General features: G+C 35.6%; 93 protein-coding genes and 2 tRNA genes (2 of these 95 only partly in view). 69 read left to right on the top strand and 26 right to left on the bottom strand.

The annotated features are described in order from the left end of the window. The 9 genes from GWR14_RS14895 to GWR14_RS14855 all read left to right on the top strand — a co-directional run. Positions 1-491, top strand: partial view of an APC family permease gene (locus GWR14_RS14895; protein ID WP_163409864.1) — the 3' portion only. Its footprint begins 925 nt before the window's first position; 491 of the gene's 1,416 nt are visible here — the last part of the coding sequence; the start codon falls outside the window, past its left edge; its stop codon occupies positions 489-491. Positions 492-811: 320 nt separating this feature from the next. After that, positions 812-3,061 (top strand): S9 family peptidase, encoded by a 2,250-nt coding sequence (locus GWR14_RS14890; protein ID WP_163409863.1) that lies wholly within the window; start codon positions 812-814, stop codon positions 3,059-3,061. 57 nt (positions 3,062-3,118) lie between these two features. Further along, positions 3,119-6,163, top strand: a complete 3,045-nt coding sequence (locus GWR14_RS14885) for a beta-L-arabinofuranosidase domain-containing protein (RefSeq protein ID WP_163409862.1) — start codon at positions 3,119-3,121, stop codon at positions 6,161-6,163. Between the two features lie 35 nt (positions 6,164-6,198). After that, positions 6,199-7,890, top strand: a complete 1,692-nt coding sequence (locus GWR14_RS14880) for a DUF885 family protein (RefSeq protein WP_163409861.1) — start codon at positions 6,199-6,201, stop codon at positions 7,888-7,890. A 51-nt stretch (positions 7,891-7,941) separates the two neighbouring features. Further along, positions 7,942-10,632 (top strand): DUF5695 domain-containing protein, encoded by a 2,691-nt coding sequence (locus tag GWR14_RS14875; RefSeq protein ID WP_163409860.1) that lies wholly within the window; start codon positions 7,942-7,944, stop codon positions 10,630-10,632. A gap of 33 nt (positions 10,633-10,665) precedes the next feature. Continuing rightward, positions 10,666-12,741, top strand: coding sequence for a beta-galactosidase (locus GWR14_RS14870; RefSeq protein WP_246236326.1), 2,076 nt, complete (start codon positions 10,666-10,668; stop codon positions 12,739-12,741). Between the two features lie 368 nt (positions 12,742-13,109). Next, a complete protein-coding gene (locus GWR14_RS14865; protein WP_163409858.1) occupies positions 13,110-15,254 on the top strand; it encodes a family 43 glycosylhydrolase in 2,145 nt (714 codons plus the stop codon). 25 nt (positions 15,255-15,279) lie between these two features. Then, complete coding sequence (locus GWR14_RS14860; RefSeq protein ID WP_163409857.1) at positions 15,280-16,488, top strand: M24 family metallopeptidase; 1,209 nt, start codon at positions 15,280-15,282, stop codon at positions 16,486-16,488. Positions 16,489-16,508: 20 nt separating this feature from the next. Then, positions 16,509-18,707, top strand: a complete 2,199-nt coding sequence (locus GWR14_RS14855; RefSeq protein ID WP_163409856.1) for an alpha-galactosidase — start codon at positions 16,509-16,511, stop codon at positions 18,705-18,707. 19 nt (positions 18,708-18,726) lie between these two features. Here the strand turns inward: GWR14_RS14855 and GWR14_RS14850 are convergent, their stop codons facing one another. The 9 genes from GWR14_RS14850 to GWR14_RS14810 all read right to left on the bottom strand — a co-directional run bounded on the left by GWR14_RS14850 (position 18,727) and on the right by GWR14_RS14810 (position 28,669). Then, positions 18,727-19,956 carry a DUF1028 domain-containing protein gene (locus GWR14_RS14850; protein ID WP_163409855.1) on the bottom strand — a complete coding sequence of 410 codons (1,230 nt, stop codon included), beginning with the start codon at positions 19,954-19,956 and terminating at the stop codon, positions 18,727-18,729. A 35-nt stretch (positions 19,957-19,991) separates the two neighbouring features. Then, complete coding sequence (locus GWR14_RS14845) at positions 19,992-21,641, bottom strand: serine hydrolase domain-containing protein (RefSeq protein WP_163409854.1); 1,650 nt, start codon at positions 21,639-21,641, stop codon at positions 19,992-19,994. Positions 21,642-21,701: 60 nt separating this feature from the next. Continuing rightward, the gene (locus tag GWR14_RS14840) at positions 21,702-22,511 is read right to left on the bottom strand and encodes a helix-turn-helix domain-containing protein (protein WP_163409853.1); all 810 of its coding nucleotides are present in this window, start codon (positions 22,509-22,511) and stop codon (positions 21,702-21,704) included. A gap of 242 nt (positions 22,512-22,753) precedes the next feature. Next, positions 22,754-25,102 carry a glycoside hydrolase family 2 TIM barrel-domain containing protein gene (locus GWR14_RS14835; protein WP_163409852.1) on the bottom strand — a complete coding sequence of 783 codons (2,349 nt, stop codon included), beginning with the start codon at positions 25,100-25,102 and terminating at the stop codon, positions 22,754-22,756. Between the two features lie 28 nt (positions 25,103-25,130). After that, on the bottom strand, positions 25,131-26,120 hold the full coding sequence (mgrA, locus tag GWR14_RS14830; RefSeq protein WP_163409851.1) for an L-glyceraldehyde 3-phosphate reductase: 990 nt from the start codon (positions 26,118-26,120) through the stop codon (positions 25,131-25,133). A 47-nt stretch (positions 26,121-26,167) separates the two neighbouring features. After that, positions 26,168-27,187, bottom strand: a complete 1,020-nt coding sequence (locus tag GWR14_RS14825) for a LacI family DNA-binding transcriptional regulator (protein WP_163409850.1) — start codon at positions 27,185-27,187, stop codon at positions 26,168-26,170. Positions 27,188-27,269: 82 nt separating this feature from the next. Next, positions 27,270-27,686 (bottom strand): arsenate reductase ArsC, encoded by a 417-nt coding sequence (locus GWR14_RS14820; RefSeq protein ID WP_163409849.1) that lies wholly within the window; start codon positions 27,684-27,686, stop codon positions 27,270-27,272. Positions 27,687-27,816: 130 nt separating this feature from the next. Beyond that, on the bottom strand, positions 27,817-28,287 hold the full coding sequence (locus tag GWR14_RS14815) for a DUF6428 family protein (protein ID WP_163409848.1): 471 nt from the start codon (positions 28,285-28,287) through the stop codon (positions 27,817-27,819). 55 nt (positions 28,288-28,342) lie between these two features. Beyond that, on the bottom strand, positions 28,343-28,669 hold the full coding sequence (locus tag GWR14_RS14810) for an ArsR/SmtB family transcription factor (RefSeq protein WP_163409847.1): 327 nt from the start codon (positions 28,667-28,669) through the stop codon (positions 28,343-28,345). A gap of 425 nt (positions 28,670-29,094) precedes the next feature. On the opposite strand from GWR14_RS14810, the gene GWR14_RS14805 reads away from it, so the two are divergent. Next, positions 29,095-29,547, top strand: coding sequence for a response regulator (locus GWR14_RS14805; RefSeq protein ID WP_163409846.1), 453 nt, complete (start codon positions 29,095-29,097; stop codon positions 29,545-29,547). A gap of 181 nt (positions 29,548-29,728) precedes the next feature. Here the strand turns inward: GWR14_RS14805 and GWR14_RS14800 are convergent, their stop codons facing one another. Then, the gene (locus GWR14_RS14800; protein ID WP_163409845.1) at positions 29,729-30,661 is read right to left on the bottom strand and encodes a ClpXP adapter SpxH family protein; all 933 of its coding nucleotides are present in this window, start codon (positions 30,659-30,661) and stop codon (positions 29,729-29,731) included. 231 nt (positions 30,662-30,892) lie between these two features. Between GWR14_RS14800 and GWR14_RS14795 the strand changes: the two genes are divergently transcribed. The 10 genes from GWR14_RS14795 to GWR14_RS14750 all read left to right on the top strand — a co-directional run bounded on the left by GWR14_RS14795 (position 30,893) and on the right by GWR14_RS14750 (position 48,352). Next, a complete protein-coding gene (locus tag GWR14_RS14795) occupies positions 30,893-31,264 on the top strand; it encodes a winged helix-turn-helix transcriptional regulator (RefSeq protein ID WP_163409844.1) in 372 nt (123 codons plus the stop codon). A gap of 276 nt (positions 31,265-31,540) precedes the next feature. Further along, entirely contained in the window at positions 31,541-32,104 is a 564-nt protein-coding gene (locus GWR14_RS14790) for an RNA polymerase sigma factor (RefSeq protein ID WP_163409843.1), read from the top strand. A 134-nt stretch (positions 32,105-32,238) separates the two neighbouring features. Continuing rightward, entirely contained in the window at positions 32,239-33,378 is a 1,140-nt protein-coding gene (locus GWR14_RS14785) for a FecR family protein (protein ID WP_163409842.1), read from the top strand. Positions 33,379-33,502: 124 nt separating this feature from the next. Continuing rightward, positions 33,503-37,108: a SusC/RagA family TonB-linked outer membrane protein gene (locus GWR14_RS14780; protein WP_163409841.1), complete on the top strand. Its 3,606-nt coding sequence runs from the start codon at positions 33,503-33,505 to the stop codon at positions 37,106-37,108. 11 nt (positions 37,109-37,119) lie between these two features. Next, positions 37,120-38,526, top strand: a complete 1,407-nt coding sequence (locus tag GWR14_RS14775; protein WP_163409840.1) for a RagB/SusD family nutrient uptake outer membrane protein — start codon at positions 37,120-37,122, stop codon at positions 38,524-38,526. Between the two features lie 64 nt (positions 38,527-38,590). Continuing rightward, complete coding sequence (locus GWR14_RS14770; protein WP_163409839.1) at positions 38,591-40,585, top strand: TlpA family protein disulfide reductase; 1,995 nt, start codon at positions 38,591-38,593, stop codon at positions 40,583-40,585. Between the two features lie 19 nt (positions 40,586-40,604). Beyond that, on the top strand, positions 40,605-41,996 hold the full coding sequence (locus GWR14_RS14765; protein ID WP_163409838.1) for an alpha/beta hydrolase family protein: 1,392 nt from the start codon (positions 40,605-40,607) through the stop codon (positions 41,994-41,996). A gap of 282 nt (positions 41,997-42,278) precedes the next feature. Continuing rightward, positions 42,279-44,342 (top strand): protein-disulfide reductase DsbD family protein, encoded by a 2,064-nt coding sequence (locus GWR14_RS14760; RefSeq protein ID WP_163409837.1) that lies wholly within the window; start codon positions 42,279-42,281, stop codon positions 44,340-44,342. Between the two features lie 204 nt (positions 44,343-44,546). After that, complete coding sequence (locus tag GWR14_RS14755; RefSeq protein ID WP_163409836.1) at positions 44,547-47,369, top strand: M16 family metallopeptidase; 2,823 nt, start codon at positions 44,547-44,549, stop codon at positions 47,367-47,369. Positions 47,370-47,662: 293 nt separating this feature from the next. Continuing rightward, positions 47,663-48,352, top strand: a complete 690-nt coding sequence (locus GWR14_RS14750) for a dioxygenase family protein (RefSeq protein WP_163409835.1) — start codon at positions 47,663-47,665, stop codon at positions 48,350-48,352. A gap of 150 nt (positions 48,353-48,502) precedes the next feature. Here the strand turns inward: GWR14_RS14750 and GWR14_RS14745 are convergent, their stop codons facing one another. After that, on the bottom strand, positions 48,503-50,458 hold the full coding sequence (locus GWR14_RS14745; protein ID WP_163409834.1) for a glycoside hydrolase family 97 protein: 1,956 nt from the start codon (positions 50,456-50,458) through the stop codon (positions 48,503-48,505). A 181-nt stretch (positions 50,459-50,639) separates the two neighbouring features. Between GWR14_RS14745 and GWR14_RS14740 the strand changes: the two genes are divergently transcribed. Then, positions 50,640-51,248: a 5'-methylthioadenosine/S-adenosylhomocysteine nucleosidase family protein gene (locus tag GWR14_RS14740; RefSeq protein ID WP_163409833.1), complete on the top strand. Its 609-nt coding sequence runs from the start codon at positions 50,640-50,642 to the stop codon at positions 51,246-51,248. 78 nt (positions 51,249-51,326) lie between these two features. Here GWR14_RS14740 and GWR14_RS14735 read toward each other — a convergent pair whose 3' ends face one another. The 3 genes from GWR14_RS14735 to GWR14_RS14725 form a co-directional block, all read right to left on the bottom strand. Next, entirely contained in the window at positions 51,327-52,421 is a 1,095-nt protein-coding gene (locus GWR14_RS14735) for a DUF695 domain-containing protein (RefSeq protein WP_163409832.1), read from the bottom strand. A 300-nt stretch (positions 52,422-52,721) separates the two neighbouring features. Then, positions 52,722-53,135, bottom strand: a complete 414-nt coding sequence (locus GWR14_RS14730; RefSeq protein WP_163409831.1) for a hypothetical protein — start codon at positions 53,133-53,135, stop codon at positions 52,722-52,724. A gap of 40 nt (positions 53,136-53,175) precedes the next feature. Then, entirely contained in the window at positions 53,176-55,110 is a 1,935-nt protein-coding gene (locus GWR14_RS14725; protein WP_163409830.1) for an amino acid permease, read from the bottom strand. A 361-nt stretch (positions 55,111-55,471) separates the two neighbouring features. Between GWR14_RS14725 and GWR14_RS14720 the strand changes: the two genes are divergently transcribed. Next, entirely contained in the window at positions 55,472-56,629 is a 1,158-nt protein-coding gene (locus tag GWR14_RS14720; protein WP_163409829.1) for a Gfo/Idh/MocA family protein, read from the top strand. Between the two features lie 199 nt (positions 56,630-56,828). Here GWR14_RS14720 and GWR14_RS14715 read toward each other — a convergent pair whose 3' ends face one another. The 9 genes from GWR14_RS14715 to GWR14_RS14675 all read right to left on the bottom strand — a co-directional run bounded on the left by GWR14_RS14715 (position 56,829) and on the right by GWR14_RS14675 (position 75,114). Beyond that, positions 56,829-59,735, bottom strand: coding sequence for an FAD-binding and (Fe-S)-binding domain-containing protein (locus tag GWR14_RS14715; protein WP_163409828.1), 2,907 nt, complete (start codon positions 59,733-59,735; stop codon positions 56,829-56,831). 255 nt (positions 59,736-59,990) lie between these two features. Next, the gene (locus GWR14_RS14710; RefSeq protein WP_317165162.1) at positions 59,991-61,061 is read right to left on the bottom strand and encodes a glycosyltransferase family 9 protein; all 1,071 of its coding nucleotides are present in this window, start codon (positions 61,059-61,061) and stop codon (positions 59,991-59,993) included. Positions 61,062-61,267: 206 nt separating this feature from the next. Beyond that, the gene (gene sov / locus GWR14_RS14705; protein WP_163409827.1) at positions 61,268-68,377 is read right to left on the bottom strand and encodes a T9SS outer membrane translocon Sov/SprA; all 7,110 of its coding nucleotides are present in this window, start codon (positions 68,375-68,377) and stop codon (positions 61,268-61,270) included. Positions 68,378-68,805: 428 nt separating this feature from the next. Next, complete coding sequence (locus tag GWR14_RS14700) at positions 68,806-69,531, bottom strand: LytR/AlgR family response regulator transcription factor (RefSeq protein WP_163409826.1); 726 nt, start codon at positions 69,529-69,531, stop codon at positions 68,806-68,808. 24 nt (positions 69,532-69,555) lie between these two features. Continuing rightward, a complete protein-coding gene (locus tag GWR14_RS14695; RefSeq protein WP_246236325.1) occupies positions 69,556-70,593 on the bottom strand; it encodes a sensor histidine kinase in 1,038 nt (345 codons plus the stop codon). 12 nt (positions 70,594-70,605) lie between these two features. Next, complete coding sequence (locus GWR14_RS14690) at positions 70,606-71,823, bottom strand: ABC transporter permease (RefSeq protein ID WP_163409825.1); 1,218 nt, start codon at positions 71,821-71,823, stop codon at positions 70,606-70,608. Between the two features lie 2 nt (positions 71,824-71,825). Beyond that, positions 71,826-72,569, bottom strand: coding sequence for an ABC transporter ATP-binding protein (locus GWR14_RS14685; protein ID WP_163409824.1), 744 nt, complete (start codon positions 72,567-72,569; stop codon positions 71,826-71,828). Positions 72,570-72,571: 2 nt separating this feature from the next. After that, positions 72,572-73,786 (bottom strand): efflux RND transporter periplasmic adaptor subunit, encoded by a 1,215-nt coding sequence (locus GWR14_RS14680; RefSeq protein WP_163409823.1) that lies wholly within the window; start codon positions 73,784-73,786, stop codon positions 72,572-72,574. 5 nt (positions 73,787-73,791) lie between these two features. After that, the gene (locus GWR14_RS14675) at positions 73,792-75,114 is read right to left on the bottom strand and encodes a TolC family protein (RefSeq protein WP_163409822.1); all 1,323 of its coding nucleotides are present in this window, start codon (positions 75,112-75,114) and stop codon (positions 73,792-73,794) included. Between the two features lie 359 nt (positions 75,115-75,473). Between GWR14_RS14675 and GWR14_RS14670 the strand changes: the two genes are divergently transcribed. The 3 genes from GWR14_RS14670 (at position 75,474) to GWR14_RS14660 (ending at position 79,412) form a co-directional block, all read left to right on the top strand. Further along, positions 75,474-77,918, top strand: coding sequence for a TonB-dependent receptor (locus tag GWR14_RS14670; protein ID WP_163409821.1), 2,445 nt, complete (start codon positions 75,474-75,476; stop codon positions 77,916-77,918). A gap of 263 nt (positions 77,919-78,181) precedes the next feature. Then, positions 78,182-79,018 (top strand): sulfite exporter TauE/SafE family protein, encoded by an 837-nt coding sequence (locus GWR14_RS14665; RefSeq protein WP_163395974.1) that lies wholly within the window; start codon positions 78,182-78,184, stop codon positions 79,016-79,018. Then, entirely contained in the window at positions 78,996-79,412 is a 417-nt protein-coding gene (locus GWR14_RS14660; RefSeq protein WP_246236324.1) for a DUF1634 domain-containing protein, read from the top strand. Before GWR14_RS14665 ends, GWR14_RS14660 begins: the two co-directional genes overlap by 23 nt. Before the next feature lie 506 nt (positions 79,413-79,918). Here the strand turns inward: GWR14_RS14660 and GWR14_RS14655 are convergent. Next, complete coding sequence (locus tag GWR14_RS14655; protein WP_163409820.1) at positions 79,919-80,872, bottom strand: DUF3137 domain-containing protein; 954 nt, start codon at positions 80,870-80,872, stop codon at positions 79,919-79,921. Beyond that, complete coding sequence (locus GWR14_RS14650; RefSeq protein WP_163409819.1) at positions 80,872-81,429, bottom strand: LemA family protein; 558 nt, start codon at positions 81,427-81,429, stop codon at positions 80,872-80,874. The genes GWR14_RS14655 and GWR14_RS14650 overlap by 1 nt, the downstream gene beginning before the upstream one ends. Positions 81,430-81,634: 205 nt before the next feature. On the opposite strand from GWR14_RS14650, the gene GWR14_RS14645 reads away from it, so the two are divergent. The 31 genes from GWR14_RS14645 (at position 81,635) to GWR14_RS14495 (ending at position 107,828) form a co-directional block, all read left to right on the top strand. Then, a complete protein-coding gene (locus tag GWR14_RS14645) occupies positions 81,635-82,843 on the top strand; it encodes an anhydro-N-acetylmuramic acid kinase (protein WP_163409818.1) in 1,209 nt (402 codons plus the stop codon). A gap of 245 nt (positions 82,844-83,088) precedes the next feature. Continuing rightward, positions 83,089-84,660, top strand: coding sequence for a glycoside hydrolase family 10 protein (locus GWR14_RS14640; RefSeq protein WP_163409817.1), 1,572 nt, complete (start codon positions 83,089-83,091; stop codon positions 84,658-84,660). Further along, a complete protein-coding gene (locus GWR14_RS14635; protein ID WP_163409816.1) occupies positions 84,647-85,918 on the top strand; it encodes an MFS transporter in 1,272 nt (423 codons plus the stop codon). The genes GWR14_RS14640 and GWR14_RS14635 overlap by 14 nt, the downstream gene beginning before the upstream one ends. A 21-nt stretch (positions 85,919-85,939) precedes the next feature. Further along, on the top strand, positions 85,940-86,281 hold the full coding sequence (locus GWR14_RS14630) for a hypothetical protein (RefSeq protein ID WP_163409815.1): 342 nt from the start codon (positions 85,940-85,942) through the stop codon (positions 86,279-86,281). 182 nt (positions 86,282-86,463) lie between these two features. Continuing rightward, the gene (locus GWR14_RS14625; protein WP_163409814.1) at positions 86,464-86,910 is read left to right on the top strand and encodes a GNAT family N-acetyltransferase; all 447 of its coding nucleotides are present in this window, start codon (positions 86,464-86,466) and stop codon (positions 86,908-86,910) included. A 2-nt stretch (positions 86,911-86,912) separates the two neighbouring features. Further along, entirely contained in the window at positions 86,913-88,526 is a 1,614-nt protein-coding gene (locus GWR14_RS14620) for a glycoside hydrolase family 3 protein (protein WP_163409813.1), read from the top strand. Positions 88,527-88,651: 125 nt separating this feature from the next. Then, a complete protein-coding gene (locus tag GWR14_RS14615) occupies positions 88,652-89,290 on the top strand; it encodes a peroxiredoxin (RefSeq protein ID WP_012024184.1) in 639 nt (212 codons plus the stop codon). Positions 89,291-89,535: 245 nt separating this feature from the next. Continuing rightward, positions 89,536-89,844, top strand: a complete 309-nt coding sequence (locus GWR14_RS14610) for a thioredoxin family protein (protein WP_031453681.1) — start codon at positions 89,536-89,538, stop codon at positions 89,842-89,844. 109 nt (positions 89,845-89,953) lie between these two features. Beyond that, positions 89,954-90,211 (top strand): DUF6952 family protein, encoded by a 258-nt coding sequence (locus GWR14_RS14605; protein WP_008462029.1) that lies wholly within the window; start codon positions 89,954-89,956, stop codon positions 90,209-90,211. Between the two features lie 637 nt (positions 90,212-90,848). Then, positions 90,849-91,346, top strand: coding sequence for a thiol peroxidase (gene tpx, locus GWR14_RS14600; protein WP_163409812.1), 498 nt, complete (start codon positions 90,849-90,851; stop codon positions 91,344-91,346). A 9-nt stretch (positions 91,347-91,355) separates the two neighbouring features. Next, positions 91,356-91,730: a diacylglycerol kinase gene (locus GWR14_RS14595; RefSeq protein ID WP_163409811.1), complete on the top strand. Its 375-nt coding sequence runs from the start codon at positions 91,356-91,358 to the stop codon at positions 91,728-91,730. A gap of 20 nt (positions 91,731-91,750) precedes the next feature. Next, positions 91,751-94,210, top strand: coding sequence for a DNA translocase FtsK (locus GWR14_RS14590; protein ID WP_163409810.1), 2,460 nt, complete (start codon positions 91,751-91,753; stop codon positions 94,208-94,210). Between the two features lie 7 nt (positions 94,211-94,217). Beyond that, the gene (locus GWR14_RS14585) at positions 94,218-94,910 is read left to right on the top strand and encodes a LolA family protein (RefSeq protein WP_163409809.1); all 693 of its coding nucleotides are present in this window, start codon (positions 94,218-94,220) and stop codon (positions 94,908-94,910) included. A gap of 8 nt (positions 94,911-94,918) precedes the next feature. Beyond that, positions 94,919-96,367 (top strand): LptF/LptG family permease, encoded by a 1,449-nt coding sequence (locus GWR14_RS14580; RefSeq protein ID WP_163409808.1) that lies wholly within the window; start codon positions 94,919-94,921, stop codon positions 96,365-96,367. A 6-nt stretch (positions 96,368-96,373) separates the two neighbouring features. Beyond that, positions 96,374-97,504, top strand: coding sequence for a 3,4-dihydroxy-2-butanone-4-phosphate synthase (gene ribB / locus GWR14_RS14575; protein WP_163409807.1), 1,131 nt, complete (start codon positions 96,374-96,376; stop codon positions 97,502-97,504). 1 nt (position 97,505) lies between these two features. Continuing rightward, entirely contained in the window at positions 97,506-97,904 is a 399-nt protein-coding gene (locus GWR14_RS14570) for an acyl-CoA thioesterase (RefSeq protein WP_163395959.1), read from the top strand. Positions 97,905-98,044: 140 nt separating this feature from the next. Then, positions 98,045-98,129: transfer RNA gene (locus GWR14_RS14565), tRNA-Ser, on the top strand. 140 nt (positions 98,130-98,269) lie between these two features. Continuing rightward, positions 98,270-98,354, top strand: a tRNA-Ser gene (locus GWR14_RS14560). 277 nt (positions 98,355-98,631) lie between these two features. Then, complete coding sequence (locus GWR14_RS14555) at positions 98,632-99,879, top strand: site-specific integrase (protein ID WP_163409806.1); 1,248 nt, start codon at positions 98,632-98,634, stop codon at positions 99,877-99,879. 623 nt (positions 99,880-100,502) lie between these two features. Further along, positions 100,503-101,102, top strand: a complete 600-nt coding sequence (locus tag GWR14_RS14550; RefSeq protein ID WP_163409805.1) for an FMN-dependent NADH-azoreductase — start codon at positions 100,503-100,505, stop codon at positions 101,100-101,102. Between the two features lie 34 nt (positions 101,103-101,136). Further along, entirely contained in the window at positions 101,137-101,511 is a 375-nt protein-coding gene (locus tag GWR14_RS14545) for a DoxX family protein (RefSeq protein ID WP_163409804.1), read from the top strand. An 18-nt stretch (positions 101,512-101,529) separates the two neighbouring features. After that, the gene (locus GWR14_RS14540) at positions 101,530-102,465 is read left to right on the top strand and encodes an NADP-dependent oxidoreductase (RefSeq protein WP_223150974.1); all 936 of its coding nucleotides are present in this window, start codon (positions 101,530-101,532) and stop codon (positions 102,463-102,465) included. A 9-nt stretch (positions 102,466-102,474) separates the two neighbouring features. Then, positions 102,475-103,389, top strand: a complete 915-nt coding sequence (locus GWR14_RS14535; protein WP_163409803.1) for a helix-turn-helix domain-containing protein — start codon at positions 102,475-102,477, stop codon at positions 103,387-103,389. Between the two features lie 4 nt (positions 103,390-103,393). Beyond that, entirely contained in the window at positions 103,394-104,275 is an 882-nt protein-coding gene (locus GWR14_RS14530) for an alpha/beta hydrolase family protein (protein WP_163409802.1), read from the top strand. Positions 104,276-104,493: 218 nt separating this feature from the next. Beyond that, positions 104,494-105,237, top strand: a complete 744-nt coding sequence (locus GWR14_RS14525; RefSeq protein ID WP_317165161.1) for an RteC domain-containing protein — start codon at positions 104,494-104,496, stop codon at positions 105,235-105,237. 89 nt (positions 105,238-105,326) lie between these two features. After that, on the top strand, positions 105,327-105,614 hold the full coding sequence (locus GWR14_RS14520) for a helix-turn-helix domain-containing protein (RefSeq protein ID WP_163409800.1): 288 nt from the start codon (positions 105,327-105,329) through the stop codon (positions 105,612-105,614). A gap of 14 nt (positions 105,615-105,628) precedes the next feature. Next, entirely contained in the window at positions 105,629-106,408 is a 780-nt protein-coding gene (locus tag GWR14_RS14515) for a transcriptional regulator (RefSeq protein ID WP_163409799.1), read from the top strand. 11 nt (positions 106,409-106,419) lie between these two features. After that, the gene (locus tag GWR14_RS14510; RefSeq protein WP_163409798.1) at positions 106,420-107,031 is read left to right on the top strand and encodes an ATP-binding protein; all 612 of its coding nucleotides are present in this window, start codon (positions 106,420-106,422) and stop codon (positions 107,029-107,031) included. A 10-nt stretch (positions 107,032-107,041) separates the two neighbouring features. Continuing rightward, a complete protein-coding gene (locus GWR14_RS14505; protein WP_163409797.1) occupies positions 107,042-107,383 on the top strand; it encodes a hypothetical protein in 342 nt (113 codons plus the stop codon). Between the two features lie 10 nt (positions 107,384-107,393). After that, positions 107,394-107,588 carry a hypothetical protein gene (locus tag GWR14_RS14500; RefSeq protein ID WP_163409796.1) on the top strand — a complete coding sequence of 65 codons (195 nt, stop codon included), beginning with the start codon at positions 107,394-107,396 and terminating at the stop codon, positions 107,586-107,588. Between the two features lie 18 nt (positions 107,589-107,606). Next, positions 107,607-107,828 carry a hypothetical protein gene (locus tag GWR14_RS14495; protein ID WP_163409795.1) on the top strand — a complete coding sequence of 74 codons (222 nt, stop codon included), beginning with the start codon at positions 107,607-107,609 and terminating at the stop codon, positions 107,826-107,828. Here GWR14_RS14495 and GWR14_RS14490 read toward each other — a convergent pair. Continuing rightward, positions 107,825-108,283: a hypothetical protein gene (locus tag GWR14_RS14490; protein ID WP_163409794.1), complete on the bottom strand. Its 459-nt coding sequence runs from the start codon at positions 108,281-108,283 to the stop codon at positions 107,825-107,827. The two genes, GWR14_RS14495 and GWR14_RS14490, sit on opposite strands and share 4 nt — an antisense overlap. Before the next feature lie 247 nt (positions 108,284-108,530). Between GWR14_RS14490 and GWR14_RS14485 the strand changes: the two genes are divergently transcribed. The 13 genes from GWR14_RS14485 to GWR14_RS14425 form a co-directional block, all read left to right on the top strand. Then, complete coding sequence (locus GWR14_RS14485; protein WP_163409793.1) at positions 108,531-109,508, top strand: transglutaminase-like domain-containing protein; 978 nt, start codon at positions 108,531-108,533, stop codon at positions 109,506-109,508. A gap of 11 nt (positions 109,509-109,519) precedes the next feature. Then, positions 109,520-110,254, top strand: a complete 735-nt coding sequence (locus GWR14_RS14480) for a hypothetical protein (RefSeq protein WP_163409792.1) — start codon at positions 109,520-109,522, stop codon at positions 110,252-110,254. An 11-nt stretch (positions 110,255-110,265) separates the two neighbouring features. After that, positions 110,266-110,925, top strand: coding sequence for a hypothetical protein (locus tag GWR14_RS14475; protein ID WP_163409791.1), 660 nt, complete (start codon positions 110,266-110,268; stop codon positions 110,923-110,925). Between the two features lie 37 nt (positions 110,926-110,962). Further along, complete coding sequence (locus GWR14_RS14470) at positions 110,963-111,529, top strand: hypothetical protein (RefSeq protein ID WP_163409790.1); 567 nt, start codon at positions 110,963-110,965, stop codon at positions 111,527-111,529. A 54-nt stretch (positions 111,530-111,583) separates the two neighbouring features. Continuing rightward, entirely contained in the window at positions 111,584-111,958 is a 375-nt protein-coding gene (locus GWR14_RS14465; protein WP_163409789.1) for a hypothetical protein, read from the top strand. A gap of 1 nt (position 111,959) precedes the next feature. Beyond that, entirely contained in the window at positions 111,960-112,259 is a 300-nt protein-coding gene (locus tag GWR14_RS14460) for a hypothetical protein (RefSeq protein ID WP_163409788.1), read from the top strand. A gap of 1 nt (position 112,260) precedes the next feature. Next, positions 112,261-113,070 carry a hypothetical protein gene (locus GWR14_RS14455; protein WP_163409787.1) on the top strand — a complete coding sequence of 270 codons (810 nt, stop codon included), beginning with the start codon at positions 112,261-112,263 and terminating at the stop codon, positions 113,068-113,070. After that, a complete protein-coding gene (locus GWR14_RS14450) occupies positions 113,067-113,261 on the top strand; it encodes a hypothetical protein (protein ID WP_163409786.1) in 195 nt (64 codons plus the stop codon). Before GWR14_RS14455 ends, GWR14_RS14450 begins: the two co-directional genes overlap by 4 nt. Positions 113,262-113,473: 212 nt before the next feature. Then, on the top strand, positions 113,474-113,971 hold the full coding sequence (locus GWR14_RS14445) for a hypothetical protein (protein WP_163409785.1): 498 nt from the start codon (positions 113,474-113,476) through the stop codon (positions 113,969-113,971). 2 nt (positions 113,972-113,973) lie between these two features. Continuing rightward, positions 113,974-114,396 carry a hypothetical protein gene (locus tag GWR14_RS14440; protein WP_163409784.1) on the top strand — a complete coding sequence of 141 codons (423 nt, stop codon included), beginning with the start codon at positions 113,974-113,976 and terminating at the stop codon, positions 114,394-114,396. Between the two features lie 2 nt (positions 114,397-114,398). Continuing rightward, a complete protein-coding gene (locus GWR14_RS14435) occupies positions 114,399-115,109 on the top strand; it encodes a peptidoglycan-binding domain-containing protein (protein ID WP_163409783.1) in 711 nt (236 codons plus the stop codon). Beyond that, positions 115,109-115,252, top strand: coding sequence for a hypothetical protein (locus GWR14_RS14430; RefSeq protein ID WP_163409782.1), 144 nt, complete (start codon positions 115,109-115,111; stop codon positions 115,250-115,252). Before GWR14_RS14435 ends, GWR14_RS14430 begins: the two co-directional genes overlap by 1 nt. Then, positions 115,252-115,343, top strand: partial view of a glycoside hydrolase family 19 protein gene (locus GWR14_RS14425; RefSeq protein ID WP_163409781.1) — the start only. Its footprint extends 622 nt past the window's final position; 92 of the gene's 714 nt are visible here — the first part of the coding sequence; the start codon lies at positions 115,252-115,254; its stop codon lies off the right edge, out of view. Before GWR14_RS14430 ends, GWR14_RS14425 begins: the two co-directional genes overlap by 1 nt.

Raw genomic sequence — 115,343 nt, 5'->3', positions numbered from 1 at the left:
GAGACATCGGAACTTTCATCATAGCGCTCATGATTATGATTTCGACGTTTGCCTGCAACAACGGATTAATCATGGCCGGAGCCAGAGTTTATTATACAATGGCTAATGACGGTTTGTTTTTCAAAAAAGCAGCTAAACTTAACAACGCCAGCGTTCCTGAATGGGCACTTTGGGCACAATGTATCTGGGCGTGTGTATTATGCCTTACGGGTAAATATGGTGATTTATTAGATTTTGTAATTATCATTGTACTTATCTTTTATATCCTGACGATTTACGGAATAATTATTCTTCGAAAGAAAAAACCGGATGCAGTACGTCCGTACAAAGCTGTCGGATATCCTTATTTACCATGGCTGTATATCATAATCGCTTCAGCTGTTTCAGTTTCACTTTTATTTACAAAAGTATCAACCTGTGGCTGGGGCGTTTTAATTATGCTGATCGGTATTCCGGTTTATTATTTAATTAACGAAAAACCTTCAAATTAAGGTAATTAATCGAATTAATTAGGTTCAGGATTAAATCAGGCGATAGATTAGATGCACTGCTGTGCATTTCTACCATGCGGTAATGTAAAACCTTGTTTAAAATTTTTTTAATGAAATCTATCCGTAGAGACGCACTACTGTGCGTCTACTTCTAATGTATGCTGAAGTGTTAAGAAAAGCGTTATTTGAATGACACATTAGTATTTAATATCTGTTTTTTATTCACATTCTGGTTTCGATAGGTAATATAGTCTTACTATTTGATAATATTAACCCATAGACAACAATAATTATTATCTATTTTTATTGATATGAAAATTATGAAGACAACTAATAAAAAAATAAGTGTGTTTTTAACACTTTCATGGTGTTTGGTCAGCCATGCTCAGGGTACACTGAAAGAGTACAAGAAAGCAATTGCTGTCGACTCTTTATTTAAAAATAAGGTAATCAACAGTCCAAAAGAATTTCATTGGATTGGGAACGAGTATGTATGGTACAGCAACAATATTCAAAAAGGCAAAGAGTTTCTTTTGGTGGATACCAAACAGCAGAAACAATCTGCAGCTTTTGATCATACTCTTTTTGCGGAGTCTTTATCAAAATTTTTAAAGAAGGAAGTAAAAGCAAAAGAACTGCCTATCGAAAATCTGGAGTTTGAGAAAACCTTGTCAGCTCTTGTTTTTACAACAGATACGGTAAAGATTTCCTGTAATTTAAAAACATATGAACTTACTGAAATAGGCAGTTATAAAAAGCCTTTAAAAAATAATGACTATTGGGGCGGTAGTTTTGATGAACTGGGAAATAAACCTGTGGGTTCTCCAGATTCTTTGTATGTCGCTTTTATCAAAAATTATAATTTGTATATAAAAGATAAAAAGACAAAAACAGAAACCCAGTTGAGTTACGACGGCTCAAAAGGATTTTACTATTCGTCTTATTTGCAGTGGTCGCCTGACAGCAGGAAAATTATGGCGTATAAGGTAAGACCGGGCGAGGAGCATAAAATCTATTTTGTAGAATCGAGTCCAAAAGATCAGTTTCAGCCAAAATTACAAACGAGAGAATATTTAAAACCTGGAGATCAGCTGCCATTTAAAAGTCCGCAGTTGTTTGATGTGACTTCAAAAAAACAAATTACAGTTGCAACAGATTTATTTCAGCAGCAATATGATCTTTCAGAAATTGAATGGAAAGACGACAATAGCGCTTTTACTTTTGAATACAATCAGCGTGGACATCAGGTGTATCGTGTTCTGGAAGTAAATGCCACAACAGGAAAAGTAAGGGTGATAATTGAAGAAACCAGTCCGACTTTTGTGGAATACAGCGGAAAAAGATTTCGTCACAACATAAAAAAGAACAATGAAATTATCTGGGCTTCGGAGCGTGACGGCTGGAATCATTTGTATTTGTATGATGCAGGAACAGGAAAAGTAAAAAATCAGATTACAAAAGGCAATTGGCCGGTTCGTGAAGTGATCAAAGTAGACGAAGAAAACAAACAGATTTATTTTACTGCAAGTGGTTTAGATAACGATCAGGATCCGTATCTGCTTCATTTTTGCCGAATTGACTTTAACGGAAAAAACTTTAAACGATTAACTACCGAAAACGGAAATCATAAAGTTACCTTTTCACCGGATTATAAATATTATGTCGATCAGTATTCGAGAGTAGATTTACCACCTGTTACGGTTTTAAAAAATTCAGATACTCAAAAAGCAGTTTTAGCAATGCAGCAGGCGGACATTTCTGAATTGAAGAAAACCGGCTGGACGGCACCGGAAGTTTTTTCAGCAAAAGGAAGAGACGGCAAAACAGATATTTGGGGAGTAATTGTACGTCCGACTACTTTTGATCCAAATCGTAAATATCCAGTTATCGAATACATTTACGCAGGCCCTCAGGATTCTTTTGTTCCGAAGAATTTCCAGCCGTATTATTGGGCAATGTCATCTTTGGCAGAATTAGGTTTTATTGTGGTTCAGATTGACGGAATGGGAACTTCAAACCGTTCGAAGGCTTTCCATGATGTGTGCTGGAAAAATTTAAAAGACGGTGGTTTCCCAGACAGAAAACTTTGGATGAAAGCAGCGGCGGCAAAATATCCTTATATGAATATTGATAAAGTGGGCATTCACGGAACATCTGCCGGAGGACAAAATGCAGGAGCAGCCCTGGTTTTTAATTCTGATTTTTATGATGTTGCCGTTTCATCATGCGGCTGCCACGATAATCGTATGGATAAAATGTGGTGGAACGAACAATGGATGGGATATCCAATAGGTCCGGAATATGAAGCCTGTTCTAATACTGCAAATGCCGCACAACTGAACGGAAACCTAATGTTGATTTTAGGAGAACTCGATGATAATGTTGATCCGGCATCGACAATGCAGTTTGCTAATGCTTTAATCAAAGCCAATAAAAATTTTGAACTGGTGATTGTTCCCGGTATGGGACATTCTGCCGGAGGAGATTACGGCGAACGAAAAAGAAGAGATTATTTTGTACAGCATTTGTTGGGCGTTACACCTCCTGCATGGAGCGAAGTTTATAAGTAAGACTCTTAGAAAAATAGAAATAAAGATTTTGTAAATCTTAAAGAAATTAAGTTAAGTATGAAAAGAGGGACGTTATTTATTTGTGCAGTAATCAGTTTTTTTGCAATCGGCACGACTGTTTTACAGGCACAAAACGGTGATCAGATTTTGGACGGAATTGGCGAAACAGGATTAATTGCGCGCTATGTTTTTGATGGCGATGCAAAAGACTGGTCCCGAAATAATCTGCACGGTAAAATTGAGGATGTAAAAGCAAAGTTCGTAAACGATGACTTGTTTGGCAAAGTACTTTCGTTACTGGCAGACAGCAAAGCTTTTGTTTCTATTCCGGGTGAAGGAATCATAGGTGAAGAATCACTCAGTATAACAGGCTGGATTTACTTGCGTTCTGCTCAAAAAGGCCAGCGTTTTTTTGATTTCGGAAAAAGTATCAGTTCACATTTTTATGCCGCACCAGCCGGAACTCAGACGAAAGAAGGGCTTCAGACAGAAATTACAAACGGAAAAGGTATTCAATACAATACGTCTTCACCTGCCATAGCCATAAATAAATGGAATCATATAGCTGTCGTACTTAATATTCCGTCAAAAACGGTTAGCACCTACGTGAATGGTGTATTGGCTGGCGAAACAAAGAATGCGGAATTAAATTTAAGTCAGTTATTTGACAGTAAATCGAAACTTTTTATAGGGAAATCAGTATCAGAAGAAGAACCTTATTTGAACGCTAAACTACACGATTTCAGGATTTACAGAGTTCCTTTAAATGAAAAGCAAATCAACAGAATTTATAATAATGCATTAAAAGAAGGACAGGAAGAAGAAGCACAGGAAGAACAAGTAACAGATTTGCCAAAATTTTCAAAAACAGCTCCACAACTGTACAATCAATATTTGACCAGCGTACCGGATATTCAGGTAGAGACGACAACAGGATACCTGCCAAGAATACCTTCTTATTTAAAAGGAATTTATCGTGATGGTGTTCATGGACCAGAAGTGCGTGTGATCTGGCCTTCGCCAAAAGACAATAACGAAGTGCTTAAAGCAGGGCAATATACCGTAACAGGAATTGTTTCCGGAACCGATTTAAAACCAAAAGCAGTTATAACCGTAAAAGAAGCAAAAACAGCAGCTGCACCAAAGCGTAAACTGGAAGTTTTTAGTCTTGATGAGGTTACACTTAACAAATATATTGACGGACAGCAAACTAAATTTATTGAAAACCGTAATAAGTTTATCTCAACACTTGCCACTACAGACCCGGATTCTTTCCTTTATATGTTTCGTAATACTTTTGGACAGCAACAGCCAAAAGAGGCAGAACCGCTTGGGGTTTGGGATACTCAGGAAACAAAATTGCGCGGACACGCTACAGGACATTACCTGACTGCTATTGCTCAGGCTTATGCAAGTACGGGTTATGATAAAACATTACAGGCAAATTTTGCTCAAAAGATGGAGTACATGGTAAATACACTGTACCAATTAGCACAATTATCAGGACAGCCAAAAGTGGCAGGAGGGAAGTTTGTATCAGATCCGACAGCGGTGCCTCCGGGCCCCGGAAAAACAGACTATGATTCAGATTTAAGTCCTGAAGGTATTCGTACTGATTATGAGAACTGGGGAAAAGGATTTATAAGCGCTTATCCGCCGGATCAGTTTATTATGCTGGAAAAAGGAGCTACTTACGGAGGGCAAAAAACTCAGATTTGGGCGCCTTATTATACGCTGCATAAAATTTTGGCAGGTTTAATGGATGTTTACGAAGTAAGCGGTAACGAAAAAGCGCTTGCAACTGCCAAAGGTATGGGAGACTGGGTGTATGCCCGAATGAAAAAACTGCCGACAGAAACGCTGATCAGTATGTGGAACCGTTACATTGCCGGAGAATTTGGAGGAATGAACGAAGCGATGGCACGTTTATACCGAATCACAAAAGATCCTCATTATTTAGAAGTTGCAAAACTATTTGACAATATCAAAGTATTTTACGGCGATGCAAATCATTCGCACGGATTGGCAAAAAATGTGGATACTTTTAGAGGATTACACGCCAATCAGCATATTCCGCAGATTATGGGAGCGCTTGAAATGTACCGTGATTCTAATACTTCAGATTATTATCATGTAGCCGAAAACTTTTGGTACAAAACAGTAAACGATTATATGTACAGCATTGGCGGAGTTGCAGGAGCCAGAAACCCGGCTAACGCAGAATGTTTTATCAGTCAGCCTGCTACGATTTACGAAAATGGTTTTTCATCAGGTGGTCAAAACGAAACCTGTGCGACTTATAACATGCTGAAATTAACAGGAGATTTGTTTCTATACGAACAAAGAGGTGAATTAATGGATTATTACGAACGCGGACTTTATAATCATATATTGTCTTCTGTAGCGCAGGACAGTCCTGCCAATACATATCACGTTCCGTTAAGGCCCGGATCAGTAAAACAGTTTGGAAATCCGCATATGACAGGTTTTACCTGCTGCAACGGAACAGCGATAGAAAGTAATACAAAATTTCAAAATTCGGTTTATTTTAAAAGTACAGATAACAAAGCGCTTTATGTAAATCTTTACGTGCCGTCTACTTTAAACTGGACAGAGAAAAAGGTAACAATCACACAGACAACAGATTTTCCTAAAGAAGATTTTACCCGATTAACGATTAAAGGAAACGGTAATTTTGATATTAATGTTCGTGTGCCCCATTGGGCAACAAAAGGATTTTTTGTAAAAATAAATGGCAAAGAAGAAAAAGTAAAAGTACAGCCGGGAAGTTATCTGAAATTGAATCGCAAATGGAAAGACGGTGATACAATTGAATTGCGCATGCCGTTTGAATTCCATTTAGAACCCGTAATGGATCAGCAAAATATTGCCAGTTTGTTTTATGGACCGGTTTTGTTAGCAGCACAGGAAACCGAACCAAGAAAAGACTGGCGAAAAGTGATTTTTGATGTAAAAGATATCAGTAAATCGATTCAGGGAGATCCTAAAAAACTGGAATTTACTATTGATGACGTTCTTTACAAACCTTTTTACGAAACTTACGGACGTCATTCAGTTTATCTTGATATTACATTCAAATAACGTAGCAAAACATTAAAAATCATCAAATCAAAAGCATGAAAAAATCAATTTTAAGCCTTATTTTATTTTTATTTATGATGACACCCTCGTTTTCCAGCGAACTTATAGATGTAGTCAACGCATTTCAGGCAGATAAAACTGCCCTGCAGAATTTTTATTCCAATAATGAATCGGAGGAATATTATGTTCGGTTTTCTAAATTTTATGCAGATTGGTCTAAAACAGTAAAAAATATTGATTTTAAAAATTTATCTAAAGACGGAAAAGTAGATTATTTACTATTACAAAATTTGATTGATAAAGGAGATTATTTTTTACAAATCGAATACAGAGCATACAAAGAAGTGGCTTCGGTATTGGATTTTACAGATGAAATCAATCTTTTTATAACCGAAAGACGAAGAGGAAAACGGCCCGTTGCGAGTCAATTGGCAAAAGCATTTGATGTTGCCGGAATTACGATTGATAAAAAAACAGAACAGCTGAAAAATAAACCTTTCAAAGACTGGTTTGCTGCCGATAAAGCTTCAAAAATAGTTTCGTCTTTTGAAAAATCATTAAAAGAAGCTTATGAATTTTATTATAGCTACGATCCCGATTTTACCTGGTGGATGGAAAAACCGTATAAGAAACTATCGGAGAAACTCAAAGTCTACGAGGATTTTCTAAGAACCAATTATTCTAAAACAAGTTTAAAAGATGACGGAAGCGGCATTATTGGAAAACCAATTGGAAGAGATGCTATAATCAAAAGTTTGTCTTATGAATATATTCCGTATTCTCCTGAAGAATTAATTGCCGCTGCGCAGAATCAATTTGAGTGGTGTAAAAATGAAATGATCAAAGCTTCAGCCGAATTAGGTTACGGAAAAGACTGGAAAAAAGCATTAGAACATGTAAAAGATACTTATGTTCCGGCAGGAGAACAGCCTCAGGCCATAACAGATTTATACAATAAGTCGGTAAAATTTATTGAAGACAGGGATTTGATAACCTTTCCGGAACTGACCAAAGAAACCTGGCAGATGATCATGATGACACCGGAGCGTCAAAAAATAAATCCGTTTTTTACCGGAGGCTGGGAAATCAGTATTTCGTATCCGACTGAAGACATGGATCAGAAAGATAAATTGATGAGTATGCGTGGGAACAATCCTAATTTTTCTTTTGCAACCGTTCAGCATGAATTATTACCAGGACATAATCTGCAGTTTTTCATGAACAGCCGTTACAAATCGTACCGTCAGCCTTTTGATACGCCATTCTGGATGGAAGGCTGGGCTTTGTACTGGGAAATCAATCTTTGGAACAAACAATTTCCGCAGACACCGGAACAGAAATTAGGAATGCTGTTTTGGAGAATTCACCGCTGTGCCAGAATCATTTTTTCATTAAAATATCATTTAGGAGAAATGACGCCTCAGCAATGTATCAATTTATTAGTTAATGAAGTTGGTCATGAGTACGCAAACGCAGAAGCAGAAGTAAGGCGTTCCTTTGCCAGTGGAGACGCACCATTGTATCAGGTAGCTTATATGACGGGAGGATTACAGTTTTATGCTTTAAGAAACGAATTATTAGCAAAAGGATGGACAGAAAAACAGTTTCATGACCGGGTTTTAAGAGAAAATATAATGCCGGTAGAAATGCTCCGAATATTGTTAGAAGATTTACCCGTTGCTGAAGATTATAAAACAAACTGGAAGTTTTCGACTGATTTTAAATAGTAAAAAATATTTCTGAATAGCTTTTTATTCAGGTCTAAAAAATAACGAATTATGAAAAAAGTAAAAGTATTGGCTTTAATGATTTGCTGCTTCATCGCTTCAAACAATGTACAGGCGCAGGAATATTGGGATAAGATTAAAGCGAAGAAATCAACCCTCGAAACCGATAAGGGATTTACGACTTTAAACACGAAGTCTTTTGAACTAAAATTGGTAAAAGCATCACAAACTGTTGCGGCTTTGTCACCAATTTCAGAGAAAACCTTCGACTTTACACCGGGTGACCGTTTGGCAATTCGTGATAAAGATGGTTTATATCAATTAGGAGATATCAATCTTCGAATTAAAGCAACAGACGGAAGCTGGAAAAGCTATTCGACAGTTTCAAAAAGAGCAGCTGTAACGGCTTTAAATGTTTCCGGAACTGTTTTGGCAGGAGCCGATCTTTCGAATACACTGCCTGCTGATATTCCGGTAAGCATACAGCGTTTTTATGAAGAAAAGAACGGAAACCTGATTATGCGTTTCGAAATAAAAAACAAATCCAATGCAGCTGTAGAGATAGGAGCTTTGGGTATTCCAATGATTTTTAACAATATTCTTGAAGGTAAATCTTTAGACGAAACCCACCTTCACAATGTATTTTTTGATCCTTATATTGGTAAAGATGCCGGTTATCTGGAAGTAAAACGATTAAGTGGTCACGGACCTGCATTATTGCTGCTTCCTGAAGAAAATATGCCGTTTGAAGCCTATCGTCCTTTATTGGATGATGAAACCCCGAGAAGTATTGTCTTTGAAGGTTTTCACGAATGGATGCCGCTAAGTAAAGCGTATGCAGAGCAGGAATGGAAAAAAGCAGAACAATGGAATACGCCAACATCTCTAACCCTTCAGGCGGGTGAATCGAAAAGTTTTGCATTGAAATTTGTACTCGTAGATCAAATCAACAATATTCAGTCTGCTTTAGTTCAGAACGAACATACTTTGGCAGTTGGTGTTCCGGGTTATGTGTTACCGCTGGATGTGAACGGACAGCTTTTTCTGAAGTATAAAAAGGCAGTTAAATCTTTTAAAATTGAACCGGAAGGCGCTTTGACAGTAACCGAAAAATCAAAAAACAAGAACGGTTATTTTCAATATGCAGTACAGGGAAAAAAATGGGGAAGAGCCCGATTAACGGTAACCTACGAAGATGGTCTAGAGCAAACCATCAATTATAAAGTCATCAAATCAGAAACCAATACAGTGGCTGATTTTGGACATTTCTCGACAACAGCACAATGGTTTGATGAAAAAAATGATCCTTTTCATAGAAATCCTTCTGTAATTTCATACGATTATGAAACAAAAAAACAAGTTAGTCAGGACAGTCGTGTCTGGATTGCGGGTCTAAGTGATGAAGGCGGAGCAGGTGGCTGGTTAGGAGCAATTATGAAACAATTGATTGATCCGAAAAAAGAAGAAATACAAAAACTGGAACGGTTTGTAGATAAAACATTGTGGGGCGGAATTCAGTACAATACTGCCGATACGCTGAAATACGGTGTTAAAAAAAGTGTTTTTTATTACGAGCCAAAATTAATGCCGGAAGGAACCTACAGCAAAGATGTAAACTATAAAACCTGGGCTGCATGGGACAAAAAAGGTTCTGATGATCCGGGAAGATCCTACAACTATCCGCACGTGGCCGCTGCACACTGGACGATGTACCGTCTGGCCAGATATCACGATGGTTTAGTAACCAATCATCCCTGGGACTGGTATCTGAAAAATGCTTATGAAACCAGTATTGCAATGACCACATTAGCGCCATATTATGCGCAGTTTGGACAAATGGAAGGAACGGTGTTTTTATTGATTTTAAAAGATTTAAAAACGGAAGGATATACAGAAATGGCCAATAATCTGGAAGCAAAAATGAAATTGAGAGCCGATCATTGGAGAACATTAAATTATCCTTTTGGAAGCGAAATGCCCTGGGATTCTACAGGACAGGAAGAAGTATACATGTGGTCAGATTATTTTGGATATACTGATAAAGCAAAGGTTACGCTTGATGCAATCCTGGCTTATATGCCTACGATGCCACATTGGGCGTATAATGGTAACGCCCGCAGGTATTGGGATTTTCTATACGGAGGAAAATTATCAAGAGTAGAGCGTCAGATTCATCATTATGGTTCGGCACTGAATGCGATTCCGGTTTTGGAACAGTATAAAAAAACACCGGATGATTTTCATTTGCTAAAAGTAGGTTACGGAGGATTATTAGGCGGAATTTCAAATATCACTCAGGATGGTTTCGGGCCTGCTGCTTTTCATTCATATCCTGAAACGTTGCAGATTGATTATTTATCAGGAGATTATGGTTCCGGTTTCTTTGGTTATGCGGTCAATACGGCTACATTTATTACCAATGAAAAAGAATATGGCTGGCTTGCTTTTGGAGGTAATGTAAAAGAAAAAGGAGATGAGGTTGAGGTAGAAATTACAACAGCGGCAAAATCTAAAGTGTTTATTGCGCCTAAAAAAATAGGGTTAACATTAGATGCAGGAACTTTTAATAAAGTAACTTACAATAGTAAAACAGGTGCCATCACTATTACTTTAGATGCAAAAACGGCTTATACTCCAAATGCTTATTTAAGAGTAGATCAGGAGGTAAAACTGCCTTACGAAAAAGTGAGAGGTGCTTACAAAATTGCGTTGAAAAGCAAGCCTATTCAAATTAAATTATAATATGGAATGAATCAAAAATCAAAAACACCTTTCTTGAAAAAAGTACTATTTGTTGTATTTGTATTACTGGTTAGTTTAAATTCAGTTGGTCAAAAGTTTGACAAATATTTCCCTAAAAAAGACCTGACAACGGTTGGGGTCTACTATTATCCTGAACATTGGGATGAAAGTCAATGGGACCGTGATCTGAAAAAAATTGCCGAAATGGGTTTTGAATTCACTCATTTTGCAGAATTTGCCTGGGCACAGTTAGAACCGCAAGAAGGTGTTTATGATTTTAAATGGCTGGATAAAGCAGTAGAAATTGCTGTAAAATATAAATTAAAAATTGTGATGTGCACTTCGACAGCAACGCCTCCGGTTTGGCTTGTCAGAAAGCATCCCGATATACTTGCAACCTATGAAGATGGTACAAAAACAGATCATGGTTCGAGACAGCACGCATCGTTTTCAAGTAATTATTATCGTAGCTATTCGATGAAAATGATTGAACAATTGGCAAAAAAATACGGCAATAATAAAAATATAATAGGCTGGCAGGTAGACAATGAACCGGCGCGTTTTCTGGATTATGGCAAAGATGCACAACAGCGTTATCGTAACTGGTTAAAGGAAAAATATAAAAACATTAACGCCCTGAATGATGCCTGGGGAAATAAATTCTGGAGCGGTATTTACGGTAGTTTCGATGAGATTAATATTCCGCTGCACAAAGAGTGGGGAATGAACTTGCATTCACAATTAGATCATTACCGATTTGCCGATGAGGAAACTGCAACTTTTTTGGATGAACAAGCCATTACAATTCGCAAATATGTGAGTAAAGACCAATGGATCACTTCTAATTACAGATCCAATTATAATGAAAGTTTCGTTGGAATGAGCAAGGAACTGGATTTTGATTGTTACACCCGTTATTTAGTATATGGAGGAAGTCTGGGAATCGGAAAAAATGGGTACCGTTTAGGAGATTATACCGCTATCGGAATGGCGAATGATTTTTTCAGACCGCTCAAAGGCATGTATGGCTGTATGGAACTGCAGCCGGGACAAGTAAACTGGGGAAGTATTAATCCGCAGCCTTTACCAGGCAGTGTACGTATGTGGTTGTGGCATGTTTTTGCCGGAGGAAGTAAGTTTGCTTGTACCTATCGTTTTCGCGCGCCTTTGTACGGATATGAGCAGTATCACTACGGTATAGTTGGTACAGATGGCGTAACACCAACTCCGGGAGGTGAAGAATTTAAGCAGTTTATAAAAGAAATTAATACACTTCGAAAAAAATACGATGCCAAATCAAAATTGCCGGAATACTATTTAAAACGTAAAACGGGAATTCTCTTCAATGCCGATAATGTAATGGGTATTGAGCTAAACAAACAGACAAAAGAGTGGAATACGATTGGCCATTTTTTAAAATATTATAAAGCCGCAAAATCTATTGGTGCTCCGGTTGATTTTGTCCGGGATACGGCTAATTTCTCCAATTATCCTTTTTTAATCGTACCTGCTTATCAAATGATTGATCAAAAAATGATTGATAAACTGACTTTGTATGCTAAAAACGGAGGAAATTTAATCATGAGCTGCCGATCCGGAATTCAGAATCGTCAGGGACATCTTTGGGAAGCTAAATTTTATGAGCCCATGTGGAATTTAATTGGCTCTCAAATAGACTCGTATGATTTACTAATGCCGCAATCTCCGGGTATTATAAAATTTAATAATCAGGAATTTGGCTGGACAAGCTGGGGCGATTTACTGAAACCCAATAAAGAAACAGACGTTTGGGGAACTTACGAGGGTGATTTTTACGCTGGAACGCCAACTGTTATTTCACGTAATTTAGGTAAAGGAACAGTAACGTATGTTGGTGTAGATTCGAAAAATGGAGATTTAGAGAAACAAGTAGTAAGGAAGCTGTACCAAAAACAAAATGCTGCTATAGAAGATTATCCAGAAGGAGTTATGGTAGAATATCGTGACGGATTTGGTATAGCTGTCAATTATTCGGATAAAATTTACAACATTAATTTACCGGAAAGTGCCCAAATTATTATAGGAACAAAAGCCATAAAAACCGCTGATGTACTGGTTTGGAAGTATTAAAGAGAAACGTTGAGTGAAATTTTTAACACATAGAAACATAGAATTTAGAAAGTTTAAAAAAGGCGTTTCACTTTTTTAAACAAACATAGTCAGTCGAGTTGACTATGTGTGGGAAACTAGTTTCTTTTGAGCTTCTTTTTAGATAAAGAAAAACTATGTTTCTATGTGTTTAATTAAAGATAAGTAATTGCGCACAAAATGAATTAATTGATTTTTTGTCAGTCTGAGCGGAGTCGAAGCTCCTTTTTATGTAAAAAAGCCTTCGACGAAGTTTGTCCTGAGCGAAGCTGAATAGGCTTAGGATACGACACATTGATTTATGAAAAAGCATTAAAATACTTTACACAAATTAATTTACAAATAATACAATGCTGAAAAACAAACTGCTATATAGTCTCGTCATATTTGTTTTTGCGACAAGTACTTTCGCTCAAAAAGATATTGATGTAAACAGTCCCGGAGCAGGAAATCCTATTTTACCGGGCTGGTTTGCTGATCCAACGATTAAAAAGTTTGGTGATACTTATTACATCTATGCCACGACAGATAATGAAATGCTGGCATCAGGTGCTCCGACGGTCTGGTACAGTAAAGATTTTAAAAACTGGTACAATTACATCATGGAAATCCCGTCTTTTTCAGCAAAATCGATTACCAATTTTTGGGCTCCGGATATCCTTCAGGGAAATGATGGCAGGTATTATTTGTATTTTGGAAACTGTGAAATAGGCTGTAATATTTATGGTTATGTTTCAGACTCATCCGTTGGACCCTGGAAAAAATTAAGCGAAAACGACACTCCGGTAATTTCGAACGGATATCCAAGAGAAAATTTTCCATCGCTTGATGCACAGTTTTTTCAGGACTCAGATGGTAAAATATATGGTTATTGGGGAACCTGGGTACATTACAATGGAGGTTACGCCGTTGGGGAATTAAACCAAAAGAATATGAGCGAAATGGTTCATTCTAAAAATATTCCTTTAGCTCAGACTCCCGCTCCGTTTGAAGCCGCTTATATGATGAAAAAAGGCTCAAAATATATTCTCATGTATTCCGGAGCATCTTGTCATGATGAAACGTATAATGTTCGTTATTCGTATTCAGATTCTCCTTATGGTCCTTTTACACCCGGAAAAAACAATCCGATTTTAAGTACCAATGAAAATCAAACCGTTCATGGTCCGGGACATCATTCTGTTTTACAGGAAAATGACGATTATTACATTGTCTATCACAAACACGATTATCCGATGACCAGAGGCGGACTGGCAAGACAAGTCTGCATTGATAAAATGATTTTTGAAAACGATTCTACCATTCAAAAAGTAGTGCCTTCGAGTAAAGGAATAAAAGATGTATTAAAATCAGAGGTTCCGAAAAATATTGCTTTTCAGGCCAAAACATCGGCATCTTCATTTTATCATTTAAAATCTACTCAGTATGATTATGAGTACGGGCCATCCTTTGCAACTGATGATAATAATGCAACGCTATGGAAAGCGGCTGATAATACTTCACCTCAATATTTAATTATCGATTTGGGTGCTGAGAAGAAAGTAAAAAGAGTAATGACCCAGTTTGAATTTGCGAGTTATTATTATCAATATAAACTGGAGTATTCTGCTGATGGAAAAAGGTGGAATTTATATGCCGATAAATCTAAAAACCGTACAGCCGGAAGCCCGATGATTGATGATAATGATGTTACGGCACGTTATCTAAAACTGACTGTTTTAGCCACAGAAAAAACCGGACTTTATGCAGCTGTCTGGAATATTAAAGTATATAGTTCTTTATTTGACCTTCCGTTGCAATTGTATAATGCAGCATCAAAAACAAGTCCGGCGGTAAAAAGTTCTAAGAAACTATTAGTAGATTTTGATGCCAATAAAATTCAAACTAATTCAGCCATAAATTCTGTTTCTAATAAAGGATCGATCGGAGGAATTTTTACAAAAAATGGTGATGTTTCTTTAGAAAAAGTAGACGGAATTAAAGCTTTTCATTTTAAAAATGGTGCTTTTACTTTAGATAAAGCAGTACCAAAAAGCTTAGCATGGAATGGCTCTTACACCATTGCAGCCTGGGTTAAGAATCCTGAAATAGCAAAAGAAGGAGAAATTTTGGCTTCGTGGTGTGACAGAACCGAATTTGGTCTGGCAAATTCATACAATGCATTGGCATATAATAGCGGGAATTATGGTGCAGGAGTTCATTTAGACGGTCATTTTGATATGAAGTATGCCAAAGTTCCCGAAGCCAATAAATGGCATCATATTGTTTTGACTTTTGATGGCGTTGTGGAGAAAGTTTATGTAGACGGTGTTTTAGATAATTCGCAAAGTATGCTTTTGTCCTCGGCGATAGATAAAGCCAAAATTATAATTGGTTCATCCGACATCGGAGAAAATTTCACAGGTTTTATAGCTTCATTGCGTATGTATGATTATGCGCTTACACAGGAAGATTTGCTTAAACTGATGAAACAGACAAAACCTGGCGCAGAATAATTTTTTCAACTTTATAACTTAAAAAATGACAAAAGGTATAGGCGGATCAAGCGCTGAAATCGAATTAGAAAAAATAGAAAACAGAACTCAGGATGTTCAGCCTATTCAATTAGAAGAATATCAGGAACGCATCAAAAAGGCAGTAAGCTTAATGAAAAAGCTTTCTGTTAAAGCATTGTATCTTAACGCCGGAACGAATTTGTATTATTTTACCGGAACGCTTTGGAGTGCTTCAGAAAGAATGGTGGGAGCGATACTTTTTGATGACGGCTCTTTAGAATATATAGTTCCAAAATTTGAAGAAGGAACTTTTAAAAAATACATGAAAGTTCAGTCGGCTATTAATTGTTGGGAAGAACATGAATCTCCTTATATTTTGTTTGGACAGTTATTAGCCGCTAAAAATGTTTCCGGGCAAATTGCTATTGATGAATCTGCAGCTTATTTTTTAGTGGATGGAATTTCAAAAGCAAATACTTCTTATGATTTTATAACAGCACAAAATATTACATCTGCCTGCCGGATGCAAAAGTCTAAAAATGAAATTGCCATCATTCAAAAAGCAAAAGACATTACAATTGAAGTGCAAAAAGCCGCAGCAAAAATATTAAGACCCGGAATTACGGTTAGCGAAGTAACAGATTTTATCAATAAAGCCCATATCAAAGCGGGAATAAATTCGGGCTCTTATTTTTGTATTGTTTTGTTTGGCGATGATACACAATATCCTCATGGCGTTTCGGTTCCTCAGCCTTTAAAAGAAAATCAGGCTGTTATTATTGATACAGGCTGCAGATTAGAAGGTTATCTCTCTGATATTACAAGATCGTATGTGTACGGTGAACCTTCAAAAGAATACAGAACGATCTGGAATTTAGAAAAGAAAGCACAGCTTGCAGTTTTTGAGGCCGCACAGCTTGGTTCTTCATGCGGCTCGGTTGATGATGCTGCCCGAAAAATTTTGGCGGAAGCCGGATTAAGCCCAGATTATGATTTACCGGGATTGCCGCACAGAGTAGGACACGGAACAGGATTGGACATTCACGAATATCCGTATTTAGTCCGCGGAAGCGAAATAAAATTACTTGAAGGAATGGTAGTAAGCAATGAACCTATGATTTGTATTCCGGGAAAATTTGGAATCAGACATGAGGATCATTTTTATATGACTGAAAACGGTCCAAAATGGTTTACTACGCCAATGTACAGTCTGGAAAATCCTTTTGGATATTAAAAACATTTAAAAAAAGACAGATGAAGCGATTACTATTTTTATTAACGCTAATTATTTATTCAGTTATGGAGGCACAGGATGGAGCACTGATAAGTATTGAAACTGAAACTTCGGCTTTGGTTTTAAAAGTAGGTAAAAACAAAAAGCTGTACCAAACCTATTTTGGAACAAGGTTGAATAATGGTTCAGAATATGAATTCATTTCAAAAGAAAACACAAAAAAGTTCGTCATCAATGACGGAAATCCTTTAATTGACCTTCGTCATTCGGCTTACCCTACTTTTGGTACCAATAATTTATTTGAGCCTGCTATTAGAATGACTCATAATGACGGGAATCCTTCATTGGAACTGGAATATCAAAGTTATTCCACGGAGAAAATCGATGAGAATACCGCGGAAACTATTATTAAATTAAAAGATCCGCAGTATCCTGTTTTTGTTACGCTTCATTACAAAACATTCCATAAAGAAAATATAATCGAATCGTGGTCGGAAATACAGCATCAGGAGAAAAAATCAGTAATGCTTTATAACTATGCTTCATCAGCCTTGCATTTAGATGCTGATAAATATTGGCTGACTCAGTTTTACAGCGATGTTGTCGAAGAGATGCGAATGGAAGAAAGTCAGCTTACGAGAGGAAGTAAAGTTATCGACTCAAAATTAGGTGTCAGAACCAATATGTTTGCTGCACCGAGTTTTTTTCTTTCGTTAAATTCTAAATCAGGCGAAAATACAGGCGAAGTCATTGCAGGTTCAATTGCCTGGTCAGGAAATTTTAAATTCACATTTGATATTGACAATAATAACGAATTAAGGATTATTTCTGGAATTAATGAATTTGCGTCTGAATACAATTTAGAACCCGGAACCGTATTTAAAACACCTTCTTTTATTTACACTTTTTCGAATCAGGGAAAAGGGCAGGCAAGTCGAAACCTGCATGACTGGGCAAGAAAGCACGGTCTTAAAGATGGAGAAAAACCTCGTTTGACTTTACTGAACAATTGGGAAACTACTTTTTTCGATTTCGATCAGACAAAACTGAGCAATATGTTTGAAGATGCCAAAACGCTGGGTGTCGATATGTTTTTGCTTGATGACGGCTGGTTTGGTAATAAACATCCAAGAAGCGGCTCTACTTCGGGCTTGGGAGACTGGCAGGCAACCAAAACAAAACTTCCTGACGGAATTGGTTTTTTAATGCAAAAAGCAAAAGAAACCAATGTAAAATTTGGTATCTGGATTGAACCGGAAATGATCAACGAAAAAAGCGAGCTGTACGAAAAACATCCGGATTGGGTATTAACACTGCCAAATAGAGAAAAAAGTCTTTACAGAACGCAGCTGGTTCTGGATTTGTGCAATCCAAAAGTACAGGATTTTGTTTTTAAGGTCGTAGATGATATCATGCAAACCGAATCAGGTGTGGCCTTTTTTAAATGGGACTGCAACCGCATGATGACAAGTGCTTATTCTAATTATTTAAAAAATCAGCAGTCACATTTATTTATTGAATATACAAAAGGGCTATATAAAGTTTTAGACAAAATAAAGTCTAAATATCCAAACCTGCCTATGATGCTTTGCGCAGGTGGAGGAGGAAGGGTAGATTATGGTTTGCTGAACTATTTTACGGAGTTTTGGGCAAGTGACAATACAGATCCTTTTGACCGTATTTTTATTCAATGGGGATATTCTAATTTTTACCCGGCGCTGGCGGTTTGTAATCACGTTACTTCGATGGGAAATCAATCCATAAAATTCAGGACAGATGTGGCGATGATGGGAAAATTGGGCTTTGATATTCACGTAGGAGGTTTAAAAGAAGATGAGTTGAAATATACTCAGGAAGCAGTAGCTAATTACAAAAGACTGAGCCCCGTAATCTGGAAAGGTGATTTGTATCGCTTGGTTTCGCCTTACGAAGACAGCCGGGCAGTACTGATGTATGTCAATGAAAATAAAACCCAATCGGTACTGTTTTCGTATACACTTCATCCTTTAACCGACCCTAATTATGGTTTGGTGAAACTAAACGGACTTGATCCTGCTAAGCGTTATCAGGTAAAAGAAATCAATATTATGCCAAAAGGAAAAGCTGTTTTTGAAGAATCAGGAACTGTTTTTTCAGGTGATTTTTTAATGAAAATTGGATTGAAAGTTTCGTCTTCCAAAGGAGAAAACAGCGTTGTACTTGAGATTACTGAAATTTAGCCGAAGACATTGTACTAATTTATTCTTTTATGAGTAAGGCTTTCAACAATCTTTTAGCTTCTTCATTGCTTTCATCAAGTTGTAAAGACTTTTCTAATTGCCTGACAGCCTTTTTTTGCTCTCCGAGTTCGAAACAGCTTTTTCCGTAGAGGTAATACATTAGTGAAGTTGGGTATTTCTGAATTAGTTTTTCTGAAATTTTGACTGCTTTTTCAGTCTGGCCGATATTAAGCATCATCAATAAAGCACTTGACCAGTCTTTCTCTGTAAATGTATTTTCGTCAATCATGCCTTTTAAATCCGGATGATTTTTTAAAATATAAAAAGCAGGAAGATTTTCTTTCCATGCCGGATTTTCAGCCAGACCTTTTTTAATGTAGACAATCGCTTCTTTTTCTTCTCCGTATAAAAGATAAGCCATTGCAATTTTGCTGTAAATGCCATTCCATCCTTCTGTCATAACTTTTGCTTCGTTGAGCAGTTTCTGGCCACGTTCGGCATTTTTATTTCGAAATGCATAAACTGCCTGATTGAGACGAATTCTTCCGTAGTGATAATTTAATAGTTTTTGAAGATCCTGAAACGGTTCAGCAGCATGATCTACCCGAAGGTCAATATTGTTGTACCATTCGTTATGAATTCCTTTTACCATTAATGCCGCTGACTGTTTTCCCTGGATCTGCCCACCGGTGTTCTGACCGGCTATCAGGCTTTTTAAAAGTTTTTCAGCAAGCGTTCCTTTGGCATTTTTGTAAGTTTCAGACATCGTTTCTAATACTCCGTCTGCCAATTGGTTGCCTATTACCACAAATTTATCTCCGGTCAGATGTGAAGATGTTCCTTTCCAGTATTTTAATGCAGAACCGGTAAAAGCATATACGTTTCCATTAGCATCTATGCCTGAAACCTGACGATAAAACCATTCTTCGTCTTTTTCTTTAGTAAGGTTAATAGCTTCTTCGATTGATTTTCCGGACAGGAGATATCCGAATCCGTTTGAAGCGTAAGCGGGCTCTGTTTCTGCAATGACGGAAAAAGCACCAATTCCGGGCTTTATATAGATAGTCGAATTACCTACACAAAGGTTGTTGGTAGCAACCGCAATTCCCCATTCCTGCGCATTTTCGTCATAAGCCAGAATTGAAAAGGTCGCATTGATATTCTTTTCTAAAAGCAGGCTTGGCAGGTTTTGTGCTTGGCATTTTACAGAAAGGTAAAAAATAAAGAATGCATATATAAACGATTTCATTCAGCTTAAGTTTTATAATTTCTAAGAAAATTGATTTACGGATTTAAAACTGCAGGCAAAAGATAATTAGAGACTATTTTATAGACTTGCGAATGAGCATACGGCTGATTATAGGCTGTTGCGGTAACCACAATTACCAAAGGCAGGTTTTGAAAAACATATACTTTATTTCCTCCGTTTCCACTGCAGGCATAAGCCTCGTATTTTTTATTGTTTATTTCAAAAACTTCTTTCCAAAACAAATATCCATAACCGGGAACATTTTCAGCATTTGGAAAATAATTGGTAAACGATTTTTCGACCCATTCTTTTGGTAATATTTGCTTGTCTTTCCATTTCCCTTGGTTTTGATATAACTGACCGTATTTTGCCAGATCAAGGGTTCTCAATCCTAAGCCTCCCGCTGTATTGGCTACTTTTTGCGGAGTATACTGCCATTTATAATTCTGTATTCCTAACGGATTAAACAACTTTTTTTCGGCATAAGCTTCAAGTCCGTCGGGAACTTTTTGATGCAGTACATCACCAATTACAACAATTCCGGCAGTAAAATAATCCCATTGAGCACCATTTTTTTTATTCGGATCGACAGAAAGATTCAATGCAAACTTTACCCAGTTATCTGTTGGATACATATTCTCTTCGTTGCCTGGTGAGTCAGAATTAAAATCGGATCCGTCAAAAGCAGAACTCATCGTCAGCAAATTTTTCAAAGTAATGCTGTCCTTTCGAATAGAATAATTATCGAAATTCTTCAGATTATAAAATTGCGTCAGCGGTTGATTTTCATCTTTAATAAAACCTTCCTTAATTGCGATTCCGGTCATGGTAGAAGCAAACGATTTTCCGACTGAACGGGTATCGTGAAGAGAATTGCGATCCGCCCCGTTAAAATATTCTTCAAGCAACAGTTTTCCGTCTTTGATAATTGCAAAGCTGGTAATGTTTTTGAAACGTTTTTCGAGTATTCTTCCATTCAGTTCCTCTATCAGTTTAGTGTCGAATTTGATTGAAGAAAGATTCCAGTCACTTCCGCTGGCTATTGGCTGCACTGCGATTTGTTCTTTTGTCCAATTGATAACTGGCGTTGTAAAATTAAGTTCACCTTCAGCAATCAGTTTACCGGTTTTGATGCCATTTGTTGATTTAAGATAGGGGCGAATTTCTATTTTCAATGTATGTTTGCCTCCGTAAAGGGCATCTTCACCGCCTTTAGCATAAAAAAATCTTCCCCATAAATACCTTCCCCAATTGTCTTCTCCGTTTGAACTGATAAACGGAATTCGAAAACTGATCCATTGATTTTTGCTTTGTAAAGTTCCGGCTCCGGTATTGAGATTTTCTGTATAAATAAGTTTTCCGTCTCCGTAAAAAGAAAACTGAAAATTTCCGTTTTTAACTAATTCCTCAACGCTTAGCGAATTGTCAAGTTCATGAAGATAATTGGTTAGTGAATTAGCTAAAAAAATACGTGCATCCAGTATATTGCCTTCTTTTAGTTCAAACGTATTTATAAAATCATTGGCTGAGGTTTGTTCAATTGCAAGTGGTTTGGAAAGAAAAACTATCTTTCCGGAGTATTGCGGATACAATGAAGAGTTAATTTTATCAGGATTTACAATGTTTTGTGCGGATATAAAATGTATTCCAAGAAGACTTATTAAAACCGTTAGTAATGTTTTCATATTTTATAATTTTTGTAAACATAATAATATCAAAAGGGTGTTTATAGAACAGAATTAACATTAGCGCAGAAAACATTTTCGATACTCCAAAGGTGTTAATCCGATATTTTCTTTGAAACAACGATTGAAGTGGCTCTGATCTGAAAAACCCGCATCTAAAGCAATTTCAACAAGTGATTTATTGTGATGTGATAATAAAGCGAGGGATTTTTCTACTTTTATTTTTCGAAGATATTCTCCCAAAGAACAGCCAAAAAATTTAGGAAAATAACGGGACAAATGAACAGGATGCAGATCAAATAGTTCAGACAGATAAGAAAGTGAAAGGTTTTTATGTGTTTCTTCGTGAAGTAATTCCCGTAAAGAATTGACCCAAAAAGGAGCAGGCCCGGTTTGTATTTTGTTCTGCGATTTTAGATTATCAAATGCTCCTAAAAGAAGACTTTCTGTTGCTAACTGGCACGTGTTTTCCTGAAGAAGGCTTTCCCTGAAAAGTTTATAGAAAATCAATTTTACATCCGGATTTTTAATGGCAAAACTTCCCTGAAGATCATAGGTGTCAAGCCCCCATTGGCTGAGCCATTTCTGTTCAATTTCAATCTGAAAACCGCGGGTAAATCCGGGAGGTTTAATATTATAATGTGCATCATCCCAATTATGAAACAGTAAAGAACCTGCTGAACAATGGTAGATTTCCTTTCGGTTTCCTTCCAGAACATTTCCTTGCAGTATAAAAGTAAAATAGGGATTTTCATGATAATGCCAGTCTACTTTTTCATGGGTATATTCGGTATCGGTTAAGGTAAGACCATTAAAATTAATCCTTCTGTTGGTTTCTCCAAAAAATTGACCTTTAGATAATGACTGCATAGTAACAAGTTGGGATTAGAAAGAATAATGAAGGTTTTAAAACAGTCTAATTTATTGATTATGATAATATAATAGACATCAATGTTTGTGAAATGTTACAAATTTATAATTTGATTTATAAGTTTTTTAGAATCTGCTTCAATTGAATCTGAATTTTGACATTGTAATTGCTATTGAACAAAAATGCAGCTCTTTTGGAACTGCATTTTTGTTAGTAAATAATTATATGTCAAATTATTAGTTTATTTTCTTTCGACAAGAATTTCAACAGGAATTGATCCTTGTATTAAACCTTCAACATCTGCTTTTATAGTAATGATACCTTTGTCTTTGGCAGCTTTTATAATGGCAATTGCTTTTCCCTGATAGGCTCTTGTTGCAGAACCCTGATAACCTTCGTGACTGATGATATTGCCGTTGTCGACAGCAATAATTTTACCCGAATCCGTGATTGTAAACTTAATCAGATTATCAGCATTTGCACATCTGACTCCTTTTTCATCTACAATTGTAGCAGTAATAAAAGAAACATCATCCCAGTTTTTTGCTACCGAAGAATTGCTTTTAGTCAGGATAATTTTTGCAGGTTTTCCGGCAGAAGTATGTTCTTCCTGAGCCACAACTTTTCCGTTGTTTTTTCCAATAGCTTTTATAGTTCCTTCTTCAAAAGTAACATTCCATTCTCTTGGTGAATCATCAGCTGGTTTTTGCAAAGAACCTAATGATTTATCGTTAAGAAAAAGCTCAACTTCATCGCAATTACTGTAAACATTTACTTTGGCATTGTCATACGTGTCAAAATCATTTGGTGTCCAGTCGGCAACCCAGAAACCCGCTCCCGCATTATCTGATTTTCTCACAATGTGCACAACAGGTTCAGGTGACCACCAGCTGTCTCTTTGTAAAGATTGTTGTTTCCAGTTTCCGGCTCTGTCAAATAATCCCTGATTGTTGGTGGTTTCCGGCCAGTCAGCTTCGCCTAAATAATCGTAGCCCGTCCATAAAAATTGCCCGGCCATATACGGTTTGTCTCTTAAAGCAAGCCATTGGCTAATCACATGAGTGTTTTCGGTACCAATAACTTTCCATGTCGGATGTGCTTCGTGAGCAGCGATTAGTTCGTTTTCACGGTAATTTTGGCCTACAACATCCATCTGTTCTGCAAAACCGCTCAGGTAAACTTTGGAATTGGCAGGTCTGAAAAGAGCCATCGTAACAGGTCGGGTATTGTCGTATTTTTTTACCACATTTTCCTGTATTTTATAGGCTTTGTAACCTTCAGGATAACTAAGATTATCGTGAATTTCGTTTCCGATACTGTAAATTACAATTGACGGATGATTTCGGTCTCTCAAAATCATGTCTCGGGTATCTTGTTCCCACCAGTCTTTGAAGTATAAATTATATCCTTTTTCGCCGTTATGTTTAGCAGCTGTCCATGTATCAAAAGTTTCATCCATAACAACAAAACCCATTTGATCACACAAATCAAGAAACTCAGGAGCCACAGGATTATGTGAGGTACGGATTCCGTTTACGCCTACTTCTTTCAGTTTTTTAAGGCGTTCTTTCCAGACACCCAGCGGAACAGCAGCACCAACCGCTCCTCCGTCATGATGCAGGCAAACACCTTTTATTTTGTAATTTTTATTGTTTAGCCAAAAACCGGTATCGGCTCTAAATTCGGCATTTCTAATTCCGAAAGGAATTGTCTGATTATCGATAAGATTTTTTCCTGAATACAATTTGGTGTTAATTGTATATAAATAAGGAATTTCAATATCCCATAATTTCGGATTTAAAACTTCAATATCTTTTGATAAATTACTGGAAGTACTGGCAGCAATAGTTTCCTGGCTTTCAACAGATTTAATAACTTTTCCGATTTGGTCAATAATATCAATTTGTAATTTATATGCCCCTGCTGTTCCTTTGTTTTCAATTTCAGTTTTTATCTTCACTACAGCTTTTGGAGCAGTTGCATCAGGAGTTGTAATTTGTGTTCTCCATTGTTTAAAATGTGTTGAATTTACTGCAGTCAGCCGTACATGTCTGTAAATTCCGGCACCTGTATAATAACGGGATGCAGGCTGAATGGTATTATCTGCACGAACAGCAATTACGTTGTTTTTTCCTTTTCCAAAATTTAAATAAGAAGTAAGGTCATAACTGAAACTGATGTACCCATAAGGACGTTTACCCAAATGTTTACCGTTTATCCATACATCGCTGTTGGCCATCACACCGTCAAATTCTATTGAAAACAGTTTATTGGCATCAGCCGCATCCAATTGAAAGGTTTTGCGGTACCATCCCACACCTGAAGGCAGGTAGCCGCCTCCGCGTGCTGTTGGGTTTTCACGATCATAAGGGCCTTCGATGCTCCAGTCGTGTGGGACATCAAGTGTTCTCCAGGTTTTGTCGTTAAATTCGGGTTTCTCTGCACCTTCTGTTTCTCCTTTTGTAAATTGCCAGTCAGCATCAAAATTGATTGTTTTTCTGCCTTGAGAAAAGACCGCTGTTGTAGTAAATACTAAAAGAAATAAGAAGACGAGTTTAAATTGTGCCTCAGGTTTATTGAAATTTTTCATTTTGGCGGGGTTAGATATAGTTTGAAATTTATTTTAAAATCAGGTCAATTTTGTCTAATTCTTCTTTGCTGAAAGTGGTGTTTTCCAAAGCTCTGACCGAATCTGTAATCTGCTCAGGTTTGCTCGAACCGATTAATACCGAAGTGACTCTTTGATCGCGTAAAATCCAGGCCAGTGCCATTTGGGCTAATTTTTGACCTCTCTCTTCTGCAATAGTATTTAATGCTTTGATTTTGTTTACGGTTTCTGGAGTGATATGGTCTGCTTTTAAAAATTGCCCACTGGTAACGACTCTTGAATCTGCCGGAATTCCGTTTAAATATTTATCGGTCAGTAATCCCTGAGCCAATGGTGAAAACGGAATGCAGCCGACTTGTTCTTTTCCTAATAAATCCAAAAGCCCGTCTTCTACCCAACGCTCAAACATCGAATATTTTGGTTGATGAATCAGACACGGAGTTCCCATTTCTTTTAATAATTTAAATGCTTTTTCGGCTTCGGCAGGGCGGTAGTTTGAAATCCCAACGTAAAGAGCTTTTCCCTGTTGCACGATTAAATTCAGTGCTGCCATAGTTTCTTCAAGAGGTGTTTCAGGATCTGGTCTGTGATGGTAAAAAATATCCACATAGTCTAAATCCATTCTTTTTAAACTCTGATCTAAACTGGAAACCAGATATTTTTTGGAACCCCAGTCTCCATAAGGACCGTCCCACATGGTATAGCCTGCTTTAGAAGAAATAATCATTTCATCTCTGTGGTTTTTAAAATCCAGTTTTAAAATTTTCCCCATACACTCTTCTGCTGATCCGGGAGGCGGGCCATAATTATTCGCCAGATCAAAATGGGTAATTCCGGTGTCAAAAGCAGTTTTGATCAGGTTTCGGCTGTTTTCAAAATCACTGTTAAGTCCGAAGTTGTGCCAAAGGCCTAATGAAAAAGCAGAAAGTTTAAGTCCTGAGTTTCCACATCTGCGATATTCCATTTGTTCATATCGGTTTGCTGCTGGTTGGTAAGTCATTTTTTAGTTATTTTTCGTAATCGTTTACGGAGGTTATTAAAATTTTTTTAGTTCTTTTTTGAAGATTCTCGTGTTATTAGCAGCGGAATCAAAACCCGTTTTTGATAATTAGTTTTTTCTCCTTTTTTCGAAATTAATTCATAAATAAGGTTGAATGCTTCCTCACCCATCTGAACCGTTTTTTGATCAACAGTGGAGAGGGAAGGGGTAATATGTTCACCAAATAAATCATTACAAAAACCAATTACGCCAAATTGTTCCGGGACTTTTATGTTTTTGCTTTTCAGCTCTTTTAAAGCGCCCAAAGCAGTAAAATCTTCTACAGCAAAAATAGCGTCGGGTTTGTTTTCCAGATTCAGAAAGTATTCAACACCTTTTCTGCCTGCTTCGATACTGATGTCGCCATTGTAAATTAAGTTATTTTCAAAGTCTATATTGTGTTGTTTTAGCGCAGCTTTATATCCCCGAATTCTTTCTGTAAATGCTTTGATATGAAGAGGTCCTGAAATATGGGCAATTCTTTTATAGCCTGATTTTATTAAGGATTCCGTAGCCATAAAACCGCCCAGATAGTCATCAATACAGACAGAAGAGATTCCTAAAGTATCATTCGTTCTGTCAAAAAAAGCAATCGGAATGTTCTTTTCTTTTGCCGATTCGAAATGTGAAAAATCGGTGGTGTTTTTAGAAATTGAAGCCAGAATTCCATCAACTCTTGCACCGATAAAGGTGTCGATTCCTTTTTTTTCAAATTCTTCCGATTCATTGGACTGGTAAATAAGGACATCATAACCATGCTGACTGGCAAGGTTTGAAATGCCGTGGATCACTGATCCGAAGAATAAATGTTCGGCTGTCGGAATCAATACGCCTATCAGTTTTGTTTTTCCGGAACGCAGGGAAGAAGCCATTTTGTTTGGTCTGTAATCCATTCGTTCCGCTACAGACTTCACTTTTTTCTTGGTACTGGCACTTATTTCAGGATGGTTGCTCAGCGCACGGGAAACTGTAGCTGGAGCAATACCTAATTCTTTCGCAATATCGCTAATCGTAACTTTTGTTTTCATTTTTTCGTAATCGTTTACGAAAATAAAAATATTCTTTTAAAGTATTGAAATTGAAGAGTAATATTTTTTGATTTTAAAAGGATTACAAGTTTTTAGCAACAAAATTTTCGCAATAATCTTTGATTTGTTGACGTACTAGAGCAAACTGTTCTTTAATTTCTTCGTCTGTTCCTTTTGCTTTTGCCGGATCCGGAAAATTGTAATGAAATTTTTGAGCTTTTGCCGGAAAGAATGGGCAGCGTTCTTTGGCGTTATCGCAAACCGTAATTACAATATTAAAATTTATATTTCGATACTCATCAATGTGGTTTGATGTGTGGTTTGAGATGTCAATTCCGTCTTCTTTCATTGTTGCGATCGCCTTCGGATTTACGCCGTGTGTTTCTACACCGGCGCTGTAAATTTCGGCTTTTTGGCCTGCAAAGTGCCTTAAATATCCTTCCGCAATTTGGCTTCTGCAGCTATTTCCTGTGCAGAGGACTAATATATTTTTTGTCATATTTTAAACGAATAACCAAATGATATTGATGATACAAAACTTAGGATCAAATCCGAAGATGAATTGAAGCACAATAACAGATGTTGTGATGATAATGGGTTTCTTGTATCTTATAAAGTTTTCTTTCATGCTAACAACAGCCTGAATTCGGTGTACAAACAGAGCTGCCTGCAGATAATTCAGATAAACTTTTTTTTTGTTTTTCCTGAGGAATTCCGCAATTGTCTTGTGCTAAGCAAGCTGTTGTTTTACTTTTCAGGACAAATGTTTTTCCGTTGAATTCTAAATCATACCTTCCGATAGTATCATTTTGATATTCCACTTCGACTTCAAAATCTTCAATGCCTAATTTGTCTTCAGAAAGTTTGATGATGTTAAGCAATTTGTTAGGTTTTAAACGATGTTCAAAATCGTTTGCATCCCAAAGTTGAAAATTCACCATTTTTTCGGTGCGGATTATACCGCCGCAGTCAATGAAGTTTCTGGTAATTTGTCCTACTTCTGTAACGTGAAAATGTTCGGGTACATAAGTTCCATTTTCTAATTGAAATTCAACATTTTCTAATGTTGGTAAAATCTGTTTTACATCTGATAATTTCATGATTTTCTGTTTATTTGTTAAATGCAATATTACGATGATGCTGGTAAAAAAATGCTTAGCAGCATTTCGATTTAGAAACCGTTTGTATGATTTTCAAAAAATAAGTATTTAGGATTTCAATTGTTTTTTCATCAATACAGTAGCAAATGGAGTTTCCTTCAATACTTCCTTTTATAATCCCTGCGTTTTTAAGTTCTTTTAAATGTTGTGAAACTGTGGGTTGCGCCAAAGGAAGTTCGTTTACAATATCACCGCATATACATTCATTTACTTTCATTAAATACTCAATAATTGCAATTCGTGCAGGATGACCCAGTGCTTTTGCAATCGTAGCAATCTGGTTTTGCTTATCCGTAAAATGTTCGGTTTTTGTTGCTCCCATTTTTTAAATTAATTTATTGCAATATTACGATATTGTTTTTTGTTTCACAAGAAATTGCTTTTTTATGAAAACATTTCTATAAATTTCAAGCGTGTCAGGTGAAATTAGATTGAGAAAAATGATTAGATGAGAAAATAGATTTAAAATATAGAATTGGAAGTAAAATCGCTGTTTTTAATTTTATCCAAGAGATTAAGATATTAACACTGTATTTTTTTAATTGCTAAATCTCTACCAGTTAAATAGTGTTAAACTATTTAGTATGGCTGTTTTCTTAATTAGAATGATTATATTTGGATATTATTAACCGGTTCTACGGATATAATTCGATCATTTATCGATTTTCAGAAGCTTATACACGAGGTATAAACGTTTTGCAGATTTTTAAATTCTTGTGTTATGTTTTACCATAAAAAAGAGTAATTATGGCTTCAGAGAATAACAAATTTCTAAAATCTATTTATTTGGCTGATGATGATGAAGATGACAGGATGCTTTTTATTGAAGCTATTCAGGAAGTTGATCAGTCAATAGCTGTTACAGAGGCAAAGGACGGGCAGCAACTGCTTGATATTTTAAACTCTGATTCGTTAAATCTTCCCGAGATTATTTTTCTGGATATAAACATGCCTGGCAAAGGAGGTTTTGAATGTCTTCAGGAAATCAGAAACAGCAATACAGATCTGAAAAGTGTAAATATTATCATGCTTTCTACCAGCAGCAGCTCATTGAGTATTGATAAGGCTTTCGAACTTGGAGCTTCGTTTTATGCAGTGAAACCAAGCACTTTTGACGGCTTGAAAAAGCTTATCAAAAAAACACTCGAAATGAATCTGATTTCAGTAGATCAACATTCCGGAAAAGTACTATTGGCTTGATTTTCTAGAAAAAAATAGTGACGAGAGTTTTTTTAACTTTTTACCAAACGAAATCAAAAGATTATAGGCTGGATAAATAGTTTGTCAGGCTAAGCGGAGTCGAAGCTCCTTAGAGTTAATAAGGCTTCTACTTCGCTGAGCCTGATACTTATTTTAATTTAACCCAACGGGGGTAAAGTATTTAATTAGAAGCACTTTTCAAAGTCCACAAAGAACCATTTTTGGTAGTCATTTTTTCTAATTTTCCGCTTATGGCAAGATCATTTAAAACTTTTTCACTTTCTGTTCTTGATGTTCCTGATAGTTCTGAGAATTCTTTTGCGGTAAGCGAATTGTATTTTAAGAATAATGTTTCCCAGTTTTTATCGTATGCTGTTTTAAGGGCTTTCGGATACAATTTTAATATCGCAGTTTCATAAAACGGATAAGGTTTTGAGCCGTAAACTACTTCTTTTTCACCATTATCATTCACAAAAAATAAGGTAGGAAAACCTCTTACTCCAAATTCTCTGGCAAGTTTTAAATCCTGTTCAAATAATTGTTTAGCCTGACCATCAAAATCAGCTTTTAATTGGTTTACATCCAATCCTGTTTTTTTAGCGGCTGTGGCAATATGGTCCCATTTGGTAATGTTCTTTTTTTCCATAAAAACCATTTCTCTTACGGCTCTTAAAAACAATATGGATTTTTCATGGTTTTGAAGTTCAGCAGCCTTAAAAGCGATGGATGGAGGATAAGAAGAATGCAATGGATCTTCCAGCCAGACATCACCGTCAATTGGCATATCATAATAAAGACTTGCTTCGTCCCAATGATGCGCCACGTCAGATGGTTTGCTGATACCTCCGCTGTTGTAACTCCAGTCCGGCAGCAGTCCGCCCATGTGATACTCAATTTCAATATGGCTGCCATATTCCAGTTTTAATTTTCTAAGTTGCGGTTCGATTCCCCAGCAGGAAGAGCAGATTGGATCTGTGAAGTAAATTACTTTTAGCGGTTTTTTGTCTGTTTTCTGAATAGCAAAATCTGATTTTACAGCAGTATCCGGAATACCACAGATTCCTTCTGCAGGATCACACAGTAACGGATTATTGTTTGTTGTTTCGTTTGTCATTTTAATGTGTTTTTTAGTATTGTCTTTCTGGCCTGTACAATTGTAAATAGAAGCAAGCAAAAACAGGAAGAGGGTTAGTTTACTTTTATTCATTTCGAAAAAATATAATGCAAAGCTAAACTGTAGTAAGTTTATAATTGCTATTAGTTTCCTTTTGGAAACTGCTTTCCTTTTGGAAACCATTTTTGGAATGTATAATTTTGCAGCATAATTTTAATGAACATTATTAGAATGAAAAAAGAGCCAATTCTCAATAATTCAGCTATTTGCAAAGGAAGAATTTTAGCAATCAAAGACACGATGGAGCTTCTATCCGGTAAATGGAAGTTTCATATTCTGGGTACACTTCTGCAAGGCGATAAGCTTCGGTTTATGGATTTGCTAAGAGAAGTTGACGGTATCGGGGCAAAAATGCTCTCGAAAGAATTACAGGATATGGAAATGAACCATTTAATTAGCCGTACTGTGCTCAATACAAAGCCGGTAACAGTAGAGTACGAAATGACAGATTATGGAAAAACCCTGGCTCCAATTATTGACGAAATTGCCAAATGGGGTACAGCGTACAGGAATGCGCTTCATAACGAATCTGGAAATCAATAGATTCCGTATATAAACGTATATTATTACCACTCACGGATGATTTTGAATTATTTGATAAAAAAATAGTAGTTTAGAACACGATTTAAGAGCGTAAGATTAGTACTAATATTCTTTTTTTATAATAATTTAAATCTTCTTTTTTTACTATTTATTAAATATCGGCCATTTTAGATTGTATTTTTTGATAGTATTCAAAGAAATTTGATGGATATTTGAAGATAACCTAAATTTATATAGTTTTGTTTTTTTACAATTAATTAGCGTTTAGTTTTTATTTTGGAAATAAATATCGCCTTAGAAGAACTCCAAAAACAAAATAAAACCGTTTATAAAAATGTCTTTAATCATTTTTATAAAGGGCTGGTTCTGTATGCTAACAATTTTCTGTTTGATCAGCAGGCGAGTGAAGATGTAGTACAGGAAGTATTTATTGCATTATGGGAAAACGCAAAAGACATTGAAATTAAAACTTCGTTAAAAGCCTATTTGTTTGCAATGGTTCGTAACCGATGCATCAATTACCTAAAAGCGGTCAAAGTCACAGACGATTTGAATTTAATAGATTTAAACTCTATGCTTATTCTGGATGAAGATCTGGATTTGATTTCTGATGAAGAAAAAAACATCCTATACAATCAGATTTTAAAAATCATTGCCACTTTTCCTGAAAGTATGCAGCAGGTTTTTAAATTAAAATTTATTGAAAACTACAGTTATAATGAAATCGCTGATGAGCTGGGCATTTCTGTCAATACGGTAAAGACTCAGCTTCAAAGAGCTAAAACTAAAATCGGTCAGTCTTTGGTTGTGATTTTGGCATTGCTTTCAATTAAACAGTAAGAAAATTATTCCTCTTTATAGGAAATTTAATTTTTTCTTTATTTTTTCTTAAACTTTTGTCACCCATTTATAGAATCCGATTGTCTTAGTTATAAATTACATCAGGTAATTGTTAATTTAAACGAATTCTCAAAATGGAATTTAATCTGATCATAAAGAAAATCAACGATACTCTCAGCCCCGAAGAAGAATCAGTTTTTGCTGCATGGTACAATGAGTCTGACTCAAACAGGGAATATTTTGAAAGAGTACAAAAAAACTATCAAACCGATCTTCAGCCTCAGGAAATCGATCTTGACAGAGCATGGAAAAATATTAATGAAATTATTACTCCTCAAACACGCATAAGACCTTACTACAAATATGCCATTGCAGCAGCTGTAATTTTATTTATCGGAATTGGATATTTTACCCAAACTAAAACAACAATCCAAAATGCAGTTCCTGTAACTGATAACGGAGTTGTTGAAAAAGAAAAAAAGAACAGTAATGATATTATACTGACATTGGCTGATGGTTCAAAAGTAGTTTTGAACGACCAGAAAAATGGTGTTGTAGCCAATCAGCAAAATGTTGTTATTACCAAAGATAAAGACGGACAGATTCGTTATGAAGAAAATGGTCAGCACGACAGAAAAGCGGCTTATAATACATTGATTACTCCAAACGGAAGAACGTTTCAGATTGCACTTCCGGACGGAACAAACGTCTGGATGAACGCCGGCTCATCATTAAAATACCCAACTTATTTTGAAGGAACAGAAAGAACAGTGGTGTTAACCGGTGAAGCTTATTTTGAAGTGGCTCATAATGCAAAAATGCCTTTTAAAGTATTTTCGAATAATCAGGAAGTTGAGGTTTTGGGAACACATTTCAATGTTAGAGCTTATGAAAATGAGCCGGTTTTAAAAACTACTTTACTGGAAGGAAAAATTAAAATTACCGAAGGAAGCAATTCATCACTGGTAAAACCGGGACAGCAGGTTGTGGTTTCTCCTGATAAACATTCGATGCGTACCAAAGAAGTCAATACAGAATTGGCTGTAGCCTGGAAAAACAGATTGTTCTATTTTGAAAATGCCAGATATGATGAAATCATGCGTGAAATCGAAAGATGGTACGATGTTGATGTGATTTATAAAGGCAAAATTCCGGATGAGCGTTTTGAAGGTGCGATCCAAAAAGACCTAAAATTAAATCAGGTATTAAAAATGCTTGAAAGCAAAGATATTCACTTTAAAATTTCAGGAAAGGAGGTGATTGTGACACAGTAAGAATGTGAAACAAGAACCGCTAAATAAAAAATACCCAAAGCGTTCCCGCGCCCTGGGTATTTACAGCGAAGTTCTTAATAAAATTTTTAACCGATCCTATTATTAACCAGCCGATTCAAAAGTAATGAAATTTTTTACTAATCAAAAATTAAGTCACGATCAGAATTATGCCAGTAAGGCAAAGTTCAGGTCAAAAACAACAGATAATTTGAAAAAATTATACCTTATATTATTTATGCTTTTTGCGTTTACAGCTGTAGCGCAAAATAGTAAAACGGTAACCATTGAGGGAACCAGTCTTACGTTTAAAAAAGTATTTGATAATATTACAAAACAGACAGGTTATGTGTTCTTTTATAATGTCAAAATTTTAGAGAATGCCAAACCTGTAAATTTAAATATTCAGAGAAAATCTGTTTCGGAAGCCTTAGGGATTCTTTTTGCCGGACAGCCTTTTAGTTTTACCATTCAGGACAAAACAATTGTGGTAACGTCTGCCAGTTCAGATGATAAAGCAGCAATAACAACAGGTTCTATAGATGTAAAAGGAAAGGTGATTAACTCTAAAAATGAGCCTTACCCGGGTGTAAACGTTTGGGTTGTAGGTACCAGAATTGGGGCAGTAACCGACTTTGACGGAAGTTTTGTTTTACACAACGTACCGTCAAATGCTGTTATCGAAACTTCAGGGTTAACTATTGAAACGACAAAAGTAAACCTTGACGGTCGGTCCAGTGTAACAGTAATAGCTAACGAGAAAATCTCGGTAATGAGCGAAATTGTTGTAAACAACGGTTACCAGAAAATTGCGAAAACACGTTCTACAGGTTCTGTGTCTACGATTACAGCAAAAGAACTGGAGAAAATCCCGGTATCAAACGTAATGCACCAGCTGGAAGGTCAGGTTGCGGGTTTGGCAATCGACGTAATGGATTCTGATAATACGTTTGTTTACGGAAATTTATACGGCGATGCGGCGGGGATTTCAAGCTATAACTTCAGAATCAGAGGCCAGTCTACATATGCTACGAGTGGTGCCAATGATATGCCATTGATTATTTTAGACGGCACTCCGACTGAATTGGATATTAGAACCCTGAATCCAAAAGACATCGAAAAAATTACCTTTTTGAAAGATGCTGCAGCGGCTTCTATTTACGGTGCAAGATCTGCCAATGGGGTTATGGTAATCGAAACTAAAAAAGGAAAGAGAGGAAAAACAAGATTCAGTGCTTCTCAAAATTACGGAATCGCCAATAAAGCTTCTTTGTCAGGTTTGCCTTTAATGAATTCTTCTCAGGTTTTAAATTTAGAGCAGGAATTGGTTGATAAAGGAATTATTACCGACCCTGCAGCTGCAACAAGTCTTTATTATTCGACACCAATCAGTCAGGGAGTTGAATATATGTTTCAGGAAAAAAGAGGCACGATTACAACTGCAGAAAAAAATGCGCAGTTGGATATTTTAAGAGGAAGAAATAATTACGACCAGATCAGCAAATATTTTATGCGTCCATCTGAGACCAAAAGTTATGACTTTTCATTCAGCGGAGGAGAAAATGATTATACCTATTTTACTTCAGCTTCTTTCTCTAACGAAAAAACACAAACTCTTGGTACAGGAGGAAAACGTATGACTTTTACAGTAAACCAGGATTTTAAACTGCTTGATTATTTAAAAGTAAATACAAGTTTGAAAGGATCTTTTTTCAATTTTGATCAAAATGGTCTTGGGTTATCTCCTTTGGCGTCTTCATTAACTTCTTTTTTACCTTACGATCAGATTGTGGATGAAAACGGAAATTCTGTATCGTATTACAGACGTTTTTACAGTGCAGACAGTGAAAGACTTCAAAGTCAGGGATATCTGCCATGGACTTACAATTATATGGATGAGCAAAATTACGGAGGCACTGGCAGTAAAGAACAAAATTACTCCGCTAATATTTCTGTTACAGCGCCACTATTTAAAGGTTTAGATGCAGTTGCAACTTATTTTATAGAACATTCTAATGCTGACAGCAGAAAATTTAATGATCCAGACAGCTATTTTGTCAGGGATTTTATCAATAGCTATACTTCTGTTAATGGTTCAGGAGAATTGGTATATGGAGTCCCTGTTGGAGGAATCGACCAAAGCACAAGATATCAGAAAGATAGTTATACGGGAAGAGGACAGTTGGTCTACAATAATCTTTTAGCAGAAAAACACGCTATCGACGTACTTGGAGGTATTGAGTTTAGGGAAACTAAAGAAATGCAGGAAGGAGGAACATTATACGGTTATAATGAAAACTCTCAGACTTCCATAGATCTTCCTTCCAATACGCCTAATACAATTTATGGTTATGCACAAACTATTGGTTACAATAATACCTTAAAAAGCCAGACTCGTCGTTTTTTATCTTACTACGGAAATGCTTCTTATACGTATGCTGACCGATATACCGTTTCAGGAAGTGCCCGTTTAGATGATTACAACAACTTTGGGGTTGATAAAAGATACAGAAGAACACCTTTGTGGTCAACAGGTTTTAAATGGAATATCATTAAAGAGGATTTCATGAAAGGTGTTAAGGCAATTGATAATTTAAGTTTCAGGGCGAGTTATGGTTACAACGGAAACATTAGTTTGACCACATTCCCTTTTACGAATATATCTTTGGCAGATGTTGATACTTTTTCGCAACAGCCATATGCTTTTGTTTCAGCAGCTGCTAATCCTTCTTTAAGATGGGAAAAAACAGGAATCATGAACTTTGGTCTTGATTTTAGTGTTCTTAATTATCGTTTAAACGGAACTGTAGAATATTACCAAAAAGACAGCAGGGATTTAATTCAGGATTTTCCGGTTTCACCGTTTTATGGAATCCCAAATAACACTTTAGTAAGAAATACATCAACGCTGAAAAGCCATGGTATCGATTTAAATTTAACAGGAGTATTAGTTAAATCGAAAGATTTTGGATTGGATATGACTTTAGTAACATCATACAATACCAATGAAGTTACAGATTCAAGATATACCAATTATTCGCTATATCTAAATGGAACAGGAAGTACACCTCCAATTGTAGGTTATGGGGTCAACAGTATTTTTGCCTTTAGAAATGCAGGATTAAATTCCTCAGGATCTGTTCAGGTGTATGACAAAGACGGTAACATTGTACAATCGAATACGGCTTTGAAAGACATCGAAGACATGAAATATATGGGAACTTCTACACCAAAATACTACGGAAGTTTAAGTGCTAATGTTACGTATAAAAAATTATCTCTTTACTTATTAGCGACTTACAAATTAGATTATGTATTGTTTAAACCGGCATTCAACAGTTATGTTACCAGATATGGAACTTTTGGCGCATACGATTTAAATGCAGAAATTGATCAGAGATGGAGAAATCCGGGAGATGAGGCTACAACAAATGTTCCGGGTGTAAGAGGAATGGGAGGTTACAGCTATGCACGTTATGTATTTAGTGATAATCGTGTGATTGACGGAGATCATATTCGTTTTAAAGAAGTTTCATTAAAATATGATTTGACTAATTTATTTGCAAATACTTTTATTGATAGTGCATCTTTAACCTGTTCGGCCAGAAATCTTGGAATTATCTGGAGAAAAAACAATGATAATTTAGATCCTGATTTCCTTCCTTACACAGGTAAAACGATGAAGTTACCGCCAACGGCATTGTATTCAGTAGGATTCAATTTTAATTTTTAAAAGCTGAAATGATGAAAAAGTATTTAATATATATAGGTATTTTATCGGCACTTTTTACAAGCTGCGATAATTATGTAGACATACAGACAGAAGGAAAACTTATTCCGAAAGAAATGGCCAATTACAGGTATCTTTTGCAGGGAGCCAGTAAGTTTAATATAACATATAGCCTGGTTGATGTAGCCTCAGACGATATTGTCATGAGAGATGATCATGCAGCTTATTTTGATAAGTATTATGGAAGTTCATTATATTACAGACCATTTGTACAAACCTATAAGTGGGCTGATGAAATCATTCCGGTTGGAGAAACTGACAGTGATATGAATGCGTTGTATTCAGCATTGTACACCTGCAACATTGTTATTTCTGAAGTAATGTCCAGCACAAACGGTACAGATGCAGAACGTCTGGCTATAAAAGGAGAAGCACAGGTACACAGAGCTTTTATTTATCTGACATTAGTAAATACTTTTGGGAAAGCATACGATCCTGCAACATCAGGAACCGACTTGGGAGTGCCTATGTTTACTACACCTACGGTGGATCAAAACATTACCAGAGCGACTGTTAAGCAGATTTACGATCTTATTGAAAAGGATTTAACGGAGGCAATTGCTTCGGGATTAAAACCGGTTAATTCAGGCAGAAATGTTGGTTTTTCTTCAAAAGCTTCGGCTTACGGACTTTTGGCAAGAACCTATTTGTATATGGGGAAATATCCTGAAGCACAACAAAATGCAGAAGCGGCTTTAGCTTTACAAAATAAATTATTGAACTTAGAAGATTATGCAAGTTTAGGAGATTATTCATGGCCAAAAACGTATCAGGACTCAGAAATCATATTATCTAAACAATCTAATAGTTATATGTATTCGCCTTTGGTTTTATCGCTAAGTGACGAATTACTGAATTCTTTTGATCCTAATGATTTAAGATATCAGTTGTATACCAGATCTCTAAATACGATGACCTGGGGATCTATCCCGCAAGGAAGGGCATACTGTAAAGAACTTTTAACAGGAGATGGAAGAAATGCAGGGCCTACAGTTCCTGAAATGTATATGATAAAAGCAGAGTGCGAAGCAAGAGCAGGAAGTACTGCAGCAGCTATGACAACCATTAATACCGTTAGAAAAAGCCGTTTCAAAGCAGCAGATTATACAGACTTAACAGCCGTTGATGCCAATGATGCACTGGTAAAAGTTTTGGCAGAACGCCGAAGAGAATTAATGTGCAGAGGCGGTTTCAGATGGTTTGATTTAAAACGTCTTAACAAAGACTCTCGTTTTGCAAAAACAATTACACACAAGTATTTAACTGAGACTTTTACCCTTGAACCAAACGGAAACCGTTATCAGTTTCCTTTTGCAGAGAGCTACTTTGATTATGCTCCTGATTTGCAGCAAAATAATTAAAAGGAATTGATTCAAAAATAGCACGTTCAGGTTTCTCTGAACGTGCTTAAACAAAAATGAAAAAATGAAACTATTAAGATTAGCAGCACTTTTTTTAAGTGTTACTGCGGCTTCTTATGCTCAAAATGAAGCAGCACGATTTGATGTTACTCCGAAAATTCCAAAACCGGGAGAAGAAATTACGATTACGTACGATCCTTCGGGAACGGTTTTAAAAGATGCCAAAAAAGTTTCCGGGCGTATCTACACCAACGGAAGTTTTAAATGGAAAGTGGCCGATATTACTTTAAAACCAACAGTCGATAAAAAATGGGAAACAAAAGTAAAACTGAACGACGATGCAGCACTTATTACCTGTGTTTTTACTTCAGATACTTTGATTGATAAAGGCGGAAAAGAAACCTACAGCTGGATGCTTCAGGATTCTCCGGGGTCATATCTTGGATGGGGAATTCTTAGAAATGAGTCATTTGCAGATCAGCGTCCAAATTTTCTGGATCCAATATCTGCAATTAATGATACAATCAGTTTAATGTGGGTGAATTACGAATTACAGCACCATCCAGCGAGCCGTAAAGATGTTTTTTATGAAGGTTTAAAGTTGATGAAAAGTGCAAAACCGGGCGATCCTACAAAACGTATCAAAAGCGAACTTAGATTTGTTCTGGGAGATAATTTAGACAATGAGCATCAATATAAAGTTCAAAAAACATTACAGCTTTTAGACTGGCAGAAAGAAACTCAATTTATAGATTCTGTTCAGAAGGTTTTATTGACTAAATATCCAAAAGGAGTTTGGGCCCGTGATATTGAAATTAAAAAGATTTTTACGGAAGCGAATTTTGATAAAAAAGTACAGCTTTACAACACTTTTGAGAAAAACTTTCCACAAGAAAAATTCTTAGACGTTCTAACAGATACAGAAGGTTTGTACTACGATAAAATGTTCAAAAGCATTGCTTACGGATATATCATGAACAAAAAAGATTACAATTATGCAATCAACAGTGTGCCTAAAGTTTCGTACACGAACTTAATAGATTATGCCTGGCATTTGGTTGGCATTCCGTTTGACAGGGATCAGGAGGGAAGCGAAAAAGCAAATTTGGAGACTTTAAAGAAATATGCTGATGTGATTATTCCGGAAATGGAAAAAAGAGAAGCATTTTTACCAAAAGATAAAGTGGGCGAATTATCATTATCGCAATGGCAGGAATTAGCCTTGCAATACGGTACAAGAGAATATTTTACGTATGCTAAAATTCAGGAAATCTTCAAAAATTACGATTTAGAAAGAAAATATCTGGATAAAATTAAACCATTAATGGCTTATAAAAATGCAAGCTACAACGAGGTTTACGCAAGAATGCTTTTGAGAGAAGGTAAGACAGCGGAGGCAAAAACGTTTATAGAACTTTCAGCTAAACAAAACCAGATTACTCCTGCAACTATTGCATCTTTAAAAGAAGTTTATTTGAAAGAAGGTAAAAAGGAAGCAGATTTTGATACGTATTTACATTCTTTAAAAGCAGATTCCAGCGAAGAGCACAAAAAGAAATTAATCTCAGAATTAATCAATCTTCCAATTGACGGATTTGAAATGGAAAGCAGCCGTGGCGGAAAAGTAAAACTAGCCGATCAAAAAGGTAAAATCGTTGTGCTTGATTTCTGGGCTATGTGGTGCGGTCCTTGTAAAAATGCAATGCCGGGAATGAATATGGCAGTGAATAAATACAAAGCCGATGATAACGTGAAATTCTATTTTGTAGATACGATGGAATATATCAAAGATTTTAAGTCACAGACTCAGGCTTTTATCAAAGAAAAAGGATTCGATTTTACCATTCTTTACGATAGCAAAAATCCTAAAACGGGTAAGTTTGATGCAGTTTACGACAAATATTCAAAAGCATTTCATTTTTCCGGAATTCCAGAAAAAATGATTATCGATCAGAAAGGAAATTTAAGATGGATGTCCAATGGCTATTTTGGAAGCCCAAGCGAACTTGCTGACGAAATTTCAATTATTGTCGAGCATTTAAAAGCTGAAAATAAATAATCCGGTAAGGAACTGAATCATGAAAATTCATAAATTTTTATATCTCCTTATTACGGTTTTGTCTTGTCAGATCGGTTTTTCGCAAACCATCTGGCAGGGGCAACACCATTCTTCCCGCATTATTGTTAAAGGTGATTTTGACAGCAAAAAAGATTCACTTTTATTAAGCATTCCGGAGATGTCTTATGATTCAATTAAAGTAGGAGTCAGAAAAGACAAGGATAGTATATTCTTTAAAAATAAAATGTATGATTTTACTTTTAAAGGAAAATACAATGCTGATAAAACTGCAATTACAGGTGTATTCAATAATTATTCATTTCCAAATGCTGCGATTGTTTTAAAGAAACTAAACAGTATTCAGCCATTGTTTTTTGCACAGCATCCACAGAAACCTTATCCGTATGAAGTAAAAGATTTTACCTTTTCAGGAAAAAATACCAAACTGACTTACGGCGCAACATTGACCGTTCCGAAAAATAAAAAGAAATATCCGTTAGCAATTTTAATTTCAGGAACGGGACAGCACGATCGCAATTATACGTACATGGGAAGAGAATCTTTCACCGTTTTAGCCGATTATTTAGCAAGAAACGGAATTGCTTCTTTACGTGTAGACGACCGTGGATTTGGCAAAACGACAGGTAATTTTGAAGCCGCTACAACCGGAGATTTCGCAGATGATATTGAGGAAGAAATTGCCTATTTAAAAAGTGATAAAAACGTTGGTGCTTCATATATCGGTTTAATCGGTCACAGCGAAGGCGGAATGATTGCTTCAATTGTAGCTTCCAGAAACAAAGATGTAAAATTCATGATCAGTTTGTCAGGAGTAGGAGTAAGCGGACTCGAAATGCTGAATCTTCAAAATACAGCAATTCTAAAAAGCTATAAATTTTCAGATAAAGTGGTAGCCAAACAGATGGAAATGTACAACATCATGTTTAAAGTGGTTTACGATACCAAAGACGGAGAATCGGCCCAACCTGCAATGGAATTGAAATTGAAAGAATGGATGCAGAAGCAAGACACGACAACTTTAAAAGAAGTTCAGATATGGGACGGACGCGATCAGACTTTCTTATATCGCTATGGAAAAGATGCTGACAGAAAATGGTACCGCTACACGATTCATTACAAACCTGAAAACTTTCTGCCCAAAATTACTATTCCTGTATTTATAGCAAACGGCGATAAAGACATTCAGGTTCCGGCGGTTGAGAATATTGAGTCTTTCAAAAAATACTTGGGTACTAAAGATCTAACTACAAAGATTTATCCGGGATTAAATCACATGTATCAGCATTGTAAAACTTGCACGCAGAACGAAGCCAAAGAAATTGATGAGGTTTTTGCCGAAGAGGTTTTAAACGATATTGCAAAGTGGATTTTGGATCGATATAAAAAATAAAAATGATTTATAATCCGCAGTAACTTTTAAACACATAGAAACATAGATTTTATTTTTTTTGAAAAGAGTATAAAAGAGAAACTCGTTTCTCAACACATAGCTTTGTGTAAGTATTGTGAGAACTTTGTCAAAGATTAAAACTTTGTCAAAGTTTGAAGACCCTATATCTATGTTTATTTAAACAAATGAAATGCCTTTTATAGACAATCTAAATCCTATGATTCTATGTGTTTAAAACAACATTTAGACAAAAAAATACAATAAGTATATTTCTCTAACATCATGAAAAAATTATTCCTTTTTATCGCAATATTCTTTGCGATAAGCCATCTTACTGCCCAAATTTACGATCCCGTTTCGTTTACAACTTCAGTAAAAGAGATAGGAGAAAACAAATACACTTTGTCTATTATTGCCAAAATTGACAAGGGCTGGCACGTATATTCGCAGAATGTACCACAAGGAGGGCCTGCGCCAACCAGTTTTACTTTTCAGCCATCTAAAAATTATAAAAAAACAGGATCAGTAATTGAGCCCAAAGGACATGAAGTAGACGATCCTGTTTTTCAGATGCGGATTAAATATTTTGAAGAAAAAGCCACTTTTACACAAAATATCGAACGAAAAACAAGTGATGCTTTTACAATCGACGCTACTGTATTTTTTATGGTATGCAACGATAATAGCTGTCTGCCTCCTTCTGAAAAAGAAGTAAAATTTACATTTAAAAAGTCGGAAACACCAATCAAAAAAGAAACAGCTGAAACAGAGCAACAAAATACTGATTTGTCTGTAAAAGACCAATCTATTACTAAACAAAATACCACAAACAACACAGCAGACTCTGTTAGCACTGTCAGCAAAAACACTCCTGAAATTTTAAATAATTCAGCCGAAAAAGCTTCTTCGGGAAAAACAGCCCCTGAAGAAAGCCTTTGGACATTATTTTTCTTCAGCTTTTTAGGAGGTCTTGCTGCTTTGTTTACGCCTTGCGTATTTCCGATGATTCCGATGACGGTGAGTTTCTTTACCAAACAAAGTAAAACCAAAGCTGCAGGAATCAGAAACGCTATGATGTACGGTATTTTTATTATCGTGATTTATGTGATTTTAGGAAGTTTGGTTACCGCAGTTTTTGGTGCAGATGCGCTGAATGCTTTGGCAACAAACGTAGTTTTCAATATTGTTTTCTTCCTGCTTTTATTGGTTTTTGCCTTGTCATTTTTAGGAGCTTTCGAAATTGTACTGCCGAGTTCATGGCTGACTAAAATCGATCAGAAATCGGAGATTGGTGGTGCTTTCGGAATTTTCTTTATGGCACTGGCATTAGCGGTGGTTTCATTTTCATGTACCGGACCAATTGTCGGAACCTTATTAGTTCAGGCGGCTAGTCAGGCAGGAATTGCGCCAATTGTCGGAATGCTGGGTTTTTCATTAGCGATTGCTTTACCTTTTACTTTATTCGCTGCTTTTCCGGGATGGATGAATTCACTTCCGAAATCGGGCGGCTGGCTGAATTCGGTCAAAGTGGTTTTAGGCTTTCTGGAATTGGCTTTAGCACTTAAATTCTTAAGCAACGCCGACTTAGTTTTACAATTACATTTATTAGAACGAGAAGTATTCCTTGCCATTTGGATTGCTATATTCTCTGTATTGGCTTTGTATTTATTTGGAAAAATCCAGTTGTCGCACGATACGCCTTCAACTCATATATCTGTGGGAAGACTGAGTTTAGGAATTATCGTTTTGTCGTTTGTGGTGTATATGATTCCGGGGCTGTGGGGAGCTCCATTACAATATATAAGTGGTTTTCCGCCGGCAAAACAATATAGTGAATCACCAAATGGTTTTGGAAATGCAGTAGCACAAACTGCAGAAAAAAGTGCGTTGCCGGAAGGAGCAGAAAGCGGGCCAAACGGAATTCCGGCTTTTCATGATTATGACGAAGGTTTAGCTTACGCGAAAAAAGTAAACAAACCCATAATGATTGATTTTACCGGATACGCCTGTGTGAACTGTCGTAAAATGGAAGAACGTGTATGGCCTGATCCAAAAGTTTTGAATGTTTTGAATAATGATGTGGTGCTGATTTCATTGTACGTGGATGACAAAAGGCCCTTACCGGAAAATGAACAGGTAGTTTCTAAAATCACAGGTAAAGTCTTGAAATATACAGGGCAGAAATGGAGCGAACTTCAAATCTTAAAATACAAAACCAACGCTCAGCCGTATTATGTTTTAATGGATCATAACGAAAAAGATCTCAACAAACCATCGGCATACAATCCGGATATTAATGCGTATTACAATTGGCTTCAGGAAGGAGTCCGGAATTTTAAAAAATAATCAAATACTGTTTGGGTCATTTTTTTAAACACATAGAATCATAGAATTTGGATTGCGTAAAAGGCATTTCATTAATTTGAAAAAACATAGTTAGTCTATGTGTTGAGAAACTGGTTTCTCTTTTATACTCTCTCAAAAAAAGAAGAAAAAACTATGTCTCTATGTGTTTAAAAAAACATCCCAACAATCAAAAATAAATATCAAATGAAAGTCTTTCAATCAAAATATTGGCTTTTTGTCCTTTTAATCGGATTTAAAAGTGCCGCTCAGTTTTCGACTACCATTCTGTTGAACAAAGATGTAGTTTCAGGAAAATTAAAGAACGGAATGAAATATTATGTACTGTATAATGAATATCCAAAAGACCGAGTGTGTTTCTATTTTGCCCAAAATGTGGGAGCAATTTTAGAAAATGATGACCAAAACGGACTGGCACATTTTCTGGAACACATGGCTTTTAACGGTACACAAAATTTTGAAGGAAAAGGCATTATCGACATGCTGGAGAAAAAAGGAGTTCGTTTTGGGGCAGATATTAATGCTTATACCGCACAGGATCAAACCGTTTATAATTTAAGTAATGTTCCTGCAAACGATTCTAAATTGATTGATTCATGTCTTTTGGCACTGCACGACTGGTCCGGTTTTCTTTTGCTGAAAGATGCAGAAATTGATGCCGAAAGAGGCGTAATTAGAGAAGAATGGCGTACTAGACGTGATTCAGATTTCAGACTTCGTTTAGAAACAGATAAAACATTGTATAAGGATTCTAAATACGCAAAACGTGACGTAATTGGCGATTTGAATATCATTAATAATTTTGATTATCAGGTTCTTAGAGATTATTATAAAAAATGGTACCGTCCGGATTTACAGGCTGTTATTGTGGTTGGAGATATTGACCCGAGAGAAATTGAAAAGAAAATCATTGCCACTTTTTCTTCTATAGAAATGCCTAAAAATCCAGCGGAACGTTATTATGTTTCGATTCCGAAAAATAAGGGTATGGAATATGTTTTGGCTAAAGACAAAGAAGCACAGGAAACATCCATCGTACTTTACTACAAAAAAGATTATGATAAAGTAAAGAATAACGAAACGATCAGAAGAGATTTGGTAAATAATTTATGTACCGATATGATCAACAGACGTTATCAGGAATTCATTCAAAACAATGAAACGGCTGTACTTAAAATGGCAACAGGCCCATCAGAAGTATCGAGATTAACGAATTCGTACAGTTTATATGTGGTTCCAAAAAACAACAAAACAGCCGAAGGTTTTAAAGAAATGATGACCGAAACCGAAAGAGCGATTCGTTACGGATTTACGCAAAAAGAATTAGACCGAAACAAAGAAAGCGTTTTGAGTTATTTTGAAAACCTGCTTCAAAACAAAGATAAAATTGATAATGATGAATTTTCTGAGCGACTAGTAGAATATTTCCTAAAAGCAGTTCCGTTTGAAAGCATCGAAACGGAGTATGAAAACATAAAAACCAGATTGGCTTCGATTACGCTTGCAGAAATCAATCAGGCGGTTAAAAAGCTTCAGACAACCGATAATATTGTCATGACGGTTACTGGTCCAGATAAAAGTGATGTAGTATATCCGACAAAAGAAGATTATCTGAAAATTATGTCTGAGGTAAAGAAAATGCCTCTTGAAAAATACAAAGAAACTGATACTGATCAGCCTTTGATTACGGCAGAATTGAAAGGTTCTAAAGTAACAAAAGAAGCGCCAATTGAAGGAATCAAAGGAGCGAAAAGTTATGTTTTGGGAAATGGAGCCAAGATCGTTTTATATCCAACAACATTGGCAAAAGACGAAATTTTGTTTTCTGCTTACAGTTTAGGAGGAAGTTCCTTAATTAAAACAGAAGATATTCCGTCTTCGCAAATTGCAGTAAGTCTGGTAGAAAGTTCTGGTTTAGGCGCATTTAAAAGTACCGATTTAAAAGACAAACTAAACGGTAAAATTGCTAATGTAAAACCTTACATCACAGAATTGACAGAAGGTTTTCAAGGTTCAGGGAATCAAAAGGATTTTGAGACTTTATTACAATTGGTGTATCTGTATTTTGAACAGCCAAGATTTGATAAAGATTCTTACGCAAGAATGCTGACAGGTTTTAAAAATTCGTTAGAGAACGCAGCGAATACGAATCCGAAAGTTTTTCAGGATACGATTTCACAGCTGAATTACAATAGAAACAAAAGGGTTCCGTTAGTAAACCAGGAATTCCTGAAACAATTGAGTTTTGAAAAAGCATCAGAACTTTATAAAGAAAGAATTCAGAACGCAGCAGATTTTACTTTCGTCTTTACCGGAAACCTTCCTGAAAACGTGTTGCCATTAATCGAAAAATATATCGGAAGTATTTCATCAGATGTCAATAAAAAAGAAAATTTTATAGACAATCATCTTGATCCGGCACCGGGAATTTCCAAAGAGTTATTGGTTCGTGAAATGAATGTCCCGAAGGCGAGCGTTTATATCCGGTTTGTAAAACAGTTTCCGTACAACTATAAAAATGTGTTTATATCACATATTCTGGCTGAATTACTTTCTAAGAAATATCTTGACTTAATTCGGGAAGAAGAGGGCGGAAGTTATGGTGTTCATGTTTCATCAGGAGTTAGCCGTTTACCATCTGATGAGTATTCAATGACCATCAATTTTGACTGTGATCCTGCAAAACTGGAAAAACTAACAAAAATCGTCTATGAGCAGATTAATTTAACGCAAAAAGATGTAACAAAAGAAGAGGATATTGAGTCTATTAGGAAGACGCTTTTAAAAGCAAGGGCAGAGAAGGTTTTAACCAATGGATTTTGGTTAGGAAATTTAAATAATATGATGCTGAACAATGAAACGTTTAAAGATGACGTTACCTATAAAAAGACTTTAAACGAAGTTACAGCAGAAGATATAAAAGCTTTTGCAAAAGAGTTTTTTGCGAAACCCAAAACCGTTGAAGTAATCATGAAGTCAAAACCTCAGATTGCTGCTCCGGAATATTAAGATTATCGGTTTTTCATATATCATTTAGAAGTATTTTGAATTAGTAAGCGTATACAACTAACTTGAAAAACCTAAAAGAGCTGTTTTACGACAGCTCTTTTTTTTTGCTTTACTCTTTTATAATATGAACTGATTACGTTTGAGTTTTATAATCAGTAAATTATGATGGATAATGATAAAAAGTCTCAATAATTTATCTTAAATGAAATTAAAAAGGTAGGGTTTTTTATAGCTAAATTGTTTTAAGAATAATCAAACCGCATTATTTCAGATTTAGCTTCACAATACCAATTATGGATAGAAAAAAGTTTTTAAGAAGTGGTCTTTTTGGATTCGGGGCTATTATTGCACTTCCAGCCGTTATTTCATCCTGTTCAAAAGATAATGATAACGAATCATCAGATGATACAGGTAATAACTCGGGGGACAATTGCAGTCTTTCACCAACTGAAACCAGAGGACCGTTTCCTATATTAACTCCCGTCCAGTATGTGAGGGCAAGTATTATAGGCGACAGGACAGGTGTTGCACTTTTAATGACTCTGACCATAGAAGACCAAAGCAACGGATGTACACCGCTTGCGAATGTATTTGTAGATGTCTGGCAATGTGACAAGGACGGATTATACTCTCAATATAACACACAAACCAGCGCTAACTATTTAAGAGGAAGACAGACTACAGACCAAAACGGAAAGGTTTCTTTCATTAGTATATTTCCGGGCTGGTATTCGGGAAGAGCACCTCATATTCATGTTGAAATATTGACTCCCGAAGGCAGATCACTTTTGGTCACTCAAATTGCTTTTCCGGTTTCGGCTTATATGTCGGTGTATACAGCTGATGGTTATAATGGGGCGCCTGACACATCCAATACACAGGATAGTATATTTTCGAATAGCTTAACCGGAAATATGGCTGATTCTGTTACCGGAAATAATATCGATGGTTATACTTTGCTAAAAAAGATTACTGTAGCGTAATTTGAGCGATGCATTATCTTTTTGCACTAAGCAGAAAAATAATTTTATTTCAATATAAATGCCCAATACCCCTTTTTTAATAGATAGATTTAGTCGAAAAAAAGTCACTCAAAACGAGTGACTTTTTTGGTTTTTATGAATGATAATCTTCTAAGGAATGTATAATACACTTCCCCCATTGGCAGAAAGTTCCAGATTGAATTTAGTTTCCTTACCAAACTTCTGAGTACTAAATTTTGATTCCTGCCCGTTACCATCAGAAATATCAGAAATAATAGAGACATTTTTACCTTTAAGCATCGGCAGATTTACAGTGATTTTTTTAGTACTGTTTTCCCCGTTGATAGCTGCGATATACCATTTTGTGTTTTTTCTGCGGGCAATCACACAATATTTTCCTGGATAACCTTCTATAAAACGGGTTTCATCCCATACAGTCGGAACACTTTTCAGGTAATCAAATAAATATGCAGGCTTTTCCTTTAAATTTTCAGGTGTTAATCCCCAATGCTGAACGGCAGAGAAAAAGATAACAGCTGTTGCCATTTCAAAAGCATCAGTAGTTTTACGAATTGTTCCCTTATTAGGATTTCGGTGCAGACGCTTGTTAAGGAAAACCGGTCCAAAATCCATTGAGCTTACAGCATTTCTGGTAAAAGGATAAATAGTGGCTGTAGAAGGATAGCGGTCACTAAACGCCTGCTGAAAAACCAGATTTTCAGATGCCAGTACTGCTTCGCTTGTCATATAATTAGGATACATTCTTTCCCATCCGCGTGGAAGAGTAGTACCATGAAAATTGATGTTCAGTCCAAATTCTGCTGCATCGGTAAGTATATCGTGGTACAGTTTCATTGTGGTCTGTTTATCTCCGCCAAAAAAATCTATTTTTAAGCCTTTTACGCCAATTTCCTGCAGCCATTGCATTTCTTTACGTCTGGCTTCAGCGGTGTTCATTTTGTCTTTTGGAGTCTGTGGAGCAGTATTCCAGTTTCCGTTAGAATTGTACCAAAGCAGAACACCAACATTTTTAGATTTGGCATAATTGATAAGTTCAGCCATTTTTTCTTTTCCAATATTAGTATCCCAAAGTGCATCAATTAAGATAAACTCACATTTCATATCGGCTGCAAGGTCAATAAAAATCTTCTGGTCGTTATAGTTGCAGCTTTCGTCCTGCCAGACAATCCAGCTCCAGCTTGCACGGCCTGCATCAAATATTTTTGAAGTTTTTACAAGCGGTTTTACCACATCTGTTGAAGCAGTCGATTCAACAATTGGTTTTAACGTTCTGCCCAGTGTAATGGTTTTCCACGAAGTTTGCATTGGTAAAACTGCAGTAGCCGTAACAGGTCCCTGATTGTTGTTTTCGCCTTCCTGAGGAAAAGTAACGGTGTAAATTCCGTCTGAACTGGCATCGCTTAACCGGGTTCCTACGTAAGTATCGCTGACACCGGTTTCAGAAATTAGAAGCCATCCTTTATCATCCAAATGAAACAGTGCCGGAAAAGTGTAACCCAGACCGTATTGTGATTTTGTTCTAACAGGTTCTTCTCTGGTGTATTCTTCTTCATAAGACGGTTTTGTTTTTTGCCAGCCACTTGATGGCGGAGCCTGTGGTGTAATAAAAGTGGTTGTGCCTATTGGAAGTTTAAAACCTGTTATTTCTTTTTCAACAGTACAGTCAGCATTATTTTTTTTGCTTTTTGGAATTAGGTAACTGAAAGCTACATCAGTATTTGTAACTCTGAAAATTATATTTAGGGTATCGTTTGCAGGATTCGTAAAAATGCATTTTAACTCGTTTGCCTTATAATTAACCTGACTGACTTTTGAGCGGTTCAGCTGATAAGATTCCTGAATTTTAGCTGAGGTATGATCAGCAAGTTTTAGCCCTTTTGAGAAGTCTCCTGCAGAACTTACAAGCCCCAAAGCTGATTTGTCAAGGAATTGATCTTTTTGATAAAACAGACTGTAGTAAGCATTTCCGTCTGAAACGAAAACCTCAAGTTTAATGTTTTTATCAGGACTTAAAGCGGATACAGACTGTGCCTGAAACGAATTTGTCAGAGACACAAAAAATAGACTGATTAGAAATAATCTCATTGTGGTTTTTGGTTGGTTGTTAGTAAAATTTTCTCTTTTAAAAATTGATATAAGTGTAAAAATAACACTTTTTTTGTGAAAGAGCGGCATTCTCAATTTTATAAATAGAGTAAAAAGAGTGTGGTGTAAAAAAAAAGTTATTGGATATTGCTATTTTTGCATATTCAAAAAAATAAAGCGAATGATAACAATAGACAGAGAACAGTCATTTTTATTAGAAAACACATTATTCAGTTTTGCATTGGCATCTGAGGCTGCTGATGTTTTTGATGAATGCAATACAATCATAACAGGGATAGGGAAGGTAAATGCAGCGTACGAATTGTCTAAAGCTATTTTGCATAAAAAGCCGTCATTAATTATTAACCTGGGCTCTGCCGGAAGTAATTTTTTTCAGAAAGGAGACGTTGTCTGCTGTACCAAATTTATTCAACGAGATATGGATGTACGTGGTTTGGGCTTTCAGCTGTATGAAACCCCTTTGTCCGGGCTGCCTCCGGTTCTGGAATATGGCTTAAAAATGGAAGGTCTGCCGGAAGGAATTTGTGGAACGGGTGATAGTTTTGAAATGGCTCATGCCGAAGTCTTGTATAATGTTGTAGATATGGAAGCTTATGCCTTGGCTATGATTGCTATGAAAGAAAATATTCCGTTTTTATGTTTAAAATATATTTCAGACGGTGCCGATGATAATGCGGCAGAAGACTGGTCGGTTCAGGTACACAAAGCAGCAGTAGCTTTTGGAAAACTTTTGAAAATAAATAAAAAAGATAAAGTAACAGAAGCTTGATTGTCCTTGATAAATTTAATTTAGACAATTAAAGAAAAACAAAGCCGTTCCGGAAATGATTCAGAACGGCTTTGTAGCTTAATTTTGTTCGAAATGTCTAAATGACTGCCAATATTTGTCTTTGTAGATTTCGTAGCTTATTTCAAAAACGCTACGGTACTTTTTTATTAATTCGTCAGCAACTTTTGTAGGTTTTCTGAAGTCTTTGCAGGCAAAAAAGATTTCTCTTTTGTTATTGGCTGTCTCTCTTCCGATATTTAAAAAGCCATCAGAATCCGGTAACATCTGTACAATTTCTTCTTCAATTTCTTCTAACAGTTTATATGTTTTTTCATCCGGTAATCCGCCATTATTGCAGTCTTCAAATGGTATTGCAACAATAAAAACCCATGGATGTGATGCTTTTTTATCCCATTGAATTAACGTTGTATTTATTAACGCTAAAACGACAGCACCATCCTGCTTTTTGCCTTCAAAATTAGCATAACCATCATTCTCTGTATTATGTCTTGTTCCTTCATACTTTTCAACAAATTCCTTCTCTCTCCAAATCAAATAATCTTTTAATTTTTCAATCGGAATTAATTCTTCCGAAATATCATTTGATCCGACAATTTTCATGTTGTCAATCAAAGTAACCGAATGTAATTCACCTAAATAATTGTCTAAGAAAATATAAACGCCATTCGTCGCAAATGATTTCTTTTCTTCCTCAAAATCATCATAAACAATAGTTAAGTCTATTTCATCAGGATAACTTTCGTGAATGTTTGGATAGAACTTTAAATTGTCTTTGTTGATTTTAAAGCCTTCATAGTTAATACTTACATCTTTTATATCTGATGCGGGTTTAAGAGCAGTAAACCTCCATCCTTCAATTTTAGGAGCAGCATTTACCAATTCCTCGATTGCGTAAATATTTCTGATGACTCCGTCAGGCGTTAGAACTAATTCGGCTGTCTGGTCATCAAACATTCCGGTAAGAAAATAAATTCCGCCATGAATTTCATCCAGCTTTGGAGCCAGTTTATCGAAAAAGCCTTTGTGTATATTCTCCCCACTTTGAACAGTTTTAAAAAACTCTTTTTCATGTTTTAAAAACCAATTCCAAAAATCATTATTAGATTGTATTGGAGTCTCTTTTTTGCCTAATATTTTATCAAGAAAACTCATTTATTAAAAATTAAATTACAAACAAACTTAAGAAAAAGCGTTTTTAAAACATAAGAATATTTCTATGAAAATAAAAGCTGTTTTAGAACATGCTGGTGGTAAATAAGTTAAATAGAAATCCATAAAAAAGCCATTCTGAGAATTTCTCAAAACGGCTTTCGTATAACGTTCTGCTACTATAGCGGGTTTGGGACTAAATTAAGCCCATTCCTCGGATTTGCCAAATCATTCCAAATACAAAACCATTTTTCCATTAAGTCTATTGCTCAAATCCGTTGTAGCTGTTAGTGGCTGTTATTTTTACATGAAATATTCAACCACTTCTTTATCTTCAAGAACAATATGATCTGTAATATGGAATACTTCGCTTATCCAAGGATGTTTCAAAGCATCTTTTCTGTCCAATATTTTTCCGAGTAAACTTTGTTTCCATGGAGACTCTTCCTTATCGATTAGTCCGATTTGAAAATTGTCACTATTCGTCCAAATTCTAAATGGAAATGAGAATCTATTTTTCGGTTCTTCGTCAGTTCCCCAATCTCCAATACTGATTATTCCTGTAGCAATTTTTTCGTCATGATCTTTGGTGAATTTTATGTAATAAATTGCAAAAGCATCAGCATCCTTATAAACAAATCTTGTCAGTTTTATTGTTTCCTTTCCGCAACAGTCACAAGTTTCTATATTCGGTTTTTCAAATTCTATTTTAATCATGATTTTCTTCTATAATAGCCACTAACTTATAACTCTTAACTTAAATCTTCTCCACAAAGTTCAGTTTACTATTTTTTCGGCTGTAAGTAAAGTAGATAAACAATCCAATTAATAACCAAATCGTAAAGTAAATCCAGTTCCAGACACTTAATTCGGCCATCATGTAAAGACAGCAGATTAATCCTAAAAGCGGAATTAAAGAAAGGTTTTTTCTAAATGCCCAGATCGCTAATCCCACCAAAACAAAAAGGAAAATCCACATTGGGATTTTGTGTTTGAATAAACTGAATCCGGTTTCATATTTAAGAGAATCATGAATAGGTAATCCTTTTACAACTTCTGCATATTTTGTTTCATCATCCTGATATTGGCTTAACAGATGCTCCAAATCTGAAGTTTCGGCTGTTTTGTTTTTAACATCGATACTTTCTAAATAATTCAGAACTTTTACCGATTCTTCTTTGTTTAAGGAAGTAATGATGGTGGTTGCATCAAAAGTCTGTGCTTCGTTATTGATGAAAGCCATAGTCGCTTTATTGTTGAAAGCAAAAGCGTAATACAAACCGGCAGCAAGTAAGGCCGGCAGAATATATTTTGAATTGATATAAGGCGTTTTGAATTTTCCTCTTGGGATTTCAGGTTTGTTCTGCAATACCAAAACTCCCGCACAAACCAGTACAAAGGCAAACAAAGTTCCGATACTGCATAAGTCGGTTACCATTGTTAAATTCAGAAACAAAGCCGGAACTGCCACAACAAACCCCGTTACGATAGTCGCAAAAGAAGGCGTTTTGAATTTTGGATGCACTGTAGAAAACTTTTTAGGTAATAAACCGTCACGGCTCATACTCATCCAGATACGAGGCTGTCCCATTTGGAAAACCAGTAAAACACTCGCCATTGCCACAACGGCACTTACTGCGATAATTCCGGACATCCATTTTAAATCTAATTTTTCGAAAACAAATGCCAATGGGTCACCAACATTCAATTCGTTATAGCTTACCATTCCGGTTAAAACCAAAGTTATGGCAATATATAAAATCGTACAGATGATAATCGCCCACATCATTCCGCGTGGCAAATCACGCTGTGGATTTTTACACTCTTCGGCGGTTGTAGAAATGGCGTCAAAACCAATATAAGCAAAGAAAACGGCCGAAACACCTTTTAAAACTCCTCCAACACCATTTGGTGCAAACGGATCCCAATTGGTTGTGTCCACATAGAAAGCTCCAACTGCAATTACCAAAAGGACAATACAAAGTTTTACAACCACCATTAAGTTACTGGCGTTACGGGATTCTTTCATTCCTCTGTAAACCAAAGCTGTAATTAAAACAATAATAAACAAAGCCGGAAGGTCTGCAACAAAATGGAAAGAACCAATTGTTGGTGCAGTAGTCCAGGCCATATAAGCTGCCTGTAATCCTGAATCTAAATTTTCAAAAGTTTTTCCACCCTGCATCAATGCCATCGCATCTTTAAAACCGTTAGAAGCAGTTAAATAATCCATCTGAATCCATTGCGGTAAAACGATCCCACGGCTTTGGAGCAATCCGGTAAAATAGTCACTCCAGGATATGGCGACAGTTATATTTCCGACGGCATATTCCATGATTAGTGCCCAGCCAATAATCCACGCAATTAATTCGCCAAAAGCAACATATGAATAGGTATACGCACTTCCGGAAACAGGAACCATTGAAGCAAATTCAGCATAGGCAAAAGCAGCAAAACCACAAGCCAGTGCGGTAAACAAAAACAAAAAGATAACAGCAGGTCCCCCGTCGGCGCTGGCTTTTCCGATTGTACTGAAAATACCGGCTCCCACGATAGCGGCAATTCCAAAAGCGGTCAAATCCCTTGTGGTCAAATGTTTTCCTAATGCATTGTGTCCATCAGTTTCATTTTGTGCAACTTGTTTCAGGATATCCTGTACTGTCTTTTTTCGAAATAAACTTGAAAATGCCATACGTGGTTTAGCTATTAAAAATTAAATTTTTTAGGTGTTTATCGTTTTATTTTGCAAATAATGCAAAAATTATCCTGATTTCAAATTTATAAAACGTTTTTGTTTTTCTGTGATTTTTTTAGCCACGAATTCACGAATTATTTTTTATCTGTAGTTATATTTTTCTCTCACAGATTTGGCAGATTTTTATTGCGGTGAAAAGATTTTCCTGATTTTTAATGATCTGCGCAATCTGCTAAATCTGCGAGAAACAAAATTTTGCGAATCTTTGTGGTAAAACTTCGATTTCAAACATAAATGTAACATTTATAAAAACCAGCTTACTAATTAAGAAGTATTTAATTTTTTAAAGAATCATTTTATGGAAAAAATTTCAAGACGTTCTTTTGTAAATAAATTAGGAGTAGGTGTGGGGGCTTCTGTTGTAATGACTACGCTTCCTTCTTTCTTGACTGAAACTGAAAAGCAACATAAACCCTACACCGGAAAAAAATTAAATATTGCACTTTGCGGTTTAGGAAATTACGCTTCTATGCTGGCAGAAGGAATTCAGGCATCTGAATACTGTCATCTTGCCGGAATTGTTACCGGAACTCCAGCCAAAGCTGAAAAATGGAAAACGAAATATAATATTCCGGAAAAGAACATTTACAACTATGAAAATTTCGATGCAATTGTAAAAAATAAAGACATTGATTTAGTGTACGTTGTAACACCAAACGGACTGCATAAAGAGTTTACTATCCGTGCAGCAAAAGCCGGAAAACACGTTATTACCGAAAAACCAATGGCAATTTCGGTTAAAGATTGTGAAGAAATGATAAAAGCCTGCAATGATAATAATGTGCAGTTAGCTATTGGCTATCGTTTGCATTATGAGCCGACACATTTAGAAATAAAACGTCTGGGACAGGAAAAAGTTTTGGGTCAGGTACGTTATATTGAAGCTTCTCTTGGTTACAAAATACATGACCCGGCCGATACAAAAAGCACTGTCAATTTCAATGACCGTCACGAATGGAGACTGAATAAAAGATTATCAGGAGGTGGCCCTTTAATGGATTTGGGGGTCTATTGTATTCAGGTAAGCCGTTATGTTTTAGGCGAAGAACCAATAGCGGTTACGGCACAATTTGGTACCGTGTACAACAAACAGATTTTTACCGAGACAGAGGAAAGTATTTCCTGGCAAATGGAATTTCCGAGCGGAGCAACTGCAAATTGCAATACTACGGTGAGTTACAATATTGACAGATTTTACGCTTCTGCAGATGAAGGCTCGTTTGAATTGAGTCCGGCTTTGAGTTATGGGCCTTTTAAAGGTAAAACATCAAAAAAAGAATTAAAATTCCCTGTAATAAATCAACAGCAGACGCAAATGGATGAAATTTGTAAAGTCATTTTAGAAAACAAAAAACTTCCAAATCATATCACAGGCGAAGAAGGACTTAAAGACATGAAAGTCATCAACGCCATCTATAAAGCTGCTGAAACAGGAAAGAAAGTAAGTTTGAGATAGTTTTGGCTACTGGTTTTACACAGATTAACATAGATTTTAATATACAACAATACATTTTTCTCTCGCAGATTTAGCAGATAATGCAGATTTTTAAATAAATCTAAAAAATATATCTGCTTGATCTGCTAAATCTGCGAGAAACAAAAATCTTTTAATCTCTAATCTGTGGTAAAACTTTTCACGTTTTACAAGAAACATCTCACCTTAGACAATTCCTCAAAATACTCACAGGATGCTGAGCCTCACGACTCGTCCCATCATAAATCTGATGGCGGCAGCTTGTTCCTGCGGCAGCGATTTTTACATTCTCAGCTGTGTTTCGCACTTTTGGGAATAAGGTATCTTCCCCCATCTGCATGCTTACCTGATAATGTTCTTTTTCATAACCGAAAGAACCCGCCATTCCGCAACAGCCCGAACTGTAAATGGTAACCGTATTATTTTTTGGCAGATTCAGCATTGCGAAAGTCGCTTCAACAGAACTTAAAGATTTTTGGTGGCAATGCCCGTGAATTTTAATTTCTTTTGTTTCTTCAGAGAAAGATTCCGGTGTGATTTTTCCGTCGATGATTTCTTTTTTAAAGAATTCTTCAATCGTAAAAGTATTTCCGGATAATTTCTCGGCAGCTTCTTTATCATCGGCTAAACGTAAATATTCATCCCTGAAAGTCAAAATTGCCGAAGGTTCTATTCCAACCAAAGGTGCATTTCCTAAAACCAGATCTTTAAAAACATTCACATTATGATTGGCTATTTTCTTCGCTTCTTCTAAAAATCCTTTCGAAAGATAGGCTCTTCCGCTTTCTTCGTGATCGATAACCAAAACCTGATAGCCTAATTTCGTTAATAATTCAAAGGCATCAATTCCGATATTCACATCGTAATAATTCGTGAATTCGTCTACAAATAAATACAATCTGCCGTTTGGGAAATCTGTTCCTGAAGGTTTATTATTGCTATACCATTTTCTGAAAGTCTTTTTAGCTAACAACGGAACCTGTCTTTCAGGTGCAATTCCCATTGTTTTTTTAACGAAGGACTGATTCGAAATAAAATTCGTAATCGAAGGGAATTTGCTTCCCAGTTTGTTCATTTTAGCATTGTTGGCAAAAATTTTATTTCTGGTAGAGAATCCGTTTGCTTTTTGATATTGGTATAAAAATTCCGCTTTTAAAGTGGCTACATCTACATTACTTGGACATTCGCTGGCACAGGCTTTACAGCTTACACACAGCTCAAAAACTTCGTATAATTCTTTCTGGTCGAATTTATTTTCTTTTTCAGAGTATGTCAGATATTCTCTCAGTGCATTGGCTCTCGCACGTGTAGTTTCTTTTTCGTTTCGGGTCGCACGATAACTCGGACACATTGCTCCTCCGCCAGAAGGCAGTTTTCGGCAGTCTCCGGAACCGTTGCATTTTTCGGCAGCACGCAAAATCCCTAAACTGTCTGAGAAATCCTGAAATGTTTTAATATCCGGTTCAATTCTGCCTGAAATGACACGATGATTTTCATCCATTTTTCCAGCATTGACAATCTTCCCGATATTCAAAACCGAATTCGGATCGAATGCCAGTTTGATTCTTTTCAGCAGTTCGTAATTCTTGTCGCCAATCATAAACGGAATAAATTCTCCGCGCACAATTCCGTCGCCGTGTTCACCACTTAGCGAACCTCTGTATTTTTTAACCAAATGTGCCACTTCGGTCGCAATGGTTCTGAATAATTTTAAATCAGATGTTTTCTTCAAATTCAAAACCGGACGAAGGTGTAATTCTCCCGCACCTGCATGTGCATAATAAATCGCTTCCTGTCCGTGGCTTAACATCATAGCCGAAAATTCTGCAATATAATTTGGTAAATCACTCAGTTCAACCGCTGTATCTTCAATCGAATCAGCTGCTTTATCGTCGCCTACAATACTTCCTAAAAGTCCAAGACCTGCTTTTCTCAGTTCATTAGCTTTGTCAATATCTGGTCCGTAAATTTTGACGTTAGCATAACCAAAATTGTTTTTTTCTAAATCAGCGATCAGGGCGTCAGCTTGTTTTTCGGCTTCTTCCAAAGTATGAGCTGCTACTTCAAACAGCATAATAGCTTTGGGTTCCCCCTGTAAAAAGAACCTGTTTTTTACGTGTTCGCGATTCGTTTTCGTACAATCCAAAATCGTATCATCGATCATTTCGCAGGTATACAAATGATGTTTCATCGCTACGACAACTGATTCCAACGATTCCTGAATGGTATGATAATGTCCTACGACCATAATACTGTGTGCTGGCGGAAGATCATCCACTTTCAGCGTTACTTCGGTTGTAAAAGCCAGAGTTCCCTCGCTTCCGCAAAGTAGTTTTCCCAGATTAATCGTCGGTTCAGTTCCGCCAAATAATTCCGATTTCAGCAGAATATCAACGGCATAACCTGTATTTCTTCTGTGAATTTCAGGCTTTGGAAACTCTTTTATAATTTCTTCCTGAACTTCTTTTATCGAAAGCTCATCATAAATCGTTTTGTATATTTTATTTTCTAAAGTATCTCCTTTTGTTTTTTCGATAAATTCTTCAGAAGTCAGGTCTTTAAAAATCACTTCAGAACCGTCACTCAAAATTGCTTTAACTTCTGCAATTTTATCGCGGGTAACACCATATCGAATCGAAGTTGTTCCCGAAGAGTTATTTCCAACCATACCGCCAATCATCGCGCGGTTTGACGTTGATGTAATCGGGGCGAAAAATACGCCGTGAGGTTTTAAGAATAAATTCAGTTCATCGCGGATGACTCCCGGCTGAACGGTTACAGTTTTCTTTTCGGCATCAAACGAAATAATTTTAGTAAAATGTTTCGACACATCAATAACTAGTCCGTCTCCAACCGCTTGTCCTGCCAAAGAAGTTCCCGCAGTTCTCGGCGTAACCGAAATATTATGATTCGCTGCAAATTTTATCAGTTTGGCAATATCTGAAGTCGTCCTGGGTATGGCTACCGCATTGGGTTTAATTCGGTATACCGAAGCATCGGTTGAATAAAGCGTTTTATGAAGATCATCGTATAAAAGTGTTCCTTCTAATGATGCAGACAGTTGTTCTAACTCCTTAATTATTGACATTCTGATTGAATTTATAACCTAAAACGGATGTGTTTTTTCGGTTACAAAAATACTCTTATTTCCTTTGTTTTTATTCTAAATTAAGAAAATTAGGTACTGAGTTTTCAATGTTTATGCCATAATACTGCGAACTTCTGCTGTATTTTGGCCTTAAGGCACTTTTATAAGTGTATTTTTTGCATTTATTTATTTGAATGAAAAAAATCAGGCAGAGTATATTCAGTTTTGAAAAGGACAAACTTCACAGATCGTTTTTTAATAGTATAAACGATGGCGAAGTAAAGTATCTAAAACTTCAATAATATTTTCGATATCATTCTCTGTTGTGTCAATAGCGATGCTGTTGTTATTGTACGGTCTGTATTTCTTCGGATTTGTAACATTGAACAGACCTACAACAGGTACTTTGGCAGCACTTGCAAGATGCATGATTCCGCTGTCTGCCCCAATAAAAATGGACGTATTGGCAATGACAGCAGCTATTTCCCGAATATCCCTGCTATAAAAGGATGGAGCTTTGAAGGCGATTTGCGAAACATTTTCTACTGGCAAAATTTCTATAATAGTATGATCCGGAAAGCTGAGACACAGTTTTTCATAAAATTCTTCCCACCATTCAGCACAATGACATTTGTTTCCTGTGGCATAGGTAAACAAACTGATTATCTTTTTGTCACCGGGCGTTATTTTTTGTAAAATTCGGTAGCCATGTGACAGCTCTGAAGCATCTAATTTTAAATCCAGATCGGGTACTTTTTCATTCCATTCGAAAATAGTTTCAGGAGAAATTGCAAACCGAAAATCATATACAGATGTTTTGGCAATGTGTTCAAAATCACAAAAAAATGACGCAATAGATTCATTCAGTACATCTCCAAAAAATTTAAACCTGGTATTTGAATATTGGGTTGATAATCTTCCGGAGGATGAATTTTTATCTGCATTAATAGTCAGGTCATATTTAGTTGTTCTGATTTTTAGCCAGGCTTTCAGATATTGAAAAGGCTGTTTGAAGGGCTTTTTGGGAAGCTGAATAATGGTGTCAATAGTATGATAGTTTTTAAAAATTTCGGGCGCAATATTGCCTTTTACAAATAAATCTATTTTGCAGTCCGGATATTTTGCCGAGACTTCCTGAAGCAATGGGGTAATTAACAAAAGGTTTCCAAGCCTGTGATTTGGTCTGCAAATTAAAACCCTGTTTACATTTGTTACAGCACCGTTTTTTTGAAAGGATTGATTTTTACGCCCAATATTTTTAGTTAATGCCTTCATGACCGATTTTCTCACTTCATTAACTTTTCTTTTAAATTCTATTTTGCTCATGCGGGATTATTTACTTAAAATTCTTTTTGTCAGATGATTACGACGGGTAATATCAGTTCTGTTTTAATTCGGATTTAAAAGTAAGTGTAGATTTATCCATGTGTACTTATAAATCGACTTAACCTGAAATTTTATAGACGAATACTGTAAACTCATGATAATAAGTAAGATTAATATTTAAATCACAGTGATTACGGTTTAGAAAATCAATTCCCAAAAGTATATCGCAAAGTAAAACCTGAACTTATGGTAGTAAGCGGGAATGAAGTCGAAATAACAGGTTTGGAAAACGAGTGATTGTAATAAAATACCATTGTCAGGCTTTTGCTTAGCGAATAATCTGCTGTGGTTTTTAAAGTCCATATATTTTGTCCGGCAACCAATTCATTGTTATCATAATCCAGATATCGCACAATAGTCTGATTATTTCTGAGTGTTAAGTCTGCTTTCAGGATGATATCACTTTTTATGGTATTGGTAGGATTATCAGCCAGTTTGGAGGTAAAAGTCACGTCTTTAATTCGATAACCAATACCTACAACATATTCAATCCCGTTTACTTCAGTCAGATTGTTGTTGTCAAAACTCATTGATAAGGTTCTGTCTTTATTGATTTGGGTTAAAAGTTTTAAAGAGTTTTTTAATTCAAAATCAACTTTTAAAAACGGATTGAATTGTTCTGTCAAAGTAACATTAGACATTATAGTCGGATTGTAATAATTACCATTGTCGTCCATTCCGTTCGGATCTTTAGCATAATTATAATTCGAATTGAAGGCATTTACAGTATATGTCGCCTGATAACTGTGCTGGAGAGAAAATCGTTTAAAAGTGTCTTTGAAGAAAGCATATCGCATAAGACCATTATATTTTAATGACCAGTTTGGAATCGGAATATCCCTAAAAATTCCCAATGCAGCATGATTGGCATCAGTTCCTGTGTATGCTGCCAGAAAAGAAGCTAATAAAACAGCCTGACTGGTACTGCCATACCCTAACGGAAATCCGTCTGTGCCAATGTTAGTGCTGTTGTTTATGTTAATTCCTCTTTGAGTGGCGAGTCGGTTGGCAATCGTAATTCGGTTTTTTCTAAAAGTTTCAAAAGCTTCAGAGCCATTTTCATCGCTGGTAAAAAACGCTGTTTTGATCAAGACGGTAGAAATAGCAAAAGCTCCTGAAGTATAAGGCGATCTCGAGTTGTACTGACCATTGCTTACATCATATTGTTCTGAAAAATTTTCGGAATAAGTTCTGCTTGCTGATAAATCAATTTTTAAATCCGGTAGGGGTTCTATATTGGCGAGACCTTTAAAAATCTGGCTTTTTGAAGTAGAATAATTTTGATTGAATTCCTGATAAGTCGTTAACCAGCCTTTTTTGGCAGCTTCGTCACGAATGTCGCTTTGACTTCCAAAAATAAATCCTAAAGTTGGTTTTGAAAATCCCATAAAACCGGAAGTTGGAAGATAACCCGGCAAAACAGTTCCGTTGTTCTCACTAAAATTCAGGGTAATATTTTTTATACTCGTCAAAACGCCATATAGATTTTTTAAAAAAGAATTTGGGTTTCTTTTTTCAGGAACTTCTGTTTTTACTATTTTTTCTCCGGGTTTTATCGGAGTTGTTTTCTTAGGAGCATTTTTGGTAGTACTGGTTTGTGAAATGCCTATATATTTATAAAAAGTTTCCATGTTGAAAGAAGCAGTTAAGTTGCCGGTACTGGCATTTTGAACAGTATTACCCAGATTATACGTAATGCCGTCAACTTCTATTTCTGTTAACGCTTCCGAAGACCGCTGCCAGCTGTAATCGCCTATGTAAGACAGATTGGCTTTTACAAAACTAAATACCGGAATTTTATTAATCGGAATTTCATAATTTACGACCAGCTTTTGTACATGTTTATTAGGCTCACCCGGATTAAAATAATTATCCGAAATTTTAAAACCATCAATAGGTTTATTATCGCTGTTCATATAATTTTTGACAATATTACTGGTCGATGAAGTAAAGTTTAATTTCAAAGATTTGGTGAGGTTAAAAGTAAAACCATACTGAATATTGAATTCAAAATTTCTGCTGAAAGAAGTTTCCAACGGAATTCCTTCAACTTCAGTCTGCCTGAATTGCTGTTGGCTGGACTGCCTGATAATATTGGTGTTGAATGTAATATTAGAAGGCATATAATTAAAGTTAAAATCACTCAGAAGCTTCCAGTAATTATTCTTCTTCATAAATTTTGTTTTTGCAAAAGGCTCAATGTTTTTGGACTCTATACTAAAATCATAATTTAAGGCAGTATTGCTTCTTTGATCAACATAACTCTCTCTTTCATAATCATGACTATAGGTTTCGTTGTAGGATTGAGAGAATGTAAAGTTTTCAATATCATAAACATGTGCTTTCTTTTCGGGTTTTCTTTCTTTTCTGATTCCGATAAAGTTGATGCTTGTGGTTTTGGTATAATCAATCGCCCTGTTTTTGATATTGGCTCTTTCCTGTTCCGTTTCTGCAGCATTTAGCATAGTTTCCAGCGTAACATCCGGATTTTCGGGATCGTATTTTGGAGTAATTGTTGTTTCAGAAGCAGCATAATTAAAAGGTAAATTAATACCCCATGTTTTAGGCAGCAGTTTACCAAAATTGACATTGGTAAGCAGGCTGTATTGCTGAAGGTCTTCCTGACTTCTTTCAACAGATGTCTGCTGCAAAGACCCAAAACCAATCGTACTCATTTTTCCGGTAGCCGAAATAGTAGCAAAATCTGCAAGATTAGTGTCGAGATTTACTACGGCAGCCATTCCGCCTGAATTATCCAAATCTGCGAGACGCAATTCATTAAACCAGACTTCTCCCTTAATATCCTGCTGTTGATCGTTATTTTTAATTCCAATCATTAAAGTCCGGACATATCCCAAATTCGGACTTCCTTTTACGCCCAATCGCAGCTTATTTGTTTTGCTGCTTAATGACGGATCTAATTTTTCATTGTCTTCATCCAGAAAGTAAATTCCGTCAGTAGGAAGGTCAGCAGCGGCTATTTTTTTTGACAGCATTTTAAGCTGCGATAATAGTGATAATGACAAATCAATTTCATTACTTTCGGGCCAGACCAATTCAGGACTCAAAGTTGAACAATTAGAAGATAAGGTAACCTTTAGCGGAATTTCTATCTGATAAAAATTTTCGGTGTAATCATTTCCTAACCTTATAAAAGCAGTCATTTGATCGTCTGAAAGCGGTATTTGGCCTGTAAGCGATTCGGCATGCAGAAACATTTTCAGTTTTTTATACTGACGCATATCCATACTGATGCTTTTGTAAACCGCACGGGAATCATTAAGTTCTAATCCTTTTCCGGAAACTTTTAAGCCTAAAGACTGTTCGTTTTGGTAGATCAGTGTGTTTCCGCTATAAGATTGTTCTCTTTGAACGCCGGGAGGGAGGACATAGTTTACCGGACATTTTCCGTCATTTTCCTCAATATTTACGGCAAGGACATCAAGGTCGGTATTGTCATCATCAGTATTGGTATCATTTGCATCCAATGTTTCGGTATACGTTCGCCATTCACCTCTTTGCAGATCTAATGATCCAAAACGAAGGGTTACAGGTTCGCTGAAACCGGTCATAAACATTCGCATAAAACGTATTGAAGTAAAATCGGAGATGCTGCCAATCGTATTTTCGGGCTGCGAAACCGGAATCTTAAACTGGATCCATCGTGCTTCTGTAGTAGTTCCGTTGACAAGGGTAACCTGAGTATTTCGGATATCGGTAATATAATTTTGTCCAATTTCCATATTGGCTTTCATATCAATACTATATTCATAATACGCATTAATGGTATTCATGGTAAAATCGCTATTGATATCTTCTGTGTTTGGTAATGTCGAAGATCCCTGATTGGCATCATCTGCGCTTACGGGCGAGTTTCCTTCTGTTCCGTTGTATTTTTTGTAGCGTTCTAAAATATCGCCGTTGGTATTAAGATAGTAGGTATAGTCATCTGCTGCGGGGTCAGATTCAGAGGTATAATTAGTATAGATTTGAGCTTCCTGATTGTTTTTTAAACCATCTAAACCAACATCCTGATTTGAACGGTTTGCAGCATCGGTATCAAAAGCGTAAGTCAAAGATTGCGAGGCAGGAACGTCTCCCCAGATTCCGCGTGGTGTTACCATTAATTGATCAGTCCCAAGTCCGTTTTCATATTGTTTTCTTCCGTCTTTTAGAATGTCTTCTGAAATTTCACCTAAATTAAAATACAGTTTCCCGGAGTTACTGGCATTGGTTTTCCCGTTTCCGACATAAGGATCCAAAACCCAAAATTGAATATACTGCACATTTCCCTGTTCAAAATTGGTGGTGTTTAAAGCTCTCATGATGCCTCCAAAATTTTCTTTTGGTGAAGAAGCAAAATCCAGTGCGTTGTTGTAAGGTCCTCTCTCAGACGGATAATAGCTTAAATCTAAAGTATTGACGACAAGAGATTGTCCGCTTGCAGTTTCTGTGTTTGGATATAATTCTTCAGTGTAAATTCTTCTGGTAGAATTCAGTGAAAGATCATCATTTGAAATTCCGGAAGGTTTGGAAGTATAAAAAACGGGATCGATGGTGTACCAGGCCAGTTTTGCCCTTTTATAGCCGTAACTTAAGTCATTGGCACTTTCGTTAAAATTATAAATGCTCGAAGTATTGTTACCGGGTGTCGATGCAAGACTCCATGAATAAGCAGAACTTAAGTCTATGGTAGAGGCTGTGGTTTCAAAATCGTCTACATAAATTGTCGATTCTCCTTCAAAATCACTCGCTTTTGCTGTGTTGGGTTTTAAAAAAGCAACTTCGCTACGAACGGAAATATTCGAAGGAACATCGGTATCAATATTCGGCAGTTTATTAACCAGTCTGGTAAAGAAAGGGACTTCGCTCGAAAAATTTGTATTCAGTCCGAAAATGGTATTGTCGACAGATTCCTGACCATAAACCGATTTTTGAGTATATGGCTTTTCGGTATATTTTAAATAAGTGGCGCCAATGGTAAACTGATCTGATATTTTGTGATCGACATTAAAACCGATAAAGCTTTTAGTCTGCTGCCCAAAAACAGCATTATTTTCTAAGGTTACTGTAATACTTGCATTGGAAGCCAGTAAGGCTTCATCCAGAATATGTACTTTTCCTAGTTGGTAATCAACGCTATAATCAATTCCTTCAGCCAGAATTCGTCCGTCGGCGGTAACTACTACAGATCCTTTAGCCACGTTGATTGAGCCTATCGAAATTCCGTCTGAGCCCGACGATTTATATTTTCCTTTTAATAAATATTTGTTTTTATCACTGTCCTGCAAAGCGCCGGTTTGTGTATTGTTGTACAAACTTCTGAAAACATATTTTTTCTGATTGGCATTATAAGAAGCCGTATTGTTGTAATCTTCTGCTGTGCTTGTAGCCAGTTTTTTAAAAATCAGTTCACCAAAAGGCTCTTTGGTTGTAAAAATAATTCGCCCGTTTGACGAGTCTATTGTTATTCCGGATACAAAATCAAAAAGACCGTCTCCGCCATCCTGCGGGTCGTTATTCGAATTTAACCGGTCCATATTGAAGACTTTTAATAATGGTGTTTCGGCGACTTTATTTTCATCCGTTGGGTTTGAAGGAAAAGCAGTTACTGGTGTAATGTAATTGAGCTGGGACGGATCTGTGTAAAGAATATTAAATTTGAAATCTTCCTGCGTAATTTGATAAGCACTTGGAATCTGATAAATATTTTTCATCATTAAATTCCAAACCGGATTTTTGATGTTGACCAGACTGCTTTTTAGCATTTTCAGTACTAAACTTTGTGTGGTAACCGTTTCAGAATCGGTAACAACGGTAGCATCAACACCATCACCTGCAAATTCTCCAACCTGATACACCTGATCGCCGGAAGTATATTGATAAGCAACAGCCAAAACTTCGTCATTGGCCAGTTTTTGGGTTAAAGAAATATAACCTAATTGTTTGTTCAGCGTATATTCTGTAGCACTTAACTTTCTTGCATTTTCGAGTTTTGAATAATCCTGACCTTCTTTGACAGTAGCATTAAATCCGGATGCTGAAGTTGCAATTTCCCGAATATTACTGTTGAGCAAACCGCTGCCTGATTTGATCTGAGCAGGATCATAATCATTATTTGAATTGTCCGAAGGCGAATCAGCAGGATTATTGAACATCCCCGTTGAAGGATTTAAAACCACAACCTGATCGTCGGTAAGACCTGTTAATTGTGATTCTCCTAAATCCTGAATCGCAACAATATTTCTTAAATTATTGGCTGTACTGCTAACACGGCTTTGTTTGTTTGTGACCCACACTTCGATTCTTGAAATTTGGATCCGGCTATTTATTAAAGGATAGTTTTTAAGAGTAGCATCATATTTATTTCTGAAATATTGTGATAAAAAAAAGTGTCTGTTACTGTCATAATCAAGAGCATACAAATTAAACTCCTGAACTGCTCCGCCACCTTCTGCGCTCACCGTTTTGGTTTCCGATTTTTGTTGGGAGAAGACCCCGGTAACTGTTGTTTTTCCGAATTGCAATTGTGTCTTTACACCAAATAAATTTTGTGCTCCGGTAATCAGAGTACTGTTTAAAGGCATGCTTACATTTCCAACTTCAATTTTTTGTACAATGTCATCTTCATCAGGCGTATATTCTAACTTGAATAAATTCTGAAAAGCAAATGTAGATTGTGTATCATAATTAACGTTTACATTTAGTCTGGTTCCGATTTTACCCACTAATGCCATACTGATGCGCTGATCAAAATCAAAAGTAAGACTGGATCTGTTGCTTGCCGATAATGCCGGATTCTCTTGTTTAGAATACAATAATCCCAAATCCATTTCTACAGTTCCGGTTGGTTTTACATCAATGGTATTACTTCCGAATATCGATTCAAAAAGACCTGAATTAATGTAATATCTGGGCAGTAAATCTTTTTTCGCAGATTGTGAGTCCTTTTTTTTAGCATCAATAGCATCAGATTTTTTTTTGAAATAATCCCTTCTCGATTCTTTCAAAATCAGCTTTTCATATTCTGCAGGCGTTAAAACCAGAGGATATGAAATTGAAAAGCCATCTACAGAATTGGTATAAACATAAGTGTTGGTAAATGAATTATAAGTATAAGCAGATACGATGCTTTTTGGGTTTTCAATTTCGATTTTCCCTACATCAAATCCACTTTTTATAGTATCCTGAGTTACCTGGGCGTTTGCAGTTAAAGCACAGAAAAATACCGGAAAAAAAAATAATTTTTTAATCATTTACCAGATTCCGATAACCTTTATTTATTGCTTTTGAAACGATTGTAATTGCCTTAATTCAAATCCCGATTTTGTACAATCCGAAAGATGATACAAACTGGTTTTGAAGAAAGAATGATTGGATGTTACCGGAAGTAGTTTTGTTAAATAGGCTTAGAATTTTTGGGGACTTTCTGATGTGAAAATATTGAGGCATATTCAGAGTAGCTCTCTTCAAATGCTATTCAAAGAAATGACTTAAGACGGTGATAAAATAATAAAGTAGAAGTACAGAGATTTTCGCTATACTAAGCGGGAGATAGTATCGATGAAGATTTCGTCGATAAATTATTTTTAATACGAATTGGCTAATTTTAAAGATGGCTGGAAGCAAAAAAAGGATTCACTTTATACGAAGTAAATCCTTTTTTGTTTTTTTAAGTAAAATTTTAATCTAATGAATTCTCAGATAAGTAATTCATAAACTGTGTTTTATATTGATCAGAAACTGTAATGCGTTGTTTGTTAATTATAATTTGACTACGTTCTACAACTTCCACATTTTTGAGTGCCACAATAAAAGAGCGGTGAACGCGCATAAATTGATCTGCCGGTAATTCTTCTTCCATTGTTTTTAAACTCATTAAGGTCAGAATAGGATGCGGTTCGTTTTTGATCCAGATTTTGATGTAATCTTTTAAACCTTCAATGTATAAAATCGAATCCAGATTTATTTTCAACTGTTTGTATTCAGATTTTACAAAAATGAATTCCATTTGATCGGTTTTCTCCTTTTTGGCATTTTTGGTCATCGAAAACCATTCTCTGGCTTTATTGACTGCGGTAAAGAATTCGGTATAGTCAAAAGGTTTCAGTAAATAATCAATAGCTTCGGCTTTTAAACCTTCCAGAGCATACTGGTCAAAAGCAGTTGTAAAAATAATCCGGGTAGATTTCGGAATCAGTTTTGCCAATTCCAGACCCGTTAAATCCGGCATCTGAATGTCCAGAAAAATCAAATCAACACGTTCTTCATTTAAAAACTCTAAAGCTTCAATGGCACTGTTACATTTTTTTTGAAGCTGTAAAAAAGGCGTTTTGACCACATAACTTTCAACTAAATTCAAAGCCATTGGTTCATCATCAACAATCAGACACGTTATTTTATCAGACATAAATTCGTTTTTATTATACAACAATTAAGTTTCTAACGTAAGGTTTACAATAAAAAAACCGTCTTTTACAACTGTAGAAAATTCATGTCTCCCCGGGTAAAGCAGCTGCAGTCTTTTCTTCATATTTTGCAAACCAATTCCCGAACCGCTTTTGTCACTTTCTGTTTTAGGGAAATTATGGTTTTGGATACTGAAGTCAATGCGGTTTTCATCAATACTCATCTTAAAGATAATTTCAGATTCCTGACTTGCCGAAACGCCATGTTTGAAAGCATTTTCGATTAAGGAAATAAATAAAAGCGGTACAACCTGAAGATCTGTTTTTAAGATCGGAAAATCATATTCAATTTTTGTGTTCTCTGTAAACCGGAGCTTCATTAATTCAATATAATTGGTAATAAACTGAATTTCGTTTTTCAGGCTGACCTTTTCATCATTGGTCTGATATAACAAATAACGCATTAACTTGCTCAGACTGTGAATAGTCTGTTTGGCTTGCTCCGGCGAAGTGTCCACCAAAGAATAAATATTGTTGAGTGAATTAAAAAAGAAATGCGGCTGTAACTGGTATTTTAAATGCTGTAATTCAGATTCTAATTTGATGGTAACTGCTTCTTTACGTTCTACTTCGGTTTTTATCCAGCGTTCGGTTGTTTTTACTGCTATGGAAAAAACAACAGGAACACTAAATAATATAAAATCACTGTAAATGAATAAGCTTCTGGAAGGCCTGAAATCATCATTTTTGTCCGGATGAGGCATTCGAAGATCAAAAAAAACATCCTTGATAGATTGGTTTGCCCAGATAAAAAGCGTGATAAGAACGAGATTGATCAAAATGAACCAAACGAATTTTTTAGAAAACAGATAGCGTTCAATCAGTACAAAGTAGTTGCAGTAAAATATGATGGAATACCAGAATAACGGAATCCATGAAAAAAACAGCACTGCTTTGATAGCCTGATTTTGTCCTGATGAAAGTAAATAGGGAAGCATAAACAATACAAACCAGATCATGGCATGCAGAAACCCTATTAGTAATTTATTCTGTTTAAAATTCATTAGTATCTTGTTTTATTCATAACGCAATGCAGTAATCGGATCTAACGATGCCGCTTTTTTGGCAGGATACCATCCGAAAAATATTCCTGTAATGGCACAGACTAAAAACGAAATTACAATAGAATAACTTGTTACAGCTGTTGGCCAATGCAGTACTTTTTCGATAAAAAGAGTGGTCCCTAATCCCAAAGATACACCAATTATTCCTCCGGTAACGCTAATCATAATGGCTTCGATTAAAAACTGCATCAAAATATCGGTATCTTTTCCGCCAACAGCGAGGCGTAAACCGATTTCTCTTGTTCTTTCTTTTACCGAAACGTACATGATATTCATAATCCCAATTCCGCCTACTAATAATGAAATACCGGCAATGGCAACTAATAAGATTGTTAACATTTCACTGGTTGAACTAAAGGTCGAAATCATTTCTTCCATAGAAAAAACATTAAAATCGTCTTCTTTATCTCCGGTAATTTTATGTCTTTCTCTTAAAATTGAAGTCACTTCGTCAACAGCCTGCTGCGATTTTTCTTCACTAACAGAAGAAGCAACAATCGATTCCAGATATTCCTGAGCCAAAATACGTTTTTGAACTGTCGTATAAGGCGCCAAAATAACATCATCCTGATCTTGTCCAAAAGTACTTTCTCCTTTTTTCTCTAAAACACCAATCACTTTAAATGGAATACTATTGAAGCGAATCATTTTTCCAATCGGATCTTCATTTGGGAATAAATTTGTTGCTACAGTCTGCCCAATCACAGCAACTTTTGCAGCCGATTTTATTTCCTGATCCGTAAAGATGCTTCCGGTTTTGACCTCCCAGACTTTAATTTTTAAATATGCTGAAGTGATGCCATAAATAGAGGTCGGCCAGTTGTGCGCGCCATAAATCGATTGTCCGCTCCCGTTTACCAAAGGAGAAACCGCCGAAAGCATTTTGGTTTGTGTTTTCAAAGCCTCATAATCACCCAAAGTCAGTGTCTGCATGGCGCTCGGATCTAAACGGACACCGCCACGCATATCAGCACCGGGGCGAACGGTTATCATATTAGAACCCATACTCGAAATTTTACTTTTAATACTTTCTTTCGAGCCTTCACCAATGGCAAGCATCGCAATAACAGACGCCACACCAATAATGATTCCGAGCATGGTAAGCAAAGTTCGCACCTTATTCAGGATAATGGCTCGCCATGCGATTTTAAATAAATTTAGAATTCTCATAATTATTCGTCTTCTTTCCCTAATGCAGCCAAAGCTTCTGCTGCAGAGAGAATATTAGTATTTGGACTGTCTTTTATAATATGCCCGTCTTTAAGTACGATGGTACGGCTGCTGAATGTGGCAATGTCCGGCTCATGAGTTACAAAAACGATTGTTTTCCCCTGTTTGTTTAACTCTTGAAAAAGTGCCATAATTTCATAAGAAGTTCTCGTGTCCAGGTTTCCAGTGGCTTCATCGGCCAGAATTACAACCGGATTATTGACCAAAGAACGCGCTATGGCCACACGCTGCTGCTGTCCGCCCGAAAGCTGTGCGGGTGTATGATGTAACCTGTTACTCAAATTTACTTTTTCGAGAGAGGCCAGTGCCAATGCGTCCATTTCCTCAGAATCATATTTGGTATTGTACATCAGCGGCAGTTTTACATTTTCGATAGCTGTTGTTTTCGGCAGTAAATTATAAGACTGAAAAATAAAACCGATTTTTTCATTTCGAATTTTAGCCAGTTCTTTTTTAGATTGCTGTTTTACCACAACAGTATCAATATCATAAACTCCGGAAGTGGGCTGGTCCAGACAGCCTAAAATATTCAGTAAACTGCTTTTTCCCGATCCGCTGGAACCCATTATAGTTACAAATTCTCCTTCTTCAATCGAAAATGAAACCCCTTTTAAAGCGTGAATGGTTTCTTCTCCCATTACAAACGAACGCTTTAAATCTTCTATTTTTATAATTGTTTTAGCCATCGTTATTTCTTTTTTCCGGGAGGTTTTGGCATAAAAGGACTGTCATTATCTCCTGTTTCAGCCGGAACATCTTCTTTTGTAATTTCTCTTAAACCATAAACCAGTTGATCGTCCTGTTTTAATCCGCTTAGAACTTCTACATTGATTCCGTCGCTGGTGCCCAGTTTTACAATTGTCGGAAATATATTTTTACCATCGAAAACCCAAACCTGAGCACTTCCTTTGTCAATATTTTTGTTTGATCCTAAAGGTGTTACTGCAAGATTGTTTTGCTTTTGATACGAAGCCAGAACTTTAGCATCCGGCTCAAAATTGGTTGCTTTGGCTTCTATAGTTAAAACCTCTTTTAATTCTAAAGTATAAATAGAAATAGTAGCCGTAAGTCCTGGTTTTAATTTCAAATCCGGATTATCAGCTTTGATAACTACCGTATAAGTCACAACATTTGAAGTGGTTGTAGCATTTAATCTTACCTGAGTAATGACACCCTGAAACTCTTCACCCTGAAAAGCATCTACGGTAAAAGTTACGCGCTGTCCTTGTTTCACCTGACCAATATCGGCTTCATCAACATTCGCTTCAACCTGCATTTCAGTCAGGTTTTTTGCGATTGTAAATAGGGTAGGAGTGCTGTAACTTGCCGCTACGGTTTGCCCTTCGTCAACAGCTTTAGATAAAATTACGCCGTCAATTGGTGAATAAATATTTGCATAACTTAAATTGGTCTGCGCTTTCTGCAAATCTGATGAACGCTGAATTACAGTGCTTTTTGCATTGTTCAGGTTGTATAGTGCTTCGTCATAATCAGAACGGCTGATAACCTGACTGTCATATAAAGTCTTTTGTCTGTTAAAAATACTCTGCAGATAGCGCTGCTCGTTTAAAGCGCTGTTGTATAAGGCTTTCGCCTGTACCAGTGCCGATTGTAAATTCGTTTTGTCTAATTCGGCCAAAAGCTGTCCTTTTTTAACAACGCTGTTATAATCGACATAAATTTTCTCTACAACTCCGGAAACCTGAGTTCCGACTTCAACTTCATTGATAGGCTGAACAGTTCCGGTAGCCGTTACTGTCGTTTTAATATCTGCAATTTTAGCTTTTAGCGATTCTACTTTTATCGGAGTTTCTTTAGATCCCGGTAAAAAGGAAAAACAAATAGCTACAAGTAAGAAGCCAACGGCAGATAATACAATAATTTTATTCTTTTTATTTTTCATCGTTTTTAGATTTTAATGTCATTCCCCTGATAAAAGGATAATAGTTGTGTGTATAGAATGTTGAGGTATTTTGCCTGAATATAATTTTGAGCTGAATTAGTATAAGTATTTTGGCTGATCACCAAATCGGTAGTACTCAGAGCACCTAATTCATATTTTTTTTGTGCCAGAGCATACGATTCTTCCGCAGCTTCTTTTGCCGATTGTGCAGAAATCATTTGTTCGCTTGAAGCTGTTGCGTTTTCCCAGGCGGTCTGAATCTTTTTGTAGAGTTCTTTTTGAGCAGTCTGCAAAGCTATTTCGGCTTTATCAATGCTTATTTTGGCATTTTGAACTTGTGCTTTGGTTTGATTTCTGTTGAAAATCGGAACACTTAATGATAGACCTACTCTTTGATTGAAGTTTAAATTCAACTGATCTGAAAAACTTAATTCCTGCGTATTGGTATAACCTGAACCCAAACTTCCCGAAAGCGATAAAGTTGGGAGATAACCTCCTTTTGCAATGTCTAATTCCTTTTGAGAAACGGCCACATTCAGTTGCGAAGATTTAATTTCAGGCATCATTGAAACGGCTTTATTGTAAACCTCAATCTTACCGGGAATTGTTTCTGCCGTTTTACTTTCTAACGGAAAAGCAATTTCAAAATCTTCTTCAGGGCCTAGTTCCAGTAATTGTTTCAGGACTAAGATTTGTTTCGAAAGCGCATTTTGAGCAGCAATAAGATTGTATTTATTAGTTGCTGCCTGCGATAGGGCATCGGTATAATCTTTTCGGGCAACACTTCCGGCGTCTAATCTTAATTTGGCTCTTTGTACTTCTTTTTCGCTGGCTTTCAAATTGTTTTCGGCGATTCGTATACCTTCATTATTGTATAAAATTTGTACATAAGCTTCAGTAATGCTTAAGATTACGCTGTTTTCAGCTTCTTCAACAAAAGCCGAATTTTGGTCAACCAGTAATTTATTCTGTTTAATTTGATTAGAAATCTGATTGCCCTGAAACAAAGTAACTGACGAGTTGATTCCCACGCTTGTAGAATTGATTTTTTGGCTCACATAATCACTTGTAATCGGATCGATTGAGTTTCCAAAAGATAAATTTTGCGATGCAGAACCTGTTAAATTGGGCAGTCTTGACGATTTCGACTGATCGTAATTTACTTCAGCGGCATTTTTACTCAATACAGATGTTTTGATGCTGATGTTTTTTTCTTTAGCGTAAGCAAAACAATCTTCGAGTGTCCATTGCTTTTTAGTATTTGATGTTCCCTGCCCGTAACTGAACAAAGAGCATAGTATAAAACTTATTATTACAGTGGCTTTCATTTGATACTTTTTTAATTTGAATCAAAATTCAGAACTATCTGTAAACTATGAGAATGCAATAGACAGGTGGCTGGCTCAAATAGACAGAAAGTCTTTTTGTATAGATGAGAAATATGCAGGTAATGGAGAAAAACAGGAGTTTATTGTGTTATAATACAATACCATATCAATAATAATTTCAATTAAATAACCCTTCTGAGAAACTCTGCAGAGCAATGAAATCAGAGGGTTTTTCGTTGCAAAAAACTGTTTAATCAATTTAGAAAAACATTAAACTTATTTGGAATAATTAAAAATAATTTGGATAAAAGGACATTAGCCATTACTTTTGCGTCATAAAAAATTAACTCTTACCAAAGATGAAAATAAATACCATCAAAAAACTGTTATTTAGTTTGTTGTTTTTGAGTTCGTTAACTGTAATAGGTCAGGGACTCGGAAAAGTAAGCGGTAAAGTATCGCTAAGTGGAAATTTTCCTGCTGAGAATATTTCTATAAAACTAAAAGGAACAAAGTACACAGCTGTTACCAATGAAAACGGACAATATGAAATTAAGTCTGTTAAACCGGGAAGCTATATCATTAGTATTAATTCTGTCGGAATTAAATCGGTAGAAGAAAAAATTGAAGTAGTAGCAAATCAGACTACAACAAAAAACTTCTCTCTTTCTGAAAGTCAGGAAGATCTTGATGAAGTAATCATTACAAAAAACAAGTATAAACAAGACAAGCCGTCAATGTCATTGCGTCTTCAGACTCCTATACTTGAAATCCCGCAAAATATTCAGATTGTAAGTGCTCAGACTTTAAAAGATCAGCAAATTACAAGCATGAGCGACGGAGTTATTCGTAATGTGAGTGGTGCTGTACGTTTGGAACACTGGGGAGACATGTATACTAACATCACTATGCGCGGATCTCAAATTCAGGCTTTTAGAAATGGTTTTAATGTGGTTTCTTCTTATTGGGGACCTTTGACCGAAGATATGAGTTTTGTTGACCACATTGAATTCGTAAAAGGGCCGGCAGGTTTCATGCTTTCAAGTGGTGATCCGAGTGGTTTGTACAATGTGGTTACAAAGAAACCAACCGGAATTACAAAAGGTGAAGTAAGTGTTTTAGCAGGTAGTTTTGATTTCTACCGTGCCAGTGTTGATTTAGACGGAAAATTTGATAAAGCCGGAAAATTCCTCTACCGTTTTAATGGTTCTTTCCAAAAGAAACGTTCTCACAGACCTTTTGAACATAACGACCGTTATGTAATAGCTCCGGTTTTATCTTATCAATTGAGCGATAAAACCAAAGTAACATTAGAATATAACGGACAGTTTGCCAACATGACTGAAGTAGGTTCCTATTATGTTTTTAGCTCAGCAAGTGAAGGCTATGCAACTACACCTGTAGATTTCACTATGACACAGCCTGGTTTACCGGACACTAAAATGAATGACCACAGCGGGTATTTGATGTTTGAACATAACTTTGATAGCAACTGGAAATTGACAGCACAGACTTCTTATTTTAAATATTTGCAGGATGGTTACAGTTCCTGGCCTTCGGCAGTTGGCCCGGGAAGTGTAGATTTAGATTATGATGGAGTATCTGAAGGTACTTTGGCACCAGGAGAAATTATTAGAAATGTTGGTATTTGGGATGCAGAAAGTGATATGTTTTTGGGTCAGATTTTCGTGAATGGAAAATTCAACACAGGACCTGTAAGTCATAAAGTTTTGGGAGGTATGGACTTAGGAAGGAAAGATTATATGGCCGATTGGGGACAATCTCATAATTTAGATACTGTTGATGATCCATTTGATGTCTTAAATCCCGATTATGGTCCGCCTGCGAATGGAATGCCAAATTTTGATGAAACAACACCTTTAAGACTGAGAGCCGGAGGGATATATGGTTCGCAATATGCTGCCGGATATGTTCAGGATGAATTAGGTTTCTTAGAAAATAAATTAAGATTAACACTTGCGGGCCGTTACACCTGGATAAAACAAACAAGCAGTTATAGCGATCCGGCAGTAGATAGTCATATTACTCCTCGTGTAGGATTAAGCTGGTCAGTAAACCCTTCTTTGGCTGTTTATGGAGTATACGATCAGGCTTTTACCCCTCAGTCGGGTTTTACAAGTAATGGAGAAAGTATGAAGCCTCTTACGGGTACTAACAGAGAAATCGGTATTAAAAAAGATTGGTTTAATGGCACTTGGAGCACAACGGTTTCAGCATACAGCATTTTAAAACAAAATGAAAAAACATCTGATCCAAATAGCCCTCCAGCAATGGGGTACTCTATTTCATTAGGAGAGAAAAAAGCTGAAGGTTTTGAAGTGGATTTAAGAGGTAAGATTGTTGATGGTTTAAACTTAATTGCTAATTATGCCTTTACAGAATCTAAAGTAACAAAAATTTCTGATGATATTTCTCAGGCGACAGGTATTAAAGAAGGTGATATAGTTCCTGGATACTCTAAACACGTAGCAAATGCATGGTTGAATTACGTAGTCCCTTCAGGCATCTTAAAAGGTTTCGGTGCATCTGTTGGAGGGACATATCTTGCAGGTCGCCAGACAGATACCTGGAGTGAAGGATTAGAAAGATTACCTGATTATTTTAAATTAGATGGCGGATTATCCTATGAAACCAAAAAAATCAAAGTAACGGCTAATGTCTTTAATATCTTAGATGAATATTTGTATAGCGGTTCATTCTACCAATGGGTTGGTGATGGAGTTTATTACTGGCAAACCGAACCACCTAGAAACTTTAGAGTAGGTGTAACATATAAATTCTAAAAAATAATTCTGTTTTATCATACAAAACCGCCTCAAAGTGCTATTTGAGGCGGTTTTTTTTGCACTGTTGGTTACGTTGATTCTTTACAGAAATTAGCGGTTTTACACACCGCTCAAAATTTTTAAGGTATTTTTAAGTCAGTGATTATTGTATTAAGAATCAGTATCTTTCATTGTTACAAAACTGTTTTTATTCTTTTACAGCAAAACTTAATGATGCAATAAACAGTATCTATTTGTAAATTAGCGCAAAACATTCCACAATGACAGTATTAACATTTACGCTGATTATGCTTTTAGGAGCTTTTTTAGCCGGTTTTGTAGGCTCCTTATCCGGATTAGGCGGCGGAATCATCATTATACCTCTTCTGACAGTTATCCTCGGAGTCGATATTCATTATGCCATTGGTGCGGCTTTGGTGTCGGTAATCGCTACATCATCCGGTTCTGCAGCGGCTTATGTAAAAGAAGGAATTACGAATATGCGTCTCGGGATATTCCTCGAAATCGCAACTACACTCGGAGCCGTTGGCGGAGCACTGCTTTCCACCATTGCACCGACATCATTTATCGCCGTTTTATTCGGACTCACACTTATTTTCTCTGCTGTTAATTCCCTGCGAAAAAAAGAAGAACACATCGTTTTAGAATCCAGTCCGCTGGCCAAAAAACTGCATCTGAACGGTACGTATCCCACCCATGACGGGGAAGTCGTAGCATACGGAACAAAAAATGTCATTGGCGGATTCAGTATGATGGGGATCGCCGGAATGATGTCGGGATTATTAGGAATCGGTTCCGGAGCCTTCAAAGTAATTGCGATGGACAATATCATGCGGATTCCGTTTAAGGTTTCTACCACCACCAGCAATTTTATGATGGGAGTTACCGCAATGGCGAGTTCCGTAATTTACATTCAGAAAGGTTATATCGAACCCGGAATTTGTATGCCGGTCGTAATCGGGGTGTTGTTTGGAGCCATGGCAGGAGCCAAAATTCTGGTAAGAACCAACCCGAAAAAACTGCGCATTTTCTTTGCCTGCCTCATTTTTGTACTGGCGATAAACATGATTTACAATGGCATTAACGGAAAAATCTAAAAACATGACACCCAATACATCTCAGGAAAAAGATTTTCAGAACATTATAGGCAATTTATTGCGTTACGGCATTTGGACGGCATTATCAGTAGCCGCCATTGGAGGCGTTGTTTATCTGCTGCATCACGGTCAGGAAATCGAAGACTACTCGGTATTTAAAGAAAATGACAGAAACATTTTCGAAGTAATCGCCGCAATTTACCAGGGCTTAATTCAGGGAAAAGGCGACTCAATCATCTTCTCCGGAATCATACTTCTGTTCCTCACGCCCGTATTTCGGGTTTTGCTGTCGTTATTTTCTTTCCTCCTCGAAAAAGACTACCTCTATGTGGCCATCACCACCATCGTAATCGGCATCATTATCCTTAGTATTTCGTTTGGGTTTTCGCATTAATGTAGCTATTTCTTTTTTTAGAGTTTTCAGAAGCTAATCCAGCTGTGCGCTATATCTTTTCCGCCGAACCCCGGCGGAAAAAGGATGCCGCTTCCATCTGGGCTAGGGCTGTTGGTTTCATGGGAAGATTTAGTGAAATATAAATAGATAAATTCGTTTAAATATTTCATATAACATTGCAAGAATTCCAATTCCTGCAATAACATAAACTCTCCAACTACGCATTTTAGTAATTGAATTCATTTACTCGAATATTAATAATTCTGGTGCTCGATTGCATCGAGTACCTACTTTCTTTTGAACACTAAAGCAAAGCGTTTGCAACGCGGATATTCAGGACACAAAATAATCTAATGAAAGCGGACTGTACCATTTCACTTTTATAGAAAACTTTCTTTAATTACCCGCGTTGCAAACGCTACGTTTAGGTTACATAATATAAGTAGGTACTCGATGCAATCGAGCACCAGATTTGTTGGTAAACGAGCGCTAGTTAGGGTAGTGTTTTATTCCTTCCCCCAAATTCTCGTATTCAAATCCAGTTCATGAACAATATCCTGCATAAACTGAACGATAGAAAGATCAGCTTTAAGCAAATCAGGAACTAAAAGCGAAGTGCTAATAGGCGCTTCAAAGTAATTGTGAGATAACGGAAAGGCGATATACATTTTAGAATCTATAAACGAAATTGAAATTGTCTCGTCAGATTTACGGTTTAAAGCCAGAATTCTCTCCATCATCGCAGGTGTCAGAATATATCTTGCTTCAATTTGGTTTTTGGAATACGTTACAAATTTGCTGTCAAATTCTATATTTTCTAATTGCACTTTATCAGTATTGCCAAAACTCAAAATGTTTTTGGAAAGCCAAGAACTAATATCATCTAAAGCATTTTTTGGACGTACTACCGTCGAAGTACTAAAGTTTTTATTAAAATCAGCAATAAAAACAATTCCCTTGAAAATGTTATACCATTTTGTATGCTTTTTGTTTTCGCTTTCTATTTTATACTCGGCATGAACCTCTGCAAAATAAAAAGAAGTTTCATCAATCGTTCCGGTTATTAAATCCTGTGAATTACAACGATCCGGTCTAGTGGTAAAAAGTTCAGAACTTATAAATTCACAATCTGAAATTCCACTTTGTGGTGTAAAAACTAAATTTTCATTGACATTTTTTAGTGCCGGTGTTACAATATTCGTTTTGTAGACAGCTTTATATTTTTGTATATCATTTTCTGTTTTAATGCGTATGGCAGAACGAATAATTCCGTAAACGAAAAAAAAACCTAAAAGTACTAAAGTATGAAATTTAATTATTAGCCATATCACTGCAGTTATAAAGGCAAGACCCGTTATTATATTGGATAATTTACGGTTTTTGGATATTATTTTTCGGTCAATTTCTAATGTATTCAGAGCTTCCTGAAAGCCTGCAATGTGATTAATTTCTGAATTCATTAATTATTGAAAAGCTCTTTTGCACTAATGTTTTTACGTTCTTCTTCGGGTGTTGCCAGTACATCAGTTTTGGTAAAACCTAGCATTCCGGCAAACAAATTGCGCGGAAACGTCATAATTGTATTATTATAGTCAGTTACTACAGCATTGTAGGTTCTTCTTGCAGCAGCGATTTGTTCTTCGCTTTCTGTCCAGGTAGTTTGCAAATTTAAGAAATTGGTATTGGCTTTTAAATCAGGGTAATTTTCGACCGTTACCATTAAGCCCTTTACTGCCCTGCTTAATTCGGCATCTAAACTCGTTTTTTCGTTGTCTGTCACCCCCCCTGAAGTAGCTTTGGAGCGTAGCTCTGCTATTTTGGTTAAAGTACCTTGTTCATGATTGATGTATTGTTTTACCAATTCAACAAGGTTTGGAATCAGGTCAAAACGTTTTTTCAGCATTACATCAATAGCAGAGAAAGCACTAACAGCCTGATTTCTTTTTAAGATAAGGGAATTGTAAATTGAGATTCCAAAAATCAAAAGGAAAACAAAAAATCCTAAAATAACAATCATGGTTTATTTTTTTTAAAATTGATTACGGGCAAATATATAGAAAAGGAAATAAGTTTTGCTCTTTATTTTTTTAGATTTAGGCACAAATTTGAATGTTGAAAATTTGATATTTCAACTAAAAATTGACTAAAAAATATAACTTTATCCCCAAAATAAATATGATTTTAGCGTTACCAATACAAAGCTTCTTTAAAACTAATTTCAAATGAACAAAAACATAACCGCTCTCTACAACATCGCCCAAAAACCAACCCGAAAAATACTCGGTTTAATGTCCGGAACTTCGCTTGACGGGCTGGATATTGCTTTGTGTGAAATTTCGGGAGCGGGCGAAAATACAAACGTTACCATTCTGGAATTTGAAACCATCCCTTACTCAGAAGATATTAAAACTGAAATCAGAAAAGTTTTTGCTCAAAAAACAATCGATTTTCAGCTTTTGGCGCTGCTCAATGAATGGATCGGAATTTTGCATAGCGAAATGATTAATGACAGTCTTGCCAAATGGAATATTCTTGGAAACGAAGTCGATCTGATTGCCTCACACGGACAGACGGTTTTACATGCTCCTAAGTTTTTGCATCAGCAGGAAAAATTTCCTAATGCGACTTTGCAAATTGGAGACGGTGATCATATAGCCGTAAAAACCGGAATTATCACACTATCCGATTTTAGGCAAAAACATGTTGCAGCGGGTGGCGAAGGAGCGCCTTTGGCGGTGTATGGGGATTATTTATTATTCGGTAAAAAAGGCGAAAACCGCATCATGCTCAACATGGGTGGAATCGCAAATTACACTTATCTGCCGGCCTCATTAAACGCCGAAGAGGTTTTTGTAACCGATACCGGAACTGCAAATACCTTAATTGATATTTATACCAAACATTATTTTCCTGAAAAAAGCTACGACAAAGATGCCGAAATTGCACAGCAGGGAACCATAAATCAGGAACTTTTAAGCGAACTCAAAAAAGATAATTTTTTTCAGAAAAGCTTCCCGAAAACAATTGGTCAGGAGTTATTTAATTTCGATTTTGTACAGTCGGCTTTGGTTAAATTAGATTTGGCAGCCATTTCGGCATCAGATTTGCTGGCGACTTTAACACGCTTAAGTGCCGAAACTATTGCGGAAGCAATTTATTTCACGATAAAAAACACTCAGATTCAGGCTGAAGATTTCCATATTTACATGTCAGGAGGCGGGACTAACAATCCGTTACTGGTAAAATGGCTAAAGGAATTATTGCCTTGCCAGTTTCATACCAGCAATGATCTTGGGATTTTAAGCGATGCAAAAGAAGCGGTTTTATTTGCGCTTTTGGCAAACGAAACCGTTGCAGGAGGAGATTATAATTTCGGAAACAGCAAAGGTATTCCATCAGTCACAATGGGGAAAATCTCGTTTCCGGACTAATTTTTAACACATAGCTTATGTGTTTTTAAGCAAGTGAAACGTCTTTATACACAAAGAAAACTATGTATCTATGTGTTTGAAAGCATTATAAGAATAAAGCATTCGATTAAATCAAAGCTAATTGTGAAGAAAACCAAAATAATTATATGAAAATCAAATTCATATCGTTAAAATTATAATTTCTCAATTATTGATTATAATCGGTTAAAAAAACTATTTTTGGATTCTGTTAAAAAAAGATTGAAATGCATAAAAATCAGCACCTAATATTCTCTATCATATTTTTACTTTTCTTTGGATGGAACGTCAGTTCTCAGGAAAAAGCAAAGCATCCTAAAAACGAATTTAGAGGTGTCTGGATTGCAACGGTTGTCAATATCGACTGGCCTAAAACAGCCACAGACAAGGTTGAGAAAGAAAAGGCAGATTATATTGAAATTTTAGAAATATATAAAAAACTGAATTACAATGCTGTAATTGTTCAGATTAGAAGTGTTGGAGATGCTTTATATCCAACACAATTGGCGCCCTGGTCCCGTTTTTTAACAGGTAAAGAAGGTCAGGCTCCAAGTCCGTATTACGATACATTGGCCTGGATGATTGAAGAGGCACATAACAGAGGTTTTGAATTTCATGCCTGGATGAATCCGTACCGTGCTACTTTCGATTTAAATAAAAACCTTTTGAGTCCGACTCATGATGTATTCAAACACCCGGAATGGATGATCGAATACGGAGGAAAATTGTATTACGATCCTGCTTTGCCTGAAGTTCAGACACATTTGACGAAAGTGGTAAAAGAAGTAGTAGATAAATACGACATCGATGCGATACACTTTGATGATTATTTTTATCCGTATGCTGTTCCCGGAAAAGTTTTTAACGACACGGCATCCTACAAAAAATATGGAGCAGGTTTAAGCCTTGCCGATTGGCGTCGTGCAAATGTGAGCAACTTCGTTCACACTATTTCTACTACTATAAAAGCAAGCAAACCCTGGGTACAGTTCGGAATCAGTCCATTTGGGGTTTGGCGAAACAAATCAGTTGACCCGAGAGGCTCCGATACCCAGTCGATGTCAAATTATGACGATTTATACGCAGATCCGCTTTTATGGATGGACCAAAACTGGATTGATTATATCCTGCCTCAATTGTATTGGAGTATGAACAATCGTGTAGCTTCTTACTCGAAATTGGTGAAATGGTGGTCAGAGAATTCGAAAAAAACTGCTGTTTATATAGGTCACGCATCGTATAAAATTAGAGGTGACAGTGATAAGAGCTGGAATTTTGCCAGTGAAATCCCAACTCAGATTGATTTTGCCAGAAGCTTTAAAAATGTTTCCGGAAGTGCTTATTTCAGCGCCAAATGGTTTATGGATAAGAACTTTGATATTACGCGTCATTTAGAAGAGAATCAATATAAATACCCTGCTCTACCTGCTGCAGTTCCCAATTTAAAACGTGTAATTATCGATACTCCTTTTGTTAATGAATATGCAAAAGACAGTTTACGTTATACATTTAAGATTAAATCCCCGCTCAATACCAAAGTGAGATACATGGTAGTTTACGGAGCCGATCATATTTCGAGAATCGATATTAACGATGCCAGACAGATTGTTGAGAAGGTAAGGACAAACGAAAACGAAGGAACAATTTCTTTTTCTCTCCCTGCAGGAAAACTGAATCAGTATAAAGCCTGTGCGGTAACGTTTATCGACTATTTTGCAAACGAAAGTACCCCAACGATTATAGACTTAAAAAAGACATTTAAAACCTATTCACCAGCTCAGCCAAATGAAAACAGATAACAAACCGTGGTTTTGGATTCCGCTTCTAAACTTCGCTTCAGGATTGCCGTATGCCGTAATTATTTCAGTTTCGGTAATTATGTACAAAAACCTTGGAATCTCAAATGAAGATATTGGAGTTTATACCAGTTTGTTATACCTTCCATGGGTTATAAAACCATTATGGAGTCCATTTATCGAACTGACAGGGACCAAAAGGAAATGGTTTTTAGCAATGCAGTTATTGATTTCAATTGCGTTTTTGCTGGTCGGATTTACGATTCCGATAAACGGATTTTTTATGATGACCTTAGCTATATTCTGGGTTGCAGCGTTTGCTTCGGCTTCGAATGATATTGCCAGTGACGGTTTTTATTTATTGGTTTTACCAAAAGAACAACAGTCTTTTTTTCTCGGAATCAGAAGTACTTTTTACAGACTTTCGATGCTGGCCGGAAACGGATTAATTGTACTTTTTGCGGGTTATCTGGAACATAAATATGGTGACAATACAAAAGCATGGTCTTACACGATGATTGCTGTTGGGTTGTTAATGACTTTCATCACGATATACAATTTCATTTTTACGCCTAAAAACGAAATCAACGCTGCCGAAGATAAACAAGCGCATCATCATCAAAACTTCGGAACCATTTTTATTAGTTTTTTTAAGAAAAAGCAAATCGGATTAATTTTGGCTTTTATTCTGGTTTTCAGGCTGGGAGAATCGCAGTTGCTTAAAATGTTAAGCCCGTTTCTGCTTGATGGAAAAGAATTAGGCGGAATGGGGCTGGATACAGAAGCAGTTGGAATAATTTACGGAACATTTGGTGTTGGGGCATTAACTCTGGGAGGTATTTTGGGCGGAATTGCAATCTCTAAACAAGGTCTTACCAAGTGGATGTTTCCGATGTTTTTAGCAATGCATTTACCAATAATTGGTTTCATTTTATTAGCATTCTTCCACCCAGCATCAATTTATTACATTTATGCAGTAGTGATTTTAGAACAATTCGGTTATGGCTTTGGATTTACAGCTTTTATGATGTATTTAATTCACGTTGCCGAAGGGGAATCAAAAACAGCACATTATGCACTGGCAACCGGTTTTATGGCTATGGGAATGATGCTGCCGGGAATGTTGAGCGGATTTATACAACAATATTTGGGCTATCAAAACTTCTTTATATGGGTTTTCTTAGCTACAATTCCAGGTCTTATTTTATCACGTTTTTTAATTTTTCCGAAAGATTTCGGAAAAAAATCAGAAGAAGTTTAACCCCCAAATCAAACTTTACCTATGGAAATCAATGAAAATTTGCAGGCCGAACGCAACCTGAAAGGAACTGAGTTCGAAAAAACCGGAAATCTTGAAAAAGCAATTGAATTGTATGAAGAAAATGTAGCTGAAAGCTTTAAAGGAAATCATCCTTACGACAGATTGGCCAATATTTATAAAAACCAACTGGATCTGGAAAACGAAATTCGTGTTTTAGAAAAAGCAATTATTGTTTACGAAGAAATCACAATTGAAGACCGGTTAGAAGGACTTCCAAAACTCTTTCGCTTTAAAAACCGATTAGAAAAAGCTGTTGAAACCAAAAAACAATTGGCTAAACAGAAAAAAGCAAAGTTGAAATAAAAACATCCTTTTAAACACATAGAAACATAGTTTTTTGTGTAAAAAGAACAAAAAAAGAGAAACTCGTTTCTCAACACATAGCTATGTGTATTTAAATCAAGTGAAGCGCCTTTTCCAAGAACTAAATACTATGTTTCTATGTGTTAGAAAATTAAACGACACTAATCTAAATATTCTAAATCATGAGTATAAAGCGAACAAATTCAGATGATCCCGATTTTATAAAACTGGTAGCTTTATTAGATCAGGATTTAGCGATTAGAGACGGAGAAGATCATGCGTTTTACAATCAGTTTAATAAAATTGATAAAATAAAACATACGATCGTTTATTATGAAAACGGAGTTCCGGTTGGCTGTGGCGCTTTTCGCGAAAAAGTTCCAGGCACAACAGAAATCAAACGAATGTATGTGCATCCGGATCATAGAAAAAAAGGAATTGCTTCAGCCGTTTTAAAAGAACTCGAAATCTGGGCAAAAGAAGTAGGATATACTTATACCATTCTGGAAACCGGAAAAAACCAGCCCGAAGCCATCAACTTATATCAAAAATTACAATACACCATAATTCCGAATTATCCCCCTTACGAGGAAATAGATAATAGTGTCTGCATGAAAAAGACTTTATAATAATGAAAATCACAGCCGAAGCATTACGACAAAAAATAGGACAATTTTTCTTCCCAGCCGTATTCATCAACGATACAGAGGAAAATATTCAGGAAATGGAACGTCTTATAAAAGAACATAATATTGGCGGACTGACCTTTTTTCACAGTCGTGCGAGTGCTGCAACCAATTACGAAAGCAAGAAAAAAGTTGTTTTTAATGACGACAGCTACGAAAAAATTAAAGCACTGATTGCTCGTTATCAAAAAGCCGCTACTACGCCACTTTTAATCAGCATTGATGCAGAATGGGGTTTGGCTATGCGTATCGAAAAAACACCGCAATACCCTTATGCAATTACACTTGGCGCTTTACCAGAAAACAAATCCAACTTAGTCTATGAAGTTGGAAAACAAATTGGATTAGATTTAAAAGCGGCTGGAATTCAGTATAATTTATCGCCATTGGCAGATATCAACAACAATCCAAACAATCCTGTTATTGGTTATCGCTCTTTTGGTGAAAATAAACAAAAAGTAGCCAATTTTGCTGTTGAATATTTAAACGGAATGTCGGAAGTTGGCGTTTTAGGCTGTCTGAAGCATTTTCCAGGACACGGGAATACGAACGTCGATTCGCATTTAGGATTACCAGTTTTAAAGGAAACTCTGGAAGAATTGATGGAAAACGAATTATATCCTTTCATCAAAGGAATCGAAAACAATGTCGATTCAATTATGATTGGACATTTGGCCGTTCCGAGTTTAAATGACGGAAAAGATACCTCTGCAACGTTATCAAAAGCAGTTATTCAGGATTTATTGCGTGATAAATTAGGTTATGATGGTTTAGTAATTTCTGATGCTTTAAATATGCACAGCGTTTCTAAATTATACGAAACCAAAGGGCAATTAGAATGGGAAGCTTTCAACGCGGGAAATGATGTTTTATGTTTTGCCGAAAATGTGCCGGAAGGAATTGAAGCCATCTATAAAAATGCTTCACCGGACCGTATTTTCGAAAGTTATAACCGAATCATGAGAGCCAAAGAAAAAGTGGGAATTCTTTCTGGAAACACAACTATTTCTGGCGAATTAGATTTCGAAAGAACATCAAAATTAAACTTGGAAATTGCTCAAAATGCAATTACAACTATTATTGATAACTCAAGCACAGAATTAGCTTTTGAAGCTCAGAACAACAACAAATTAGCTAAACTGAGTTTATATAAAAATACCGAGAACACATTTTTCAAAACTTTAAATACAAAACTGCCTTCACCGGAATTTGCTTTTGAAAATTTAGAAGTTTCGGATATTTCATCCATTAAAAATGAATTAGAAAAATTTGAAACGATTTTGATTTCATTATTTGTTCCAAAAGCAAAACCTTTAAATAATTTCGAAATTGACAACGAAGTTTTAGACTTACTTTCAGATTTACTTGAATCTAAAAAATGCATCATTTACGTTTTTGGAAATCCGTATTCTTTGCCATTAATTCCGAATCTTAAAAAAGCCTCGGGACTGGTTGAAGCGTATCAGGATTTCGAAGAATTTCAAAAAACGGCAGGAATTCAATTTTTAGCAAAAAATACTTCAAATGGCGTTTTGCCAGTAAATATTGAAATTCAGTAAGTTAAAGCATAAAATAGTCAAAATTTATCAACTTATAAATATTAATAATCACATCTTATTGTGAAAACCTGCACTTGTGTCCTACTTTTGCACCAGAAATAAATATTTAACGTAAAACGAAAATTATGTCTTTAGTAGGAAAAAAATTCCCAAGTATTGCAGTAGATGCTATCTCTGAAATGGGTGACAATTTAAAAATCAACATTTTTGAAGAAGCAGTAAACAACAATAAAAAAGTACTTTTATTTTGGTACCCAAAAGATTTTACTTTTGTATGTCCAACAGAATTACACGCCTTTCAGGCTGCATTACCAGAATTTGAGAAAAGAAATACTATCGTAATTGGTGCTTCTTGTGATACAAACGAAGTTCACTTTGCTTGGTTAAATACTCCAAAAAACAATGGTGGAATCGAAGGTGTTACTTACCCAATCTTAGCTGATACAAACCGTAACTTAGCTAACATTTTAGGTATTCTTGATATCGAATCTACAAGCTACAGCGAAGATACTGATTCAGTTATCATCGAAGGTTCAAACGTAACTTACAGAGCTACTTACCTAATCGACGAGACTGGAAAAATCTTCCACGAAAGCGTAAACGATATGCCATTAGGACGTAACGTAAACGAATACTTAAGAATGGTTGATGCTTACACACACATCCAGACTAAAGGTGAAGTTTGTCCTGCAAACTGGGAAGCTGGTAAAGAAGCTATGTCTGCTGACAGAATCAGTACTGCTGAATACTTAAGCGCAAACTAATTCTTTTTTAAGGTTCTGAGGTTCTAAGATACTAAGGCGCTAAGCTTTTTTACTGAACTTTAAATCTTAAATAAAAATTCTACAATATAGTTATCGGGTTCTAAGATTAAAACTTAGAATCTTAGAACCTTGATGACTTTAGATCTCACAAAAATAATTTTAACGTTAAGTCATTTTATGGACTAAGGGCTAAAAAACTTAGAACCTTAGCGCCTCAGCGGCTTAGCACCTTAAAAACAAAAAACATGTTAATCGACTTAAACGAAGATACGTTAGCAGATTTAGTTGCTAAAAACGAAAAAGTAGTAGTACAATATTCAGCTTCATGGTGTGGAAATTGCCGTATTATGAAACCAAAATTCAAAAAATTAGCAACAGAAAATGAAGCTATCACTTTTGTTTTGGTTGATGCAGAAAATGCTCCTGAATCTAGAAAATTAGCTAATGTAAGCAACCTGCCAACATTCGCAACTTTCGTAAACGGACAATTAGTTGGCGAAACGCAGACTAACAAACAAGAAGTTTTAATCGATCTTGTAAACGCAATTGCTTAAATTTAGATCGTTAGACTGGCTTAGACTTTTAGACTTCTTATAAGTTGCCTAAATCTTTAAAAAAGTCTAAGAAGTCTAAGAATGTCTAAAAATCTAAGAAGTCTAAACTATGAAATTACCAGTAATAAAGCATTTAACGCAATTTATCGAAGAAAACGATCAGGATTATATTATAGAAACGATCGAAGTTCTGGAAGCGATGACCGAAATTCCGTCATTAAAAGACGAAGAATTAGATGTAATCGGCGAATTGATTTCCAACATGTACGGTGCTCTTGAAGTACAAAAGTTAGTTGCTCAGGGAACTGACAAAAAAGAAGCACTAAATACGTTCATGAAACGTGTATTAGGCTCAATCGATAAATAAATCGACCTCTTTTTCAAATAAAAAAAATATGACTGAAAAGCGTTTCGTTCTGCGAGGCGCTTTTTTAGATTACAGTATTAAGTCGCAGTTTTCACACAATATTTGTCAGGTTGAGCGGAGTCGAAGCCCCGCAAAGTAAATCGATAAAATCATAATCAATTGTCTAATTGCCAGATTATCTAATTATTTTGGGCGAGCCACCATCCCGATAAGAGGGCAGACTTTCTTTGTGTATATTCGCCCTCTTATCGGGATGCTGTCGGGCTGTCTGCGCTACTTCGGTAGCCAGCTCCCATCCCTCTCGCAGGCAAAAGGTTTCAATAGACGTTTTATAGTTATTGACAAAAAATTGTCAGGCTGAGCGGAGTCGAAGCCCGCCAAAGTAATTTCATAAAGATTAGTGACTTAAGTTTACTGTGCTGCTTACGTAAGCTTTGATTCCGCTCAGCCTGACAGACGGAATAAAACTAAAATTTATCCCGGGGCTTCGGGACTAAAATTTAAAATATTTAAATAAATTCGTGAATTCGTGGCTATCCAAAAATCACAATTTTCCTATCCCTAAACCCATAACAAATACTTTTAGATTCAAATATTAATCCTTACTTTTGAACCTCATTAATTTTAAACAAAAATCATGGCTTCAATAACTTTAGGAGGAAATCCTGTAAACACATCAGGTGAATTACCGGCAGTTGGATCACAATTAGCTGATTTCAATTTAGTACAAAACGATTTATCAGTTGCTTCTTTAAGTAACTTTGCTGGTAAAAAATTAGTTTTAAACATTTTCCCAAGTGTTGATACAGGAACTTGCGCTACATCTGTTAGAAAATTCAACGAAAGTGCAAGCGGATTAGAAAATACAACTGTTTTGTGTATTTCAAGAGATTTACCTTTCGCTCAAAAACGTTTTTGTGGAGCAGAAGGTTTAGAAAATGTTGTAAACTTATCAGATTTTCAGGAAGGTTCTTTCGGTAAAGCAAATGGTTTAGACATTGTTGACGGACCTTTAAAAGGCTTGCTTTCAAGAGCTATCATCGTAGTTGACGCTGACGGAAAAGTGCTTCATACAGAACAAGTTGCTGAAATTGCAAACGAACCAAATTACGAAGCAGCTTTAGCAGCATTATAATCCCATTAAATGGAATTTCAAAAAGACAATACATTTGTTAAGGGCCGACTTAAAAGCGTAACATACGCTTTTAAGGGAGCTGTTAAATTAATAAGTACCGAACATAGTGTTATGGTACAGTTTTCACTTGGAATACTAATGACCATTGCCGGTTTTTATTTCAATATTTCTCACGAGGAATGGCTTTTTCAGATCTTTGCAATTGGTCTTGTATTAAGTGTAGAAGGGTTGAATACAGCTGTAGAAAAAGTTGCCGATTTTATTCATCCAAGTTATCATGAAAAAATCGGATTCATTAAAGATATTGCTGCCGGAGCAGTATTTTTTGCCGCAATGACAGCAATAGCAATAGGCTTGATTATTTATATACCAAAATTTATATAGGCAAAACAGGATACGCAGGAATGGCAAAAACAAAAAAAGAAACTTCAGATAAAAAAAGCGGGCCAAAAGATGAATCTAAAAAATCTTGGAAGTTATCCAAACAGCAAAAAATTGTTTTTGGCTGTCTTTTGGTGTTGTTTTCTATTGCATTATTAGTAGCATTTATTTCCTTTTATGTTAACGGACAATGGCAGGCTGACCAAAGTGCAGTCAGTCATTTAGATGACCGCTCGGAGGTGGTACAGAACTGGCTGGGGAAATTCGGGGCCTATCTTGCTGACTTGATTGTATATAAAGGTTTCGGAATTGCTTCGTTCGTCTTTGTACGTTTGTTTTTCCTAACCGGAATGTTTTTGGCATTGGAACTTTCTGTTACAAAACTAAAAAACACCTGGTTTTGGGATTTGTTTGCCGTTATAATCGTGTCTGTTTTATTTGGCTTTTTTGCCACTTCAGCTCCGGAATTAGGAGGCGTAATTGGCTACGAACTCAATCTTTTTCTGCAGGATTATATCGGAAAAACGGGGACTTTACTAACATTGGTTTTTGGATTAATCGTTTACCTGATTTTCAAAATCAAAGTATCACCGGAAAAAATCCAGTCTTATTTTGATTCTGCTAAAAATGAGTTAAAATCAGAATTAAATGCTGTTAAACCAACTCAGCCGGAACAGCCTGAAAGTGCTTATAATTTAGAGGAATTTGCTATTGAGGAAGAAGAAGATCCTGAATTAGACAATATACACCTTAAAACGGTTGATAGCCAATTCGAAATCAATAAAGAAGCTTTAAAACCGACTATCTCTCATGCATCAGAACTTGATTTAAATCCAGTTTTAAAGCCGGTTGAAATGAATATTAATCCGGTTACAGAAACACCGTTTCATCATAACGAAGAATTTGTTATAGAAAAAGCGGAAGAAGAAGATATTATTGAAGAAAATTTGGCATCACGTTTAGTTGCAGATTTCGGATTATTTGATCCGACTTTGGATTTATCCAATTATAAATTCCCGACGATTGATTTATTAAAAGAATATTCGACAGGAGGAATTACAATCAATCAGGAAGAATTAGAAGAAAATAAAAATAAAATTGTAGACACACTTCGTAACTACAAAATTGAAATAGCACAAATTAAAGCTACCGTTGGACCATCGGTAACTTTATATGAAATTGTTCCAGAAGCCGGAATCAGGATTTCTAAAATTAAAAGTTTAGAAGATGATATCGCATTGTCTTTATCAGCTTTAGGAATTCGTATTATTGCGCCAATTCCTGGAAAAGGTACTATCGGTATTGAGGTTCCGAATAAAAACCCAACAATGGTTTCTATGAAAAGTGTTATCGGAGCTGCGAAGTTCCAGGAAGCTGAAATGGAACTGCCAATTGCATTAGGAAAAACCATTTCAAACGAAACTTTCGTGGTTGATTTAGCCAAAATGCCGCACTTACTGATGGCGGGGGCAACTGGACAGGGAAAATCTGTAGGGTTAAATGCGGTTTTAACTTCGCTTTTATATAAAAAACATCCTGCAGAAGTAAAATTCGTTTTGGTTGACCCTAAAAAAGTAGAACTTACGCTTTTTAATAAAATTGAAAGACATTATTTAGCCAAACTTCCTGATACAGAAGATGCTATTATTACGGATAATGCAAAAGTGGTTAATACCTTAAATTCGCTTTGTACCGAAATGGACAATCGTTATTCTTTATTGAAAGATGCGATGGTTCGTAATATTAAGGAATACAACGAAAAATTCAAGTCAAGAAAATTAAATCCGGAAGCCGGTCATAGGTTTTTGCCATACATCGTTTTGGTGGTGGATGAGTTTGCTGATTTAATTATGACTGCCGGAAAAGAAGTTGAAATTCCGATTGCCCGTCTGGCTCAGTTGGCGCGTGCGATTGGTATTCACTTAATTATTGCTACGCAAAGGCCTTCGGTAAATGTAATTACCGGTTTGATTAAGGCCAATTTCCCGGCCAGAATTGCCTTTAGGGTAACTTCAAAGATTGACTCCAGAACTATTTTGGATACTCAGGGAGCAGATCAGTTAATAGGTAGGGGAGATTTGTTGTATTCAAACGGGAATGATGTAATTCGTGTTCAGTGTGCTTTTATTGATACGCCTGAGGTTGAAAAAATTACTGATTTTATAGGTTCACAAAAAGCATATGCCACGGCTTATCTGCTTCCGGAGTTTGTCGGAGAAGAAACTGGCATTAATCTTGATATGGATATTTCCGAAAGAGATACTTTATTTAGAGAGGCTGCCGAGATAATTGTAAATGCACAGCAGGGCTCAGCTTCTTTATTGCAAAGAAAGTTAAAATTAGGTTACAACAGGGCTGGCCGTTTAATTGATCAGCTCGAAGCAGCCGGAATTGTTGGGGCTTTTGAAGGAAGTAAAGCCCGAACTGTTAATATATCTGATTTAAGTGCTCTTGACCAATTTTTTAATAATGAACAAAATTAAAACCATCATGAAAACAAAATTTCAAGAAATCAAAAACAATTCTATCGCAAAAATGAGTAAAAAGTGTCTTAAAATGACAGTTTTACTTTTTTTGAGCTTTAATGTTATTCAGGCTCAGGATAAGAAAGCTAAAGATTTATTGAACGAGGTTACGGCCAAGATTAAAAGTTATGACAACATTTCGATTGATTTTAAATATTCGTTGAATAACGCCAAAGAAAATATCAATCAGGACAGTAAGGGAAATGTGGTAATGAAAGGGAATCAGTATGTGTTGAATTTCATGGGAGTTACTAAAATATTTGACGGGCAAAAAACATATACTATTGTTCCCGAAGATGAGGAAGTTACGATTTCTAAAGTAAACGAGAAAGACGATAACGCTGTTACGCCTTCAAAAATGCTTACTTTTTTCAATTCCGGATACAAATACAATATGGATATTGTTCAGAATGTTAAGGGAAGAAAAATTCAGTACATCAAATTAGTGCCAACCAGTGGAAAGGATCAAAGAAAAGAAATTCTTTTAGGTGTAGATGTTCAGACAAAACACATTTATAACTTGATTGAAACTGGAAAAAACGGAACAAAAACGACTTTAACCGTTAATTCTTTTAAAACCAATCAGCCTTTATCAAAAAATCAATTTACCTTTGTAGCGAGTAAATATCCAAAATACTACATCAATAAATTAGATTAATTACGAGGTTGAAAATTTTAGACAAATATTTATTAAAAACATTTCTGATTACATTTACTACGGTATTTGTAATCCTTTTTTTTATATTCATACTGCAGACAGTCTGGCTTTTTATTTCTGAACTGGCCGGAAAAGACCTGGATTTGATACTGGTTGTAAAATTCCTTCTTTTTTCAATGCCTAGGATCATTCCGCTTGTACTGCCTTTGTCGGTTTTGCTGGCTTCCATAATGACTTTTGGTAATCTGGCAGAGAACTATGAGTTTGCAGCAATGAAATCTTCAGGAATTTCCCTGCAGAGAGCGATGAGAATTTTGGTTATTTTCATCTTTGTATTAAGTATTGTTGCTTTTTGGTTTTCCAATAACGTAATTCCGTATGCGGAATATAAATTTATAAATTTCCGGAAGAATATTGCTCAGGCCAAACCGGCAATGGCGATTGCCGAAGGTCAGTTTAATGATGTAGGGTTTTATAATATCAAGGTTAACAAAAAATCAGGCGAAAACGGCAACCTTTTAACAGGTGTGACCATACATGAGAAACCCACAAATATGGGGGAAAGCAAGACAGTTATAAAAGCGAAGAATGGAGAATTGATAAGCAGTGAAAAGTCGAGTATTTTAAAATTGGTGCTTAATGACGGTTATTATTATCAGGATGTTACTCCAAAAAAATACGAAGACAGAGCCAAATTGCCTTTTGTAAAAGGGGCATTTAAAAAGCAAATCATCAATATTGATTTGTCAGAATTGAATAAAGTAGATACTGAAAATGAAAATATTAACAGTACAAGTACTATGTTGAATGTTAGTGAGTTGCGATACACACTGGATTCATTAAATAAAAACAGGGATAATGAAGTGGTTTCCTTTACTGAAAATATAAACCAAAGAGTAGGGTTGTCAAAACCGGTTCTGACTTCAAATGCTAAAAAGAAAAAGCCGCTTCCAGATAATCTTTTATCACTTTATGATAATAAGCAGAAGAAAGGGATTTTAGATATGGCCAGCAGTAATTTGACAAGTACCATTTATTCCATTGAGTCAACTCAAAAAGAATTAAAAGACAAACAGCGTGACATCAATAAACATCTTACATCACTTTATGAAAAGTTTGTAATTGCTTTTGCCTGTTTTTTAATGTTTTTTATCGGTGCCCCGCTAGGAGCTATTATCAGAAAAGGAGGTCTTGGTTTGCCAATTGTATTTGCGGTATTGATTTTTATTACCTTTCATTTCATTAATACATTCGGTAAAAGACTTTCACAGGAAGGAGGGATGACCCCGTTTTTAGGAGCCTGGATGTCTTCGTTTATATTGTCTCCTTTGGCAATTCTATTGACTTATCGTGCTACCAATGATAACGGATTGGTCAATTTTGATGCAATAACAACACCTATTCAACAAGTATTTCAAAAAATTTCCGGGCGATTTTCCAACGCTCAAAAACAATAAATAATTATGTCAACAAAAATACAACTGAACACCATTGAGGAAGCTATAGAAGATATTCGTCAGGGTAAAGTAATCATTGTAGTAGATGATGAGGATCGCGAAAATGAAGGCGATTTTTTGGCAGCAGCCGAAAAAACAACTCCTGAAATGATCAATTTTATGGCTACACACGGCCGTGGGTTAATTTGTACGCCTCTTACAGAAAGTCGTTGCAAGGAACTTGATTTACGTGCCATGGTAACAAATAATACAGATCATATGGAAACGGCTTTTACGGTTTCTGTTGATTTAAAAGGCAAAGGGGTTAGTACAGGAATTTCCGCTGCTGATCGTTCAAGAACAGTATTGTCATTGATAGATGCAAATACGAAACCGCATGAATTGGCACGTCCGGGACATATTTTTCCTCTAATTGCAAAGCAGGGAGGTGTATTAAGAAGAACAGGTCATACAGAAGCAGCTATTGATTTTGCAAGACTTGCAGGGTTTAAACCGGCAGGGGTAATTTGCGAAATCCTGAATGAAGACGGAACAATGGCGCGTTTACCGCAATTGGTAGAAGTGGCTAAAAGATTCAATCTGAAATTAGTTTCGATTGAAGATTTGGTAGCTTATAGAATGCAGCACGACAGTCTGATTGTTAAAAAAGAAGACTTTGATATCGAAACCCGTTTTGGGACATTCAGGTTAAGAGCTTATGAGCAGACTACAAATAAACAAATTCATATTGCTTTAACTAAAGGAACCTGGAATTTAGGAGAATCTATTTTAACACGTATCCATTCTTCGCAGGTCAATAACGATTTATTGGGAACTTTGACCAATAATGTCGATCAGCAGCTGGATGATATGTTTAAAATTATTAATGAAGAAGGAAAAGGAGCGGTTGTTTTCATCAATCAGGATATGACAGCTGTTAATCTTTTAAACAGAATTTCAGAATTAAAAGCATTACAGGCTGAAGGAACAATGAAAGCGCCAAAAGTAGTTATTGATACCAAAGATTACGGAATCGGAGCTCAGATTTTGCACGATCTTGATATTTCAAAAATAAAATTAGTTTCAAATACCCAGCAGACAAAACGTGTCGGAATGATCGGTTACGGATTGGAAATTACAGAATACGTAAATTATTAATATGGGGACTTTAGAGGAAAGAATCATAAAGTCTGAAACTCGTATTTTCAAAGCCGTTTTTCCAAGTACTACAAATCATTATGATACATTATTTGGAGGAACGGCCCTTCATCTCATGGATGAAGTCGCTTTTATTTGTGCTACACGTTTCAGCCGAAAAAAAGTAGTGACCATTTCAACAGGTCAGATTGATTTTAAAAAAGCAATTCCGGCAGGGACTTTAATCGAATTAGTAGCAAAAGTGGATAGTGTCGGAAGGACCAGTTGTAAAATTCATGTCGATATTTTTATGGAGCAAATGTATTCTGAATTACGTGAAACGGTAGTTTCAGGAACTTTTTCGTTTGTAGCAGTAGACGAAAATAAAAAACCAACGCCGATTTTAGACGATTTAGAATAATTTTTTTTAAATTTTCTTTTTCGGAAACACTGATAATTAAGTACTTGAAAATAGATTAAAAAAAGTACTGAAAAAGTTTTTGAGAACCGAAAAAGCATCTTATATTTGCACTCGCAATCACAAAAGGATTGCGACATACTGGAGAAATGGCAGAGCGGTCGAATGCGGCAGTCTTGAAAACTGTTGACTGTAACAGGTCCGGGGGTTCGAATCCCTCTTTCTCCGCAAGACTTCAAACCCTTTAACTTTTTGTTAAAGGGTTTCTTTTTTTTATAATAGCAGTATATTATTTTCCAAAAAATTTTTTACAATCAAAAAAACATTCTATATTTGCACCCGCAATCAGACAATGATAGCGACATACTGGAGAAATGGCAGAGCGGTCGAATGCGGCAGTCTTGAAAACTGTTGACTGTAACAGGTCCGGGGGTTCGAATCCCTCTTTCTCCGCTGAAAAAAATCCTAAATGGTGTCAAAACCCCGAAAATCTTATGATTTTCGGGGTTTTTTGCTTTTGCTGATATACCAAATTATTCAAGAAATCTTATCGCTAAAGGGACTAAATCGAGACCCTAGAAAAAACTAGAAATCTAGGGTCTCGCTAAAATCCTTTAACCCTTGCAAACACTGGGTTCAAAGATGAATTAAATAGCTAGTTCACTCATTAAACATCTTGTTTGGCTTGGATTGAGAATTTAAATTGATAAATAATTAATCAGTCAGTAAAATGAAAGCGAAAGTAAACCTGCATTTCTATGCAAAATCTTCAAAGGCTAATGCCAAAGGGCAATTTCCAATTTATGTCCGTCTAACTGTAAATGGTATCAGAACAGAATTCAGTACTAAAAAATTTATAGAACCTAACCGATGGCTATCTGAAGCGTGTAAAATGAAAGGCACTACAGAGGAAGCCCGTTCAATAAATGGTTATCTTGATGTAATAAAATCTAAAGTATTAGATATTCAAATGGAACTAATTCATAAGAATCAAGAATTGAATATTGATAACTTTAAAGAATTGCTTTTTGGCTCTGATGAAAAACAGCGCATGCTTGTCCCTATCTTTCAAGACCATAACAACAAAATAAAAGAGTTAGTAGGCAAAGAATATGCTCCAGGAACGTTAGAGCGTTATACTACTTCTTTAAAGCATACAATTGAGTTTTTGGAATGGAAATACAATATCTCAGATATTGAGATTTCTAAAATAAACCATGCTTTCATTACCGATTACGAATTCTATTTAAGAAGCGTTAGAAACTGCTCTAATAATACCGCTGTAAAATACATCAAGAACTTCAGTAAAATAATCAAGATTTGTTTGGCTAATGATTGGCTGGAAAAAAATCCCTTTGCAAACTATAAGGCAAAAGTTAAAGAGGTTGAGCGTGTTTATTTAACTGAAGAAGAGGTTCAGAATATTATAGAAAAAGATTTAAAGAATGATAGGCTTTCTCTTGTTCGTGATATATTCCTTTTTAGCTGTTTTACTGGACTGGCGTATATTGATGTCAAAAACTTGACAAAATCTCATATAAGTATTGGAATTGATGGAGAAAAATGGATTTTCACACACCGTCAAAAAACTGAAAGTGCTTCAAAAATTCCAATTTTACCAGTTACTCAAATGATAATTGATAAATATGAGAATCATCCTCAATGTGTCGGAGAAGAAAAATTACTCCCTATTCTTTCTAATCAAAAGATGAATGCTTATTTAAAAGAAATTGCAGGTATCTGTAAAATTGAAAAAGAATTAACTTTCCACATTGCTCGACATACATTCGCTACGACTGTAACGCTTACAAATGGCGTTCCAATTGAAAGTGTTAGCAAAATGCTTGGACATAAGAATTTGAGAACTACCCAACATTATGCTAAAGTGTTGGATAGAAAAGTGAGTGAGGATATGAAAATATTAAAAAACAAATTTATTTTATCAGACACTAAAGGATTGCTTGTGAAATTATGCTAGATTATCTATTTTTTTAATTTTTATATCCTCATATATAGCTACAACAAAAATAGATTTAAATACATTTTTCAATTAGATAACTAAGATCTTTGAATTTCAAAATTCAAATTATTAAAAATGAAGAAAGCATTTTCACCAGAAGAGTTTAGAACCTTATGTCTACAATATCATTGTAGAAGTAAATTTAGAAGCTGTGTTATCATTATTTGAAGATGATGCAGTAGTTGCACTTGAAGAAGGAAAGTGTTATTACGTGGTAAAGAACAAATGCGACCTTTTTATGAGCAAGTTATTGCCAGTAAACCTAAATTTGAAAATTTACAAATAGGCCTAAAATAATTAATGATAACATTGCACTAACATCAACGAAAGTTTCAGGAATTATGGTAACAGTAGAAGTTTCAAAGAAACAGACTGATGGCAGTTGGCTATGGATAATTGATTAACCAATTATTGCAATTGAACCATAAAATATTATTTTGCAATATTGAAATTTTAAAAGCCTCTTACTATTTACGGTTAAGAGGCTTTTAAATTATTCCGAATTTAGATACAATAAAAGTAGATTGAGCTACTTCAACGTCATTTAAGGTTAAGACCTTTGTAGTATAATTTTAATAAAAATGAATATACTACAAATTAAGTCAAGCCTAAATGGCAAAAAATCATCAAGCACAAAATTGTCTGATGTTATCGTAGAGGAAATACGAAAAAAATATCCTACTGGTATTTTAACGGTTAGAGACCTTGCAATTGACATTCTGCCTCACTTTTCTGACCAGCACTTTGGGGCGTTTTCCAATAGTCAGGAAATAGATGCTCTAATAAAAGAGGATATTATCAAAATTTCTGACAAACTTATTGATGAAATCCAACAAGCAGATTTTATTGTAATTGCAGTCCCTATCTATAATCTAACTATCCCATCAATCTTAAAATCTTGGATTGATTTAATAGTTAGAGCTCAAAAAACTTTTCGATATACAGCCGAAGGTCCTGTTGGATTGCTTTCGGGCAAGAAAGTTTACTTATCAATTTCATCAGGCGGTATTTATTCACAAGGTCCAAGAAAATCCCACGATTTTACCGAGCCATATCTAAAAACTATTTTAGGTTTTATTGGTCTTTCTGATATTACAACATTTAGAGTCGAGGGTTTATCAATTCCGGGCATTAGTGAAACAGCATTTTCAAATGCAGTGCAAAGTATTCATATAAGTTAACCAATTTTCTAATTAATAAATAAATTTAAAAAAAATGAGTAAAAAAATTTTAACAGGATTATATATCCTAACAGGTCTAATGTTAGCCAATTCTGGCTTCAATAAGTTTTTCCATTATATGCCACTGCCTCAAATGTCCGAAGAACTAACTAAAGCATTTGGTTCAATAATGAGTGTGAAATGGATTTTACCTTTAACAGGTATAGTTGAAATTATTGGCGGTGTACTTTTAGTATTTCCTAAATCAAGAGCTTTAGGAGCCATTGTTCTATTGCCTGTTTTAGTTGGTATTGTTTGCCATCACTTGGCTTATGATGCTGTTGGCGGTATGGTAGCGTATATATTATTTGCTGTAGTAGTTTGGGCTATAGTAACCAATGCGGATAAATACAAACCAATGATTAAGTAATAATTTAAAAAAGAAATTATGAAAGTAAATAGAATACAGTTTAGCAACTATGGAAGTGCATCAGAAATGTACATAGGCGAGTATGGACTACCACAGTTAAAAGCAGATGAAGTACAAATAAGTGTAAAAGCAGCAGCTATTAACCCATTGGATTGGAAACAACGGAGAGGAGATATGAAACTAATTATGGGAAAAAAATTTCCCAAAGGAATAGGAAATGATTTTGCAGGTATTGTTGAAGCCGTAGGTGCTAATGTGCAAAATATTAAAGTAGGTGATGAAGTTTTTGGCACTATGGATGTAAAAAAACCTGGAGCATTTGCTTCAAAACTGATTACTCAATCAAAATTTATTGCAAAAAAGCCAACTAATATTTCATTTTCAGAGGCATCTTGTTTGCCAATTGGTGCAACTGTAGCTTGGGCAGCATTGTTTTTAAAAACTAAAGTACATAAAAATACAAGAGTGCTCATAAATGGTTGTACTGGTGCTGTTGGCTCATTGGCAGTACAGTTAGCAAAAGAAAAGGGAGCTTGGGTAGCAGGTACTTGTTCAAAAACTGAAACTGAAGAAGCAAAAAAAATAGGTGTAGATAAAATATTTGATTACAACGAGCCAAATTATTGGAAAAAGTCAGAGCTATTTGATGTGGTGTTTGACACAGCAGGTTTAATGAAACAAACAGACGGCTTTTCAATGTTAAAACCAAATGGCAAATTTGTGGATATAAATCCTACACCTAAATCAATGCTTACTGGCTTATTTAAGCCCAAATATAAATTTACCTTTGCCACAGCAGGTATGAAACACCTTGCTGATATTGCCGAACTTGTTGAAAAAGGCAAATTAAAACCAAGAATAGGCAAAGAAATAAATTTTGAAAATACCATTGATGAGCTTATAAAAATTGAAAATGGCAAAGGCGTAAAAGGTAGAACTGTAATAGTTTTTTAAATTTGCATTATGAGTAATACAAAAATTCATCACATTAAAAGCATAACTGAATTACACCGTTTTTGTAATTTAGAAAAACCCAAGCATCCCCTTGTAAGTGTTATTGATTATTCAAAAGTTAATATACCAGCAGGGACTGGTAGTATTATCTGTGATTGCTATTCCATTGCTATAAAAAAGGGGGTGAATTTCAATTTTAAATATGGCCAGCAGGTTTACGATTTTGATGAAGGTGTAATGATTTTTACAGCACCCAAGCAAGTTATTAAACTTGAAAGTAAAGAATCAGATGATGAAAATAGAGAAGGATGGATTTTATACATCCATCCTGATTTTCTTTGGAACACACCTTTAACCAAAGCCATAAAGCAATATGAATATTTTAATTACTCTGTAAATGAAGCATTATTTCTTTCTGAAAAGGAAGAAATGTTGATTAATTCATTAGTTAAAAATATTGACGAAGAGTATCGTACCAATATTGACAAATTCACTCAAGGAATTATTATTTCTCATATTGAATCGCTTTTGAATTATTCCGAAAGATTTTATCAAAGACAATTCATCACAAGAAAGATCTCAAATCACAAAATCCTTGACCAATTAGAAATTTTACTGAATAAATATTTTGATAGTGAAGAAATATTGACCAAAGGGCTTCCTAAAGTAGAATACCTTGCCGAAAACTTGAAAATCTCACAAAGTTATTTAAGTGGGTTATTAAAAAATCTTACTGGTAAAAGTACCCAACACCATATACAAGACAAGGTCATTGAAAAAGCAAAAGAAAAGCTATCAACCACTGACTTAACAGTAAGCGAAATTGCGTATGAATTAGGATTTGAATTTCCTCAATCTTTCAATAAATTTTTTAAATCTAAAACTAATCTTTCACCGTTAGAGTTTAGAGAAACATTTAACTGATTTTATGGAAAAAGAAAGTTTTGAGGTAAAGTGTGATGATGGCACTATTTTAAAAGGTTTAATTGTGAAACCTCAAAATCCCAAAGCTGTTATTCAATTTAATTGTGGTACAGGTATTAGGAAAGAATTTTACTTTCCTTTTGTTAATTTTCTTGTTGAAAATAATTATTTATGTTGCCTTTGGGATTATAGAGGAATTGGAGAATCCAAACTAATGGATTTAAAATTAGTGAATTTTTCTTATTCCGATTATGGATTAAAAGATATGACTGCTATAAAAAAATACTTAGAAACAAGATTTATCATGTTACCTTTTTTTATTGTGGGACATAGTGTTGGTGGTCAACAAATTGGTTTTATCCAGAGTTTGGAAAATATAAAAGGAGTTGTAAATTTTGCTGTTTCTTCGGGTTATTATTCATACATGCCCTTAAAATATAGAATCAAGGCATATTTCTTTTTTTATTTATTTTCTCCAATAAGTATTTTTTTTACAGGATATGTAAAAGCAAAATCTTTTGGATTTATGGAGGACTTACCAAAAAACGTTGTATATGAATGGAGAAATTGGCTAGAAAAAAAAGATTACTTTTTTGATAAGAAATTTAATGGGAAATCAGTTTTTACAGAAAATTTCAAAAGAATTAAATTTCCAATTCATGTTTTTTTAACTACAGATGATGAGATTTCTACGAGAAAAAATGTGACTAATTTTTGGAGAAACATTATTAGTGATGAAGAGATTGTTTACACAATTTTTAATCCAAATCAAATCGGTGTAGATCAAATTGGTCATTTTGGCTTTTTCAAAAAGAATATGAAAAACTCTGTTTGGATTGAAGTATTAAATAGATTGAACGAAATGCTTTTGATAGATGAAAAATAAAATACACAAAATCATCAATGAAAATTGTATTGAGATTTTAACTGTTATAATAGTAATTATTGCATTTTACTTTATATACTCTGCTTATAATAATCTATATTTTTTTAGTTATTTTGAATAATAAAGTTCTTAACAAGTTAGTTGAACTTAATGAGCAATTAAATTTTATTGATTTAGAAATCGACAATCAAATCAAAAAATGTGAAAATGCAATTGACATGATTTTAAAATCAATAAATACAATTAAAAAAAATATTTCTAAAAGTTCTTTTAAAACAGATACAGAAGAAATTCTTTTTTTCAAAGAAATAAAACCCCAATTCACTTCAAAGCTTATTTATTTTAATATGATTTATAAGATTGAAATGAAAAGACCTAATGGAGGAAATAGAATTTTGAAAAAATATTACCATAACGAGCTTTTAAAGTTAAAGTCATTCTTCGACAACGAATTAGAATTCTATCAGTATTACAGATCAGGAAGCACTTACCTTGATTATAAATACTTTCAAAGAGGTAAGTTTGACATTAAACTTGCGCTTGATAATTATTATTTTGAAACCGACATAACGTTTAGTACTTCACATGACTTTAAAGTAGCCCAAATTCTAGCAAACGACTTAATTCAATTATACTTAGAAAATCAATTAGTTATGATTGAAAATAAAGATAGTGGTGAAAAATCACAACGCAAACCGAACATCAAATTGATGTGGACAGGCTCAAAAGTAGCATTGATTGAATTATTGTATGCATTGCATTCAGAAGGAGTTTTTAATAATGGTGCTTTAGATTTAAAAGATATTGCCGAGTATTTCGAACACATTTTTGAGGTTGATTTAGGGCAGTATCGTCGTGCATTCCTTGAAATAAGAGCTAGAAAGAGCGAAAGAACAAAATTCATTACATCTTTAAATGAAACTCTTTTAAAAAGAATGGACAATGCAGATGATATAGTTTAATTAAAATTCGTTCACAGCATAATCTCCGTTGTGAAATAAAACAATTCAAATACTACAAATTTGTTCCATAACAATCTAAAATATACGTTATGGCAATCGAAGTAATTACACGTGAAGACTTAAACGAATTCAGAAGTCTTCTTTTGAATGATTTAAAACAAATCATTCAACCTCAATCTCAACAAATAAAGCAATGGCTCAAATCCAATGAAGTTAGAAAGTTGCTTAACATTTCCCCAGGAACACTACAGAACCTTCGAATCAATGGTACACTTACTTTTACCAAGATTGGAGGTATAATGTATTACAACTATTCAGATATTGAAAAAGTTCTGAACGGTAATACACAAAAAAAGGTCACAGCTCTTTTCAAGTAATGTAATCTTAGCGAATGAATTACATTAAGCACTTGACAGGTTTTTTCAATTGCATTTCCAATGAAGAAATCATTTACCCAACTCACATTAGTTTGTATTTGGCATTGTTTCAAAGCTGGAATGTAAATCGGTTTAAAAACCCGATTACAATTTCTAGGGATGAAATGATGAAAGCCAGTAGAATTGCTTCAAAGGCAACCTATCACAAGTGTATTAAGGAATTGCAATTGCTCGGTTTTATAGAATACTTACCGTCCTATAATCCTTATCACGGCACAGAAGTAATAATGCATAATCTTTCTGATGGGAAAAAGCCTCAAAGTAGTTCAATGAATGGACTAACAAAACCAATAAGTGAACAAGCTAATGGTCAGGTTACTGAACAGGCTATTGAACCGCATATATATAATAATAAACAAACATTTAAAAACAATAAAAACATATCTATTGAAAGCAATTTAGAAAGTTCAATTGAAGAAGATTTTTTAGAAATTGATGAAAAAGAAAAAAAAAGTTCCGCGAAAAAAAAAGAAAGTCCGAGTTTGGATTTGGTGAAGGATTATTTCAAATATCAAGATTATCCTGAGCTTGAAGCAGAGCGATTTTTTAATTATTATACGAGTAATGGTTGGCTAATTGGTGGAAAAACCAAAATGAAGGACTGGAATGCAGCTGCTAGAAACTGGATGCTCACGACTTCTAAATTTTCAATCAATTCACCGCAAATTAAAGAACATTCAAAGGCCAATAATTTACACATCCAAGAAGACAAAGACTATGCAGAACCATTGTAAGAGAATCAACTATGAATTTACAATACAACTATCCGGAAATTCTAGCTTGGTTGGAAGAGAAAGGTAAACAAGACTATGGAGAAAAGTTTCATTTTGCTCAACAGGACACACTTAACATCATTAAGCTTATAGCTTACTTTTTGAAGGATGAAACAAAAACGAATGAGTTTGGTATCGATTTAACGAAAGGAATTTTATTATCAGGGCCTGTAGGTTGTGGTAAAACAACTTTAATGACTTTGATGAAATATGTTGCCAAACAAAACAACAGATTTTACCTGAAGACTTGCAGAGATATAAGTTTTGAATTTATCAAAGATGGATATGAAATAATACACCGCTACAGTCGTGGAAGTTATTCTCAAACGGAGTATAAGAATTATTGTTTCGATGATTTAGGAGTTGAGCAAAACTTAAAATATTATGGCAATGAGTGTAACGTAATGGCTGAAATCATCCTTTCGAGATATGATCTATTTATTACAAGAAAAGTACAAACGCATTTAACAACCAACCTCTCGGCTTCAGAAATAGAAACAGCTTATGGTAATCGAATCAGGTCAAGATTAAGAGGGATGCTGAACCTTATTGCATTTGATAAAAATACAGTAGACAAACGCTAACAAAAAAAATATGAAAATTACATTAAAGAAAATCAAGAAAATTGATCTTGAGATAATACAATCTGAATTGCTAAAATTCATCCGAAACAAGGTTGATAATATTCATCATTGCAAGGATTATGAAAAGTATTGCAATGATATAATTGTCATTGACACCCTGCAAAGTATGTTCTACATTTTTAGAACAAAAATTGAAAGCAAAAAAGTAGATTCAAATATAAGCTTAACACCAACACAATCAGTTATTCTACTCTACTGTTGCCAATGGGAAAGAAAAGAACGAACGCAAGAACAGGGAATAGTAATGCAATCGATTTCTGATATAATTTACGAAAGACTTGTCAATATTTAAACCAAAAATTATGAAAGTAAAAAACCGCTTAAAAATAGTTTGCCTGAATTTATTGGCACTAGTGATATGTTTTTCAATCATTATAACCGCTCCATTGCAATTTTTAGATTTTATCTTCAAAGGTAAAAACAGAATCCTGAAGTATCTGGAGGATAAGGTTTTCAGAATCTTATTCAGAATAAATGATTTGAGAAAAGAAATTTAACCTGCAAAGTAGCTACAAATGAGTAAAAAAAATAAAAAACCGCTTCCGCATTCTGTAACCAAAGCAGAACTGATTGCAATGTATTGCAATCAGTTCAGTGAAACTAAAATTAGAAATCAAATTAATGAAATCCTAAAGGAAAAGAACATTTCCAAAGACACAAAAATAATTCCCCATTTGGAGTTCATGGAGTTTGTGGAAACTTATGGATTGCCAAAAGGATATTATCTTGATGACTAATATTTATGCTTCAATAAATAGCTTTCTATTTCCACATCATCAAAAATGTTTTCTTCGATAACCATTTGTTTAAAAATGTCAACTTGAATTTCTGTATCAAGCTCGACTACATTCATTGATTGTGCATTTTGAATATAAAAATACCACCCAACCTTATCAACTTTGTTTTGATAGTCAAACATTAATTTTGCAAGCTCCAATTCAGCTGGCGATGCTTTTAATAGATCAGCCCATTTATCAAAGTTTGCAATTTTTGCAATGACATGCTGAGCATTCATAAGACTGAAATTGTCTTCATCAATGTCAAAGTCCGCAATAATCATTTCTATATCAAAATACTTTGATGTGTATTCGTATAGAAAAGCAGTAGTGGTTTTGTCCAAAACAGGACTTTTTGTTTTAAAATCTTTGTGTAGATTTTTTGCTTGAAGTTTGAAGTAATCAATAGGTATCATAATATAAATCCTTTTATTTCAAAGATTATTATCCTGAGTTTTGCGTTCGTATACTATTGTCGGATAATAAGCCTTGAAGGTTTATATTATCTAGTTATTGGTTGATAAAATCTTTGCACGAACGAGCAGGCATACCAAAAACACCTGAGACAAATATAATAATTTAATTCAAATTATTCATTCCTTATCTAATTTTTCCATTTGTTTAAAAGCAATTGGTTCACTATAACATTGCAATAGAATTGCAATGATACCTGATAATACTTTTGAATACCTGAAAAACCGTTTCAATACTTCACTATACCTCGCCATACTTCAAGACGAGTTTTTTTTATTTCAAAAATTTGCTCATGAAAGTTATGAAATGAAAATGACTAAAGATGAAATCAACTTAATTCTAAAGCGAAGGATAAAAAGTGGCGATGAGTTTAATCATCTAATCGAAAAGCCCAAAGGACAAAAGGTAAAACTCAAAAAAGGAGATACGTTTTATTCGGTTTCGATGATGAAAGTGTGGATAGAAACTTTCTACAAGCAGGTGGCTAAATTATCACAAATCCTAAAAGGAAAAACGATTCAGGAGACCTGCGATAAGATTCATTATTTCTTGTATTACGATATCCAGTATCAAGCTGATGGGATAACACAGAATTTAAGAAGCCCTGCTAACAGTTGGTTTAACCGGAGAGAAGGAATTGATTGTAAAAGCTATTCGATTTTCGCCAGTTCTGTCTTAATGAATTTAGGAATCAAGCATTACATCAGGCAAATAAAACAGCCAAAATTTAATCCAAAGCAATTCACCCATGTTTATGTGGTTGTGCCTTTTAATCAAATAAGCGGAAAGTTAGATAAAGGTCATTGCATTATTGATGGCACAATACAGAGTAATAAAGAACCAAGTTATACGGATAAAAAAGATGTTTTTATGGATCAGAAATTACCACACATAGGATTGAATTGCCCTGCTCCCAAAAAGAGCGGTTGGTATGTAACCAAAAAACCCTGCAAAAAAGCTTATGAGTTATATGATTTTGCTAGAAGTGCTGAACAAGCAAAGAATATGCTAGAATCATTAGGTAATGATGCAATTGCTCATAAATCAACAAGTGAAGGCGGTGCTTATAATATCTATGTCAAAAGCAATAGTATTTATGGCAGTAAAAGAGGACTTAAAGGTGTAGTAAAAAAGACAACTGAATCCCGTAGAAGATTTCCATTTTAAATAATTTGATTATGATAATATTAGAAGAACAAACAGGATTAAATGCTGGATTAAACCGAGGGCTTAAAATCGGTAAAATGCTCAAAAAAAATGTCCGCCTAAAAAATGTTAGTATTAAAAATGCTGTTAAAGTTGGTAAAGCGGTAGTTCCGATTGCCACAACAGCAATGAGCTTTTTCCCTGCTACAGCCCCTATTGGAGTTGCTTCAAAGATTGCCAAAGCGGGTAAACTGGCCAAAATTGCAGCAAAAGCAGGTAAGATTGGAAAAATTGCAATGAAAGTCAAAAAAATTGCAGGGACAAAAGTTGGACAGTTTGCACTAAACAATATTGTAAAACCTACGGTTAATAATGCTATTTCCAAAATTAGTAATCAACCACAAACCATCAGTGATCCACAGTCATTTGAAACTGCCGAACCAGCAGAAGTAATGCCAAATGCGACTCCTACGCCTGCTCAATTGGAAACCATTGCAGAAGTAAAAGGAGTTCCGGCGGAATCCTTAACTACTGGCACAACGGAAACTGGTGAGGCAGTTCCAAATGATGCACAACTTGAAACAATTTCCAAAGTAAAGGATATTCCTGTGCAAAATTTAAAGGAAGAAGCCCAAGTACAAAAGGAAACAGCACAACTCGAAAGTGGAGCTTCAACCGCAGACAAGCCTAATTATACAATTCCAATTGTTATTGGTTTAGGCGCTGTGGGAGCCATTCTTTTAGCAACAAGTTCAAAAAGTAATTAATAAACATAGAAATGAAACAAGAATTAATAACAATCAGTTCTGCCGTTGTTGTAGGAGCTCTTTCAAGAGGTCTTACAGGCACTATGACCGAGACATCCTCCAACACGGTAAAAGGTGTTGTTAATGGAGCGGTTGCTATTGGTGCTGGATTTTTAGCGGTAAAAGTAAACGGGAGTGATACCAAAAGTTCACTTTTGAGAGGTTCGGCAATCGGAGTTTCCATTGCTCATGGTCTGGAATTAGTAAAAAATATTTTTTCGTCTGAGAAAATTGTCGCTAAGCTAAACCCTGAAACAACAATCGGAAGATTTATGCAAAAAACCGCAGGTCTATCAGGAGCAGTTAATGGTCTAAGTGGCTATATCGATGCTTACGGTAATTATCACGAAGATGGTTTAGGAGGTTACATAGATATCAATGGGAACTATGTAGAAAATGGTTTAAATGCTTATGATGGTGGCGATGGCTTGGGTGCTTATGAAGAAGAAGGCTTAAACGGGTTTTTTGATAATGCAGGAAACTATCATGAAGATGGCTTAGGCGGTTACATTGATGTAAATGGAAACTATGTTGAAGATGGTTTAAGCGGTTATGAAGATGACGGTTTAGGAACGTATGAAGATGATGGCTTAGGTGCATATATCGATGAAAATGGGAATTATATTCTGTAAACCAAAAGAAAAAGTAAAATTTAATTCATAAAAAAAAATGGAAAATAGAAATCCACAATTGCAAAGAGCAATTAAAGTTTTAGGAGCAAGACAACGTCAAACGAGTCAAGTTGTGAGACCTCAAGCTACAAAATTGGTAGATAAGACCTATTACCTCAATGTAAAAGTTGATGGTATGAGTGGTATTAATGAACTTGTTGATGCCAATACTAAAAAAGTTGTTGGGATTACCAATTTTGATGGGAACCTACTTAACTCAGGAAGAGATGTTGTTATTGACGCAATCCGAGTTCAGTTCACTACAAAAGGACTAAAAATTGAAAGTGCTGACTGGCAAAGTAGAGACACACTTCCAGCGGAATTACAAAACGCAGATTTAAGGCTGATTCAAACCAATGACATGCTTATTGATTTGCCACTTACCGATGTTCAAAACTTCAAAAACGAGGATTACCGACCTATTGCAACAACCCCTCTTTTAAGAGCAAAAGAAGAGTTTAAATTAGAATTAGAATTTCCAAAAGGTGTTACAGTTCCTATTTCAAAAGAAGGTTCTGGAATGTTTCTAAGACTAGAGTTTAGAGTAACTGAGGCTAAAAAGTAAGAGAACCAAAAAAGCCGAAGTTATAACAATTGAGGCTTTTAAATCTTAAAAAGTATGCGACAAATTCAACATGTAGTAAAGGCAATTATTAAGCCAGGAGAAAGTAATACATCTGAGAATTTTAAGCTTCCTATTGGTTTTACAACTGGTGTTGCAGTGTACACTAATGGAGTTGAAAAAAAAATCAGTGCAATGACATCTATTGAAATGAAAGACGATAACAGTATTGCTATTATTCCTTCGGTTCATATTGATAATTGGAGACAATCAAATGGTGGCGAATACGAAAAGAGTTTTAAGCCTTTGAATTTCGATACAGGGAACAAAGATTATTCACTCATTTTTGCTTTGGACGAACCATTAAAAAGTGATGTCCCATTAAAATTTCATGTAGTGTTTTTATATAACAATAACATTAACAAAGTATAACATGTTTGTAGAATCTGCTTTTATAACAAGAGAGTTTAGGGAAGAACAAATTCCCGTTTTAGAGGGAGTTACCTGCCTTTCGGTTGTAAACACAGGAACTACAATTGCAATTATCAACGGTGTTACTATTTATCCAACCCAGAAGCAAATATTAATTCCACCCGATGGCACTTTTTCAAGGGTAAAGTTAGAAGTCAATTATGTGACAAGCGAATCAACTTTTGATCCAAGATTGGTTAAGGGAATTACCAGCGATATGGAACGAAACAGGATTTTACTTATCTACAAAAAACTAATTTAAAATGGAGCAATTAGATGATTTGATGGATAAACTGGCAAGCGATAAATTTTGCGCTGTAACGGTTTATGACAGGACTACTTCAAAGCCAATTTTTCGCAATATTACCCATGAGCAAATAAAAAATGATTATGGTACAAGTGAAGAATTCTTTGAAAAACTCTACGGTGATGGTTTTACCAAACTTACCATTCAGGAGAAGCGTAAAAATGGAATAAATGCTTTCAAAATTGAAGGCGACCCTTTTGATGTGACTTTTGGTGAGATTCAATCTAAATCGAGAGATAAAGAAGAAGAGCCAATGCCAGCTTCAAAAAAGAAGAAGAAAAAGAAAAAAAATGCAGGTCTTATGGGTTTAGGAATTGCAGACATCTTCGACTTGAAATTACAAGCTCGTGATCGAGATGAACTGGCTAAAAAATTAGAAGAATCTGAAAAATACAATCGGGAACTTAAAGCTAAAAACGAAGAACTCACAGAGGAAAAATTGCAAAGAAAATATACCAAAGAAAGTAACGATAGTTTGAACAACATGCTTTTAGGAGTAGTCAAACAAGCTCCAATTATTTTAAAGGGATTAGGGTTTAATGTTCCGGTTGAAAGTGGCGGTTTGGCAATGGCTTCGCCTGAAGATTTGGAAGATGAAAATTATTCGGATGCTAAAAAAGCTTTCTTGAATATCGTCCGAACTCTTGACGATGACACCATAGCATTGTTATCAGTTATTTATCAGAAAATCAATGAAAAAACCGAAAACAATATTTTTTCACAGGAACTATTCGGGTTATTACAAAAGCATCAAATGTTAGTATGAGTACAATAAGTATAAAAACAAAGGAGTCCAATCCTTTCAAATTGCAAAAGAAAACTAAGCTAGTTCAGGAATTATCGGAATTGGATAATGAGGTTTTAGAAAAATTGGTGGAGCTGAAGAAATCCAAAAAAGCCATTGCAATGGTTACCGATCCGCAGAGCTGGCAAACAATCAAAGAGTTCATAATGTAGAAAGTTGGAGTAGCCCGTTTTGTATGCTCCATTTACAAGCGGGCGAAACAATAAAAAAACACAGGTGTAGGCATTGCTCCAAGTTAAGAAAGTAAAGATGAAATAATAAGAGTAAGTTGAGCCAACTACTGGGACAACCCTTTAGAAGTCTCAAAATGAAATTTTCGGAGTAAAAATGAAATTGGGAGCAATACTACAGCCAAGAAACGAGCATGAAAAGACAAGGTTTACATAATCCCGCAGTAATTTCCGCAGTAGCTTCTTCTCCACAAGGACAAAAAGCGATTGCAACGACCCTAGAAAATACAAGTGCAGGAGTTAATGCTACTGTATCAATAGTTAAAGGAGTCTTGAAAATGGGACTTTTTTTGGGTGTGGTTTACTTTGCTTATAAGAAGATTTTTAATGGATTTTCACCGCTGAAAGAAAACAGAAGAGACAGACCAAGTAATATTTCAACAGGAATGGCAAAGAACAAAGCCGAAGCGATTTACAGTGCAATGTATGGTGTTGGAAATGGTTTCAAATCGGTAAAGCAAAATCTTATGGGAGTTAACCCGAACGGATTTGTCAGAATTCATAATGCTTTCGGACTTAGAAAAGGTATCAATCCCTTATCCAAGAAAATGACTTTGATTGAATGGTTTGGAGACCAGTTCAGTCAAAATGAACTAATGGAATTACGCTTTTTAATTCCCAATTTTTTTTAAATATGGAAGCGTCAAAATTAGTGCCTATCTCGATTAGTGTAGCGGGATTGGGAATATTGCTTTTTGCCATAGCTCAAGCAAATAAAGATAAAAACGGAAATGCTTATTTGAATCAAGGAACTGTAGAAAATAGCTTCAATGCAAAAGAAATAGCCACCGTACTTTACGACGCTATGAAAGAAGCCAATTTTACAAATACAGATAAGCGAAAAACCATTTTTACAACGCTCACAGGAGTTAGTCAAGCGCAATTTTCATGGGTAATTAAAGCCTTTGGGAGCAGATATTACAACACTCTAACGGGTAACACCTATTTCGCATTATGGCAAACACCAGTTAAGCATCCTTTGAAGGTTTGGCTTAAAGAGGAATTAAGTGACAGCGATTATGAATTATTAAAATCAAATTATCCAAAATACTTATAAGAATGACCACAGAAGATAAAATATGGATTGGTGGCGGTATCGCTCTTGCTATTGGTGGTGGCATTTATTATTTCGTTCAAAAAAATAAGAATGATAATGAAATCAGTCAAGAAATTGAAGCGGATTTAAGCAATGAAACTTTACCAGTGGCGACTCCGAAATCTATACGAACACCAACATTGGCAACGGCTCCAATTGTCCCTGTGAAAACAGTTTCAGAGCCACCTGTTAGAAGTGCTGATGCATTTAGATACAGCATCGGTCAGGAAGTGATGGCATCAGGCTTCAACGGAACAAAGACTTACGATGCCCGGAAAATGGCAGACGGGAATTACACCAGTGAGGGAATTCGAAAAGCTACTTTTAAAAAAGGCGATAAAATCGGTAAAATCATTTGGGTTGGCAAAAGACCTGATGGAACTTATCGCTATGTAGCTCAAAGAGATGGAACTTTTTTAAATGATATCTACTGGATTCCTGATCACACTGTAATAAAGCCTGTTGGAAAGATTTTACCAACTATTCAAGCCGTGGCGGAAGCTTCAGGAATTGACAAAACGATTCTTCTTAAAAAAGGTAGTAAAGGTATGGAAGTACGAATGCTCCAAGCTTTATTAAAAGTTAAGGTAGATGGTGATTTTGGGAGAAATACAGAGAATGCTCTTTTCACTCAAAAGGGTTTAAAACAAATCAGACTTAAAGACTGGAGATAATGAATGCAAGAACAGGTGTATGGATTGGTTTAGGCGTGTTGGGCGCAATCATTATAGCTTCAATGAGTGATGAATCTAAACCTAAAATAGAATCCAAATCAAACGAAAAACCCAATGTTGAACCTAAAAAAGTACAATTGTAATGGATTTTTTATTATCAAATAGTACGCCTTTTTTGAAGGCTTTTAAGAAGTATGCCATCAATACTCCAAAGCGAGTTGCTCATTTTTTAGC

Source organism: Flavobacterium ajazii (assembly GCF_010614725.1).
Taxonomy (GTDB): domain Bacteria; phylum Bacteroidota; class Bacteroidia; order Flavobacteriales; family Flavobacteriaceae; genus Flavobacterium; species Flavobacterium ajazii.
The sequence above is the reverse complement of the archived record's forward strand: the minus strand, read 5'-3'. Positions and strand labels throughout refer to the sequence as shown.

Bases quoted from the DNA above. Each gene is read 5' to 3' on its own strand.
- GWR14_RS14890 (WP_163409863.1), top strand. From the start codon at position 812: ATGAAGACAACTAATAAAAAAATAAGTGTGTTTTTAACACTTTCATGG.
- GWR14_RS14885 (WP_163409862.1), top strand. From the start codon at position 3,119: ATGAAAAGAGGGACGTTATTTATTTGTGCAGTAATCAGTTTTTTTGCA.
- GWR14_RS14880 (WP_163409861.1), top strand. From the start codon at position 6,199: ATGAAAAAATCAATTTTAAGCCTTATTTTATTTTTATTTATGATGACA.
- GWR14_RS14875 (WP_163409860.1), top strand. From the start codon at position 7,942: ATGAAAAAAGTAAAAGTATTGGCTTTAATGATTTGCTGCTTCATCGCT.
- GWR14_RS14865 (WP_163409858.1), top strand. From the start codon at position 13,110: ATGCTGAAAAACAAACTGCTATATAGTCTCGTCATATTTGTTTTTGCG.
- GWR14_RS14860 (WP_163409857.1), top strand. From the start codon at position 15,280: ATGACAAAAGGTATAGGCGGATCAAGCGCTGAAATCGAATTAGAAAAA.
- GWR14_RS14855 (WP_163409856.1), top strand. From the start codon at position 16,509: ATGAAGCGATTACTATTTTTATTAACGCTAATTATTTATTCAGTTATG.
- GWR14_RS14850 (WP_163409855.1), bottom strand. From the start codon at position 19,956: ATGAAATCGTTTATATATGCATTCTTTATTTTTTACCTTTCTGTAAAA.
- GWR14_RS14845 (WP_163409854.1), bottom strand. From the start codon at position 21,641: ATGAAAACATTACTAACGGTTTTAATAAGTCTTCTTGGAATACATTTT.
- GWR14_RS14840 (WP_163409853.1), bottom strand. From the start codon at position 22,511: ATGCAGTCATTATCTAAAGGTCAATTTTTTGGAGAAACCAACAGAAGG.
- GWR14_RS14835 (WP_163409852.1), bottom strand. From the start codon at position 25,102: ATGAAAAATTTCAATAAACCTGAGGCACAATTTAAACTCGTCTTCTTA.
- mgrA (WP_163409851.1), bottom strand. From the start codon at position 26,120: ATGACTTACCAACCAGCAGCAAACCGATATGAACAAATGGAATATCGC.
- GWR14_RS14825 (WP_163409850.1), bottom strand. From the start codon at position 27,187: ATGAAAACAAAAGTTACGATTAGCGATATTGCGAAAGAATTAGGTATT.
- GWR14_RS14820 (WP_163409849.1), bottom strand. From the start codon at position 27,686: ATGACAAAAAATATATTAGTCCTCTGCACAGGAAATAGCTGCAGAAGC.
- GWR14_RS14815 (WP_163409848.1), bottom strand. From the start codon at position 28,287: ATGAAATTATCAGATGTAAAACAGATTTTACCAACATTAGAAAATGTT.
- GWR14_RS14810 (WP_163409847.1), bottom strand. From the start codon at position 28,669: ATGGGAGCAACAAAAACCGAACATTTTACGGATAAGCAAAACCAGATT.
- GWR14_RS14805 (WP_163409846.1), top strand. From the start codon at position 29,095: ATGGCTTCAGAGAATAACAAATTTCTAAAATCTATTTATTTGGCTGAT.
- GWR14_RS14800 (WP_163409845.1), bottom strand. From the start codon at position 30,661: ATGACAAACGAAACAACAAACAATAATCCGTTACTGTGTGATCCTGCA.
- GWR14_RS14795 (WP_163409844.1), top strand. From the start codon at position 30,893: ATGAAAAAAGAGCCAATTCTCAATAATTCAGCTATTTGCAAAGGAAGA.
- GWR14_RS14785 (WP_163409842.1), top strand. From the start codon at position 32,239: ATGGAATTTAATCTGATCATAAAGAAAATCAACGATACTCTCAGCCCC.
- GWR14_RS14780 (WP_163409841.1), top strand. From the start codon at position 33,503: ATGAAATTTTTTACTAATCAAAAATTAAGTCACGATCAGAATTATGCC.
- GWR14_RS14775 (WP_163409840.1), top strand. From the start codon at position 37,120: ATGAAAAAGTATTTAATATATATAGGTATTTTATCGGCACTTTTTACA.
- GWR14_RS14770 (WP_163409839.1), top strand. From the start codon at position 38,591: ATGAAACTATTAAGATTAGCAGCACTTTTTTTAAGTGTTACTGCGGCT.
- GWR14_RS14765 (WP_163409838.1), top strand. From the start codon at position 40,605: ATGAAAATTCATAAATTTTTATATCTCCTTATTACGGTTTTGTCTTGT.
- GWR14_RS14760 (WP_163409837.1), top strand. From the start codon at position 42,279: ATGAAAAAATTATTCCTTTTTATCGCAATATTCTTTGCGATAAGCCAT.
- GWR14_RS14755 (WP_163409836.1), top strand. From the start codon at position 44,547: ATGAAAGTCTTTCAATCAAAATATTGGCTTTTTGTCCTTTTAATCGGA.
- GWR14_RS14750 (WP_163409835.1), top strand. From the start codon at position 47,663: ATGGATAGAAAAAAGTTTTTAAGAAGTGGTCTTTTTGGATTCGGGGCT.
- GWR14_RS14745 (WP_163409834.1), bottom strand. From the start codon at position 50,458: ATGAGATTATTTCTAATCAGTCTATTTTTTGTGTCTCTGACAAATTCG.
- GWR14_RS14740 (WP_163409833.1), top strand. From the start codon at position 50,640: ATGATAACAATAGACAGAGAACAGTCATTTTTATTAGAAAACACATTA.
- GWR14_RS14735 (WP_163409832.1), bottom strand. From the start codon at position 52,421: ATGAGTTTTCTTGATAAAATATTAGGCAAAAAAGAGACTCCAATACAA.
- GWR14_RS14730 (WP_163409831.1), bottom strand. From the start codon at position 53,135: ATGATTAAAATAGAATTTGAAAAACCGAATATAGAAACTTGTGACTGT.
- GWR14_RS14725 (WP_163409830.1), bottom strand. From the start codon at position 55,110: ATGGCATTTTCAAGTTTATTTCGAAAAAAGACAGTACAGGATATCCTG.
- GWR14_RS14720 (WP_163409829.1), top strand. From the start codon at position 55,472: ATGGAAAAAATTTCAAGACGTTCTTTTGTAAATAAATTAGGAGTAGGT.
- GWR14_RS14715 (WP_163409828.1), bottom strand. From the start codon at position 59,735: ATGTCAATAATTAAGGAGTTAGAACAACTGTCTGCATCATTAGAAGGA.
- GWR14_RS14710 (WP_317165162.1), bottom strand. From the start codon at position 61,061: ATGAGCAAAATAGAATTTAAAAGAAAAGTTAATGAAGTGAGAAAATCG.
- sov (WP_163409827.1), bottom strand. From the start codon at position 68,377: ATGATTAAAAAATTATTTTTTTTTCCGGTATTTTTCTGTGCTTTAACT.
- GWR14_RS14700 (WP_163409826.1), bottom strand. From the start codon at position 69,531: ATGTCTGATAAAATAACGTGTCTGATTGTTGATGATGAACCAATGGCT.
- GWR14_RS14695 (WP_246236325.1), bottom strand. From the start codon at position 70,593: ATGAATTTTAAACAGAATAAATTACTAATAGGGTTTCTGCATGCCATG.
- GWR14_RS14690 (WP_163409825.1), bottom strand. From the start codon at position 71,823: ATGAGAATTCTAAATTTATTTAAAATCGCATGGCGAGCCATTATCCTG.
- GWR14_RS14685 (WP_163409824.1), bottom strand. From the start codon at position 72,569: ATGGCTAAAACAATTATAAAAATAGAAGATTTAAAGCGTTCGTTTGTA.
- GWR14_RS14680 (WP_163409823.1), bottom strand. From the start codon at position 73,786: ATGAAAAATAAAAAGAATAAAATTATTGTATTATCTGCCGTTGGCTTC.
- GWR14_RS14675 (WP_163409822.1), bottom strand. From the start codon at position 75,114: ATGAAAGCCACTGTAATAATAAGTTTTATACTATGCTCTTTGTTCAGT.
- GWR14_RS14670 (WP_163409821.1), top strand. From the start codon at position 75,474: ATGAAAATAAATACCATCAAAAAACTGTTATTTAGTTTGTTGTTTTTG.
- GWR14_RS14665 (WP_163395974.1), top strand. From the start codon at position 78,182: ATGACAGTATTAACATTTACGCTGATTATGCTTTTAGGAGCTTTTTTA.
- GWR14_RS14660 (WP_246236324.1), top strand. From the start codon at position 78,996: ATGGCATTAACGGAAAAATCTAAAAACATGACACCCAATACATCTCAG.
- GWR14_RS14655 (WP_163409820.1), bottom strand. From the start codon at position 80,872: ATGAATTCAGAAATTAATCACATTGCAGGCTTTCAGGAAGCTCTGAAT.
- GWR14_RS14650 (WP_163409819.1), bottom strand. From the start codon at position 81,429: ATGATTGTTATTTTAGGATTTTTTGTTTTCCTTTTGATTTTTGGAATC.
- GWR14_RS14645 (WP_163409818.1), top strand. From the start codon at position 81,635: ATGAACAAAAACATAACCGCTCTCTACAACATCGCCCAAAAACCAACC.
- GWR14_RS14640 (WP_163409817.1), top strand. From the start codon at position 83,089: ATGCATAAAAATCAGCACCTAATATTCTCTATCATATTTTTACTTTTC.
- GWR14_RS14635 (WP_163409816.1), top strand. From the start codon at position 84,647: ATGAAAACAGATAACAAACCGTGGTTTTGGATTCCGCTTCTAAACTTC.
- GWR14_RS14630 (WP_163409815.1), top strand. From the start codon at position 85,940: ATGGAAATCAATGAAAATTTGCAGGCCGAACGCAACCTGAAAGGAACT.
- GWR14_RS14625 (WP_163409814.1), top strand. From the start codon at position 86,464: ATGAGTATAAAGCGAACAAATTCAGATGATCCCGATTTTATAAAACTG.
- GWR14_RS14620 (WP_163409813.1), top strand. From the start codon at position 86,913: ATGAAAATCACAGCCGAAGCATTACGACAAAAAATAGGACAATTTTTC.
- GWR14_RS14615 (WP_012024184.1), top strand. From the start codon at position 88,652: ATGTCTTTAGTAGGAAAAAAATTCCCAAGTATTGCAGTAGATGCTATC.
- GWR14_RS14610 (WP_031453681.1), top strand. From the start codon at position 89,536: ATGTTAATCGACTTAAACGAAGATACGTTAGCAGATTTAGTTGCTAAA.
- GWR14_RS14605 (WP_008462029.1), top strand. From the start codon at position 89,954: ATGAAATTACCAGTAATAAAGCATTTAACGCAATTTATCGAAGAAAAC.
- tpx (WP_163409812.1), top strand. From the start codon at position 90,849: ATGGCTTCAATAACTTTAGGAGGAAATCCTGTAAACACATCAGGTGAA.
- GWR14_RS14595 (WP_163409811.1), top strand. From the start codon at position 91,356: ATGGAATTTCAAAAAGACAATACATTTGTTAAGGGCCGACTTAAAAGC.
- GWR14_RS14590 (WP_163409810.1), top strand. From the start codon at position 91,751: ATGGCAAAAACAAAAAAAGAAACTTCAGATAAAAAAAGCGGGCCAAAA.
- GWR14_RS14585 (WP_163409809.1), top strand. From the start codon at position 94,218: ATGAAAACAAAATTTCAAGAAATCAAAAACAATTCTATCGCAAAAATG.
- ribB (WP_163409807.1), top strand. From the start codon at position 96,374: ATGTCAACAAAAATACAACTGAACACCATTGAGGAAGCTATAGAAGAT.
- GWR14_RS14570 (WP_163395959.1), top strand. From the start codon at position 97,506: ATGGGGACTTTAGAGGAAAGAATCATAAAGTCTGAAACTCGTATTTTC.
- GWR14_RS14555 (WP_163409806.1), top strand. From the start codon at position 98,632: ATGAAAGCGAAAGTAAACCTGCATTTCTATGCAAAATCTTCAAAGGCT.
- GWR14_RS14550 (WP_163409805.1), top strand. From the start codon at position 100,503: ATGAATATACTACAAATTAAGTCAAGCCTAAATGGCAAAAAATCATCA.
- GWR14_RS14545 (WP_163409804.1), top strand. From the start codon at position 101,137: ATGAGTAAAAAAATTTTAACAGGATTATATATCCTAACAGGTCTAATG.
- GWR14_RS14540 (WP_223150974.1), top strand. From the start codon at position 101,530: ATGAAAGTAAATAGAATACAGTTTAGCAACTATGGAAGTGCATCAGAA.
- GWR14_RS14535 (WP_163409803.1), top strand. From the start codon at position 102,475: ATGAGTAATACAAAAATTCATCACATTAAAAGCATAACTGAATTACAC.
- GWR14_RS14530 (WP_163409802.1), top strand. From the start codon at position 103,394: ATGGAAAAAGAAAGTTTTGAGGTAAAGTGTGATGATGGCACTATTTTA.
- GWR14_RS14525 (WP_317165161.1), top strand. From the start codon at position 104,494: ATGATTTTAAAATCAATAAATACAATTAAAAAAAATATTTCTAAAAGT.
- GWR14_RS14520 (WP_163409800.1), top strand. From the start codon at position 105,327: ATGGCAATCGAAGTAATTACACGTGAAGACTTAAACGAATTCAGAAGT.
- GWR14_RS14515 (WP_163409799.1), top strand. From the start codon at position 105,629: ATGAATTACATTAAGCACTTGACAGGTTTTTTCAATTGCATTTCCAAT.
- GWR14_RS14510 (WP_163409798.1), top strand. From the start codon at position 106,420: ATGAATTTACAATACAACTATCCGGAAATTCTAGCTTGGTTGGAAGAG.
- GWR14_RS14505 (WP_163409797.1), top strand. From the start codon at position 107,042: ATGAAAATTACATTAAAGAAAATCAAGAAAATTGATCTTGAGATAATA.
- GWR14_RS14500 (WP_163409796.1), top strand. From the start codon at position 107,394: ATGAAAGTAAAAAACCGCTTAAAAATAGTTTGCCTGAATTTATTGGCA.
- GWR14_RS14495 (WP_163409795.1), top strand. From the start codon at position 107,607: ATGAGTAAAAAAAATAAAAAACCGCTTCCGCATTCTGTAACCAAAGCA.
- GWR14_RS14490 (WP_163409794.1), bottom strand. From the start codon at position 108,283: ATGATACCTATTGATTACTTCAAACTTCAAGCAAAAAATCTACACAAA.
- GWR14_RS14485 (WP_163409793.1), top strand. From the start codon at position 108,531: ATGATACCTGATAATACTTTTGAATACCTGAAAAACCGTTTCAATACT.
- GWR14_RS14480 (WP_163409792.1), top strand. From the start codon at position 109,520: ATGATAATATTAGAAGAACAAACAGGATTAAATGCTGGATTAAACCGA.
- GWR14_RS14475 (WP_163409791.1), top strand. From the start codon at position 110,266: ATGAAACAAGAATTAATAACAATCAGTTCTGCCGTTGTTGTAGGAGCT.
- GWR14_RS14470 (WP_163409790.1), top strand. From the start codon at position 110,963: ATGGAAAATAGAAATCCACAATTGCAAAGAGCAATTAAAGTTTTAGGA.
- GWR14_RS14465 (WP_163409789.1), top strand. From the start codon at position 111,584: ATGCGACAAATTCAACATGTAGTAAAGGCAATTATTAAGCCAGGAGAA.
- GWR14_RS14460 (WP_163409788.1), top strand. From the start codon at position 111,960: ATGTTTGTAGAATCTGCTTTTATAACAAGAGAGTTTAGGGAAGAACAA.
- GWR14_RS14455 (WP_163409787.1), top strand. From the start codon at position 112,261: ATGGAGCAATTAGATGATTTGATGGATAAACTGGCAAGCGATAAATTT.
- GWR14_RS14450 (WP_163409786.1), top strand. From the start codon at position 113,067: ATGAGTACAATAAGTATAAAAACAAAGGAGTCCAATCCTTTCAAATTG.
- GWR14_RS14445 (WP_163409785.1), top strand. From the start codon at position 113,474: ATGAAAAGACAAGGTTTACATAATCCCGCAGTAATTTCCGCAGTAGCT.
- GWR14_RS14440 (WP_163409784.1), top strand. From the start codon at position 113,974: ATGGAAGCGTCAAAATTAGTGCCTATCTCGATTAGTGTAGCGGGATTG.
- GWR14_RS14435 (WP_163409783.1), top strand. From the start codon at position 114,399: ATGACCACAGAAGATAAAATATGGATTGGTGGCGGTATCGCTCTTGCT.
- GWR14_RS14430 (WP_163409782.1), top strand. From the start codon at position 115,109: ATGAATGCAAGAACAGGTGTATGGATTGGTTTAGGCGTGTTGGGCGCA.